Here is a 111,711-nt window from a genome sequence, read left to right as displayed (position 1 = left end):
CGCCGAGCTGCCGGGAAGGGGCGGCGAAACCGGCGCGGGCGCGGCGGCAGCCGGGAGCGTACCCGTCGTGCGGGCCGAGGCGGCTACCGGCACGGTTGTCGAGACGGTGAAATCCGTCTTGCCGGGCGTACCGGCAGGCGTGGCCAAAGCGGCTGGCACGTTCGCGCCGATCAAGCCGGCCGACGGCGTCGCGGTCGCTGCGGGCGTCGAGCTCGTGGTGCTCGTCGGGCCCGGGGCGATCGTTGAAGGTGCCGCCGTTTCGTAGGCGAAGGTCCGGGCTGGCGTGGCGCCGCTCGAAGACGAAATTGGCCCGGCTGCGTTCGACGCGAGTGTCGCCGGATTCGCGGTTGCGTTGGCCGTGCTGGTGGCTTGAGCCGCTCCTGCGATCCCGGATGGGCTCGCGAGAGGCGCCGGCAGTGCGGAATTCGTCGGGGACATGGCCGAACTGCTGGTCGCGTTGTCCACGGCCGCTTGAACCGGCGTTGCGGCAACGGTCGTGTTCACGATGGATGTCTGCGGTGCGGAGTTCGCGGAAGGCGCGGCCGGACCGCTCGCCGCGTTGCCCGCGGTCGATCGAACCGCCGATGCTGCACCCGCCGCACGCGCGAGCGGCGCCGATAGCGCGGAATTCGTCGAAGGCGTGGCCGAGCCGTTGGCCACGTTGCCCGAAACCGCGGCCTGGGCCGCCGATGCAGCACCGCTCGTGCTTGCCGGATACCCCGGCGCCGCGGAACTTGCCGAAGGCGAAGCCGAACCGGCGGCTGCGTCGTCCGCCGCCATCGAGGGGGGCGCGGCGGTCGCGCCGGGGGGCGTCGACGCAGCCGCGGGCGGCGCCGACGAGGCAATCGAACCGGACGCGGCGCCATTTGCCGTTGTCGCGGGAGCCGACGCCGACGCATCGCCGGTGTTTGCCTGCGTTGTCGAAGCTGCGGGAGGCGGCGGCGCCATCGTGCCGGCCCGATCCGCAGCCGCGCCGGTCGCCGCCGACGCCACGGAATCCATGTCGCCGGGCGACGGTTGCGCGGCCGGAGCGTTCACGGCCTGCGCGGCCGTCGCGCCGAACGTGACCGGCACCGCCCGCGCGGTGGCAACGCTTTGCACGACGGCATCGGTCGACCGCGCCGGCAACGGTTGCGTGTCCGTCAGCCCGATGTCGGGCGAGGGGAGGGCCGCCGCTGTATCGAGACCATCGAGATCACCGAGCCGCGACCGCGGCATACCGGCGTCTTCGGCGAGCGGCATGAACGTGCCGACATCAATGACCGAATCGGCTTCGACATCCGCGTCCTGCCCATCGAGCTCGCCGGCCGATGCCGTCGACGTCGACGTCGCCGACGCCGCATCCGCATCCATCGCCATCTCGAACGCGAGCGGGGCATCGTTCACGGACGGCATGGGGACATCAGCCTCGCTCGCCGTCCCTGGCGGTACGTCACTTACGGAGTCCGGCGCGGCGCGGGTCGTAAACATCCCGGCCGCCTGGGCACTGCCGGCCGCCGCCGCGGCCGCCGGATCGCCGGCGTGCGCCGCGACGGTCGTTCCGGCCAGCGCGGCCCATTGCGCGGTGCTCGCATCGATCGAACGCAGCGTGTCCTGCAGGCTCGGCGACGGCGTGACCGGTTGCGCCGGCGCTTCGTTCCATGCATAGAGCGGCGCGCGCGCCGGCGTCGTCGGGCGTCGCCGCGCGGCCGGGTTGACGGGCTGCGCAGTGGTCGCGGGCCGTACCGGCGACCGCACGGGCGCTGCTTGCGGCGTGCCGGAGCGCGCCGGGATCGGCGCATGCGGCTGCGTGGTCGCTGCCGGCGCGAGGTTGGGCTGCGCGACAGGCGCCACCACCGGACGGATCGGCGCGGCGGCCGGCGTCGCGCGGCGCGTCGACGGATAGCGTTCCTGCAGCGTCTTCACCGCCTGCGCGGCCTGCACGGCCGACGACGCGAGGTTCGGCGGTGCCGGCGGCATCGGCACCGCCGACGGCACGAACGGCGGCGCGCCTGCGGACGCGGTGGCGGCCTTCGCGGTCTGCGCAGCGGCGGCTCCGGACACCCCGGCGACACCGCCCATGGCCCCGCCTGCCGCGCCCGAGCCCGCGCGACCCGCCGGATTGAGCCACCCCGACGGCGCGGACGGCTCGACCATCTGCCGCGGCTGTTGCGGCGGCGGCGCGCTCCAGCCGCGCGGTTCCTCGCGCCGCGGTTCGCGCTTCGTTTCACGCTTCGCGTCGGGGCGCCACAGGGTGGGCCGCGCGAAGCGTCCGTTGCGTTGCGGCGCCATCGAATTGACGGTGTGGGCGGTCGACGGCTGCACGTCGGCGGCGCGCCGCACGCGGCGATCCTCGTCGCGATGCAGCGCGCTGCGCGGCAGGTCGGCGATGCCGCGCGGCTCGTCGTCGTCGCGGCGCCCGGCGCGCCCGAGGCGCACGCCGAACGACGCGTCGAGCCAGTCGTTGGTGCTGCGCCAGTCGAGCCCGAACAACCAGGGCAGGCCGGCGACGAGCAGTGCCACCATCACGAGCGGCGTGCCGATATGGCCGAACACGCGCTCGAAGCCGGCGGCGAGCGCGTGGCCGAACGCGTCGCCGGTGTCGCCGCCCGGCAGCGCGGTGGCGAGCGTGCAGCTCGCCACGAACACGCAGGCGAAGCCGAGCCAGAGGCGGATCGAGCCGCGTCCGGTGCGGCTGCCCGGCAGCATCGTCTTCACGAGTCGCCAGACCAGGGGGAGGAACCAGACGGCCGACACGCCGAACCAGCCGAAAACTACCGTATGCATACCAGGAAACGTCGAGTCACGAGGACGGGCGCCGCGCGCGGCCCATCGGGGTTAACCGGTCGAAGCATCCGGTGCCCGCGCGCGGGCACCACACGCCATGCAGGCGCGCGGCCGAACGCCCGCGCGCGCAGCGACTGACAGGATTACGGAGCGTCGCGACGCGCGAATGTCAGCGTCGCGCCGCTTTCGGTCACGAGATAGAGCTGCTGCGGCGCCTGCATCTGCAGGCCGGCCTTGGCGACGTGCGCGAGCGCGTCGAGATAGGCCGGCTCGAGCCGCCCGGCCGGGCCGGCGCAGGCACGACGCGTGCCGGCGAGCGGGCCGAAGCTGAGCAGGCCGTTCTTCACCATATAGGTGCCGGTGTAGCGATTGCAGCCGGCGAAGCCCGAGGCGCGGCGCACGCCGTCGGCCGTCGAGAGTTGCAGCCGGATCGACGGATCCTGAGCCGCGCCGGCGCCGCTCGCACCGGTCTCGCCGTGCGGCACCTCGCGCTGCGAGCCGTCGGCGTCGCGCCAGTTCGTGAGTGCCCAGCTCGTGTCGTCGACCAGCTGGATCGCGGCCGGGTTGAACGGGTCGGACGGCGGCGCGGACGCGTCGGGATGGGTGGGAATCGCGCAGGCGGCCAGCGCGGCGAGCGCGGCCGCGGCAAGCGGTGCGCGCAGCGAACGGACGAAGCGTAGGCGCGCGGACACGGCCGCGGAGTGGGTAAGCATGGCCTCGTTCCTCGAATTCATCGTGATGCCGGCAGTGATGCCGGCAAAGGCGTAAGAGTAACGCAGTCGGCCTGCGCTAGGCGAGCGGCCCCGGCGCCGGGAAATCTTTCGCGGGCCGGCTCCACCAGCCGGTCGGGGCGGGGGCGCGTGTTAACATCGCGGCTCGGTTGTCATCCTCTCGTCACCCCAATCTTTTCAGCGGGAAATCTCATGCAGATCGGTCAGCGGCTCGGTACGCCGCTTTCGCCCTCCGCCACGCGCGTCATGCTGCTGGGCGCGGGCGAACTCGGCAAGGAAGTCATCATCGCGTTGCAGCGGCTCGGCGTCGAAGTGATCGCCGTCGATCGCTACGCGAACGCGCCCGGCCACCAGGTCGCCCACCGCGCGCACGTGATCGACATGACCGACGCCGCCGCGCTGCGCGCGCTCGTCGACGCCGAGCAGCCGCACCTGATCGTGCCCGAGATCGAGGCGATCGCCACCGCCGCGCTGGCCGCGATCGAGGCGGCCGGCGTCGCCGAGGTGATCCCGACCGCGCGCGCGACCCAGCTGACGATGAACCGCGAGGGCATCCGCCGCCTCGCCGCCGAGGAGCTCGGCCTGCCGACCTCGCGCTACGCGTTCGCGCAGTCGTTCGACGAATTCCGCGCGGCGGTGGCCGCGATCGGCTACCCGTGCGTGGTGAAGCCGGTGATGTCGTCGTCGGGCAAGGGCCAGTCGGTCGTCAAGGGCGACGCCGACGTCGAGCCGGCCTGGCAGCACGCGATGGCGGGCGGGCGCGTGAACCACGGCCGCGTGATCGTCGAGGGCTTCGTCGATTTCGACTACGAGATCACCCAGCTGACCGTGCGCGCGATCGACCCGGCCAGCGGCGAGACCCGCACCTATTTCTGCGACCCGGTCGGCCACGTACAGGTGGCCGGTGACTACGTCGAATCGTGGCAGCCGCAGCCGATGAGCGAGATTGCCCGGGAACGTTCGCGTGAGATCGCACACCAAGTGACGACGGCGCTCGGCGGACGCGGCCTGTTCGGCGTCGAGCTGTTCGTGCGCGGCGACGAGGTCTGGTTCTCCGAAGTCAGCCCGCGTCCGCACGACACCGGGCTCGTCACGCTGGCCTCGCAGCGGCAGTCGGAGTTCGAGCTGCACGCGCGCGCGATCCTCGGCCTGCCGGTCGATCCGACCCTGAGTTCGCCGGCGGCCTCGGCCGTGATCTATGGCGGCATCGACGAGGCCGGCATCGCGTTCGAGGGCGTGGCCGAGGCGCTGGCCGTGCCGGGCGCGGACCTGCGCCTGTTCGGCAAGCCGGAGAGCTTCACGAAGCGGCGCATGGGCGTGGCGGTGGCCACCGGCGCCGATATCGACGAGGCGCGCGAGCGTGCGAAGCGGGCCGCGGCGGCGGTGCGGCCGGTCTCGGCACGCTAGCGGCGCCTTGCCCGGGGCGGGCGCCACGGGCAACACGAATCACAGGCCGGCGCGGCACGCGCCGCCCGGCCGGGGAGTAGCGAAATGAAATGGGTGCTCATCGCGGTGCTGTGCCTGTCGGCGTCGGGCTGCGGCCTGGCCGCGGCGCCGTGCCGGGTCGCGTCGGCCGGCCTCAAGATCGTGCCGCTGGTCGGGCATGCGGCCGCCACGCCGACCGATGCCTGCGCGGACGTGATCGATCCCTGATGGTCCGGATCGCCTCGCCGATTCGATCCCCGCGCCGTTCCGCCCGCCGGGCGCGGATCGCTCCCCGGTCGCGGCCTGCCCGTTGCCCACTGAGGAAGGATCTGTCATGAAGAAACGCATCGTCTGGGCGCTCTGCCTGCTGGCCGGTCTGGCCGGCACGCGGGCGGCGCTGGCCGCGCAGCTGACGGTCGAGGAAATCGACACCGACGCGCGCACCGTCGCCACCTACCGTTGCGCGAACCAGCCGAAGCCGGTGCGCGTGGCCTACTGGCTGGCCCGCAACGGCCAGAGTTTCGCGCTGGTGCCGGTCGACGGCCAGCCGATGCTGTTCGTCGATACCGTGTCCGCCTCGGGCGCGCGCTACCAGGCCGGACGCTATACCTGGTGGACCAAGGGGCCGGACGGCAACCTGACCGACGAGATCGCCGGCTCGTCCGCGCCGCCGTTGCTCGCCGATTGCGAGGAAATCAAGCCGAAGCGCAAGCCCCGCTGACGGCCAGACCGGGCTTGTCACGAGCCAGTGCTACAATGCTGCCCTTTCCGTCGGCGTTCGGCCGCACGGGGCGGCGCGCCTGCCGGATTCGGTGGCGCGGCGGCGTCGCGCGGCGCGCCGCAGCAGTTCCGTCATCATGTCCATCCGTTGTTCGCGCGGCCGCTGCCAGTCAGCCGGGGCCGCGCTGGAATCCCCGCCGCGCCACTTGAGCGAAACGCCACCATGTCCGATCCAGCAGTCACGTCCGTCGATGCAACTTTCGATCAGTTCGGCCTCGCGCCCGACATTCTGAAGGCCATTGCGGAACAGGGCTATACGACGCCCACGCCGATCCAGGCGAAAGCGATTCCGGTCGTGCTGTCCGGGCGCGACGTGATGGGCGCCGCGCAGACGGGCACCGGCAAGACCGCCAGCTTCTCGCTGCCGATCATCCAGCGGCTGCTGCCGCAGGCCAACACCAGCGCCTCGCCCGCGCGCCACCCGGTGCGCGCGCTGATCCTCACGCCGACGCGCGAGCTGGCCGACCAGGTGGCCGCCAACGTCCATTCCTACGCGAAGCACACGGCGCTGCGCAGCGCGGTGGTGTTCGGCGGCGTCGACATGAACCCGCAGATGGCCGAGCTGCGGCGCGGCGTCGAGATCCTGATCGCCACGCCGGGCCGGCTGCTCGACCACGTGCAGCAGAAGACGGCGAACCTCGGGCAGGTGCAGATGCTGGTGCTCGACGAGGCCGACCGGATGCTCGACATGGGCTTCCTGCCCGATCTGCAGCGGATCCTGAACCTGCTGCCGAAGGTGCGCCAGACGCTGCTGTTCTCGGCGACGTTCTCGCCCGAAATCAAGAAGCTGGCCTCGACCTACCTGACCAATCCGCAGACCATCGAAGTGGCGCGCAGCAATGCGACCGCGACCAACGTCACGCAGATCGTCTACGACATCCCCGAGGGCGACAAGCAGGCGGCCGTGGTCAAGCTGATCCGCGATCGCGCGCTCAAGCAGGTGATCGTGTTCTGCAACAGCAAGCTCGGCGCGAGCCGGCTCGCGCGCCAGCTCGAACGCGACGGCGTGGTCGCCACGGCGATCCACGGCGACCGCTCGCAGAACGAGCGGATGCAGGCGCTCGACGCGTTCAAGCGCGGCGAGGTCGAGGCGCTGGTGGCCACCGACGTGGCCGCGCGCGGGCTCGACATCGCCGAACTGCCGGCCGTGATCAACTTCGACCTGCCGTTCAGCGCCGAGGACTATGTCCACCGGATCGGCCGGACCGGCCGTGCGGGTGCCTCGGGCGACGCGCTTTCGCTGTGCAGCCCGAACGAGCGCAAGCAGCTCGCCGACATCGAGAAGCTGATCAAGCGCGACCTGCCGCTGCAGCCGCTGGCGATCGACGCACCGGTGCGTGCGCGCCGCGAGCACGGCGAGCGCAGTGAACGCGGTGACCGCGGTGAACGTAGCGAGCGTGGGGAGCGCGGTGAACGCGGCAGCCGTGACGAGTCGCGCGCGCCGCGCCGCACGCATGGCGGCGAACGCAGCCATCATCACCATTCGCGTCGCGAAGCGCCGGTCGACGAGTTTTTCCTGAAGCCCTACGAGCCATCGCCGAGCGCGCGTCAGCCGGAAGAGGCGACCAAGCCCGCGCAGCCGGAGAAGAAGTCGAAGCAGCCGCTCGCGGCTTTGCTTGGCGGCTTCGGGATGCCGCGTCGCTCGTCGTCGTAAGGACGGGGGCGCTGCTTCGCCGGATGCGGTGGGAGCGACTGGAAAAGATTGTGGGAAAAACGGGTGGATGCGTGAGCATTCGCCCGTTTTTGTTTGGTGTGGGAATCGTTGATGGATCGCGGCTCGCGGTGGGCCATGAGGGGCCTGCTTGAGTGCGGGGCGGGCCTGGAAGTGGCCGAAGCGACGGCGGGAGGCTGCGCGGGCGGTGATCGGGTAGCGCTTGGGCGGCGCAGCGACTGGCTGTGCCGACATGGCTGGTAGCTTGTGCGGCGGCTCGCCACGACGAAGCAGCTAACGGCTCATCGATGCCATGTGCGGTGAGGTCCGGCGAGGCGCCAGCGGCCGGATACGCCGATTCGATGATGTTCCGCAGGAGCCCGGCACGCCTGTCACGTCGGCTTGTCGGCCCGCTCGTCAGTCCCGCCAGTCGGCACAAAATCTCGCGCCCGTCACGCCGATTACGACGATCAGGCCGATGATCGAGCATCCACTCCGAAACGCGCCGCCCATGCGGCGATCGCCGCCGGAAAGAACGCCTCGAGCGAGGCGCGCGCCGACGGCGCGAGCGCGAGCCCGAGATGATCGGCCGCCGCGGCCAGCGCGACGAGCGGCGCACGCGTGTCCAGCGCCGTCGCGCCGGTCTGCTTGCTGAGCTTTTCGCCGTTCGCATCGACCACCACCGGCACATGCAGATAAACCGGCGTCGGCGCACCGAGGCAGCGTTGCAGATAAATCTGTCGCGCGGTCGAATCGAGCAGGTCCGCGCCGCGCACGACGTGCGTGATGCCCGCGTCGCGATCATCCACCACCACGGCCAGTTGATAGGCCCACTGGCCGTCCGCGCGCTTGAGCACGAAATCGCCGACCTCGGTTGCGAGATCCTGCGTCTGCCGGCCCTGCCAGCGGTCGTCGAACGTAATGCGGGCCGCCGCGCCGTCGGGCACGCGCAGCCGCCACGCGCGCGCCGGCTTGCCGTGCAGGCCGGTGCGGCAGGTGCCCGGGTAGGCGAGCGTGGTGTGCCGCTCGTGCGCGGCGCGCAGCGAATCGGCGATTTCCTTGCGCGTGCAGCCGCACGGGTAGACGAAGCCGGCCTGCGTCAGCGCGTCGAGTGCGGCCGTATAGAGCGCGTCGCGGCGGCTCTGCCAGACGGGCGGCTCGTCGGCGACGAGCCCGAACGCGGCGAGCGTCGCGAGCATCGCGTCCGCGGCGCCCGGCACCGTGCGCGGGCCGTCCACGTCCTCGATCCGCACCAGCCACGCGCCGCGATGCGCGCGGGCGTCGAGCCAGCTCGCGAGCGCGCCGACCAGCGAGCCGAAATGCAGCGGGCCGGTCGGCGACGGCGCGAAGCGGCCGCGATAGCGGCCCGGTTCGCCGGCTGGTTTCAAGCGGAGCGGGCGAGCGGTTCGGTTCCGAGGGCGCCGGCTTGAACGCCCGCGGTGCCGCCCACGTGACAGGCCGGGCACGAGCGGCCCGGCACGTACAGCGGCGACTGCTGGTCCTGCGCGGACACCACCGCGCGGCAGGCGAAACAGTTGACGTCGGCGGTCGGCTCCAGCTGCGGATTGAGGGCCGTGCGGTAATCGAACACGAAGCAGTCGCCGTGGTAGTGCGCGCCGCCGACTTCCTCGAAATACTTCAGGATGCCGCCTTCGAGCTGGTAGACGTGATCGATGCCGACTTCCTTCATGTGGATCGCGGCCTTCTCGCAGCGAATCCCGCCCGTGCAGAACGACACCACGGTCTTGCCTTCGAGATCGGCACGATTCGCCTCGATCACGGCCGGGAATTCGCTGAACTTGTCGATCCGGTAATCGAGGGCGGCGTCGAACGTGCCGACGTCGACCTCGAACGCGTTGCGCGTGTCGAGCATTACCACCGGCCGGCCTTCGTCGTCGTGGCCGCGATCGAGCCAGTCCTTCAGTGTGCGCGCGTCCACCGACGGCGCGCGGCCGAGTTCGGGCCGGATCGCCGGCTTCTTCATCGTGATGATCTCGCGCTTCAGGCGCACCAGCATGCGCCGGAACGGCTGCGAGTCGGACAGGCTTTCCTTGAACGACAGGTCGGCGAACTTGCCGGCGAACAGGGGATCGTCGCGCAGATAGGCGACGAACGCGTCGGTCGCGTCGCGCGGCCCGGCGATGAACAGGTTGATGCCTTCGGGCGCGAGCAGGATCGTGCCGCGCAGCCCGAGCGCCTGGCAGCGTTCGGTGACGAGCGGCCGCCAGGCTTCGGGCGATTCGATCGTGACGAAGCGGTAGGCGGCGAGGTTGACGATGGACATGATGAACCGATGAAGGGCGGGGCGGCACGGCTCGCGGGCGCCCTCCATGGCGCCGCGCACGGACGCGGCAAATGAGGGTGCGATGCCATGCGGCAGCCGCCGCGTGAATGACCGAAACGCGTATTATCCCGCAAACGCGCGCGGGAACCAGCCACCCGGACGGCCGAGGCGGCGTGTCGCGGCCGGCACCGAGCTGTCCGAATGGCCAACGCAGCGATTTTTGCGCCGGGCCGGCGTTGCCTGCGCCGCGACGCGGCTACAATAACGGCCATGTCAGATCCCCGTTTCGTACATCTTCGCGTCCACTCCGAATTCTCGATTGCCGACGGCATCGTGCGCCTCGACGACATCGTCAAGGCGGCGGCGGCCGACGGTCAGGGCGCGCTCGCCCTGACCGACCTCGGCAACGCGTTCGGTCTGGTCCGCTTCTACAAGGAAGCCCGCGGCAAGGGCATCAAGCCGATCGCCGGCTGCGACGTCTGGATCACGAACCACGACGATCGCGACAAGCCCGCGCGCCTGTTGCTGCTGGTGCGCGACAAGGCCGGCTACCTGAACCTCTGCGAGCTGCTGTCGAAGGCCTGGCTCACGAACCAGTACCGCGGTCGCGCCGAAATCGATCCGCAGTGGCTCGAATCGGAGCTCGGCGGCGGCCTGCTGGCGCTGTCGGGCGCGCAGCAGGGCGACATCGGCATCGCGCTCGCGGCCGGCAACGCCGAGTCCGCGCGCCGTCACGCGCAGCGCTGGGCGCGCGTGTTCCCGGGCGGCTTCTACATCGAACTGCAACGCTACGGCCAGCCGGGCGCCGAAGCCTACATCCAGGAAGCCGTCAAGCTCGCGGCCGAACTGAAGCTGCCGGTGGTGGCCACCCATCCGCTGCAGTTCATGGGCGACGAGGATTTCACGGCGCACGAGGCGCGCGTCTGCATCTCGGAAGGCGACATCCTCGCCAATCCGCGCCGCCAGAAACGTTTCACGACCGACCAGCGGTTCCGCACCCAGGCCGAGATGGCCGAGCTGTTCGCCGACCTGCCGTCGGCCGTGCTGAACACCGTCGAGATCGCGAAGCGCTGCAACCTGACGATCGAGCTCGGCAAGCCGAAGCTGCCGCTGTTCCCGACGCCCGACGGCATGTCGCTCGACGACTACCTCGTGCAGCTGTCGAAGGAGGGGCTCGAGAAGCGCCTCGTGCAGCTGTACCCGGACGAGGCCGAGCGCAGCGCGCAGCGCGACACCTATTACCAGCGCCTCGATTTCGAGTGCGGCACGATCACGAAGATGGGCTTCCCCGGCTACTTCCTGATCGTCGCGGACTTCATCAACTGGGCCAAGAACAACGGCGTGCCGGTCGGCCCGGGCCGCGGCTCGGGCGCCGGTTCGCTGGTCGCCTATTCGCTCGGCATCACCGATCTCGATCCGCTGCGCTACAACCTGCTGTTCGAGCGCTTCCTGAACCCGGAACGGGTTTCGATGCCCGACTTCGACATCGACTTCTGCCAGCACGGCCGCGATCGCGTGATCCAGTACGTGAAGGAGAAGTACGGCGCGGACGCGGTCTCGCAGATCGCCACGTTCGGCACGATGGCCGCGAAGGCGGCCGTGCGCGACATCGGCCGCGTGCTCGATCTCGGCTACATGTTTACCGACGGCGTCGCGAAGCTGATCCCGTTCAAGCCGGGCAAGCACGTCACGATCGCCGACGCGATGAAGGAAGAGCCGCTGCTGCAGGAGCGCTACGACAACGAGGACGAAGTCCACCAGCTGCTCGATCTCGCGCAGCGCGTGGAGGGCCTCACGCGCAACGTCGGGATGCACGCGGGCGGCGTGCTGATCGCGCCGGGCAAGCTCACCGATTTCTGCCCGCTCTACGCGCAGGGCGACGAAGGCGGCGTGGTCAGCCAGTACGACAAGGACGACGTCGAAGCGGTCGGCCTCGTCAAGTTCGACTTCCTGGGCCTGACCACGCTGACGATCCTCGACTGGGCCGAGCGTTTCATCCGACGGCTCGATCCGGCCAAGGCCGACTGGTCGCTCGCGCAGGTGCCGCTCGACGATCCGGCCTCGTTCCAGATCCTCAAGAAGGCGAACACGGTCGCCGTGTTCCAGCTGGAAAGCCGCGGCATGCAGGGCATGCTGAAGGACGCGCAGCCCGACCGCTTCGAGGACATCATCGCGCTGGTGTCGTTGTACCGTCCCGGCCCGATGGACCTGATCCCGAGCTTCTGCGCCCGCAAGCACGGGCGCGAGAAGGTGGAGTATCCGGATCCGCGCGTCGAGCCGGTCCTGAAAGAGACCTACGGCATCATGGTCTATCAGGAGCAGGTGATGCAGATGGCGCAGATCATCGGCGGCTACTCGCTCGGCGGCGCCGATCTGCTGCGTCGCGCGATGGGCAAGAAGAAGGCCGAGGAGATGGCCAAGCATCGCGAGATCTTCTCCGAGGGCGCCGCGAAGAACGGCCTCACGCGCGAGAAGTCCGACGAGATCTTCGACCTGATGGAGAAGTTCGCGGGCTACGGCTTCAACAAATCGCACGCGGCCGCCTACGCGCTGCTCGCCTACTACACGGCCTGGCTGAAGGCGCATCACCCCGCCGAATTCATGGCGGCCAACATGACGCTCGCGATGGACGACACCGACAAGGTGAAGATCCTGTTCGACGATTGCGTCCTGAACGGCCTCAAGGTGCTGCCGCCCGACATCAACCAGTCCGAATACCGCTTCGAGCCGGTCGGCGAGGCCGACGGCAAGCGCTCGAAGACGATCCGCTACGGGCTCGGCGCCGTGAAGGGCAGCGGCCAGAACGCGATCGAGGAAATCCTGCGCGCGCGCGGCGAAGGCGGCCCGTTCAAGGATTTGTTCGATTTCTGCGAGCGCATCGACCGCCGCATGGTCAACCGCCGTACCGTCGAGGCGCTGATCCGCGCCGGCGCGTTCGATTCGCTGACGCCGAACCGCGCGCAGCTGTTCGCCTCGGTGCCGCTCGCGATGGAGGCGGCCGAGCAGGCCGCCGCGAACGCGATGCAGGCTGGCCTGTTCGACATGGGCGCCGAGTCGCCGCACGCCCACGCGCTCGTCGACGAGCCGGCCTGGGACGACAAGCGCCGCCTGCAGGAAGAGAAGGGCGCGCTCGGCTTCTATCTGTCGGGGCATCTGTTCGACGCCTATCGCGAGGAGGTGCGCCGCTTCGCGCGCATGAAGCTCGGCGAACTGAAGGAAGGGCGCGACAAGCTGGTGGCCGGCGTGATCGCGTCGCTGCGCACGCAGATGACGCAGCGCGGCAAGATGATCATCGCGCTGCTCGACGACGGCACCGGCCAGTGCGAGATCACGGTGTTCAACGAGCAGTTCGACGCGAATCGCGGGCTGTTCAAGGAAGACGAACTGCTGATCGTGCAGGGGCAGGCGCGTAACGATGCGTTCACGGGCGGCATCCGCTTCACGGCCGACGCGGTGATGGACCTCGAGCGCGCGCGCAGCCGTTATGCACAGGCGGTGCGCATGACGATGAACGGCAACGCCGATGCCGGCGCGCTGCGCCGCGTGCTCGAACCGCACGTCGCGAAGCCGGAAGCCGGTCCGGCCGCGCCGCCGCCGCCCGCTCCCGCGCGCGGCGGGCGCGAGGGCCGCGAGGGCGGCCGGCGCGCGCCGCCGCCGATGCCGAACGGGCTCGCCGTGCAGATCCTCTACAACAACGCGCGCGCGCAAGGCGAGATGCGGCTCGGCGAGGCGTGGCGCGTGAAGCCGAGCGACACGCTGCTGGCCGATCTGCGCGCGACCTTCGGCGACGGTTCGGTCGAAATCGCGTACTGACCGGTTCCGGGTCCGGTGCCGCACCGAAGGGCGCGGCACCGTGGAATCGAGTACAGTGCGTGCCTCGTGAGTCCCCACAACAGAACGACCGCCGTGGCTGCCCTGTTTCCTGATCATCCGCCCCGCAGCATTCTCGTCGTCGCGACGCGCCGGATCGGCGACGTCCTGCTGACGACGCCGATCGTCCGCTCGCTGAAGGCGCGCTGGCCCGACACGCCGATCGACATGCTGGTGTTTCGCGGCACCGAAGGCGTGCTCGAAGGCAATCCCGACCTTCGCAACGTACTCGTGGTCGCGCAGCGCGCGAAGCTCGGCGAACGCCTGCGCGACGCGGCACGCCTCTGGCGCCGCTACGATCTGGCCTGCGCGGCGCTCAGCTCCGACCGGCCGCGTTACTACACCTGGTTCGCCGGGCGGCGCCGCGTGGGGCTGGTCGATCCGGAGCGCGTCGGTCTCTGGCCCCGGCTGCTGCTGAACCGGATTGCGATCAACGATCACCAGCGCGAGCATACGGTGGCCAGCACGCTCGCGCTGGCGCCGCAGATCGGCATCGAGCCGGTGCCCGAGGTGGTGGCGCCGGGCTTGGGCGACGATCCCGCGCGGCGCGCGCGTTTCGACGCGCTGCTGGCCACCTCGCCCGCCGTCGCGGCGGGGCAGCCGCTCGTCGTGCTGCATCCGTATCCGATGTTTGCCTACAAGCAGTGGCGCCGCGACGGCTGGGTCGAACTGATCGACTGGCTGCGCGGGCTCGGTTATGCGGTTGCACTGAGCGGCGGGCCGGCCGGCAACGAGCGCGAATATGCCGAACGCGTCGCGAGCGATGCCGGCGGCGACGTGCTGAATCTGGTCGGGCAGCTGTCGTTTGGCGAAAGCGCCGAGCTGGTGCGGCGCGCGAAGCTGTTCATCGGGACGGATACCGGGGCGACGCACGTCGCCGCCGCGACCGGCACGCCCGTCATCGCGCTGTTCGGACCATCCGATCCGGTGCGCTGGGGGCCGTGGCCGCAGCGCTGGCAGGGCGACGGTAGTCCGTGGGCGCTGGTCGGCTCGGCGCGCCGCGGCAACGTCCATCTGCTGCAGGGCGAGGGCAGTTGCGTGCCGTGCCGTCAGGAAGGCTGCGAGCGCAACGTCGCGAGCTACAGCGACTGCCTGATGCAGATGTCGACCGCGCGCGTCGCGACGATCGCGGCCGACATGCTCGGCTTGCCGGCCGAGGCGGCGCGCACGGCGCCGTCGACGGTGATCGACACGACGGGGCTGGTGCGGCCGCAAGCCTGAACGCGCGGCTTGGGATTGCTTCCCCGCGTATCACCGCCATGCCCCCGCCTTACCCTTACCGCTTTACCGCCGGCCCTGCCGGGCGCGGCGGCATCGCTCACGCGCGCGCTGTCGAGATCTCCCGCGCCGCGCCGTCCGTCCGCCATCCGCAGCCGATCAGGATCCCGGCCAGCAGCACCAGCATGTGCCCCTCGGCGAAGTCGAGCAGCAGCGAGTTCGCCAGGCTGCCGATCGCGAAGATCGTCAGCCAGGCGAGCAGCAGATGCCGCGAACGCGCGTCGAGCGTCCGGCTGCCGGCCCAGATCCGCACCAGCAGGTTGACGAACAGCACGAAGCCGAGCGTGCCGAGCTGCACGGCCATCAACAGGTACTCGTTGTGCGGATTCTCGGTCAGCTTGGCGTCGGCGAGCGTCTTGCCGGCCGACAGTTTCTGGAATTCGACGCCGAGGCCGCCCGCGCCGTAGCCGATCATCGGCCGGGCCGTGTAGAGCTGGAGCGCGCGCTTGTACCAGTCCAGACGCAGGCCGCTCGAGGTGGCCGTGTCGTTCTGTTCGTACTGCTGGACCTCGCTGCCCACCTGCATCAGGCGGCCGCCGTGCAGCGTGGCCAGCGTGCCGCCGAGCGCGGCCGCCACCACCACGAACAGCGCGACGGTCAGCGCGGCGAGCCGCGGCGAGCGCCGGCGCGCCGCGCCGAACGTGCGCAGCCCGATCACGGCGATCAGCAGCAGCGTGATCACCTGGCCGGTGCGGCCCTGCAGCATCACGAACACGTCGACGAGCGAGAGCGCGGTGATCGCGCCGAACACGAGCCGCGCGCGCGGCGAGCGGGCCGCGAGCATCATGTCGGCCGCCTGGTAGAACAGCAGCGCGCCGAACATCCCGGCCGCGATGTGATTCTTGAACACCCAGGCGCGCGACATCGGCAGCGACATCTTGTGGGCCGGGCCGATCGCGGTCAGGCCGAGGAAGTTGGTGGCGGACAGCAACAGGATCAGGACCAGCGTCGCGAACAGGCTCCAGCGCGTGATCGCGCGCCAGTTCGGCGTCGCGTCGCGGAACACGTGGATCGCGAACGGCAGGATCAGCAGCTTGTCGTATTTCATCGCCCATTCCCAGGCCGCGTGGGGCGGCGCGACCGAGTAGGCGATGCTCGCGACCAGCGCCACCAGCAGCAGCAGCGCGGCGAGCGCGGCCGGCTGGCGGACCAGTTTCGGCAGGCCGCGCCAGAATTCGGGCGCGCTCAGCGCCGCCACGGCGAACAGCGCGCAGAAGACGTTCGTCAGCGCGGTGGAAACGGGCACCATGCACAGCGCGGCGACGGCGAGCGCGCGGGCTGTCGTCAGGCGCCGGGAGACGGGCGGGGCAAACGATGACATCGGCAGGGGTTCAACGAGAGTGGAAGGGCCTTGCCCTGGCGCGACGAGCCGCGAAAACGGGGCGCGCCCAAGCGACGACGTGCGGAGTATACGCGACCGACCATGGGCCGGGACAAATCGGCGCCCGGCGCGGGGCGCCGCGTGACGCGATGTTGTCGTCGCGCAACCGCCGGCTTGCTCCAAGCGGCCGGCGGCCCGGCCGGTGTCAGGAGAACGCGCGCTTGATCCGCGAACGAAGCAGCGCGCGCTTCAAGGGCCCTTCGATGGCCGGCTCGCTCAGCGCGAGCGTGGTGCCGAGCGGCTGGCCGCGGCGCAGGTAGAAACGGTCGAAAGTCGACTGCGTCATGCCCCACTTGTTGAGGAACTGGCGGCGGCCGTCGTTCTTGACGACCTTGCCGGTGCTCTTCTGCTGGAAGTGATAGACGAGGCTGTCGCCGACGCCGATGAAGATCCGGCAACCGGCGTCCCACATCTTCATCGACAGATCGTTGTCGCTGCTCATGCCGGGGCTCAGCTCGCTGCTGTAGCCGCCCACGCGATGCCACCAGTCGCGGCGCACCAGCGTCGGCGGCCAGGTGGCGCCGATCCAGTCGGCGCGCCGCAGGCCCGGCGTGGCGGCCGCGAGCGCGTCGAGGTCGAGCGCCGCCGCGTCGCGGCCGAAGTCGCGCACCACCACGCAGGGGTTGCCGCTGTCGACCGGTTCGACCATCGTGCCCGACAGCATGAACAGGTCGGTCGGCATGGCCGCGGCGCGCTCGGCGAGCGCGGTGTCCCAGCCGGGACAGACGGCCATGTCGTCGTTCATGTAGACCACGTACTCGCGCGTGGCGCGCGCCGCCGCGAGATTGACCGCGTGGCAGATGCCGATGTTGGTCGGCGACGCGGTGTGCTCGATGCCCTCCTGCCTGACCCAGTCGAGCGAGCCGTCCGAGCCGTCGTTGACGTGGACGATGATCTGGTGCTCGTAAGCGGAATGGCGGCGCAGGCTCGCTACCACGCATTGCAGGTACGGCAGGTTGTTCCAGGTCGGGATGATGATGGAGAACATGATGATCGGCTTCGAAAACGTAGGGCGGGAGGCCCGGGTGGGCGGTGCGGCCGGCGCCGCCCGATGCGCGCGACGGTGGCCCGCATTGTACCCGGGCCGTCGGCGCCGTTCCGTCGGGTGGCGCGGCGCCGTGCGGTACGTCAGGCGTCCGGCCCGCGGCTCGTCCGCGCCCCGAGCTTGAGAAACCGGTAATAGACCGTTTCCGCGTTGAACACCGCGATCATGAAGCCGGCGCGACCGTCGAGGAAGCCGCGCCGCAACACGTAGGTGCGCACGAAGGCCCACAGTCCGCGCCCGAGCGCCTTGCCGAAGCCGCCGCGCTGGCCGGCCGCGTGGCGCTGCCGCGCGCCCGCGCTCGAATAGCTGTCGAGCTTGCGCAGCACCGCTTCGAAGTCCTCGTAGGAGTAGTGGAGCAGCTTGCCGGCCAGCCGCGCGGCCGGGCCGTCGTGGATCAGCCGCTCATGCACGAGGTCGTCGGAGAAGCGCGCGGTGCCGCGCCGGAACAGGCGCGGAATCCAGTCCGGATACCAGCCGCCATGGTGAATCCAGGTGCCGCAGAAGCTCGACAGCCGGTCGATCGCGTAGATGTCGGCGGCGGGCGCGCGGATCGCGGCGCGGATCGACGCCGCCAGCTCGGGCGTGACGACTTCGTCGGTGTCGAGCGAGAGGATCCAGTCGGTGGACAGCTGCGCGACCGCGCGATTCTTCTGTGGGCCGAAGCCGGGCCATTCGCGCTCGATCACGACGCGTGCGCCGTGTGCCTGCGCGATCTCGACGGTCGCATCGGTGCTGCCGCCGTCGATCAGCACGACTTCGTCGGCGAAACCGAGCGCGGCGAGACAGTCGGGCAGGCGGGCGGCGGCGTTCAGCGCGATCAGCGCGACGCCGAGGGTGGGTTCGGCCATGCGGGGAGACGATAAGCGGGCAGGAGGTGTGCGCGAGTATACCCGTCCGCCCGCCTGCACGGCGGCGGTGCGTTGCCGGCCGGCATGGGGTGGCACAGGGTGCAGGGGCTATAATATTTCGCCATTTTGACGTGCGACGCCTCGCCGTCTGGCACTGTGCCGCCTTGTCATTTGGCATCGCGCCACACTGGAGAAAGATTGTCCTTGGAAACCCAGAACACACTCCGCAAGTCGATCGGCCCGAGCGGGACCACTTCGCCGCAGGCGGTGCTGCGGCGCCTGTGGCCCTACATCAAGCCGCTGGTCGGCATCCTCGCGCTGGCGATCCTCTCGATGGGGATCGTGGCCGCGACCGAGGCGGGGATCCCCGCGATGCTCAAGCCGCTGCTCGACCGCGGTTTCGGCGCGCACAGCAACGAGCAGGCGAAATGGCTGGTGCCGGCCGCGATCATCGGGCTGGCGGTGGTGCGCGGCTTCGCGCAATATGCCTCGAACTACCTGCTCAACTACGTCTCGAACCGCATTCTGCTGAAGCTGCGCCTCGAGATGTTCGAGCGCATGATCCACACGAGCGCGTCGTTCTTCATGCGTGAAACGGCCAGCACCGTGATCAATGCGGTCGTGTTCGAGGTCAACCAGATCCTCAGCGTGCTGACCGGCGTGATGATCACGCTGGTGCGCGACTCGATGACGGTGTTCTTCCTGCTCGCCTACCTGTTCTACCTGAACTGGCGGCTCACGCTGATCGTCGCGGTGATCCTGCCGGGGATCGGCTGGCTCGTCAGCAAGATCAACCGGCGCCTGCGCCGCCTGAACCGCGAGCACCAGACGCTCACCAACGAGCTGTCGTACATCGTCGAGGAGACCGTCGGCGGCTACAAGGTGGTGAAGATCCACAACGGCGAATCCTACGAGATCAGCCGCTTCACCGAGATGAGCAAGCGCCTGCGCGGCTACGCGATGCGGATGACGATCTCGGGCGGGCTCGCGCAGCCGATCACGCAGTTCCTCGCCTCGATCGCGCTGGCGATCGTGATCACGATCGCGGTCGTGCAGTCGGCCAACGACCAGACCACGGTGGGCGGCTTCGTTGCGTTCGTCACCTCCATGCTGCTGGTGATCTCGCCGCTCAAGCACCTGATCGACGTGAACCAGCCGCTGCAGCGCGGCATGACCGCGGCCGAGCTGATCTTCGGGTTGATCGACGAGCCGGTCGAGCCGAAGGGCGGCGGGCGGCGCGTCGCGCATGCGCGCGGCGAGGTCGAATACCGCAACGTGTCGTTCGACTATGGTGCGAGCGAGCGGCCGACGCTCGACCGCATCGCGTTCAAGGTCGCGCCGGGCGAGATGGTCGCGCTGGCCGGGCCGTCGGGCGGCGGCAAGTCGACGCTCGTGAACCTGCTGCCGCGCTTCTTCGATCCGACCGGCGGGGCGATCCTCGTCGACGGCGTGCCCGTCAACGACTACGACGTCCACGACCTGCGCGACCAGATCGCGATGGTCAGCCAGGACGTCGTGCTGTTCAACGACACGATCGCGGCGAACGTCGCCTACGGCGGCACGCCCGACCGCGAGCGCGTGCAGGCCGCGCTCGAGGCCGCGAACCTGGCCGACACGGTGGCGGCGATGCCGGACGGGCTCGACACGCTGGTCGGCGGCAACGGCATGCGCCTGTCGGGCGGCCAGCGCCAGCGGCTTGCGATCGCGCGCGCGATCTACAAGGACGCGCCGATCCTGATTCTCGACGAGGCCACCTCGGCGCTCGACTCGGAGTCCGAGCGCCACGTGCAGGCCGCGCTCGAGCGGCTGATGGAAGGGCGCACCACGCTCGTGATCGCGCACCGGCTCTCGACCATCGAGCGCGCGGACCGGATTCTCGTGCTCGAGGCCGGCCGGATCGCCGAGGAAGGCAGCCACGAGGAGCTGCTGCGCCGCGGCGGGCTCTACGCGCATCTGCACCGGATCCAGTTCCAGCAACAGGCGGCCTGATCCGTGCCGGCGTCTTCCGTTCCGGGAGGCGCCGGCACTGTCTCGATTTGGCTCGCCGCATCCGTCCCCATGCTAGTCTCTCCGAACCGGCCGACGGATCGGCCGGCCAATCTGGGAGAAAACACATGAAGACGTCTCGCTTGCTGCTCGCGCTGCTGCTGGCCGGTTCGCTCGGATCGTCGCTCGCGCTCGCTCAGCAACCGCCGCACGGTGGCGACCACGGCCCCGGCCCGGGCGGCCCGGGCCATTCCGGCGGTCCCGGCCCAAGCCATCCGGGCGGTCCGGGAGGCCCCGGCGGCCCGGACCCGCATCATGCGCCGCGCCCCGGCCATGGCGGCCCGGCGGGCCATCCCGGCGGCCCGCGCGACGAGCCGCCCGGCGGCTTCATCGAAGGCCATCGTGACTGGCACCGCGGCGACCGGCTCCCGCGCGAGTACTGGGACCGTCAATACGTGGTCGACGACTGGCGCGCCTACAACCTGGCGGCGCCGCCGCGCGGCTACCACTGGGTTGGCATCGGCGGCGACTACCTGCTGGTGCAGATCGGGAGCGGCGTGGTGCTGCGCGTCGGCCCCTGAGGCCGGTTCGCGGGCGGCGCCAGTCGGTGCCGCTCGCGGCCTGACCACCGTGGCCGGGAATCCGGCTTGCTATGAAACATGCCCGCGCAAGCGGGCATGTTTGCATCGGCGCGGCGTCGCGCGGTGCTTCGGTCGTTAGCGCGAGGGAGGATCGGAGGGGGCGGGTGGCGAGGCCGGCGGTTCGGTATCGGTCGCTGCCTCCGGTCGATCCGCCCGCGTCCGGTCGGCCGAGCCGCGCCCGCGTGCCCACCAATGCCGTTCGAGCCACGTCAGCAGCGCGCAGACCACCAGCGCGCAAACCGTGCCGAGCGTGACCTCGCCGAGCCGGATCAGCGGGATGTCCCACAGCGGACCGTTGCCCGGAAACAGCAGCACGATGGTGGCGGTCACGCCGCCCAGGCGTGCGGCGCTGCCCACGTCGAGGCACCAGCAGATCACGATCGTCGCCGCGATCGTGACGGCGTAGGCGAGCAGGTGAGCGGGAAAATGCGTGCCGCCGAGCGCGGCGCCGGCGAAGCCGAGCACGCCGCCCACCATCGCGCCGACGAACTGGTCGCGCGACAGGTTCATCGTGTCCGAATACTGGTGCTGGGTGACCGCGATGGCCGTCACCGCCGCCCAGACGGCCTGCTCCGAGTGCAGCGCGCGCCCGATGCCGTAGGCCAGGCACGCGCCGCACACCGCCTGCAGCGCCATCATCGCCCCCTGCACCGCGCGCTGGCGCAGCGACATGCCCTTGAACAGCGCGAGCAGCGATTGCTGGATGTCGCGGCGCGTGTCGTGGAGCGTGCGGATCGGGTCCATCATGCGCGTCGCGTCAGGCGGCTCGGGGCGGCTTGCCGGACGAATCGGGCGCGACCGGTGAATCGGGAGGATCCGACGCATCGGGCGGCGTGTCCGCCTGATCGTCGCCGAGCCCGGCGTCGCGCGTCTCCGGCATGGCCAGTGCCACCAGCAGCACGGCGAGCGCGCCCGCCGCCGCGAGCCCGAAGAAGCTCATGGTGTTGCCGAAGTGGTCGGCCGCGAAGCCGGCGAGCGAAGTGCTCAGCGTCGCGCCGATGCCGGCCGCGAGCCCGAACAGGCCGATACAGAGGTTGTAGCGGCCCTTGCCGCCCGCCACGTCGGCCGCGATCAGCGGCAGCATCACGCCGAACACGGCCGCGCTGATGCCGTCGAGCATCTGCACCGGCACCAGCAGGTACGGGCTGCTGACACCCGCGAACAGCAGCGCGCGCACCGGCAGCGCCGAGAAGCCGAGCAGCAGGATCGGCCGGCGCCCCCAGCGCTGCGCGGAGCGGCCCACCCACGGCGAGAGCATCGCCACGATCGCCTGCGGGACGATGATGCAGGCCGCGATCACGAGCTGCACGTTGTCGCCCATGCCCGCCGTCACTTCGCCGGCCGCGAGGTTCAGCATCGCCGCGTTCGACAGGTGGAACAGCACCACGCAGGCGGCGAACACCAGCATGCGCCGGTCGCGAAGCAGGTCGAAGATCGTCTCGCGCGCTTCGCCGTCGGCGTTCGCGGCGCGCGGGCGGCTGCCCGGCGGCGGCGCGATCGTGTGGGTCGGCTGGATCATCGAGAGCGCCACCAGCGCCGGCAGCGCGAGCGCGGCCGTCAGCCAGAACACCGCGCGCGCCGACACGTATTCGCCCGTCAGCCCCATCAGGCCCGCGGCCACCGCGCTGCCGATCGAGGCCCAGCGCGCGTTGCGCCCGAGCCGGTCGCCGAGGTTCGCGCGGCCCACCAGCGAGAACGAGATCGCCGCCATCGCCGGCACCAGCATGCAGCTCGCGAAGCCGTGGAACACCTCGGCGGCGATCACCGGCACGATGGTCGGGCTGGTGGCGAGCAGCACCGCCGACAGGATGATCGCGATGATCGCCCAGGCCGCGGCGCCCTTCTTGTTCTTCAGCGCGTCGACGGCGGCGCCGCCCGGCACCTGGCTGACCATCGCGCTGATGGTGCCGATCGACAGCACGAGCCCGATCTCGCCCTGCGTCCATTTGTGCGAGGCGAGATAGGAGGCGATGAACGGGCCGAAGCCCGTCTGCACGTTCGCGACGAAGAAATTGACCCAGTCGAGGGCGCGCAGGCTGCGGAGGCTGACCGTATGGCGTACCGTCATCGGCTGGTTCCCGCGCTGGACGCCGGGCTCGCCGGCGGCGAGGCGGCGGGCGACACGGCGATCACCGGTTTGTCGGCCACATAGGGCGGCGCCGCCTTCAGCTGCGCCTCGGACAGGTCGAGCAGCGCGCGCAGCGATTTGTCCTTCGGCGCGAAGTGCAGTGCCGACCAACTCGCGGCGATGGTGCGCCGGTCCGGGTTCACGAGGCCGCCCAGGTCGAGCACGACCGCCTGCGGCTGCGCATCGCGATCGATCAGCACGTCGACGATGCGGCCGACCTCGCTGCCGTTGCTGCGCTCGACGTCGGCGTCGACCATCGCGATGGTCCCCGGCGTTTCACCCGCGTGCGAGGTGCCGCTCAGCGACACGGCCTTCGGCCGGTCGGCGGGCGGCAGCGTGCCCGACGGCACGTCGAGCAGGATCGGCTGCTCGCGGCCGCCCGGCGTGAAGCGGAACAGCCGCCACGGGAAGCTGACCTTGCGGTCGCCGACGCCGAGGAAGCCCTGCAGGTTCACGATCATGCGGTCCGGCTTGCCGCCGGTGTCCGCGATCATGTCCACGGCGCGGCCGATCATCTTGCCGTCGCGGCGGCGCACCTCGCTGTCGAGCAGCGAATGCACCTGGTTGCGCTCGATCGTGCGGGTCTGGATCAGTGGCGGGGGCGGCGGCGGCGGGGGCGGCGGAGGCGGCGGCGGAGCCGGGCGCTTGACCACGCGCGGGCGCGGCGCCTCGCGGTGCGGCTTCTTCTGGGTGTCGGTGTCCTCGGGCGCCTCGACCTCGGAGGCGGGCTCCGGCGTGGCGACCGGCAGCCCCTCCTCGTCGAGCGTCTCGACGGCCGCGTCGACGATCGGCGCGGGCCGCTGCGGCGCCTGGAACAGCGCGCAGCCCGACAACGCGAGCGTCGCGGCGAGCGCGGTGACGAGAGGCGCCGCGGAGGCGACTAATTTCGGGAAACGGATTGCTAGACGCGGAAGGCCGCCGCTCATCAACTGGGACTCCATGGGCCGGGGCAGGCCGCGGATGCGGCGCTGCGGCGATTGATGGCTGATGCCGCCGGCGGCATCGCGCAGGGCCAGAGTGTAACCTGTGCGCGCGCCGCGCCGATGAAATCGGTGCCGCCGGCCCGCCTCGAGCCGGCCACCGGCGCGGATTCCCGTGGCGGTGGCGGTGGCGGGGCCGCCGGGCGCCTCATCGTCTCATTTCGGCGGCAGCGTCCGCACGAATGCGAGCGCCGCGTCGAGCAGGCGACGCCGCAGCGCGTCCTGCGCGCAGCGGTCCGGCGAGACCCAGACCCAGCCTGTCATCGGCCGGCCGCCGTTGCGCATCGGCTCGATGCCCGGCATCGCCACCGCCCAGCCGTCGTTGCCCTTGCCGAGCCGCACCAGCATGCCGTCGTGACGCGCCGCGCAGAGCAGGTTGCCGTCGGCGAGCCAGGCCCAGCCGCCGAACATGGCACGGCCCGTGATCCACGCCTCGTCGCGCAGTTCGTCGTTCAGCACTTCTTCGAGGCCGAGATCGCATGTCATGCGGGCTCCTTCCAGGGCGGCGAGCCGGTGATTGTAGGGGAGCGCGCGCGACGTGGCGATCGGCTCGATGGCCAGTCGCCGAACTGGCGCTTGCGGTTCAGGCCGGTTCGGTGCCGGTTCCGGCGCCGGCTGGCGGCTCCGCCGCCGCGAACAGCTGCTCGCGCAGCCAGCGATGCGCGGCGTTCGCGTCGTCGCGCGGATGCCAGGCGGCGCCGAGCACGAAGCCGCCCACCTCGACAGGCAGCGGCAGCAGGTCGAGCCGGTCGGCGAAACGGCGCAGGAAACGTTCGGGCAGCGCGCAGACGTAGTCGGTGGCCTCCAGCACCAGCGGCGCGAGATGGTAGTGCTGGACCGACACGGCCACCCTGCGCCGGTGTCCCGTGCGTGCCAGCACGTCATCCATGAAGCCGTGGAAGCCACCGCCGTCGCCCGACACGAGCACGTGGCGCAGCGCGCAATAGGCGTCGAGATCGGGCGGCGCGAGTCCGCGCGGGTGGCCCTTGCGCTGGGCCATCACGTAGCGCTCATGGAACAACGCGCGTGAGCGCAGGCTGGCCGGAATCGCGAAATCGGCGGCGATCAGCAGGTCGGCCGCGCCCTTGTCGAGCCAGCTGCCGAACGTGTCGGCCGGCACCGTGTGGAACGCGAGGCGCAGGTTCGGCGCGCGATCCGCCACGCGCCGCACCAGGTCGACGCCCGCCATCACGAACCCGTTGTCGCTCGCGAGGATCCGGAACGTGCGCGCGTCGTGGGCGGGATCGAAGCCGGCGCCGTGCGCGAGCGCCGCCTGCACACCCTGCAGCGCGGCGCGCAGCGGTTCGCGGATCGCCAGCGCGCGGGCCGTCGGCGTCATGCCGCGGCCGTGCCGGGCCGGCACCAGCAGCGCGTCGCCGGTCAGTTCGCGCAGCCGCGCGAGCTGGGCCGACAGCGCCGGCTGGCTCAGGTGCAGCCGCTCGGCCGCGCGCGTGACGTTGGCCTCGTCCAGCAGCACGTCGAGCGAGGCGAGCAGCGCGAGATCGGCGCCGCGCAGCATCGGTAACATATCCGGCATTTGGATGGCTCCCATATCGATAATCGATTTCAAATATACCAAACCGCGACGCAGACTGTCGCCTCGGCGCGGCTCGCGCGCCGTGATCGATGGCGAACAGGAGGGCAATCGACGATGGGCATTCCGGAACCCGAGCGGCACGCGCTGCGCGCGCTGGCCAGCGCCAATTTCGCGGTGGGGGCGATGTCGTATGGCGTGGTCGGCGCGCTGCCGGCGCTGGCCGATGCATGGCGCATCTCGCCGGGGCAGGCGGCGCTGCTGATGAGCGCGTTTTCGATCGCGTTCGCGCTCGGCGCGCCGCTGCTGCAGATGCTTGTCGGCCACGCACGGCGCCGCACGCTGCTGCTGGCCGGGCTCGCGACGCTGATCGCCGCCACGCTCGCCGGCGCCGCCGCGAACGGCTTCGGCTGGCTGCTGGCGACGCGGATCGCGGCCGGCCTCGGCGCGGCCGCCGTCAGCCCGCTCGCGAACGCGATCGGCGCCGGGATCACGCCGGTCGAGCGGCGCGGCAAGGCGCTCGCGGTCGTGTTCGTCGGGGTGACGCTGTCGAGCGTGATCGCCGCGCCGCTGGCCGCCGCGCTGGCCCACGCGTTCGGCTGGCGTGCCGTGTTCGTCGCGCTGGCGGCGATCGCGGCCGGCAGCGCCGCCTGGATCGTGACGACGGTGCGTGACGACTCACGCGGCGAGCGGATGCGGCCCGCGGCGCTCGCGCGGCTCGTGATGCGCCCGGGCACCGCGGCCGGGCTTGCCGTGATCGTGCTGCAGACGGCCGCGTTCTTCGCGACCTACACGCTGATCCTGCCGCTCGTCGCGGCGCGCTTCGGCGCGAGCGCCGCGCAGGGCGGGGCCGCGCTGCTGGTGTTCGGGGTCACGGGGATCGTCGGCAATCTCGTGGCGCAGCGTGTGTCGCTGCATCATCCGGCCGAGCGTTTGCTGCGGATCGTGATGGGGACGATGGTGCCGGTGTTCGTCGCGATCGCGCTGCTCGGCGTGGCGGGCTGGGGCGATGCGGTGCGGCAGGCGATGTTGCTGGCACTGCTGGTGGCCTGGGCGCTGATGCAGGATCTGTTCTATCCGTCGCAGTTGCGCCGCGTGGTGGCGCTGGAGCCCGACTATCGCGGCATGGTGATCGCGCTGAATTCGTCGGGGATCTTTCTCGGGATTTCGCTCGGCGCCGCGCTTGGCGGGCGGGTGGCCGATCAGGTGGGGCTGGCTGCACTGGCGCCGGTGTCGACCTTGTTGACGCTGGCCGCGTTTGCCGCGTTGGTGGCCTCGCAGCGCTTCGTCGTGCGTGCCGCGCGCGTGGCACGAGCAGGCGAGCGCACGGGCTGCGCGGCCGCCGCCGGGCGCGGGTAGCACGAGCCCGGCGGCGATGGCGGCGGGCGATGCTCGGCGCCGCCGTTCAGTCGCCCGGCTTGTTGAGCGCCTGCGCCGACAGGGTGCCATGCGAGCCGTCGACGATCATGCCGCCGACGCGCTTCGCGTCGCGCGCGGCTTCGTCGACCGACGCGAAGCTTTCCTCGCCGTTCGGATGGAACGGCACGGTCTGGCCCGGCAATCCGGCGCTGGCGCCGGGGCGGCAGAGATAGGCGACATAGGTGTAACGGTTCGCGATGGCGCGCGCGGGCTGGACGGTGACGTGGATCTCGTAGCCCTCGCAGGGAATCGGATCGAGCTGGATCGGGACCTCGGTTGCTGCCGGCATGATGGCCTCCGTGTCGCCGCGGACGGCGCGCGCGGGTCGCGCGCCGGGTCGGTGGGCGTGTCCTTCAGGTTGTATTTTAGGGGAGGCGGGCCGCGAGCGGCGACGGCGGGAATTGCAACATTTTGTTGGTGTGCGCGGCAGGTCGGGCGAGTTTGCGTTTGCCGGAAACCGTCGCCGCCGTCTTGGCCGGGTGAAACAACAAACTCGCTACCTGGCTACAGGCAGGCATGCCATGGTGATTCGATTGGCAATGAACCCAACCCTACATCAGCACGATATCGTACTGCTCCTGACTCAAATTCGACTCCACCTGCAGCGACACCGGCTTGCCGATGAAATCGATCAGCATCGCCAGATGCTGCGACTCCTCGTCGAGAAACAGATCGATCACCTGCTGCGAAGCAATCACGCGAAACTCGCGCGGATTGAACTGCCGCGATTCCCGCAGAATCTCGCGCAGCACGTCATAGCAAACCGTCCGCGACGTCTTCACCTGCCCCTTGCCCATGCAGACCGGGCAAGGCTCGCACAGCACGTGCGCGAGCGATTCGCGCGTGCGCTTGCGCGTCATCTCCACCAGCCCCAGTTGCGAGAACCCGTTCACCGTCACGCGCGTGCGGTCCCGCGACAGCGCCTTCTTCAGCTCGCCGAGCACGGCCTCGCGATGCTCGGCGTTCTCCATGTCGATGAAGTCGATGATGATGATCCCGCCCAGATTGCGCAGCCGCAGCTGCCGCGCGATCGTATGCGCGGCCTCGAGGTTGGTCTTGAAGATCGTGTCGTCGAAGTTGCGCGCACCGACGTAGCCGCCGGTGTTGACGTCGATCGTCGTCATCGCCTCGGTCTGGTCGATCATCAGGTAGCCGCCCGACTTCAGGTCGACGCGCCGCGACAGCGCACGCTGGATCTCGCTCTCGATGCTGTAGAGGTCGAACAGCGGCCGCTCGCCGGTGTAGTGGTGCAGGCGCGCGCTGACGGCGGGCGTGAACTCGGTGGCGAAGGTCGAGAGCCGCGCGAAGGTCTCGCGCGAATCGACCTGGATCTTGCTGGTGTCGTCGTTGGCGAAGTCGCGCAGCACGCGCTGCGCGAGGTCGAGGTCCTGATAGAGCAGGCTGGTGGCCGGCAGCCGCTGCGCCTGCGCGACGATGGTGGTCCAGGTCTTGCGCAGGTAGGCGACGTCGGCGCCGAGCTCTTCGGCCGTGGCGTCCTCGGCGATGGTCCGCACGATGTAGCCGCCTTTTTCCTCGGGCGGGATCACGGCGGTCAGCCGCGCGCGCACGGCCTCGCGCTCGGCCTCGCTCTCGATCTTCTGCGAGATGCCGATGTGCGGCTCCTGCGGCAGATAGACGAGCGTGCGCCCGGCAATGCTGACCTGCGTCGACAACCGTGCGCCCTTGGTGCCGATCGGGTCCTTGATCACCTGCACCATCAGCGTCTGGCCTTCGAACACGGTCTTCTCGATCGGCGGGTGCGGCACGCTCGCGTGCGGGTCGCCGGGCGGCCGCGGCTGCCAGATGTCGGCCACGTGCAGGAACGCGGCGCGCTCGAGGCCGATGTCGATGAACGCCGACTGCATGCCCGGCAGCACGCGCACCACCTTGCCGAGATAGATGTTGCCGACCCGCCCGCGCGACAGCGTGCGCTCGACGTGAAGCTCCTGTACCGCGCCTTGCTGCACGAGCGCGACCCGCGTTTCCTGCGGCGTGATGTTGATCAGGATTTCTTCGTTCATGGTGGGCTCAGAAGGCGACGCGCGCCGCGCGCAGCAGCGCGGCGGTCTCAAAAAGGGGCAGACCCATGATACCCGAATGCGATCCGTCGATCCGCTCGACGAACTCGGCCGCGCGGCCCTGGATCGCGTAGGCGCCGGCCTTGCCGAACGGCTCGCCGCTCGCCACGTAGCGCGCCAGCGCGTCGGCGGCGACCGGCCCGAACTGCACGACGGAACGCGACAGCGCGGGCATCAGCGGCTTGCCGTCGGCATCGACCACGGCCAGCGCGGTCAGCACCTCGTGCTTGCGGCCGGCCAGGCGCGCGAGCATCGAGAGCGCGTCGTCGGCGGAGGCGGGCTTGCCGAGGATCGCGCCGTCCACCGCGACGGTGGTGTCGGCCACCAGCACGGGCGCGGCGGGCAGCGCGCTGGTCACGAGCCGGGCGCGTGCGGCATCGGCCTTGGCGGCGCACACGCGCACCACGTAGTCCTCGGGCAGCTCGCCGGGCAGCTCGGCCTCGAGCGCCTCGGCGTCCTCGTCGGGGCGCGGCAGCAGCAGTTCGAAGCTCACGCCGAGCTGGCGCAGCAGCTCCTGCCGGCGCGGGCTCTGCGAGGCGAGATAGACGAACGGATAGGTCGAATCGGGCAGGAGGCGGTCGGACATCGTCAGGGTTCTCGGTGGCCGCATGACGAGTCGCGAACGCGGCGCGTCATGCTCGGTGGTAGGGATGATTCTGCGTGATGCTCCACGCGCGGTAAAGCTGCTCGGCCAGCAGCACGCGCACCATGCCGTGCGGCAGCGTGAGGCTGGAGATCCGCAGCAGCAGGTCGGCGCGCGCCTTCAGTTCGGGGTCGAGCCCGTCGGCGCCGCCGATCACGAACGCGACGTCGCGGCCGTCCTGCTGCCAGCCGGGCAGCGCCTGCGCGAGCTGCATCGAGGTCCAGTCGCGGCCGCGCTCGTCGAGCGCGACCACGCGCGCGTTTTTCGGCAGCGCGGCTTCGATCCTGGTCTTCTCGGCCGCCATCACGCTCTCGGCGCTGCGGCCGCCCGAGCGCAGTTCGGGCTTGATCTCGCGCAGCTCGAGCCGCAGCTCGGGCGGCATCCGCTTCGCGTATTCGTCGAAACCGGTGGACACCCAGCCGGGCATCTTGTGGCCGACCGCGACGATGTGCAGCTTCATGGCGTGACTTCAGCGCGTGGGCGCGACGGCAGCGGCGCAGCCGTGCTCAACGGCGCCGCGCGGGCGTCTTGCGCGCGGTGGTGCGCGCGGCGGGTGCGTTGTCCTCGTCGCTGCCGTCGTCGTCGGAGGCGCGCGCGATGCCGCCGGCGCTGCCGCCGAGCTTCATGCGCACCGGCTTGTCGCCCCAGATCTCCTCGAGGTTGTAGTACTGGCGCAGCGCCGGCTGCAGGATGTGGACCACGGCGTCGCCGCAGTCGACCAGCACCCATTCGCCGGTGTCCTCGCCCTCGGAGCTGACGACGTCGCCGCCGGCGGCCTTCACCTGCTCGCGCACGTTCGAGGCGAGCGCCTTGGTCTGGCGGTTGGAGGTGCCGCTCGCGACGATCACGCGGTCGAACAGCTCGGTCAGATGGCTGGTGTTGAACACCTTGATGTCTTGCGCCTTGACGTCTTCGAGGGCGTCGACGATCACACGCTGCAGTTTGCGGATATCCATGTCAGGGATGGTAGAGACGATGTTGAAGAATATAGTTCCAGACGGCGGCGGGCACGTGTTCGGCCTCCGCATCCGGTACCCGGGCACGGCGCGCGATGCATTCGCGCAGGTGCGCGCGGATGTCGGTCGCGGCGATGTCGAACGCGAGCGTGGTGTCCACCAGCACGTGGCCGGCGGGGCTGGATTGCAACGCGGCGGCCTCGGCGCGACGCGGCGCGATCTCGGCCGCCACGGCGGGCGAGGCGGCGGTCAGGTCGAAGCCGGGCCGCGTGGCGATGCAGACGTGCGCGAGCGAGAACAGCAGGCGCCAGTCGCGCCACGTGTCGAGCCGCACCAGCTGGTCGGCGCCGATCACGAGCGACAGCGAGGCGTCGGGGCCGACGCGCTCGCGCCAGCGCGCGAGCGTCTCGGCCGTGTAGGTCGGGCCGTCGTGCTCGATCTCGTCGGTGGCCACGGTCACGGCCACGCCGGGCAGGTCGAGCGACGGCGCGGCGGCGCGCGTCATCGCGAGCCGGTGCTCGGCGGCCGACACGTCGCGCTTCTGGTACGGCTGGCCGGCCGGCAGCAGCACGAGTTCGGTCAGCGCGAGTTCGCCGGCGAAGCGCCGCGCGAGCGCCAGGTGGCCGTCGTGGATCGGGTCGAACGTGCCGCCGAGGATGCCGATGCGGCGCGCCAGCGGGGTCGGTCGGGCTTGAGTATCCAGAACGCGTCCTTTCGGGTCGGGGCCGGCGCCCGGGGACGCCGGCGGGCGGCTCACAGCCATTCGCGCGGCACCAGGAATTCGCCGAGGCGCGCCTCGGGCGTACCCGGCTCGGGCTGCCAGTCGTAGCGCCAGCTCGCGGCGGGCGGCATCGACATCAGGATCGACTCGGTGCGTCCGCCGCTTTGCAGGCCGAACAGCGTGCCGCGGTCGAACACCAGGTTGAACTCGACGTAGCGGCCGCGCCGGTAGGCCTGGAAGTCGCGTTCGCGCTCGCCGTAGGGCGTATCGCGGTGGCGCTCGACGATCGGCAGGTAGGCGCCGACGAACGCGTCGCCGACGCTTTGCATCAGCGCGAACGAGCGCTCGAAGCCGGGCTCCGACAGATCGTCGAAGAAGATCCCGCCGATGCCGCGCGTCTCGTTGCGGTGCTTCAGGAAGAAGTACTCGTCGCACCACTGCTTGTAGCGCGGATAGTATTCGGCGCCGAACGGCGCGAGCGCGTCGCGGCAGGTGCGATGGAAATGGCGCGCGTCGTCCTCGTCGGGATAGAACGGCGTCAGGTCCATGCCGCCGCCGAACCAGAACACCGGTGCTTCGCCGGCCCGGGTCGCCACGAACATGCGCACGTTCATGTGGACGGTCGGGCAGTACGGATTGCGCGGATGCAGCACCAGCGACACGCCGAGCGCCTCGAAGCCGCGCCCCGCGAGCTGCGGGCGCGCCGCGCTCGCCGACGGCGGCAGCGTGTCGCCGGCCACGGCCGAGAAGCCGATCCCGGCGCGCTCGAAGCACCGGCCGTTCTCGAGGATGCGCGTGCAGCCGCCGCCGCGCAGCCGCTCCTCCGGCCCGCGCTGCCACGTGTGGCTGGCGAGCGGCGTGCCGTCGAACGCGCCGAGCGCGTCGGCGATGCGGGTTTGCAGCGCCTCGAGATAGCTGCGCACGCGGTTGACGTCGAAATTCGAATCGCTGGTCATGGGGTCGGAAAGGGGGCGCGGTGGTATCCGCTGGCTCGCTCGGCTCCGGCTCGGGCCGATTGCCGCGATTGTAGACCTTTCGGCCGGCGCGTCCGGCTCGCGGGCGCGCCATGAAAAACGCCGCCCGGGCGCACGCGGGCGCGCCGGGCGGCGGCTCGGTGCCTCAACCCTGCTTGCGGGCGAGCGCGCGGTGGCCGATGTCGCGGCGGTATTGCATGCCTTCGAAGTGGATCTGGTTGATCGCGTCGTAGGCGGCCTGCTGCGCGCCGCGGACCGAATCGGACAGCCCGACCACGCACAGCACGCGGCCACCCGAGGTCACGAGCTTGTCGCCGTCGAACGTGGTGCCGGCATGGAACGTGACCGCGTGCGCGGTTTCTTCGGGGATGCCGTTGATCCGGTCGCCCTTGCGCGGCGCGTCGGGATAGCCGTGCGCGGCCAGCACCACGCCGAGCGCGGTGCGGCGGTCCCAGTCGAGCTCGACGGTGTCGAGCGTGCCGGCGATCGCCTGCTCGACCACCTTCGAGAAGTCGCTCTTCAGGCGCGCCATGATCGGCTGCGTTTCCGGGTCGCCCATCCGGCAGTTGAATTCCAGCGTGCGCGGATTGCCGTCCTTGTCGATCATCAGGCCCGCGTACAGGAAGCCGGTGAAGCGGATGCCGTCGTTCTCCATGCCGCGCACGGTCGGCATGATGATCTCGCGCATCACGCGCGCATGCATCTGCGGCGTGACGATCGGGGCCGGCGAATAGGCGCCCATGCCGCCCGTGTTGGGGCCGCGGTCGCCGTCGAGCAGGCGCTTGTGGTCCTGGCTGGAAGCGAGCGCGAGCGCATGCTTGCCGTCCACCATCACGATGAAGCTGGCTTCCTCGCCGTCGAGGAATTCCTCGATCACGACGCGCGCGCCGGCATCGCCGAGCTTGTTGCCCGACAGCATCATGTCGACGGCCTCGTGCGCTTCTTCCAGCGACATCGCCACCACCACGCCCTTGCCGGCCGCGAGGCCGTCGGCCTTGACCACGATCGGCGCGCCCTTGGCGTCGATATAGGCGTGTGCGGCGGCCGCGTCGGTGAAGGTTTCGTATTCGGCGGTCGGGATGCCGTGGCGCTTCATGAACGCCTTGGCGAAGTCCTTCGAGCTTTCGAGCTGCGCGGCTTCGCGAGTCGGGCCGAACACCTTCAGGCCGCGCGAGCGGAAGTGGTTGACGATGCCGGCGGCGAGCGGCGCTTCCGGGCCGACCAGCGTGAACGCCACCTGCTCGGCCTCGGCGAAGTCGGCCAGGTCGTCGAGCGAGGTCAGTTCGATGTTCTTCAGGCGCGCGTCCTGCGCGGTGCCGCCGTTGCCGGGCGCAACGTAGACGGTCTGGACGCGCGGCGACTGGGCGAGTTTCCAGGCGAGCGCGTGTTCGCGGCCGCCGGAACCGACGACGAGTAGTTTCATGGGATTCCCCGCAGACTAGAAAATGGGGCGGCCGGCGCGCCTCGGGCGGGCCGGCCGCGGAACCTGACGCCGGCCGCCTTTCACCCGAAAGACGGACCGGCGCGCGTTCATTCGTCGACGATGACCGCGTTCGTGTAGACCTCCTGGACGTCGTCGAGGTCTTCGAGCACGTCGAGGAGCTTCTGCATCTTCACGGCGTCGTCGCCCGTGAATTCCACTTCGTTCTGCGGCTTCATCGTCACTTCGGCGAGTTCGGCCTTGAAGCCGGCCGCCTCCAGCGCGTCCTTGACCTGCGAGAACGCCTGCCAGTCGCAGAGCACCTCGATGCTGCCGTCCTCGTTGGTGTTGACGTCGTCGGCACCGGCCTCGAGCGCCGCTTCCATCAGCGAGTCCTCGGACGTGCCGGGCGCGAACAGGAACTGGCCGACGTGATCGAACATGAACGCCACCGAGCCGTCGGTGCCCATGTTGCCGCCGTACTTCGAGAACGCGTGGCGCACTTCCGCGACGGTCCGCACGCGGTTGTCGGTCATGGTGTCGACGATGATCGCCGCGCCGCCGATGCCGTAGCCCTCGTAGCGGATTTCCTCGTAGTTCGCGCCGTCCGCGCCGCCCACGCCGCGATCGATCGCGCGCTTGACGTTGTCCTTCGGCATGTTCGCGTCGGCCGCCTTGTCGACCGCCAGGCGCAGGCGCGGGTTCGAGTTCGCGTCGCCGCCGCCCAGGCGTGCCGCCACCTGGATTTCCTTGATCAGGCGCGTCCAGACCTTGCCGCGCTTCGCGTCGGCCGCTGCCTTCTTATGCTTGATGTTGGCCCATTTGGAATGACCAGCCATACCAGTTCTCCGTCGCCCGCGCCGTGCGGCGGGCGTGTCTTAAGCGATGTGTTGCGGTGCGTTGTGGCGCGGTGCCGCGAGAAGTCGTTGGTTCGCGTGTCGGCCCGCTCGCGCGGCATCGTGTGCCGGGGGCGGGGCCGGCCCGCCAGGGGCCGGGAACGCGAAGCACGCGATTTTACCATGCGGCGAAGCGCGCGCCGGGCGGGGGTGGGCGTTCACATACGCCATGCGGGGCCGGGTTGCGCGCGCCGCCACCGTGGCCGACCGGGGCTGACGGGGCCGCGGCTCAGTTCTTGGTGCCGAACAGCCGGTCGCCGGCGTCGCCCAAGCCCGGCACGATGTAGGCGTGCTCGTTCAGGTGCGAATCGAGCGAGGCCACGTAGACCTTCACGTCCGGATGCGCGTCCTGGAACACCTGGATGCCTTCGGGCGCGGCCACCAGCGCGAGGAACAGAATGCGCCCGCCCGGCACCTGGCGGCGCTTGAGCACGTCCACGGCGTGGACCGCCGAGTAGCCGGTGGCGATCATCGGATCGCAGAGGATGAAGGTGCGGTCCTCGAGGTCGGGCAGGCGCACCAGGTATTCGACCGGGCGGTGGTCGTCGGCGCGGTAGACGCCGATGTGGCCGACGCGCGCCGACGGCACCAGGTCGAGCAGGCCGTCCGACATGCCGATCCCGGCGCGCAGCACCGGCACGATCGCCACCTTCTTGCCCGCGATCACCGGTGCGTCGATCTCGACCAGCGGGGTCTCGACCCGTTTCGTCGTGATCGGCAGGTTGCGCGTGATCTCGTAGCCCATCAGCAGCGTGATCTCGCGCAGCAGCTCGCGGAACGTGCGCGTGGAGGTGTCCTTGTCGCGCATGTGGGTGAGTTTGTGCTGGATCAGCGGGTGATCGAGGATGAAAAGGTTCGGAAAGCGGCTGTCCTGGGTCATGACGGGCGACGGGCGGCGGAAAAGGGATTCATCGGATTCGGCTGCCGCCTGCATGGCAGCGCGGCAATGGCGCAAGTTTACCGAAGATGCCGGGGCGCGATCCGGATATTATCGACGTTTCGTGCGCGGGCGACGGCGGCCGGGGCCGGCGGGATCGGGCCGGAACGATCGGGCCGGAGCGGTCGGCGTTCCCCGCGCGATTCGTCGCGTTTCGGTGCGGCCCGGCCGCCCGCTTACCAGGACAGACTCGAATGGATCTCGGCATCGCAGGACGGACCGCGCTCGTGTGCGCGGCCAGCAAGGGACTCGGACGCGGTTGCGCGCAGGCGCTGGCGGCCGAGGGCGTGAAGCTCGTGATCGTCGCGCGCACGCAGGCGACGCTCGACGCCACCGCGGCGCAGATCCGCGAGGCCACCGGCGCCGAGGTGACGGCCGTGGCCTGCGACATCACCACGGCCGCCGGCCGCGAGGCGGCGCTCGCCGCGTGCCCGCAGCCCGACATCCTCGTGACCAACGCGGGCGGCCCGCCGCCCGGCGACTTCCGCGATTTCTCGCGCGACGACTGGATTCGCGCGATCGACGCGAACATGCTCACGCCGATCGAGCTGATCCGCGCCACCGTGGACGGCATGATCGCGCGCCGCTTCGGGCGCATCGTCAACATCACGAGTTCGGCCGTGAAGGCGCCGATCGACGTGCTCGCGCTGTCCAACGGCGCACGCTCGGGGCTGACGGGCTTCATCGCCGGGCTCTCGCGCAAGGTGGCGGAGCACAACGTGACGATCAACAACCTGCTGCCTGGGCTGTTCGACACCGACCGCATCCAGACCACGCTGGCCGCCTCGGCGAAGGCGGCCGGCAAGCCCGTCGACGAGATGCGCGCGCGCCGCACGCAGGAGATTCCGGCGCGCCGGCTCGGCCAGCCCGACGAGTTCGGCGCGGCCTGCGCGTTCCTCTGCAGCGCGCACGCCGGCTACATCACCGGCCAGAACTGGCTGCTCGACGGCGGCGCATACCCGGGCACGTTCTGATCCGCCGGCCCGGGCCGCGGGTCCGGGCCGCGGGTCCGGCTACCCGCCCGCCGTCCGGGCGGGCCGTTTTCCGGGGCGGCGGCGCATGCCGTGCAGCTCCGGCCCATCGCTTCACAGGACTCCCCCGCATGAACGCACCCCGTATTGCGCTGATCGCGCACGATGCGAAGAAGGATGAAATCGTCGCGCTGACCGGCGCCTATCGCGACACGCTCGCGCGCTGCGAGCTGGTTGCGACCGGCACCACGGGCGGCCGGATCGCGAGCGCACACGGCCTGGAGGTGGAACGCAAGCTGTCGGGACCGCTCGGCGGCGACCAGCAGATCGGCGCCGAGCTGGCCTCGGGCCGCGTCCATCTGGTGGTGTTCCTGCGCGATCCGATGACGGCGCAGCCGCACGATCCCGATATCAACGCGCTGGTGCGCGTCTGCGACGTCCACGACGTGCCGGTGGCCACCAACGTGGCGACCGCGCGCGTGCTGCTCGACGACCTGGTGCGGAGAATGGCGCCGCAGGCCTGAGCATGGCCGCGGGATGATCGCGGCCATGGCTGGCCGGGCCGGCGGCCGCTGCCGCCCGGCCAGCCCGGCGCGGTGGCGTCAGTTGACGGTCTGGATCAGCAGCGTCGCCGTGCCCTGGTTGTCGGAGCAGACGTCGTCGCTGACGAACGCGAAGAACGGCGTCGGCGCGGCGTTGTTCACGTCGACGATGGTCGGCTGCTGGATCGAGATCCCGAACATCGCGTTGGCGTTGCCGCCCTGCACCAGCACCGAGTTGATCGGGCACACGCCGGCCAGCACGCAGTTCATCGTGTTCGACGTCAGCGACATCACGTAGCGGCCCGGCGCCAGCGTGAACTGTGCCGGGGTGGCGCCGGAGACGCCGGTGGTCAGGATGTTGGTCAGGCAGTTCTGCTTCGCGTCGATGGTGATCGAGGTGGCGGCTTCGCAGACGAGCGGCGCGAGGGCGAGCGCGACGGTGGCGAACAGGGACGAGAAGCGGGACGAGATGCGCATGTTCGGAATCCTTTGAGTTCGTGATGTTTTCGACGCCCGCGGCGCATGCCCGGGCGCACGGCTCGACGTTGTTCGTGGCGGCCCGCCACGTTTGCTGCCGGAATCGCATGCCGATCGCCGCGCCTCGAGGCGCATCGCCGTCGCCGCATTGATCAGACGATACGATCCTCTGCATTAACGACGCGTTTGAAACGAACTTGAAGTGAACTTGAAGGCGAATCGAAGCGCGCCGATCGCCGGTGCCCCCGCCTGCAGGAAATCCGCCAACGCGCGAGAATCGGACACCCCGTCCCAGGACGGCCGCAGCTTTTCCGAGAACATTCCAACGCAGGAGCACGAGACATGCCGAAAGCAATCCGTTACGACCAGCCGGGCGGCCCGGAAGTGATGAAGTGGGTCGACGTCGAAGTGGGCGAACCGCAGGCGGGCGAGGTGCGCATCCGCCACCATGCGGTCGGCCTCAACTACATCGATGTCTATTTCCGCAACGGGCTCTATCCGCAGCCGCTGCCGGGCGGTCTCGGCCAGGAGGGCGCGGGCGAGGTGGTGGCGGTGGGCGAGGGCGTCACAACGCTGAAGGTGGGCGACCGCGTGGCCTACACCGGCGTGCCGCCCGGCTCGTATGCCGAGGAACGCGTGCTGCCGGCCGCGAAGATCGTCAAGCTGCCCGACGCGATCAGCTACGACGACGCGGCCTCGCTGATGCTGCAGGGCCTGACGGCCCACTACCTGCTGCGCCGCACCTATCCCGTCAAGGCCGGCGACACGATCGTGATCCACGCGGCCGCGGGCGGCGTCGGCCTGATCGCCTGCCAGTGGGCCAAGGCGCTCGGCGCGACGGTGATCGGCACGGTCGGCTCGGACGAGAAGGCCGAACTCGCGAAGGCGCACGGCTGCGATCACCCGATCGTCTACACGCGCGAGAACTTCGCCGAGCGCGTCAAGCAGATCACGGGCGGCGCCGGCGTGCCGGTGGTCTACGACTCGATCGGCAAGGACACCTACCTGCAGTCGCTCGACAGCCTCGCGCCGCTCGGCCTGTTCGTCAGCTTCGGCAACGCGTCGGGGCCGCTGCCGGCGATCGACTCGAAGGAATTCTCGTCGCGCGGCTCGCTGTTCTTCACGCGGCCGACTCTGTTCACCTACATCGCGAAGCGCGAGGATCTCGAACGCGGCGCGGCCGAACTGTTCGCGGCGGTCACCTCGGGCACGGTGAAGACCAACGTCCGCCAGCGCTATCCGCTCGAACGCGTCGCCGACGCGCATCGCGATCTCGAGGCGCGCCGCACCACCGGCTCGACGATCCTGCTGCCGTAAGCCCCGGCACCCGGCATCGGGCTTCCCGCGGCGGCGCCAAGGCGCCGCCGTTTTGCGTTTACAGCGCCGCGTTTACGCGTTTTTTACACCTCCCGCCCGAGCTTTGACCTGCCCTTTACGCGCATTCCCATAACGTTGCATCCGTTCGAACAGGAACACGGAGAACACAACAATGGATGCGCTGTATGTAGGCGGTCTCGCACTGTTTGCGGTGCTGATCGTCGCGCTGGTCGCGGGGTGCGACAAGCTCTCGCAAATGGGTCGCGGGGGGCGGTCATGAACTGGATGCTTTGGCTCGCGGGGCTCGCCACCGCGCTGTTGTTCGCTTATCTGGTCTACGCGCTGCTGCGCGCGGAGGACATCGAATGAACGCGAACAACCTGTTGCAGGCGGGGATCTTCATCGTCGTGCTGCTGGCGCTTGCCGTGCCGGTGGCCGGCTATCTGAGCCGCGTGATGGACGGCTCGTCGCGCGTGGTGCGCGTGTTCGGCCCGCTCGAACGCGCGCTGTATCGCGTGGCCGGCGTGGACCCGGGCGCCGAGATGTCGTGGAAGCACTACGCGCTCGCCGCGATCGCGTTCAACGTGCTCGGCGTGCTGTTCCTCTATCTGCTGCTGCGCATCCAGCAATGGCTGCCCGGCAACCCGCAGCAGTTCGCGCCGATGACGGTGGACGGCGCGTTCAACACGGCGGTCAGCTTCGTCACCAACACGAACTGGCAGGACTATTCGCCCGAGCAGACGGTCAGCTACCTGACGCAGATGCTGGGCCTGACCGTGCAGAACTTCCTGTCGGCGGCCACCGGGATCGTGGTGGTGATCGCGCTGATCCGCGGCTTCGCGCGCCACACGGCGAAGACCATCGGCAACTTCTGGGTCGACCTCACGCGCGTGACGCTCTATGTGCTGCTGCCGATGGCGGCGTTGATCGCCGCGCTGCTGATGAGCCAGGGCGTGATCCAGAACTTCCGCGCGTACACCGACGTGCCGACGCTGCAGGCCTCGAGCTACCCGGCGCCGAAGCTCGACGCGCAGGGCAATCCGCTGAAGGACGCCAAGGGCAACCCGGTGACGGTCGCCACGCCGCTCACCTCGCAGACCATCGCGATGGGGCCGGTCGCCTCGCAGGAAGCGATCAAGATGCTCGGCACCAACGGCGGCGGCTTCTTCAACGGCAACTCCGCGCATCCCTACGAGAACCCGACGCCGTTCTCGAACGTCGTGCAGACGCTGTCGATCCTGATCCTGCCCGCCGCGCTCTGTCTCGTGTTCGGGCGCATGATCGGCGACCGGCGCCAGGGCATCGCGGTGCTGGCGGCGATGACGGTGGCGTTCGCGGTGGCGGTCGGCATCGAGGCGGGCGCCGAGCAGCGCGCGAGCCCGGTGTTCGCGGCGCTGCACGTCGACCAGGGCGCCGGCGCGCGGCAGGCGGGCGGCAACATGGAAGGCAAGGAGACGCGCTTCGGCATCGCCCAGACCAGCCTCTTCGTGGTGGCCACCACCGCCGCCTCGTGCGGCGCCGTGGACGGCGCGCACGATTCGCTGAGCCCGGTCGGCGGGCTGGTGCCGATGCTCCTGATCCAGCTCGGCGAGGTGATCTTCGGCGGGGTCGGCTCCGGGCTCTACGGGATGCTGGTGTTCGCGCTGCTGGCGGTGTTCGTGGCGGGCCTGATGATCGGCCGCACGCCCGAGTACGTCGGCAAGAAGATCGAGGCCTACGAGATGAAGATGGTGTCGATCGTGGTGCTGCTCACGCCGCTGCTGGTGCTGGTCGGTACCTCGATCGCGGTGCTCTCGGCGGCGGGCCGCGCGGGGATCGCGAACCCCGGCCCGCACGGCTTCTCGGAGATCCTCTACGCGTTCAGCTCGGCCGCCAACAACAACGGCAGCGCGTTCGCGGGGCTCACCGTGAGCACGCCGTTCTACAACTGGCTGACCGCGATCGCGATGTGGTTCGGGCGCTTCGGCACGATCGTGCCGGTGCTCGCGATCGCCGGCTCGCTGGCCGCGAAGAAGCGCATCGCCGCCACCAGCGGCACGCTGCCCACGCACGGGCCGCTGTTCGTGGTGCTGCTGCTCGGCTCGGTGCTGCTGGTGGGCGCGCTCACCTACGTGCCGGCGCTCGCGCTCGGCCCCGGCGTCGAGCACCTGATGCTGTTCGCGAACTCGCACTGATCGATCCGGGCCGGGCGGCGCGAGCGCCCCCGGCCCACCCACACAGGTAACGGGAATACGGTATCCGCGCATCGCTCGCGATGCCATCGAGGATCACAATGAATCAACATTCCGCAACGCGATCGATGTTCGACCCGGCGCTGGTGCGCCCGGCGATCGTCGAATCGTTCAAGAAACTCACGCCGCGCACGCAGTTCCGCAATCCGGTGATGTTCTGCGTCTACGTCGGCAGCGTGCTCACCACCATCCTCTGGATCGCCGCGCTCGCGGGCCAGGCCGAGGCGCCGGCCGGCTTCATCCTCGCGGTCACGCTGTGGCTCTGGTTCACGGTGCTGTTCGCGAACTTCGCCGAGGCGCTTGCCGAGGGCCGCTCGAAGGCCCAGGCCGCCTCGCTGCGCAGCGCGAAGAAGGACGTGATGGCCAAGAAGCTCAACGAGCCGCATCCGAAGTCGCCGATCCGCATCACCACCGCCAGCGAGCTGCGCCGCGGCGACGTGGTGCTGGTCGAGGCCGGCGACACGATCCCCGCCGACGGCGAGGTGGTGGACGGCGTCGCCTCGGTCGACGAATCGGCGATCACCGGCGAATCGGCGCCGGTGATCCGCGAATCGGGCGGCGATTTCTCGTCGGTCACGGGCGGCACGCGCGTGCTGTCGGACTGGATCGTCGTGAAGGTCACGGCCAACCCGGGCGAGGCGTTCCTCGACCGGATGATCGCGATGGTGGAAGGCGCCAAGCGCCAGAAGACCCCCAATGAGATCGCGCTGACCATCCTGCTGGTGGCGCTGACGATCGTGATGCTGCTGGCCACCGCCACGCTGCTGCCGTTCTCGATCTTCTCGGTGCAGGCGATGGGCGCGGGCCACGTGGTGACCATCACGGCGCTGGTCGCGCTGCTGGTGTGCCTGATCCCGACCACCATCGGCGGGCTGCTCTCGGCGATCGGCGTGGCCGGCATGAGCCGCATGATGCAGGCCAACGTGATCGCCACCTCGGGGCGCGCGGTCGAGGCGGCCGGCGACGTCGACGTGCTGCTGCTCGACAAGACCGGCACCATCACGCTCGGCAACCGCCAGGCCTCCGCGTTCGTGCCGGCCGCCGGCGTGCCGGAGGAAACGCTGGCCGACGCGGCGCAGCTCTCGTCGCTGGCCGACGAAACGCCCGAGGGCCGCAGCATCGTGGTGCTGGCCAAGACGCGCTTCAACCTGCGCCAGCGCGACATGGCGGCGCTGCGCGCGACCTTCATCGGCTTCTCGGCGCAGACCCGCATGAGCGGCGTGGACCTGCCCGACCGCGAGATCCGCAAGGGCGCGGCCGACGCGATCCGCCACTACGTCGAGGCGCATGGCGCGCGCTTCCCCGAGGACGTGCGGCGCGCCGTGGACGACATCGCGCGGCGCGGCAGCACCCCGCTGGTGGTGGCCGAGCGGCAGGGCGACGCGACCCGCGTGCTCGGCGTGATCGAGCTGAAGGACATCGTGAAGGGCGGCATCAAGGAGCGCTTCGCCGAACTGCGCAGGATGGGCATCAAGACCGTGATGGTGACGGGCGACAACCGGCTCACCGCCGCCGCGATCGCGGCCGAGGCCGGCGTCGACGACTTCCTCGCCGAGGCCACCCCCGAGACCAAGCTCGCGACGATCCGCGAGCACCAGTCGGCGGGGCGCCTGGTGGCGATGACGGGCGACGGCACCAACGACGCGCCGGCGCTCGCGCAGGCCGACGTCGCGGTGGCCATGAACACCGGCACGCAGGCGGCCAAGGAAGCCGGCAACATGGTCGACCTCGATTCGAACCCGACCAAGCTGATCGAGATCGTCGAGATCGGCAAGCAGATGCTGATGACGCGCGGCTCGCTGACGACCTTCTCGATCGCCAACGACGTCGCCAAGTATTTCGCGATCATCCCGGCCGCGTTCGCCACCACCTATCCGCAGCTCGACGCGCTGAACGTGATGCATCTGGCCACGCCGGCCTCGGCGATCATGTCCGCGGTGATCTTCAACGCGCTGATCATCGTGCTGCTGATCCCGCTCGCGCTCAAGGGCGTGCGCTATCGCGCGCTCGGCGCGGCCACGCTGCTGCGCCGCAACCTGCTGGTCTACGGACTCGGCGGGATCCTGGTGCCGTTCGTCGGCATCAAGCTGATCGACATCGTGCTCGCCGCTTTTGGCTGGGTATAAAGGAAGGTTCGTCATGAAGACCCTGATTCGTCCGCTCGTCGTCCTGTTCGCGGTGCTCACCGCCGTCACGGGGCTCGCGTATCCGGCGGTGATGACCGCGTTCGGCTCGGCCGTGTTCCCGTCGCAGGCGGGCGGCAGCCTGATCGAGCTGACCGGCAAGGTGGTCGGCTCCTCGCTGATCGGCCAGCCGTTCGACGCGCCGCAATACTTCTGGGGGCGGCTCTCGGCCACCAGCCCGATGCCGTACAACGCGCAGGGTTCGAGCGCCTCGAACCTCGGCCCGACCAACCCGGCGCTGGCCGACCAGGTCAAGGGCCGGCTCGACGCGCTGAAGGCGGCCGGCACCGATCTCTCGCAGCCGGTGCCGGTGGACCTCGTCACCGCTTCGGGCAGCGGCCTCGATCCGGAGATCAGCCCGGCCGCGGCGGCCTACCAGATCGCGCGCGTCGCGAAGGCGCGCGCGCTGCCGGCCGACGCGGTGCGCCAGCTGGTCGACGCGCATACGCGGGGCCGCCAGTTCGGCCTGTTCGGCGAGCCGCGCGTGAACGTGCTCGAACTGAACCTCGCGCTCGACGCGGGCAAGGCGGCCGCGCACTGAGCCGGCCTGACCTGGGCGATTTGGACGATTGGGGCGGGCTGCCCGGTCGTCCGATGCGGCGCGCCCGGTGCGCGCCGCCTTTTCTTTTTCCGGGGTTTGGCACCACAATGCAGCGACCTTCCACGACGCGCCGCCCGCGACCCGCGGCGGCGCTCCTCGCATGAACCGTCCCGATCCCGACCAGCTTCTCGACAAGCTCCAGCGCGAGGCGGAGAAGCAGCAGCGCGGCCGGCTGAAGATCTTCTTCGGCGCCTCGGCCGGCGTCGGCAAGACCTATGCGATGCTGCGGGCCGCGCGCTCGCGCGCCGACGAGGGCGTCGACGTGCTGGTCGGCATCGTCGAGACGCACGGCCGCCGCGAGACCGCCGAGCTGCTCGACGGGCTCGACCTGCTCGCGCCGCGCATGATCGAGCATCGCGGCCGGCGGCTCGAGGAGTTCGACCTCGACGCGGCGCTCGAACGGCGCCCGCAGCTGGTGCTGGTCGACGAGCTGGCCCACTCGAACCTGCCCGGCACGCGCCACCTGAAGCGCTGGCAGGACGTGCACGAGCTGCTCGACGCCGGTATCGACGTCTACACCACCGTGAACGTCCAGCACCTCGAAAGCCTCAACGACGTGGTCGGCGCGATCACCGGCATCCGTGTCTGGGAGACCGTGCCGGACCGCGTGTTCGACGCGGCCGACGAGGTCACGCTGGTCGACCTGCCGGCCGACGAGCTGCTCGAACGGATGCGCGACGGCAAGGTGTACCTGCCGCAGCAGGCCGAGCGCGCGGTGCGCAACTTCTTCCGCAAGGGCAATCTGATCGCGCTGCGCGAGCTGGCGCTGCGCCGCACCGCCGACCGCGTCGACGCGCAGATGCGCGAGTACCGCGCCGATCGCTCGATCGCGCGCATCTGGCAGGCGCGCGAGCGGCTGCTGGTGTGCGTCGGGCCGGGGCCGGAGGCGCCCACGCTGGTGCGCGCGGCCGCGCGCCTCGCGGCCGGCCTGAAGGCCGACTGGATCGCCGTGTACGTGGAGACGCCGCGCTCGCAGCGGCTCGACGATGCGCGGCGGCGCCGGCCGCTCGATGCGCTGAAGCTCGCGGCCGAGCTCGGCGCCGAGACCGTCACGCTCGCCGGCGGCGACGCGGTGGCCGCGCTGATCGGCTACGCGCAGGTGCGCAACGTCTCGAAGCTGGTGGCGGGCGGCTCGCCGCGCACCGGCGTCGCGCGGCGGCTGGCGCGGCCGTTCGGCGAGCGGCTCGCCGAGCGTGCCGGCGACCTCGACCTGATGCTGCTGCGCACCTCGGCGCAGGACGAGGCGCGCCGCGCGCCGTCCGACGCCGGCGCGCTGGCCTGGCGCGACGCGTTCCTGCGGCTGGCGGGCGAGCGCTCGCCGCCGCGCCACTACGCCGTGGCCGCCGCGATCTGCGCGGTGCTGACCGGCATCGCGAGCCTCGCGCAGACGCGCCTCGACCTGACCAACCTGGTGATGCTGTACCTGCTCGGCGTGGTGTTCAGCGCCGTGCGGCTCGGGCGCGGGCCGGGCGTGATGCAGTCGTTCCTGTCGGTCGCCGCGTTCGATTTCTTCTTCGTGCCGCCGCGCATGTCGCTGTCGGTGTCCGACACGCAATACCTGCTGACTTTCTTCGGCATGCTGCTGACCTCGCTCGTGATCAGCCACCTGACCTCGAGCCTGACGCGCGCGGCGGGCCTGGCCGAGCGGCGCGAGCGCCGCACCGGCGCGATGTACGCGATGGCGCGCGAGCTGGCCGCCGCGCTGACGGCCGAGCAGATCGTCGAGATCGGCAGCCGCCACGTGGCCGAGGTGTTCCGCGCGCGCGTGGCGATGCTGCTGCCCGACGGCGCGGACCAGGTGCGCCAGAAGATCGAGAATCCCGACGAGGCGCTGACGCTGACGGGCGCCGCGCTCGACAGCGACGTCGGGCAGTGGGTCTACGACCAGCAGAAGCCGGCCGGACGCGGCACCGACACGCTGCCGGCCGCGCTCGCGCGATACCTGCCGCTCAAGGCGCCGATGCGCACGCGCGGCGTGCTGGCGGTGGTCACGCAGGACGCGCGCGAGCTCGACATGCCCGAGCAGCAGCGCATGCTCGAGGCGTTCGCCGCGCAGATCGCGCTCGCGCTCGAACGCGTCCATTACGTCGAGATCGCGCGCGATGCGCTCGTCAGCATGGAATCGGAGCGGCTGCGCAACTCGCTGTTGTCGGCGATCTCGCACGACCTGCGCACGCCGCTCACCACCATCGTCGGCTTTTCGTCGATGCTGGCGGGGCTGCACGAGGCGGCGGGGCAGGGCGGCGGCGCGGCCGGGGCTGCCGGCATGGCGGCCACCACGGGTACGGCGGCGGGCACGGCGGCTACCGTGTCAGCCACGGCGGCCGGGGCCGCCGCGAGCCGCGAGCATGAACTCGCCGAGGCGATCCACGACGAGGCGCTGCGCATGACCGGGATCGTCACGAACCTGCTCGACATGGCGCGGCTGCAGGCCGGCAGCCTGCAGCTGAAGCGGCAGTGGTCGCTGCTCGAGGAAACCGTCGGCGCCGCGCTCGCGGCCTGCAAGCGCGTGCTGGCGCGCCATCCGGTGCAGGTGCGGCTGCCGGCCGACCTGCCGCTGTTGCAGACCGACGCGGTGCTGATGGAGCGGCTGTTCGCGAACCTGTTCGAGAACGCGGCGAAGTACACGCCGGCCGGCGCCGCGCTCGTGATCGGCGCCGAGCGCATCGACGAGGACGGCAAGCCGTTCGTGCGCGTCACCGTCGACGATCACGGCCCGGGCCTGCGCGCCGGCATGGAGGCGCGCATCTTCGACAAGTTCACGCGCGGCGAGAAGGAGTCGGCCACGCCCGGCATCGGGCTCGGGCTCGCGATCTGCCGGGCGATCGTCGATGCGCACGGCGGTAGAATCGGCGCACGCAACCGGCTCGCGCCAGACGGCTCGGTGCTCGGCGCGCGATTCTGGTTCACGCTGCCCGTCGATGCGCCGCCGCCCGTGCCCGAAGTCGATGACGCCGGTGAGGTCGAGCAGGCCGATGGAGCCGACGCAGCCGCCGACGATGCCGACCGGAGCGCGGCGGACGAGGGCCAGGCTGCCACCCCCGGCCAGCAGCCCCCTTCGCGCGCCGCCCCCGCCGCTTTCGAACCTCCGCTTACGCCCGACCATGAGTGAACCGACGCTGACCGTCGTCCTGATCGAGGACGAAAAACAGATCCGCCGCTTCGTGCGCACCGCGCTCGAAGCCGAGGGCATCGCCGTGTTCGACGCCGAGACCGGCAAGCAGGGGCTGATCGAGACGGCCACGCGCAAGCCCGACCTGGTGATCGTCGATCTCGGGCTGCCCGACACCGACGGCCTCGACGTGATCCGCGAGCTGCGCGGCTGGTCCGAGCTGCCGGTGATCGTGCTGTCGGCGCGCACGCGCGAGGACGAGAAGGTGGCCGCGCTCGACGCCGGCGCCGACGATTACCTGACCAAGCCGTTCGGCGTGTCCGAGCTGCTGGCGCGGATTCGCGCGCATCTGCGGCGGCGCAACCTCGGCGGCGCGAACGACACGCCGAGCGTGACGTTCGGCGCGATCACCGTGGACCTCGCGCTGCGCGTCGTCACGCGCGCCGGCACGCCCGTGCATCTGACGCCGCTCGAATACCGCCTGCTCGCGACGCTGGTGCGCCACGCGGGCCGCGTGCTGACGCACCGGCAGCTGCTGCGCGACGTCTGGGGGCCGTCGCACGTCGAGAGCCATCACTACCTGCGGATCTACATGGCGCACCTGCGCCAGAAGCTCGAAGCCGATCCGGCGCAGCCGGAACACATCGTCACCGAAACCGGGGTGGGCTACCGGCTGGTCGGCGCGGCCTGAACGGCTGCCGGCCCGGCAGTACCAGGGCATCCGGCAATCCGGCGACGATCCGGTCCCACGCCGTGCGTCGCGATTGCCCCGTCGCGGGGCCGCGGCGCGCCATGTCAGCCGCGCCAGCTGCGCGCCGATCCGGCGCCGATGCTGGCCGCCAGCGCCGTGGCGGGCCCGGGGGACCCGCCCGGCTTTCCGTAATGATTTTGATATAATCGCCGGTCGCATCGGGACGACCCGGTCGCGCCTTTCGATTCACGGGGACGGCCCCGTCTTTTCCCGTGGAGTCCCTCATGTCCTGGATCCTGCTGTTCGTCGCCGGCCTGCTCGAAATCGCCTGGGCGGCCGGCATGAAAACGTCGGAGGGCTTCACGCGCCTCTGGCCTTCCGTGTTCACCGTAGTCACCGCGCTCGGCAGCTTCGCGCTGCTCGCGGTGGCGATGCGCCAGCTGCCGCTCGGCACGGCCTATGCGGTCTGGACCGGCATCGGCGTGGTCGGCGCCTTCGTAGTCGGCATCGTGCTGATGGGCGAGGCCGTCACGTTCATGCGCGTCGCGAGCGCGCTGCTGATCGTGCTTGGCCTGCTCGGCCTGAAAATGACTTCGGGCCACTGAGCCCGCCCGGCCCGCCGCGCGCGTCCCGAGCGCCCGCTCGGCGCTTTCCCGTGCGGTGCGTGCTGCGGCGCGTCTATAATGGGACGACATTTTCCCGGAACGATGCTGCTGGCCGCCCGTCGAGGCACCGGCGGCGCGTCCGCCTCGCCGGCCGCCGCGCCGGCACGCGCGTTCGGCGCGCAAGGAGACCGCTCATGGTCGAGGCCATTTCGCTCGGCGCGGGGCTCGCGTGGGCGAGCGGGCTGCGCCTCTATCTGACGGTGCTGATCGCCGGCGTGCTCGCGCGCACCGGCCTCGTCCACCTGCCCGACACGCTCGCCGCGCTGACTTCCCCGTGGGTGATCGGCGCCGCCGCCGTGCTCGCCATCGCCGAATTCCTCGCCGACAAGATTCCCGCGTTCGATTCGCTCTGGGACGCGATCCACACCTTCATCCGGATTCCGGCCGGCGCGGTGCTGGCCGCCGGCGCGCTCGGCCATGCCGATCCGGCGATGCTGATGGTCGCCGGGCTCGCGGGCGGCACGCTGGCCGGCTCCGCGCACGTCGCGAAGGCCGGCACGCGCGCGCTGATCAACCTGTCGCCCGAGCCGGTGTCGAACTGGATCGCCTCGGCGACCGAGGACGGCCTCGTCTGCGCCGGCCTCGCGCTCGCGTTCTTCGTCCCGCTGCTGTTCCTCTTGCTGATGATCGGCTTCGTCGCGTTTGCCGCGTGGGTGCTGCCACGGCTCTGGCGCGGCGTGTCGGGCGGATTTCGCGGGATGGCGCACCAGATGGTGTCGCGCTTCAATTCACTCGGAGGCAAGCGGGATTGACGACGCAGCATGAGGGAGTTCGCGCCGCACGCGGCGCGCGTCTGGGGCCGGGCGAACTGGTACGGCAATCGATCCGGATGACGATGCGCGACTGGCGCGCGGGCGAGCTGACGCTGCTGGTGCTCGCGCTGGTGCTGGCGGTGGCCGCGCTGACCAGCGTCGGCTTCCTGTCGGACCGGCTGCGCCAGGGGCTCGAGCACGATGCGCGCCAGATGCTCGGCGCCGATTTCGTGGTACGCGGCGACCGCCCCGTCGATCCGTCGTTCGCCGCCGCCGCGCGCGCCGACGGGCTGGCCACGGCCACCACCGCGATCTTCCCGAGCATGGTCGGCGGCACCGGCGCCAACGCGCCGTCGCGGCTCGCCGCCGTCAAGGCCGTCTCGGCCGGCTATCCGCTGCGCGGGCAGGTGGAGATCGCCGGCGCGGCCACCGCGCCGGGCCGCCCGGCTGGCGCGATTCCGGCGCCCGGCACCGTGTGGGCCGATCCGGCGCTGCTCGACGCGCTGCATCTGAAGATCGGCGATCCGGTGCGGGTCGGCCAGCGCAGTTTCACGATCGCCGCGGCGATCACGCGCGAACTCGATCGCGGCTTCTCGTTCGTCAATTTCTCGCCGCGCCTGATGCTGCGCGAGGACGAACTCGCCTCCACCGGCCTGGTCGGCTACGGCAGCCGCGTGACCTATCGGCTGCTGGTGGCCGGCCCCGACGCGGCCGTGGCGCGCTTCGCCGCGCTCGCGCACCAGCGCGTGGACGGCGGCAAGCTGCGCGGCGTGGTGCTCGAATCGCTGCAGGAAGGCCAGCCGCAGGTGCGCGAGACGCTCGACCGTGCCCGCCACTTCCTGACGCTGGTGTCGCTGCTCACGGCGCTGCTCTCGGCGGTGGCGATCGCGATGGCCGCGCAGCGCTACATGCGCCGCCATCTCGACGGCTGCGCCGCGATGCGCTGCCTCGGCACCCGCCAGCGCACGCTCGCGGGCCTGTTTGCGCTCGAATTCGTCGCGATCGGCATCGCCTCGGGCCTGCTTGGCGCGGCGCTCGGCTACGCCGGCCATCTCGCGCTGCTGGCCGCGCTCGGCAGCCTGATCGACGTGGTGCTGCCGCAGCCGGGCATCGCGCCGGCGCTGGTCGGTGTCGGCGCCGGGCTGGTGCTGCTGCTCGGTTTCGCGCTGCCGCCGCTGATGCCGCTCACGCGCGTGCCGCCGGTGCGCGTGCTGCGCCGCGAGTGGGGTGATGAAGGGCGCACCGCCTGGCTCGGCTACGGGCTCGGCGTGGTGCTGTTCGCGGCGCTGCTGATCGCGGCGGCCGGCAACCTGACGCTCGGCCTGATCGTGGCGGGCGGCTTCGCGGGCGGGCTCGTGCTGTTCGCGACGCTGGCCCGCGCGGTGTTGTTCGCGGCGGCGCGCGCGGTGCGCGACGCACGCGTCGGCGCCGGGCTCGGCTGGCGTTACGCGATCGCCTCGCTGCATCGGCGCGGCGCGGCCAGCGCGCTGCAGATCACCGCGCTCGCGCTCGGCCTGATGTGCCTGCTGCTGATCTCGATCACGCGCGACGACCTGGTGGCCGGCTGGCACAAGTCGACGCCGCCCGACGCGCCGAACCAGTTCCTGATCGACATCCAGCCCGACCAGCGGCCCGACGTGGTCCGCTATCTCGCCTCGCAGGGCATCGACGACGCGCCGCTCGAACCGATGGTGCGCGGCCGCCTGATCGCGATCAATGGCCGCGACGTGAACCCCGACAGCTACGCCGACGCGAACGTGCGCCGGCTCGTCGATCGCGAGTTCAACCTGTCGTACACGACCCAGCTGCCCGACGACAACCGCGTCGTCGAGGGGCGCTGGTTCGGCGTCACGTCGAAGCCGCAGGTATCGATCGAGGCGGGGCTCGCGAAGACGCTCGGCGTGAAGCTCGGCGACACGCTGCGCTTCGACGTGACCGGGCTCACCGTGGAGGCACCCGTCACCAGCATCCGCAAGCTCGACTGGGGCACGTTCCGCGTGAACTTCTTCGTGCTGATGCCGCCCGCCGCGCTGGAGGACATGCCGGCGATGTACATCACCAGCTTCCATCTGCCGCCGCAGCGCGCGCGCGTGATCGACGGGCTGATCGCGCGCCAGCCCGGCATCACCGCGATCGACGTCGCGCCGATCCTCGCCCAGGTGCAGCGCGTGCTGCTGCAGGTGGTGGGTGCCGTGCAGCTGCTGTTCGGCTTCACGCTCGCGGCCGGCGTGCTGGTGCTCTACACGGCGCTGGCCGGCAGCCGCGACGAGCGCGTGCGCGAGGCGGCGCTGCTGCGCGCGCTCGGCGCGTCGCGCGCGCAGGTCGGCGCGGTGCAGCGTGCCGAGTTCGTGATCGTCGGCACCCTCGCGGGCGTGTGCGGGGCGCTCGGCGCGCTCGCGATCGGCTGGGTGCTGGCGGTCCAGGTATTCCGGTTCGAGCTCGCGCTCAATCCGTGGGTGGTGCCGGCCGGCATCGTCGCGGGCATCGTCTGCGCGGGCGCGGCGGGCTGGTGGAGCCTGCGCCGCGTACTGGCGCGGCCGGCGCTGCGTTCGTTGCGCGATGCCTGATACCTGACGCGCGGCCTGATACCTGGCCTGATACCTGGAGCCCGATGCGGTATCGTTGCGCTTTTCCCGAATTCCGATTTTCCGTATGACCGACGATGTGACCGACGACGGCGCGCACTCGCAGCCGAGCGCGTTCGAGCTGGTGGGCGGCGAGGCGCGCGTGCGCGAGCTGATCGACCGCTTCTACGACCTGATGGATCTCGAACCCGAGTTCGCGGGGATCCGCGCGCTGCATCCGGCCTCGCTCGACGGCTCGCGCGACAAGACCTTCTGGTTCCTGTGCGGCTGGCTGGGCGGCCCCGACCATTACGTGAGCCGCTTCGGCCACCCGCGGCTGCGCGCGCGGCACCTGCCGTTCCCGATCGGCTCGTCCGAGCGCGACCAGTGGCTGCGCTGCATGGCCTGGGCGATGGAGGACATCGGGCTCGCGCAGCCGCTGCGCGAGCGGCTCATGCATTCGTTCTACGACACCGCCGACTGGATGCGCAACCGCCCGGGTTGATGGCCCGTCGAGGCGGCGCGGCGCCGTTCGCGGCGCCCGCGCCGCTGCGTTCAGCGCGGCTTGCCGCTTTCCGGCGTGCGCACGTAGACGCGCAGCAGTTCCTCGTCGTCGCCGGGCCGCGCGCCCGCCCAGACCGGCTCCCATTCGCCGCCGAGGTCCGGCGTGACCGCGCGCAGCCCCTGCACGATCAGCCAGGTGCAGGCCGTGTCGGCGGGATTGGCGACCGGCCGGTGCTGGATCCCCGAGAAATAGTAGAGCATCGGCGCTTCCGACTCGCCGAGCCCGAGGCTCGCCATGCAGTCGCCCTCGTTCCATTGCAGCTCGAGCTGGCGGTTGAGGCTCGCGAACACCGTGCGATAGCTCTTGGCGGCGTCGAGCCACGGCAGCAGCAGCGTGAAGATCAGCCCCCAGACCAGCAGCACGCCGGCCGCCCACGATAGCGCGCCGCGCCATTTGCCGGTCGCGCGCAGCGACGGCAGCACCCACAGCCAGCCGATCGTCAGCGCCAGCGCGGCGAGCGTGAACGGCAGCTCGAGCGGGGTGGTCCAGTCGAGCGGCAGCCAGCGGCCGAGCCAGCGGATCGGCTCGCGCGACGCGTGGTACGAGGTGATGATCGACCAGATGTACCAGGCGAGGCCGGCGGCCGCGCCGAACACCGCGCGGCTCAGGTAGTCCCAGCCGCGCGCGACGCGCATCGGCAGGCGGCCGACGGCGCCGCCGGCCAGCAGCGCGAGCGGCGCGATGAACGGCAGGATGTAGAGCTCGCGCGAAGTGGCGGCCACCTGCAGCACGATCATGCCGATGCCGGCGAACAGCGCGGGCAGCGCGACGGCCGGCACGCGCCAGGCGCGCCAGCGGCCCGCGGCGAGCGCCCAGGCAGCGAGCGGGCCGACCGGGAAGCCGACCGTGAGCAGCGCGCGCCAGATGAACAGCGGCTTGTCGTTCTCGGCGCCGAGCCGCGGCACCGAAAAGCCGAAGAAGCGACCGACGTTGTTGTCCCAGAACCAGGTCATGAACAGCGTCTCGGAGCGCAGCAGCAGCGCGATCGGCCAGATCAGCGCGAACGGCGCGAACACCAGCGCGGCGACGCCGAGCGAGCGGAAGAACGCGCGGCTGCGGCAGGCCGGATACAGCACGAGCAGCGCCGCGAGCGTCGCGCCGAACACGAGCGGCACGAACAGGCCCTTGGCCATCAGCGCGATGCCGACGCCGGCGCCGAACCCGGCTGCCGCGAAACGGCTCGCGGGGCGTCCGCTGCAGCGGGCCGTCACGAGTTCGAGCAGCGACGAGAACGCGATCGCGGCACCGGCCATCAGCGCCACGTCGGTCATCATGTCGTGGACGTGCTTGACCACCACCAGCGTCCCCGCGCAGAGCGCAACCGGGCCGATCACGTCGAGTTCGAACCAGCGCCGCGCGCCGCTCGCGATGCGCGCCGAGCGGGCCGTGAAGCCGAACGCGAGCGCGGCGAACAGGGCGCTCGCGAGCCGCGCCGCGTCGTGCAGCGGCAGGTAGCGGCCGACCAGCCAGGCCAGTGCCGCGGCGGTCCAGTCGTAGAGCGGCGGCTTTTCGAGGAATGGCTGGCCGGCGTTGGTCGGCACGACCAGATCGCCGGTATCGAGCATGTGCTGGATGATGCCGAACGTGTAGGTCTCGTCCTGCTTCCACGGATCGTGGCCGAAGATGCCGGGCAGCAGGTAGGCGCAGGCCACCGCGGCGACCAGCAGCCAGACGCGCAGGCCGGTTGGCGCGAACGCGGCCGCCTGCACGCGCGGCCGCGCGCCGTCGGCGAGCGGCAGCCCGGCCCGGGCGGTGGTGCGGGCCTCGTCCGCGGGTGGGCGCTCGGGGCCGGCGGTATGGCGAAACGGGGTACGCGCGGACGAGCGCGTGCCGCCGGGAGTTGCGGGTCCCTGCATCGAAGAACGTCTCAGAAGTCGGTTGCCCAGCCGGCGACGTGGGCCGATTGGTGGAAGGTGCCGTGGGGAGGCGGAAACGCGGCGGGTACCACGATAGACGCTAGTAAAGCACGTTTTTATTACCGTTTGTTACGTGAAACTGTCGTGCCATTGTGAGGATTTTTCGGCTGTGTGCAGATTTGTCGATTGCACGTTTGCGCGCGGCGCTTTTGTGCGACAGAGCAGGGGGCGGCGAGGGGAAATCGACTGAAGAATCGGCGGCCTGTTAAGGACTTCGAAGCGACCGACAGGGGCAGGAATCAGAGGGGAACAACGTACACGACGGTTGCGTGCCGTCGACCCGGCCGGGTCTCTCGCGTGCCGCCGTCGATGGCGCGCTGGTGCTGGCGCTGGGGGCGCGAAGCCTAGCGTCCGCCGCCGACGTCGACGAGCGTGCCGGTCACATACGAGGCGGCATCGCCGAGCAGCCAGACGATCGCCTCGGCCACTTCGCCGGCGCGGCCCGGCCGGCCGATCGGCGTGAGCGCGCCGAGCCGGGCGGCGCGATCGGGCTGGCCGCCGCTTGCATGGATCTCGGTGTCGATCAGGCCCGGGCGCACCGCGTTCACGCGCACGCCGTGCGGCGCGAGCTCCTTGGCCAGGCCGAGCGTGAGCGAATCGACGGCGCCTTTCGCGCCCGCGTAGTCGACGTATTCGTTCGGCGAGCCGAGCCGCGCGGCCAGCGACGAGACGTTGACGATCGCGCCGCCGCGTCCGCCGCGATCAGTGGGCAGCCGCCGCGCGGCCTCGCGGGCGCACAGGTAGGCGCCCAGCACGTTGACGTCGAACACGCGTGTGAGCCGCGCGAGGTCCATCTCGGCGAGCGGCTGCGGCGGCGCGACGATGCCGGCGTTGTTGACGAGCGCGTCGAGCGGGCCGAGCTCGGCCTCGACGGCATCGAACATCGCGATCACGTCGGCCTCGACGGCCACGTCGCCGCGAATCGTGACGGCGCGGCCGCCGGCGGCGCGGATCGCGCCGGCGACGGCCTCGGCCGCCTGCGCGTCACGCGCGTAGTTGATGCCGACGGCCCAGCCGCGCGCGGCGGCGAGTTGCGCGGTCGCGGCACCGATGCCGCGGCTCGCGCCAGTGACGAGGACGACCTTGTCGAGCGAGGCGGACATCGGGGCGAGGCTCCTGAACCGGTGAGATGGGCAGGTCCGCGCGCGGGCCTGGCAGGCAAGGCGGGAGGCGCGGCGCGCCTCAGGGCGCGTCGGCCACCGGCTGCCACTTGTCGCGCGCGGGCGGTTGGTAGCGGCGCAGCCGTTCGAGCAGGCCGTCGGCCGCTGCGTCGATGCAGAGCGCGTCGAGGTAGGTGCCGGCCATGAAGCCTTCGTCCACGGTGTGCCGCAGCATCGCCACGAGCGGATCGTAGAAGCCCTCGACGTTCAGCAGCGCGACCGGCTTGCGGTGATAGCCGAGCTGCGCCCAGGTGAATACCTCGAAGAATTCCTCGAGCGTGCCGGCGCCGCCCGGCATGGCGACGAACGCGTCGGACAGGTCGGCCATCATCTTCTTGCGGTGATGCATGTCGGGCACCACGTGCAGCTCGGTCAGCCCCTGGTGGCCGACTTCCTTGTCGACCAGCAGCTGCGGGATCACGCCGATCGCGCGGCCGCCGGCGGCCAGCACCGCGTCGGCGATGATGCCCATCAGCCCGACGCGGCCGCCGCCGTAGACGAGCGTGAGTTCGGCCGCGGCCAGTGCCCGGCCGAAGCCGCGCGCCGCTTCGGCATACACGCCGCGCGCGCCCGGCGACGAACCGCAATAGACGCAGACCGATTTCATGGCTTGGAGTCCTTCTGCGCGCCGCGCGGCGGCAGGTAGTCGTGGAATTCGCGCTTGGGCAGCTTGCCCGAGACGAGATCGTCGAAGATCTGACGCGAACGGCCGCGCAGGTACGGCGCCATCACCGAGATCACGTGCATGCTGACCTGGTGCAACTCGTCGCGGATCGCGTCCTGGTCATTGTACTTGCGCGGATGCATAACGTATTGATACGAGAGCCAGTAGGTCGAGATCACGCCCATGTTGGTGGCGATCACCTCGATCTCGGCCGGCGTCGCCACTAGTTCGTCGTCGGACACCAGCAGCTCGCACATCTCGCGCGCGAAGCGCACCTTGTGGCTGATGATCTGCTTGAAGTGGGTTTCGAGCGTGCGGTTGCGGGCCAGCAGGTCGTTCAGGTCGCGATACAGGAACCGGTAGGTCCACATGAAATCGGCCATGTACTGCAGGTAGGACCAGGTCTCGTCGATGGTCGGACGGTGATCTTCGGGAAAGCGCAGCCGCCGTTCGATCTGCTGCTCGAACTGCGCGAAGATGCTGTTGATGATGTCGTCCTTGTTGCGGAAATGGTAGTACAGGTTGCCTGGACTGATTTCCATTTCCTCGGCGATCGTCGTGGTCGTCACGTTCGGCTCGCCGATCTCGTTGAATAGCTTCAACGACAGCTCGAGGATCCGTTCACGCGTGCGGCGGGGAGGTTTCGCTTCCATGTGTCGTCCGGCCCTGTGTGTGCCGGACTGGCGGGCGCTGCATGAGGATGCTGCGGATTCGTCCGGCTCGGTTGGCTGTTCTTTCGAGACTATCGGACGATTATAAACGGTCGTTCGCTTTTCAGGCGCATTTCGTGATCCCAATCAGGGCACGAACAATGGCGCCGTGATCGGGCCTCGGTCAGGCCGCGATCACGGTGCCGCGCGATGCCGGAACGGTCGCCGGCGGCGTGCTCAGCGCCCGAGCCAGTGCCCGACCACGGGCCACAGGATGAAGCCCCAGGTCGCGAGGCAGGCGCCCAGCGCGACCGTCACGGCCGCGCTGCCGAGGTCCTTGGCGCGCTTGGACAGTTCGTGGCGCTCCAGCGAAATCCGGTCGATCGCCGCTTCCACGCTGGAATTCAGCAGTTCGACGATCAGCACCAGCAGCACCGAGCCGATCAGCAGCGCATGCGAGACCGCGTCGACCGGCACCAGCACGCCGATCGGCAGCAGGATCGCGGCGAGCGTCAGTTCCTGGCGAAACGCGCTCTCCTCGCGGATCGCCACCTGGAAGCCGTTGACCGAGTGCTTGAGCGCGTACCAGGCGCGCGTGAGCCCGCGATTGCCCTTGTACGGATTCGGCGGCAGCGGCGCGAGCGGGTCGTCGGTGCCGAGCGGCTCGTGCGTGTCGGGGCCGTCGTGCGCATCGTGGGAGTCGCTCTCGGCATGCGGATCGCGCGCGAACGCGGCGGCGTTCAGCGCGGGACGACGCAACGGCGAGGGCGACGGAGCGGGCGCTTTCGCGCGCATGGCTGGTTTCAAACGGCTGCGCCTTGAGGTTGGGAGCTGGCGGTTTTCTGCAGCGGCTTCAGGTGCGAGGCGAACTGCTCGGACGCGGCGCGCCACGAGAAGCGCTCGGCCCAGGCGCGCGCATCGGCGCGATCGATCTTCAGCGCTTCGAGGCAGGCCTCGCGCAGGTCGTCGTTCATCGCACCGGCGTTGCCGCCGCCGAGCACGTCGACCGGGCCCGTCACCGGGTAGGCCGCCACCGGCGTGCCGCAGGCCAGCGCCTCGAGCAGCACCAGCCCGAACGTGTCGGTCTTGCTCGGGAACACGAACACGTCGGCCGCCGCGTACACCTTGGCGAGCTCCGCCTGCGTCAGCACGCCAAGGTAGTTCGCCTCAGGATAGCGTGATTTCAGTTCGGCGAGCGCCGGGCCTTCGCCCGCCACCCACTTCGAGCCGGGCAGGTCGAGCTTCAGGAACGCCTCGACGTTCTTCTCGATCGCCACGCGCCCGACGTAGAGGAAGATCGGCCGCGCCGTGTTCAGCACCTTCGATTCCATCGGCTCGAAGATGTCGAGGTCGACGCCGCGCGTCCACAGCACCACGTTGTCGAAGCCGAACGTCTCGAGATCCTGCTTGACCACCGGGGTGGGCGCCATCACCGCCAGCGAGGCGCCGTGGAACCAGCGCAGGAAGCGGTAGGTGGCCGACAGCGGGATGCCGAAGCGCGCCTGCACGTATTCGGGGAAGCGCGTGTGGTAGGCGGTCGTGAACGGCAGCTTGTGCTTGCGCGCGTAGCGGCGCGCAGCCATGCCGAGCGGGCCTTCGGTGGCGATGTGCAGCGCGTCGGGCGCGAACTCGTCGATGCGCGAGCGCAGCCGCGCATACGGGAACAGCGACAGGCGGATTTCGGGATACGTCGGGCAGGGGATCGTGCGGAACTCGAGCGGAGTGAGCAGCTCGACGCGGTGGCCGAGCGCGGTCAGCTCGCGCGAGGTGCTCTTGAGCGTGCGCACGACGCCGTTGACTTGCGGCTCCCATGCATCGGTGACGATCATGATCTTCATGCAGGCATTCCTGTAGGGTGCTGGGCGCGGAACAGCGGCAGGCTCACGCGGTGGCCTTGGCCTTGCGCGAGGTGGTGGCGGGCGGCGATTGCATCACCGTCCAGTAAACGATCTTCAGCTCGCCTTCCATGGTCTCGACGAGCGCGGACAGGCTCTCGACCCAGTCGCCGTCGTTGCAGTACAGCACGCCGTCGATGTCGCGGATCTCGGCTTTGTGGATGTGGCCGCAGACCACGCCGTCGCAGCCGCGGCGGCGCGCTTCGTCGGTCATCGCGTTCTCGAACGACGAAATGAAGTTCACGGCGTTCTTGACCTGGTGCTTCAGGTACTGCGACAGCGACCAGTACTGGAAGCCGAGCCGGCTGCGGATCCGGTTGAACCAGCGGTTCAGCACGAGGATCAGCGTGTAGGCCGTGTCGCCGAGATAGGCGAGCCACTTCGCGTGCTGGATCACGCCGTCGAACAGGTCGCCGTGGACGATCCAGAGCCGCTTGCCCGTGAGCGTCGTGTGGAACGCCTCGCCGCGCACCTGGATGTCGCCGAACGCGAGGTCGCAGAACTGCCGCGCGGCCTCGTCGTGGTTGCCGGGGATATAGACGACCTGCGAGCCCTTGCGCGCCTTGCGCAGGATCTTCTGCACCACGTCGTTGTGCGCCTGCGGCCAGTACCAGCCCTTGCGCAGCTGCCAGCCGTCGATGATGTCGCCGACCAGATACAGGTATTCCGACTCGTTGTGGCGCAGGAAATCGAGCAGGTACTCGGCCTGGCAGCCGCTCGTGCCGAGGTGGATGTCGGACAGCCAGATGGTGCGATAGCGGTGCGACGGGCCGTCGGATTCGTCGTGATGACCGGCCGTGGCGCCTGCCGACGGCGGTGCGAGCGCCTCGTCGGCCGATGCGCCGGACAGGAACGCCGCGGCCGTTGCATGCGCGCCGGCCGGATCTCGAAAGAAGGTAGTCGCGGACGTTTTGAGGCCCATGCGTGACTCGCGCCGATTGATATAACCGGCATTCCGCCATGTGGACGTGACCATGCCGTGACAGTCACGAAATGTTCTTATTACATTGTTTTCAAACGGAAAGGTGCGGTAACGCGGGGACTGCGAAACGACCCGCGGGGCGGGCGGAACGGCGTGGCGAGGCGGTCTTGACGGGAGCGCGGAGCGTTTGATTCATCGCACTACGCGGGCATGACAGGCCGGTGGCATTGTCTCCCGGCCGCAACAGGCGAGGCTCGATGAAAGGGAACCGCGAAACGGTGGAGAGACGATGGAGGGAGGTGGTCCGTCAGCGACGCGCGAGGCATCGAGCGCCTCAACGCGGCACGGCCTCGATGCGCGTGCCGGCCAGCCGGTCGTGCGGAAACCGCCGGCCGCGGTCGAGCCGCGCGGCGAGCGCCCACAGCGCGATCCAGACGGTGCTCGCGACGAGCGTTGCCGGCACGCTCAGCGCGAGCAGCGGATGCAGCGTGAGCGGCGGCACGAACCAGAGCCAGGCGAGCAGGTAGCGCCACAGCGCGCGCGCCGGCGAGAGCGGCGCGCCGGCGGCGGTGACCACGCGCAGCCGCCAGGTCTTCATCGGCAGGGTCTGCCCGCCGTGCGTCCAGAACCAGACGAAATAGGCGCCGACCACCAGCGCGATCCAGGCGGCGAGCCACCGGTGATGAACGAGGCCGTTGCGCTGGCCGAGCGCCAGCGCGAACGCGAGGCCGGCGAAGAACACCACGCCGAACAGCAGCACGGCTTCGTAAAGGAGGGCGGCGAGCCGGCGTCGCACGCTCGGCGGCGCGCCGGGCCCGGAGCGGGCGGAAGCAGCCGGCGCGGCGCTCACGATCCCTGGTAGATCGACGGCGTATCGGCCGGCGAGACCGGTTGCGCGGCCGGCGGCGGGAGTGTGCCGGAGGCCGCCGTGGTGGGCGGCGCCGCGCCGGGGCCGGCGGCACCGGGGACCGGCGGCGAGGGCGGCACGAGCGGGGTGAGCGCCGGCACCGCCGAGCGGTCGTGCGCGTTTACGAGCCGGTTGATGTCGCGATCGCTCTTGCCGGACGGCGGCGCGCTGACGACGGTCGGGCGCCGGTGGCGCTCGGCGGCCGCGAGCCGGGCCTTCTGTTCCGGCGGCAGCTTCTGGTAGTCCCTCCAGGCGCGTTCGCGCGCCTGCGCGGGCAGGTCTTTCGAGGCCTGGTAGTTCTCGCGCGCGACGCGCCGTTCCTCGGGCGTCATGCCGGCCCATTGCGTCATCCGCTCATGCAGCCGTTTCTGCTCGTCGGGCGACATTTTCGGGAATCGCGCCGCGATCTTCAGCCATTTGCGCCGGCGGGCCTCGCTGAAACCGTCCCACAGGTGCTCGAACGGCGCCAGCGCCGCGCGTTGCGGCAGGCTCAGGCGCGCCCATGACAGCGGGCTGGCGGCCGGCAGGCTCGGAAAGCCGCCCGGCAGCGACAGGCCGGCGGCCGGCTGCGTGACGTGCGGCGCGCTGGTGCCGGCGGGGGCCGAGGCCGGCGTCGGCACCGGCGTGGCGGGCGGGGGCGATTCCTCGAAACGCGGATAGGTGGCCGCGTAAGCGATCGCGAGCGCGATCACGCTCCCGAAAAATATCGCCAGTCCCCGTTTCTGCATCGCCCCGTGCTTCCTTTTTCCGTGGTCGCGCTCAGCGCGTGTGTGACAGATAGGCGTTGAAGCCGTGGTCGAGGTAGGCGTTGAGCGGCAGATCATCGCTCAGCATCGCGGCATCGATGTCCGCGAGTTCGGCCGTGTGCTGCAGGTTTTCCCAGTAGGCGATGCCGGCGATGCCGGCCAGCAGCACGGCCAGCGGCAGCGCCCGCGCGATCCGGCGCGCCAGCGAGACGGGCCGCGGCGCCGGGCCGCGCGCGAGGCCGAGGCTGCCGGTGCCGGCGCCCGCGAGCGCCGGCACCAGCACCAGGCCGGCGTCGGGCTTCTTGCGCGCGAGCGCGGCCCGGCGCGCGGCGGCGAGCCGGTCGGCGGCCGACGGCGGCAGCGTGGCGGCGCGCTCGTCCAGCGCGCGGCGGATCTTCAGGGCGAATTCGAGTTCTTTGAGTTCGGGAGCGGAGCTCATAGCGTGATTCCTTTGGCCTTGAGCGCTTGCGCCAATGTGTGCGTGGCCCGGGAGCAGTGCGTCTTGACGCTGCCCTCGGAGCAGCCCATGGCGGCGGCTGTTTCGGCGACGTCCATATCTTCCCAATAACGCATCAGGAAAGCTTCCCGTTGACGCGCCGGCAGCTTGCGAATTTCATCGTCGATCAGCGACAGCACCTGCTCGCGCTCGAGGCGCGTCTCGCTGCTTTCCACGCCGCTGCCATTGTCGGCCGATTCGAGCGTTTCGAGCGGATCGAACTCGTCGTCGTCGGCGTTGCCGAGCGACGAGAACAGGCTCACCCAGGTGTTGCGGACTTTCTGCCGACGAAAATAGTCGTGGATCGCATTCTGCAGGATGCGCTGGAACAGCAGCGGCAGCTCGGCGGCCGGCCGGTCGCCGTATTTCTCCGCGAGGCGGATCATCGCGTCCTGCACGATGTCGAGCGACGCGTCGTCGTCGCGCACCGCGTAGGCAGCCTGCTTGAACGCGCGCCGTTCGACGCCCGCCAGAAAGTCGGCGAGTTCCTTGTCTGATGCCATTCCGTGAAAAGGTCTGCGCTCGAAGGGCTGGTAGGACGAAAAATTCCGTAAACGGGCCGGATGCTAACAAATTTTCGCGCCGCCCGGCACGCCGCGTGGCGCCGGACCGTTGTCGCGGCAACCTGGCGCCTGGCCCGGCGCTGGCCGGCGGGAGATTTTTCCTTGACCACTTGACGCCGACACGATATTGTCGGCGGTTCGCAACATAAGTGATGGTCACATTTGAGGCTGGCCCAAGAAGCCAGCTCGTCAACTGGACGCGCCGCTTGAACCCGAGCCACAAGTTCGGCAGAGAGCACCCGATCAATTTTTTGCCGAAAATTCGAAAGGTCCATATGAACATGCCCAGCGCGGAATTCTCCACGTCGGAACCCGTTTCTGCCCCGTCGAGCGACTCGATCGGCGCCACCGTGCTCATGAAGGCACTGGCCGACGAGAACGTCGAATTCATCTGGGGCTATCCCGGCGGCTCGGTTCTCTACATCTACGACGAACTCTACAAGCAGGACAAGGTCCAGCACGTGCTCGTGCGCCATGAACAGGCGGCGGTGCATGCGGCGGACGCCTATGCGCGTTCGACCGGCAACGTCGGCTGCTGCCTCGTCACGTCCGGCCCGGGCGTGACCAATGCCGTCACCGGCATCGCCACGGCCTACATGGATTCGGTGCCGCTCGTCGTGATCAGCGGCCAGGTGCCGACCGCGGCGATCGGCCAGGACGCATTCCAGGAATGCGACACGGTCGGCATCACGCGCCCCTGCGTCAAGCACAACTTCCTCGTGAAGGACGTGCGCGAGCTGGCCGAAACCGTCAAGAAGGCGTTCTTCATCGCCCGTACCGGCCGTCCCGGCCCCGTGCTGATCGACATCCCGAAGGACGTGTCGAAGATGCCGTGCGAGTACGTGCCGGTCAAGAGCGTTTCGCTGCGCTCGTACAACCCGGTCACCAAGGGCCACTCGGGCCAGATCCGCAAGGCGGTCTCGCTGCTGCTGTCGGCCAAGCGCCCGTACATCTACACCGGCGGCGGCGTGATTCTCGCCGACGCCGCGCGCGAGCTGAACCAGTTCGCGGACCTGCTCGGCTACCCGGTCACCAATACGCTGATGGGGCTCGGCGGCTATCGCGCCTCCGATCCGAAGTTCCTCGGCATGCTCGGCATGCACGGCACCTACGAAGCCAACATGGCGATGCAGCACTGCGACGTGCTGATCGCCATCGGCGCGCGCTTCGACGACCGCGTGATCGGCGATCCGGCGCACTTCTCGTCGCGTCCGCGCAAGATCATCCACATCGACATCGATCCGTCGTCGATCAGCAAGCGCGTGAAGGTCGACATCCCGATCGTCGGCGACGTGAAGGAAGTGCTGAAGGAACTGATCGAGCAGCTGCAGACGGCCGAGCACGGCCCCGACACCGAGGCGCTCGCGCAATGGTGGAAGGACATCGAGGCCTGGCGCGCGAAGGACTGCCTGAAGTTCGACCGCGAGAGCGAGATCATCAAGCCGCAGTACGTGGTCGAGACGCTCTGGAAGCTGACGGGCGGCGACGCCTACGTCTGCTCGGACGTCGGCCAGCACCAGATGTGGGCCGCGCAGTTCTACCGCTTCGACAAGCCGCGCCGCTGGATCAACTCGGGCGGCCTCGGTACCATGGGCTTCGGCCTGCCGGCCGCGATGGGCGTCAAGATGGCCCATCCGGACGACGACGTCGTCTGCATCACCGGCGAGGGCTCGATCCAGATGTGCATCCAGGAGCTGTCGACCTGCAAGCAGTACGACACGCCCGTCAAGATCATCTCGCTGAACAACCGCTACCTCGGCATGGTCCGCCAGTGGCAGCAGATCGAATACAGCAAGCGCTACTCCCATTCGTACATGGACGCGCTGCCCGATTTCGTGAAGCTCGCCGAGGCGTTCGGCCACGTCGGGATGCGCATCGAAAAAACCGCCGATGTGGAGCCGGCGCTGAAGGAAGCGCTGCGCCTCAAGGATCGCACCGTATTTCTCGACTTTCAGACCGATCCGACCGAGAACGTCTGGCCGATGGTCCAGGCCGGCAAGGGCATCACGGAGATGCTGCTCGGATCGGAAGATCTGTAACGGCGCCGCCGCGCGTCGCGCCCCGCGCCCCCGCCTTCACGAAGGGCGGGCGGGGCCGGGCGGCGCGCGCCGCGCATTCGAACTGAATCAGTCGAGACTTATCGGGAACAAGCGAACATGAGACACATCATTTCCGTGCTGCTGGAAAACGAACCGGGCGCGCTGTCGCGCGTCGTCGGCCTGTTCTCGGCACGCGGCTACAACATCGAAACCTTGACGGTGGCGCCGACCGAAGATCATTCGCTGTCGCGTCTGACCATCGTCTCCATCGGCTCCGACGACGTGATCGAACAGATCACGAAGCATCTGAACCGCCTGATCGAGGTGGTGAAAGTGGTGGACCTGACCGACGGTGCCCACATCGAGCGGGAGCTCATGCTGATCAAGGTGCGAGCGGTAGGCAAGGAACGCGAAGAAATGAAGCGGATGGCGGATATCTTCCGCGGCCGCATCATCGACGTGACCGAAAAAACCTACACAATCGAATTGACGGGCGCGAGCGACAAGCTCGACGCATTCATCCAGGGGCTGGACGCCGGCGCGATTCTCGAAACCGTGCGCACCGGCAGCTCGGGCATCGGTCGCGGCGAGCGCATCCTGAAGGTCTGATGCGGCCGTATCGAACGAAGCCGGTGGCGCCGTCATGCCCCGGTGATCCCAATCATTGAACACATTAATGCACTGCGAAGGAACCATCATGAAAGTTTTCTACGACAAGGACGCCGACCTCTCCCTCATCAAGGGCAAGCAGGTCACGATCATCGGCTACGGCTCGCAAGGCCATGCCCACGCGCTGAACCTGAAGGACAGCGGTGTGAACGTGACGGTCGGCCTGCGCAAGGGCGGCGCGTCGTGGAGCAAGGCCGAGAACGCCGGCCTCGCCGTCAAGGAAGTCGCTGAAGCCGTGAAGGGCGCCGACGTCGTCATGATGCTGCTGCCGGACGAGCAGATCGCCGAGGTCTACGCCAAGGAAGTCCACGCCAACGCCAAGGAAGGCGCCGCGCTGGCCTTCGCGCACGGCTTCAACGTCCACTACGGCCAGGTGATCCCGCGCGCGGATCTGGACGTCATCATGATCGCGCCGAAGGCCCCGGGCCACACGGTGCGTGGCACCTACTCGCAAGGTGGCGGCGTGCCGCACCTGATCGCCGTGGCGCAGGACAAGTCGGGCGCGGCGCGCGACATCGCGCTGTCCTACGCGGCAGCCAACGGCGGCGGCCGTGCCGGCATCATCGAGACGAACTTCCGCGAAGAAACCGAAACCGATCTGTTCGGCGAGCAGGCCGTGCTGTGCGGCGGTACCGTCGACCTGATCAAGGCCGGTTTCGAGACGCTGGTCGAAGCGGGCTACGCGCCGGAAATGGCGTACTTCGAGTGCCTGCACGAGCTGAAGCTGATCGTCGACCTGATCTATGAAGGCGGCATCGCCAACATGAACTACTCGATCTCGAACAACGCCGAGTACGGCGAGTACGTGACGGGCCCGCGCATCGTCACGGCCGAGACCAAGAAGGCCATGAAGGCGGTCCTGACGGACATCCAGACGGGCGAGTACGCGAAGAGCTTCATCCTTGAGAACAAGGCCGGCGCCCCGACGCTGCAGTCGCGCCGCCGCCTGACGGCCGAGCACCAGATCGAGCAGGTCGGCGCGAAGCTGCGCGCGATGATGCCGTGGATCGCGAAGAACAAGCTGGTCGACCAGTCGAAGAACTAAGCGTCCGTTGAATGGCCGGCCCCGTTTTCGCGGGCCGGCTCAGGAAAAGCCGCCCGAAGGCCGCAGTGCCCCGGGCGGCTTTTGTTATGCTACGGGCTTTGCAATCCAACGAACCACTCCATGAACTATCCTCATCCGATCATCGCGCGCGAAGGCTGGCCGTTCATCGCGATCGCTGCCGTCGTCGCGCTGTTGATCCATGCAGTCGCGGGGTTCGGTCTCGCCTGGCCGTTCTGGCTGCTGCTCATCTTCGTGGTGCAGTTCTTCCGGGATCCGGCCCGGCCGATCCCGACCCAGGCCAACGCCGTGCTGTGCCCGGCCGACGGGCGCATCGTCGCGGTCGAGACCGCGCATGATCCGTATGCGAACCGCGAGGCGCTCAAGATCAGCGTGTTCATGAACGTGTTCAACGTCCACTCGCAGCGTTCGCCGGTGGATGGCGCCATCACCAAGGTCGAGTATTTCCCGGGTGCGTTCCTGAACGCGGCGATCGACAAGGCCTCGACCGAGAACGAGCGCAACGCGGTGGTGATCCACACGGGCAGCGACCACATCGTCACCTCGGTGCAGATCGCCGGGCTGGTGGCGCGCCGGATCCTCTGCTACGTGCGTGCGGGCGAGCCGCTCACGCGCGGCCAGCGCTACGGCTTCATCCGCTTCGGCTCACGGGTGGACGTCTATCTGCCGGTCGGCAGCCGCGCCCGCGTCTCGATCGGCGAAAAGGTCTCCGCATCGTCGACGATTCTCGCTGAATTGCCGCTGTAAGCGGCAGGGAGGCCCGATGGCTGCATTCAAACCGCGCCGGCCGCGCAACGGCAAGTCCCTGCCGCGGTCGTTCCGCCATAACAAGGCGCTCGGTGCCGACACGTCGAGCGCCGAACCGCGCCGCGCCGCGCGCCAGCGGTTCCTGCGCACGCGCGGCATCTATCTGCTGCCGAACGCGTTCACCACGGCCGCGCTGTTCTGCGGTTTCTTCGCCGTGGTGCAGGCGATGAACGTGCGCTTCGAGATCGCGGCGATCGCGATCTTCGTGGCGATGGTGCTCGACGGCATGGACGGGCGCGTCGCGCGCATGACGCATACGCAAAGCGCGTTCGGCGAGCAATTCGACAGCCTGTCGGACATGGTGTCGTTCGGCGTCGCGCCGGCGCTCGTGATGTACGAGTGGGTGCTGAAGGACCTCGGCCGCTGGGGCTGGCTTGCCGCGTTCGTCTACTGCTCGGGCGCCGCGCTGCGGCTCGCGCGCTTCAACACCAACATCGGCGTGGTCGACAAGCGCTTCTTCCAGGGCCTGCCGAGCCCGGCCGCGGCCGCGCTGATCGCCGGCTTCGTCTGGCTCGCCACCGACAACCGCGTGCCGCTCAAGCTCGGCTGGCTGCCGTGGGTGGCGTTCGTGCTCACCATCTATGCGGGCGTGACGATGGTGTCGAACGCGCCGTTCTACAGCGGCAAGGCGCTCGACGTGCGGCACCGCGTGCCGTTCGCGGCGATCCTGCTGGTGGTGGTCGCGTTCGTGCTCGTCTCGTCCGATCCGCCGCTGATGCTGTTCGGCCTGTTCGTGCTGTACGGCCTGTCAGGCTATGTGTTCTGGGGCTACATGGCGATCCGCGGGCGTGCCAACCCGGCGCGCTCGGCCAAGTCCTGACACCGGTTCTGTTCCTGCCGGGGCGACCCGACCGTGGTCCCCGGCAAGGCGGGGTCACATGATGTTTCCCGCGCGACGGCGGCCCTCGGGCCGCCGTTTTGCTACCCGCTGCCAGCTCGGCGGGCCGCCCGATTGCACGTGTCCGGGAATGCCGCTATATTCCCCGCCATGATTTTGTTTTCCCGCCTTTCCTTCCTTCGAGCCGCCGCGCCCCTATGTGCCGCGGCATCGGCGCGCCTGCCGCGCTGAGCGTCTTCGCCCCCGTCGAGCTTCGTCGATTGTCGAGCGTCGCCTGCGGTGGCGCGAACTCCATCGTTTCGTTGCACCCACAAGATCCCCGGAGTCCCCCATGACCGACAAACTGATTATTTTCGACACGACCCTGCGTGACGGCGAGCAGTCGCCCGGCGCGTCGATGACGAAGGAAGAAAAGATCCGTATCGCCAGGCAGCTCGAGCGGATGAAGGTGGACGTGATCGAGGCCGGTTTCGCGGCCAGCTCGAATGGCGATTTCGACGCGATCCACACCATCGCGGGCCTCGTGAAGGACAGCACGATCTGTTCGCTCGCGCGCGCCAACGACAAGGACATCCAGCGCGCGGCCGACGCGCTGAAGCCGGCCGAGAGCTTCCGGATCCACACCTTCATCGCCACTTCGCCGCTGCACATGGAGAAGAAGCTGCGCATGACGCCGGACCAGGTGTTCGAGCAGGCGCGCCTCGCCGTGCGCTTCGCGCGCAAGTTCACCGACAACGTCGAGTTCTCGCCCGAGGACGGCAGCCGCTCCGACATGGATTTCCTCTGCCGCGTGCTGGAAGCCGTGATCGCCGAGGGCGCGACCACCATCAACATCGCCGACACGGTCGGCTACGGCGTGCCCGAGCTGTACGGCAATCTCGTGAAGACGCTGCGCGAGCGGATCCCGAATTCGGACAAGGCGATCTTCTCGGTCCACTGCCACAACGATCTCGGCATGGCGGTGGCGAACTCGCTGGCCGGCGTGCAGATCGGCGGCGCGCGCCAGGTCGAATGCACCATCAACGGGCTCGGCGAGCGCGCCGGCAACACCTCGCTCGAAGAGATCGTGATGGCGGTGAAGACGCGCCGCGACTACTTCGGCCTCGACGTCGGCCTCGACACCACGCAGATCGTGCCGGCCTCGAAGCTGGTCTCGCAGATCACCGGCTTCGTCGTGCAGCCGAACAAGGCGGTGGTCGGCGCGAACGCGTTCGCGCACGCGTCGGGCATCCACCAGGACGGCGTGCTGAAGGCGCGCGACACCTACGAGATCATGCGCGCCGAAGACGTGGGCTGGACCGCCAACAAGATCGTGCTCGGCAAGCTGTCGGGCCGCAACGCGTTCAGGCAGCGCCTGCAGGAGCTCGGCGTGTCGCTCGACAGCGAAGGCGAGCTGAACGCCGCGTTCATGCGCTTCAAGGATCTCGCGGACCGCAAGGCCGAGATCTTCGACGAGGACATCATCGCGATCGTCTCGGAGGAATCGGCGCTCGCGCACGAACACGAGCACTACAAGTTCGTGTCGCTGGCGCAGCGTTCGGAGACGGGCGAGCCGCCGCAAGCGAAGGTCGTGTTCGCGGCCGGCGGCGGCGAGGTGACGGGCGAGGCGCGCGGCAACGGGCCGGTGGACGCGACGTTCAACGCGATCGAGACCGAGGTGGGCAGCGGCGCCGAACTCGTGCTGTATTCGGTCAACGCGATCACGACCGGCACCCAGGCGCAGGGCGAGGTGACCGTGCGGCTGTCGAAGAGCGGCCGGATCGTCAACGGCGTCGGCACCGATCCCGACATCGTCGCCGCCTCGGCGAAGGCATATCTGTCGGCGCTGAACAAGCTGCACTCGAACGTCGACAAGCTGAACCCGCAGCTGTCCTGAGGGTTCGCCGGCCCGGGCGGCTGCCGCCCCCAGGCACGGAACGCCATGAAGAACGACGCCCCACGCGGCCCCGGCGGCCCGTGGGGCGTCGTCGTTTGGCGCGTGTTTGGCAGTGTTACTGCGGCGCCGGGCTGCGCAGCGCGCCGAAGCGCCAGCGTCCGTCGCGCGCGCGCACCGGCTGGCGGTAGTCCACGCTGATGCCGCGCGCCGGCGCGTCGGCCACGAACGCGTCGATCAGCTCGCGCACGTCGTGATCGAGATAATCGGCGCGCGTCGCATCGATGATCACGACCGCGCCGTCCGGGATCTGCCGCAGGTCGTGCTTGACGCGCACCTTGCCGAGGAACGACACGTCCTTGCGGAACGTCAGCAGGTAATGGTCGTCGTGCCGCGCGAGCGTGGCCGGGTTGCGCAGGTTCGCGAGCGCGACGGCCAGCACGCTGCAGACGATGCCGAGCCCGATGCCGGCCAGCAGGTCGATCGCGAGCACCCCGGCGATCGTCGCCACGAACGGCACGAACGCGGCCGGCCCCTGGCGGGCGACGGCCGCGAACAGCGCCGGCTTCGCGAGCTTGAAGCCGGTGTGGATCAGGATCGCGGCGAGCGTCGCGAGCGGAATCAGGTTGATGAGCCCGGTCAGCAGGAACACGCTGGCGAGCAGCAGCACGCCGTGGACCACGGCCGAGATCCGGCTTTGCGCGCCGGCATGGACGTTGACCGAGCTGCGCACGATCACCGAGGTGATCGGCAGGCCGCCGACCGCGCCGGCCACCAGGTTGCCGATGCCCTGTGCCTTCAGCTCGCGGTCCGGCAGCGGCGCGCGGCGCTTCGGATCGATCTGTTCGACAGCTTCGAGCGAGAGCAGCGTCTCGAGGCTGGCGACGATCGCGAGCGTGACGGCGACGCGCCAGACCGCCGGGTTCCAGAGTTGGGCGAAATGCGGGCCGAGTTCGAGGTTTGTCAGCGCGCCGCCGAGCGCGGCGAGCGAATCGAGCGCCGGCAGCGCGACGCGGTGCTCGGCGGGCGGCGCGAACGCGGGGGCGAGCGTGTCGAGCGCGAGCGTCGCGGCGATGCCGAGCGCCACCACGACCAGCGGCGCGGGCAGGTTGCGGACCAGCGCGAAGCGGCGCAGCGCGCCGGAATCCCAGGCCATCAGCAGCGCGAGCGAGGCCAGCGCGAGCGCCGCGGCGGCGAGCGCATGCGCGCCGAACGGCGCGGTGCCGCCGTGCAGGCCGAGCGCGAACGGCACCTGCTTGACGATCAGCAGCAGGCCGATCGCGGCCAGCATGCCCTTGATCACCGGCGACGGCACGTAGGCCGCGAGCCGGCCCGCGCGCAGCAGGCCAAGGCCGAGCTGCAGCAGGCCCGACAGCGCGACAGCGAGCAGGAAGGCCGGGAAGCCGCCGAGCTGTGCGATGCCGTCGACGACGATCACGACGAGCCCGGCTGCGGGGCCGCTCACGGACAGCGACGAGCCGCTCAGCAGCGCGACCACGAGGCCGCCGACGATGCCGGAGACGAGCCCCGCGAACGGCTCGACGCCGGAGGCGTTGGCGATGCCGAGGCACAGCGGCAGCGCGACGAGGAACACCACGGTGCCGGCGACGGCGTCGCGCGGGAGCGTGGAGAGGAGGGGGCGTGGATTCATGGGGTCGGGATCGGACTGGGCGAGGTGAGGGGCGGGGCGCAGACGTGGCTCAGGCGGCCTGCAGCGCGCCGGTGCGCGACGTGCCGTGCGGCATCCCGGTGGTGTCCGCGGCATCGGCCGAGCGGCCGCCCGCATCCGGGTAACCTGACGTCAACACCTTCAGCAGGCCGTCGGACAGCGAGAAGATCCAGCCGTGGACGAGCGGCGCCGGATCGCTGTCCCGCACGATCGGGCTCTCGCGCAGCAGGCGCACCTGCTCGTGGACGTTCAGCTCGGCGAGGCGATCGGCGGCCCGCTCGGCGGGCAGGCCGTCGAGCGCCGCGCGATGGCGGCCCGCGAGCGCGCAGAGCGGCGCGATGCGGCGCGCCACATGCGGCAGATCGGCCGGCGGCGGCAGCAGCGACGCGCGCACCCCGCCGCAGCCGTAATGGCCGCAGACGATGACGTGGTCGACCTTCAGGACGCGCACCGCGTATTCGAGCACGCTCGCGCCGTTGTCGTCGCCGGGCTGGAACAGGTTCGCGATGTTGCGGTGGACGAACAGCTCGCCCGGCGCGCTATGGGTGATCGCCTCGGCGGGTACGCGGCTGTCGGAGCAGCCGATCCAGAGCACGCGCGGGTTCTGGCCCTGCGCGAGGCCGTCGAAGAAGCCGGGCGCGCGCTCGGCGGTTTCGCTGGCCCAGGCGGCGTTGGCGGCTAACAGGCTTTTGGCGCGATTCATTGAGGAATCCTTGATGATTGAATGAAAAGGCAGCGGCGCGTGGCGGGCTAATCTCCCGATTCTTTCTAAATTGAAAGCTTGTTCGGTGGGATCTTAGGGGTTTGTCTCGAGGTGCGGCGGCGCTGAAACATTCTGTTTCAATTTGCGAGCCCGGTCGCAATCGATGCACCATTTCCGGTAATGCCATGCCGGCTCAAGGTGCATTGCCGCGTGATGAAAACCGGCGACCACATTGGATTGCTGGAGAAGGACCGGCGCCCTATCACGAAATAATGAACGATTTGTTTTCGTGATTTTCGTGAAATGGATTCGACCGAATTCACCGCGCGGCGCAATCATGAAAAAGGCCATTCCGCGTGAGCGAGAATGGCCAGTGATAAAAACCTGTAAAAACCGACAGCTGTCCGATTCCATCGGATTCAATCGATATCGCGCCGTCGAATTGCGCTCAGAACGCCGAGCGACGGTCGGGATCGTGCAGCGGATCGGGCGTCTTCTGCGTGAGCCTCAGGATGCCTTGGTCGTCGAAGTAGAAGCTGTAGAGCATGTACCAGACGTTGTCCTCGAGATACCGGTAAGTCCATACCTCGCGTTTCATCAGCGGGAAGTAGGAGGTTTCCTCCGGGCGTCCGAAGTTGACGAGCACGTCGGCCTTCTTCCACTTGCCGATCTCGGCGCGATAGAACTCGTTGGGCTGCAGCGCCTGGCGCATGCTCAGCACCTTGCCGGCCGCGTCGATGTCGGCCGTGGTGGTGGTCTCGCCCATCGGCTGGGTCGGCCACATCAGCCGCTTGCCGCCGCCGGGCAGGTCGTAGACCTCGGCGGGCGGGCCGAGCCGCGCCACCAGCGCCGACTGGTCCTCTCCCGCCTGATAGCGCTGCCACGGTTGCGCGCAGCCGGCGAGCAGCGTGGCCGCCGCGGCAAGCAGTACGGGAAGTCGTCGAAACATGCTGGTCTCCGTGGAATGCGATGCCGCTGTTGTATCACGTCGCACACCGGCGTGCTCGTCCACCGGGGACGATACGCTGACGCCGCTTCGTGCCGCGCGGTACCGGTGCGCCAGCGCGCCGGCATGATCCGGTCCGACCCGCTTCGGCCAGCCGCCGCGGCGGTTCCGGTATGATGCGGCGCCGACCATGGCTGGCAGCGCCGAGGCGTGTCGATTGCCTGTCAAATCACGGCGGAATCACCGCGTGCATGCCGCGCGCCGATCGCGCTGCCGCTGGCGTCGCAGATGGCGCCGGCAGCAGCGCCCACGCGCACCAGAGCCGCATCGCATGGCGTGGATCGCGCGCCCGCCGCGGCATGTGGCGGGCGGGGCAGGCAGGGGCTTAGACGGGAAAGAGAGTTGTGCTACAATGCCGGCCGGTTGTCAATCACGGCACGGCCATTCTTCCGTGTCCGCCTGTTAGCTAGAAAGGAAATCACATGTCGGTTGCAGATATCAAGAAGTCGGATGTTGTTGCTCAGTTCGCGCGTGGCGCCAACGACACGGGTTCGCCCGAAGTCCAGGTCGCGCTGCTCACCGCGCGTATCGTCGAACTGACGGGTCACTTCAAGACCCACGCGAAGGATCACCACAGCCGCCGCGGCCTGCTGCGCATGGTGAGCCGCCGCCGCAAGCTGCTCGACTACCTGAAGGGCAAGGATGCCGACCGCTATCGCGCGCTGATCGAGAAGCTGGGTCTGCGTAAGTAAGCGGGGCGCGTTCGCCTCCCGGAAATGCCTGTGTCAGTCCGCTGATGCAGGCATTTTGTTTTTCAGCGGTACGCAACGTCTCGCCGTAGCGCGTACCGCGGGTGCCCGCCCGGCTGATCGGGGCGGTCCGCCCACCGGCCTGGCTGCCGGGTGGAGCTTTGTGTCATTCCAGGGCGATGTCCGCCGCCGCGGCGCCGCCGGCCTCGCACTGGAATGGCATAAAAAACACACCTCTTCCCGCCGCGCCAGGTCGCACCACCGCCGCGCCAGTCGATTTCCCGCGCGGCGCATGCCATCCATGAACAAAACAAGGAGCGACCATGTCTCTGTTCAACAAGATCGTGAAGGAATTCCAGTGGGGCCAGCACAAGGTTCGCCTCGAAACGGGTGAAATCGCCCGTCAGGCGAGCGGCGCCGTGATCGTCGACGTCGAGGACACCGTGGTGCTCGCGACCGTGGTCGGCGCGAAGAACGCGAAGCCGGGCCAGGATTTCTTCCCGCTGACGGTCGACTACATCGAGAAGACCTACTCGGCCGGCAAGATCCCGGGCGGCTTCTTCCGCCGCGAAGGCCGTCCGTCGGAGCACGAGACGCTGACCTCGCGCCTGATCGATCGTCCGCTGCGCCCGCTGTTCCCGGAAGGCTTCTACAACGAAGTCCAGGTCGTGATCCACGTGCTGTCGATCAACCCGGAAGTGCCGGCCGACATCCCCGCGCTGATCGGCGCGTCGGCTGCGCTGGCCGTGTCGGGCCTGCCGTTCAACGGCCCGGTCGGCGCCGCGCGCGTCGCCTACATCGACAGCCAGTACGTGCTGAACCCGACGCGTGGCCAGATCAAGGCCTCGAGCCTCGACCTCGTCGTCGCCGGTACGGAACGCGCGGTGCTGATGGTCGAATCGGAAGCCCAGCAACTGCCGGAAGACGTGATGCTCGGCGCGGTCGTGTTCGGCCACGAGCAGATGCAGGTCGCGATCGACGCGATCCACGAACTGGTCCGCGAAGGCGGCAAGCCGGAATGGAACTGGCAGCCGGCGCCGAAGGACGAGGCGCTGATCGCCAACATCACGGCGGCGGCGCAGGCCGATCTGCTGGCCGCCTACCAGATCCGCGACAAGCAGGCCCGCTCGGCCAAGCTGAAGGAAGTCTACGCATCGACCTCGGCCAAGCTCGAAGCCGATGCGGCGGCAGCGGGCACCACCGCCGCCGACAAGGCGACCGTCGGCAACGTCCTGTTCGACATCGAGGCGAAGATCGTCCGTTCGCAGATCCTGAACGGCGAGCCGCGCATCGACGGCCGCGACACGCGCACCGTGCGCCCGATCGAGATCCGCACCGGCGTGCTGCCGCGCACCCACGGCTCGGCGCTGTTCACGCGCGGCGAGACGCAGGCGCTGGTGGTGGCGACGCTCGGCACCAAGGGTGACGAGCAGATCATCGACGCGCTCGAAGGCGAATACCGCGACCGCTTCATGCTCCACTACAACATGCCCCCGTTCGCGACCGGCGAAACGGGCCGCGTCGGCTCGCCGAAGCGCCGCGAAATCGGCCACGGCCGCCTCGCCAAGCGCGCGCTGGTGGCCTGCCTGCCGAGCGCCGAGGAATTCGGCTACTCGATCCGCGTCGTCTCGGAAATCACCGAGTCGAACGGTTCGTCGTCGATGGCATCGGTCTGCGGCGGCTGCCTCGCGCTGATGGACGCGGGCGTGCCGATGAAGGCGCATGTCGCCGGCATCGCGATGGGCCTGATCCTCGAGGACAACAAGTTCGCGGTGCTGACCGACATCCTCGGTGACGAAGATCACCTCGGCGACATGGACTTCAAGGTCGCGGGTACCGAAGCCGGCGTGACCGCCCTGCAGATGGACATCAAGATCCAGGGCATCACGAAGGAAATCATGCAGGTTGCGCTCGCGCAGGCGAAGGAAGGCCGCATGCACATCCTCGGCAAGATGAAGGAATCGGTGTCGGGTGCGAACACGACGCTGTCCGAATTCGCGCCGCGCATGATCACCGTCAAGATCAACCCGGAGAAGATCCGCGACGTGATCGGCAAGGGTGGTTCGGTGATCCGCGCGCTGACGGAAGAAACCGGCACGACGATCGACATCTCCGACGACGGCGTCGTGACCATCGCGAGCACGAGCAGCGAAGGCATGGCCGAGGCGAAGAAGCGCATCGAGCAGATCACCGCCGAGATCGAAGTCGGCCAGGTCTACGAAGGCGCGGTGCTGAAGCTCCTCGACTTCGGCGCGATCGTGAACCTGCTGCCGGGCAAGGATGGCCTGCTGCACATCTCGGAAATCGTCAACGAGCGTGTGAAGGACATCAACGACTACCTGAAGGAAGGCCAGGTCGTGAAGGTCAAGGTGATCCAGGTCGACGAGAAGGGCCGCGTGCGCCTGTCGGCGAAGGCGCTCCTGAACGAGCAGAACGACGCACCGCAGCAGTAAGCGCAACGAAAGCGGCCGGCCCCTCAACGGGCCGGTCGTTTTTCATGCAGGATGGACGGGCTTGCGCCGATTCCGGCGCAAGCCCGTCCCTATCTTGGAGCGACGCAAATGAAAGCGATCGAAATCACCGAATTCGGCGCCCCCGACGTCCTGAAGCTCGTCGAGCGGCCCCGGCCTGATCCGAAGCGCGGCGAAGTGCTCATCAAGGTGGCGGCCTTCGGCATCAACCGGCCCGACGTGTTCCAGCGCAAGGGTGCCTACGCGCCGCCGCCGGGTGCCTCGGACCTGCCCGGGCTCGAGGTGGCGGGCGAGATCGTCGAGGGCGAGCTCGGCGAGGGCGCGGCGAATCCGTTCGGCCTGAAGATCGGCGATCGCGTCTGCGCGCTGCTCGCCGGCGGCGGTTACGCCGAATACGCGACCGCGCCGCTCGCCCAGTGCCTGCCGGTGCCGGCGGGGCTCTCCGACGTCGAGGCGGCGTCGCTGCCGGAGACGTTCTTCACGGTCTGGAGCAACGTGTTCGATCGCGCACAGCTCGGCCGCGGCGAAGGTCGCGACGAGGAGACCCTGCTCGTGCAGGGCGGCTCGAGCGGGATCGGCGTGACGGCGATCCAGATCGCGCACGCGCTCGGCTATCGCGTGTTCGCGACCGCCGGCACCGACGAGAAGTGCCGCGCCTGCGAGGCGCTCGGCGCGGAGCGCGCGATCAACTACAAGACCGAGGATTTCGTCGACGTCGTCAAGTCGCTGACCAACGACCGTGGCGTCGACGTGATCCTCGACATGGTGGCCGGCCCCTACGTGCCGCGCGAACTGAGCGCGCTTGCGGACGGCGGGCGGCTCGTCGTGATCGCGCTGCTCGGCGGCGCGAAGGCCGAGGTCAGCCTCAACGAGATCCTGCGCCGCCGGCTCACGATCACCGGTTCGACGCTGCGTCCGCGCCCGGTCGAATTCAAGGCGAAGATCGCCGCGAACCTGAAGGAAACGGTCTGGCCGCTGATCGAGAACGGCGCGGTGCGTCCGGTGATCTACCGCGTGCTGCCGGCCGCCGAGGCGGCCGCCGCGCACGCGCTGATGGAAAGCAGCGAGCACGTCGGCAAGATCGTGCTCGAATGGGGCGCGAGCGCTTGACATTCGCGGTTTGACCGGTTCTCGTGCGTCGAAGTAAAATCGCGGGTTTGCTTCGTCGGATCCAGGCCCTGGCGTTCGCGCGTGGGGCCGATTGCGGGGCGGTCGCGACGAGATTCAGTTCGAGATACGAGAGACGATGTCGACACAACGAGTGAAGCGGGTAATCGGTAACTGGAAGATGCACGGCCGTCTCGACGGCAATCGCGCGCTGCTCGGCGAGCTGCTCGAGGGCGCGCAGGCCGTGCCGGCCGCCGTCGGGATCGGCGTGTGCGTGCCGTTTCCGTATCTGGCGCAGGTGGGCGAGCTGCTCGCCGGCAGCCGCGTCGCGAGCGGCGCGCAGGACGTGTCGGCGCACGAGCAGGGCGCGTATACGGGCGAAGTCGCCGGCGCGATGATCGCCGAGTTCGGCGCGCAGTACGTGCTGGTCGGCCATTCCGAGCGCCGCACTTATCACGGCGAGTCGAGCGATCTGGTCGCGGTGAAGACGCAGCGCGCGCTGGCCGCGGGGCTGACCCCGGTGGTCTGCGTCGGCGAAACGCTCGCCGAGCGCGAATCGGACGCGACCGAGGCGGTGGTCGGCGCGCAGCTCGACGCGGTGCTCGCGCTGCTGTCGGATGACGAAGCGGCGCGCATCGTTGTCGCCTACGAGCCGGTCTGGGCGATCGGCACGGGCAAGAGCGCGAGCTCGGAGCAGGCACAGCAGGTGCATGCGTTCCTGCGTTCGCGTCTCGCGGCAAAGGGCGTCGCGCAGGTCGCCGTGCTGTACGGCGGCAGCGTGAAGCCGGACAATGCGGGCGAGTTGTTCGGCCAGCCGGACATCGACGGCGGCCTGATCGGCGGCGCATCGTTGAAGAGCGGCGATTTCCTGGCGATCTGCCGCGCGGCGCAATAAGCGCGGCGGCGGAAGCCGGCGGTTTTTTGAATCCGGGGCGGCGCGCGGGGCGCGCGGTTTCCCACTATTCGGGTGAGTGAGATGTCTGTTCTGAAAGTCTTGATTATCGTGGTGCAGATCCTGTCCGCGCTCGGCGTGATCGGCCTCGTGCTGCTCCAGCACGGCAAGGGTGCCGACATGGGTGCCGCGTTCGGCAGCGGCGCGTCGGGCAGCCTGTTCGGCGCGACGGGTTCGGCGAATTTCCTGTCGCGTACCACCGCGGTCCTCGCAACGATATTCTTCATCGCCACGCTCGCGCTGACCTATCTCGGCTCATACAAATCGTCGCCGTCGATCGGCCTGCTCGGCACGCCGGGCACGCCCGCATCCGCGCCAGCAGCGGCAGGCTCGCAGCCCGCGGCGGCGTCGGCACCGGCCGCGAGCTCGGCCGCCTCGGCCCCGGGTCAGGACGTCCCGAAATAAAAGGCAAAAAAAGCGCGAGGAATAGTTGATCAGTTTTGAAACCCGGGTTAGAATCTATTTCTTGAAGCGATTCGCAGGAAACAAGAAGTTCTTCCCGGGTCGCAGTAGTGCCGACGTGGTGAAATTGGTAGACACGCTATCTTGAGGGGGTAGTGGCGAAAGCTGTGCGAGTTCGAGTCTCGCCGTCGGCACCAAGAATACGCAATGCCAGCCAGCTTTCTCTGGCTGGCATTTTTCATTTCAGGCTCCCGTCCTTGTGATATCCGGGGATGGCATGCAGTCCGAAATGACCCTTTCTCCGGAAGGTGATATGCTCCGGAACGATCAGAACTAACCGATAGAGGATTGCCTTGAACCTCGCTGCCTATTACCCCGTGTTGCTGTTCCTCATCGTGGGCGTTGGATTGGGTGTGGCGTTGGTCGGCATCGGCAAGATTCTCGGTCCCAGCAAGCCCAACAACGAAAAGAACTCACCATACGAGTGCGGTTTCGAGGCCTTCGAGGATGCGCGCATGAAGTTCGACGTGCGCTACTACCTGGTTGCTATCCTGTTCATCATTTTCGATCTCGAGACCGCTTTCCTGTTTCCGTGGGGTGTCGCCCTCCGTGACATCGGCTGGCCTGGCTTCATGGCCATGATGATTTTCCTGCTCGAATTCCTGTTGGGCTTCGCTTACATCTGGCGAAAGGGTGGCCTCGACTGGGAGTAATGGGCGGATCAATCACCGGTTTGCGTGAGGCGGCCACTCTCCGCCGCCTGTCAGGAGTGGAAAGCAATGAGTATCGAAGGGGTCTTGAAGGAAGGGTTTGTCACCACGACGGCTGACAAGCTGATCAACTGGACGCGCACCGGGTCGCTGTGGCCCGTCACGTTCGGTCTCGCCTGCTGCGCGGTCGAGATGATGCATGCGGGCGCGGCCCGCTACGATCTCGACCGGTTCGGCGTGGTGTTCCGTCCGAGTCCGCGCCAGTCCGACGTGATGATCGTCGCCGGCACGCTCTGCAACAAGATGGCGCCCGCCCTGCGGCGCGTCTATGACCAGATGGCCGAGCCGCGCTGGGTGATCTCGATGGGATCGTGCGCGAACGGCGGCGGCTATTACCACTATTCCTATTCCGTCGTGCGCGGCTGCGACCGCATCGTGCCCGTCGACGTCTACGTGCCGGGGTGTCCGCCGACTGCCGAGGCGCTCGTCTACGGCGTGATCCAGCTGCAAGCGAAGATCCGCCGGACCAGCACCATCGCCCGTCAATAAAAGTCCCGAGCACCCACAATATGGCAAGCAAAATCGAGACCCTCAAAGCCAACCTCGAGGCGGCGCTCGGCGAGCGCGTGGTCAGCCTGACCGAGGCGGTGGGCGAACTCACGCTGGTGGTGCGCGCGCGTGACTATGTCGACGTTGCCACGCTGCTGCGCGACGATCGCAAGCTCGGCTTCGAGCAGTTGATCGACCTCTGCGGCGTCGATTACCAGACCTACGGCGACGGCGCCTACGACGGCCCCCGCTTCGCGGCGGTGCTGCAGCTGCTGTCGATCACCAACAACTGGCGCCTGCGCCTGCGCGTGTTCGCGCCTGACGACGATCTGCCGATCGTCGCGTCGATGGTCGACGTCTGGAGCTCGGCGAACTGGTACGAGCGCGAGGCGTTCGACCTGTACGGCATCGTGTTCGAAGGCCATCCCGACCTGCGCCGCATCCTGACCGACTACGGCTTCATCGGCCATCCGTTCCGCAAGGACTTCCCGTTGTCCGGCTACGTCGAAATGCGTTATGACCCGGAAGAGAAGCGCGTCGTCTACCAGCCCGTGACGATCGAACCCCGCGAGATCACGCCGCGCGTGATCCGCGAGGATCGGTACGGCGGTCTGAAACATTGAGAGGACGACATGGCTGACATCAAGAACTACACGCTCAACTTCGGCCCGCAACACCCGGCGGCGCACGGCGTGCTGCGCCTCGTGCTCGAACTCGACGGCGAAGTGATCCAGCGCGCCGATCCGCACATCGGCCTGCTGCACCGCGCGACCGAGAAGCTCGCCGAGAACAAGACCTTCATCCAGTCCGTGCCGTACATGGACCGTCTCGACTACGTGTCGATGATGGTGAACGAACACGGCTACGTGCTCGCGATCGAGAAGCTGCTCGGCATCGACGTGCCGGAGCGCGCGCAGTACATCCGCGTGCTGTTCGACGAGATCACGCGCGTGCTGAACCACCTGATGTGGATCGGCTCGCACGGCCTCGACGTCGGCGCGATGGCGGTGTTCCTCTACGCGTTCCGCGAGCGCGAGGACCTGATGGACGTCTACGAGGCGGTGTCGGGCGCGCGCATGCACGCGGCCTACTATCGTCCGGGTGGGGTTTATCGGGACTTGCCTGACGTCATGCCGCAATACAAGGCGTCGAAGATTCGCAACGAGAAGGCACTCTCGAAGATGAACGAGGCGCGCCAGGGTTCGGTGCTCGACTTCATCGACGATTTCTTCACGCGCTTCCCGAAGTGCGTCGACGAATACGAAACGCTGCTGACCGACAACCGGATCTGGAAGCAGCGTCTGGTCGGGATCGGCGTGGTGAGTCCCGAACGCGCGCTGCAGCTCGGCCTGACGGGCGCGATGCTGCGCGGCTCGGGGATCGAGTGGGACCTGCGCAAGAAGCAGCCCTACGAAGTGTACGATCGCCTCGATTTCGACATTCCGGTCGGCGTGAACGGCGACTGTTACGACCGTTATCTGGTCCGTATCGAAGAGATGCGGCAGTCCTGCCGCATCGCGAAACAGTGTATTGAGTGGCTGCGGAAGAATCCGGGCCCGGTGATGACGGACAATCACAAGATTGCGCCGCCCAAACGTGTCGACATGAAGTCGAACATGGAAGATCTGATTCACCACTTCAAGCTGTTCACCGAAGGTTTCCACGTGCCGGAAGGCGAAACCTACGCGGCGGTCGAGCACCCGAAGGGCGAATTCGGCATCTATCTCGTGTCCGACGGCGCGAACAAGCCGTACCGGCTGAAGATTCGCGCACCCGGCTACGCGCACCTCTCCGCGCTCAACGAAATGGCGCATGGCCACATGATTGCCGACGCGGTCACGATCATCGGTACGCAGGACATCGTGTTCGGCGAAATCGACCGCTGATCGCCGCGCCGTCCGCGTCGAGCGGGCGGCGAGCAGCAAGGCTTCGCGACGCGCGCCGTGCCGGCGCGCCGCGGGCAGTCAACAGTGAGCGCCAGGTCTGCCGCTGCGCATCCCCGCGGCAGGTTGTTCGTTCGGTAGGAATTGAATGAGTCGTGTCTGAAAATGATCTCAGCTGAAGGCCTGAAAGAAATCGATCGCGTGGTGGCCAAGTATCCCGCCGATCAGAAACAGTCCGCCGTGATGTCGGCGCTGGCCGTGGCTCAGGAAGAGCACGGCTGGCTGTCGCCTGAACTGATGCAGTTCGTGGCGGACTATCTCGGCATGCCGGCCGTCGCCGTGCAGGAAGTGGCGACCTTCTACACGATGTACGAGCTCAAGCCGGTCGGCAAGCACAAGATCACGCTCTGCACGAATCTCCCGTGCCAGCTCGGCCCGCATGGCGGCGCCGAGGCGACGGCCGATTATCTGAAGCAGAAGCTCGGTATCGACTTCGGTGAAACCACGCCCGACGGCCGGTTCTCGCTGAAGGAAGGCGAATGTTTCGGCGCCTGTGGCGACGCGCCGGTATTGCTGCTCAACAATCACAAGATGTGCAGCTTCATGAGCCGCGAGAAGATCGACCAGCTGCTTGAGGAGCTCTCGAAATGACGTCCCTGCACGATCGTCACATCAAACCGCTGATTCTCGCGAACCTGAACGGCGAGAACTGGCATCTCGAAGACTACGTCGCGCGCGGCGGCTACCAGCAGCTGCGCCGCATCGTCGAGGAAAAGATCCCGCCCGAGCAGGTGATCGCCGACGTCAAGGCGTCGGGCCTGCGCGGCCGCGGCGGCGCGGGTTTCCCGACCGGCCTGAAGTGGAGTTTCATGCCGCGCCAGTTCCCGGGCCAGAAGTATCTGGTCTGCAACTCGGACGAAGGCGAGCCGGGCACGTTCAAGGATCGCGACATCCTGCGCTGGAATCCGCATGCCGTGATCGAAGGCATGACGATCGGTGCCTACGCGATGGGCATCACGGCCGGCTACAACTACATCCACGGCGAGATCTTCGAAGTGTATCGACGCTTCGAGGCCGCGCTCGAGGAAGCACGCGCAGCCGGATATCTCGGCGCGAACATCCTCGGCTCGGAGTTCTCGTTCCAGCTCAACGCGCACCATGGTTACGGCGCGTATATCTGCGGCGAGGAAACGGCGCTGCTCGAATCGCTCGAAGGCAAGAAGGGCCAGCCGCGCTTCAAGCCGCCGTTCCCGGCGAGCTTTGGCGTGTACGGCAAGCCGACCACCATCAACAACACCGAGACCTTCGCGGCCGTGCCGTTCCTGCTGGCGGTCGGCCCGCAGAATTACCTCGAGCTCGGCAAGCCGAACAACGGCGGCACCAAGATCTTCTCGGTGTCGGGCGACGTCGAGCGTCCCGGCAACTACGAGGTGCCGCTCGGCACGCCGTTCTCGGCGCTGCTCGAACTGGCGGGCGGCATGCGCGGCGGCCGCAAGCTGAAGGCGGTGATCCCGGGCGGCTCGTCGGCGCCGGTGATCCCGGGCGACACGATGATGCAGATCGACATGGACTACGACTCGATCGCGAAGGCCGGCTCGATGCTCGGCTCGGGCGCGGTGATCGTGATGGACGAGACGCGCTGCATGGTGCGCGCGCTGCTGCGCCTGTCGTACTTCTATCACGAGGAGTCGTGCGGCCAGTGTACGCCGTGCCGCGAAGGCACCGGCTGGCTGTACCGCGTGGTGAAGCGGATCGAGAACGGCGAAGGTCGCAAGGAAGACCTGGACCTGCTGAACTCGGTGGCCGAGAACATCATGGGTCGCACGATCTGCGCGCTCGGCGACGCGGCGGCGATGCCGGTGCGCGGCATGCTCAAGCACTACTGGGACGAATTCGCGTACCACATCGAGCACAAGCACTGCATGGTCGGGACTCATTCGCACGCACCGGCTGTCGCGGCCTGACGTGAAAGCCGGCGCAGTCCGGCCAACCCGATTGCGGAACATCAGCGCCCGGCGGGCGAGAGCGCGAGCGAGCGTAAAAGGTTAAGGACCATACATCATCATGGTTGAACTTGAGATAGACGGGAAGAAGGTCGAGGTGCCCGAAGGCAGCATGGTGATCCAGGCTGCGCACAAGGCAGACAAGTATATTCCGCACTTTTGCTACCACAAAAAGCTGTCGGTTGCGGCTAACTGCCGCATGTGTCTCGTTGACGTCGAGAAGATGCCGAAGGCCGTGCCGGCCTGCGCGACGCCGGTGTCCGCCGGGATGATCGTGCGCACGCACTCGGATAAGGCGGTGAAGGCGCAGCAGGCGGTGATGGAATTCCTGCTGATCAACCACCCGCTCGACTGCCCGATCTGCGATCAGGGCGGCGAGTGCCAGCTGCAGGATCTGGCGGTCGGCTACGGCAAGTCGTCGTCGCGCTATCGCGAGGAGAAGCGCGTCGTGTTCCACAAGAACGTCGGCCCGCTGATCTCGATGGAAGAGATGTCGCGCTGCATCCACTGCACGCGCTGCGTGCGCTTCGGCGAGGAAGTGGCCGGCGTGATGGAGTTCGGCATGCTGGGTCGCGGCGAGCATTCGGAGATCACCACGTTCGTCGGCAAGACCGTCGATTCCGAACTGTCGGGCAACATGATCGACCTGTGCCCGGTGGGCGCGCTGACGAGCAAGCCGTTCCGTTTCAGCGCCCGCACCTGGGAACTGTCGCGCCGCAAGTCGGTGAGTCCGCACGATTCAGTCGGCGCGAACCTGGTGGTGCAGGTCAAGAACAACCGCGTGATGCGCGTGCTGCCGCTCGAGAACGAAGCCGTCAACGAGTGCTGGATCTCGGACAAGGACCGCTTCTCGTATGAAGGCCTGAACAGCGAGGATCGTCTCACCAAGCCGATGCTGAAGCAGGGCGGCGAGTGGGTCGAGACCGACTGGCAGACCGCGCTCGAGTACGTCGCGAAGGGCCTGAAGGGCATCGCGGCCGAGCACGGCGCAAACGCGCTGGCCGCGCTGGCGAGCCCGCACGCCACGCTCGAGGAACTGTTCCTCGTCAAGCAGCTGGCCCGCGAGCTGAAGGTGCCGAACGTCGACTTCCGCCTGCGCCAGACCGATTTCTCGGCGCCGGTGTCGGGTGCGCCGTGGCTCGGCATGCCGATCGCCGATCTGTCGAATCTCGATTCGGCGTTCGTGATCGGTTCGATCCTGCGCCGCGACCATCCGCTGTTCGCCGCGCGTCTGCGCCAGACGGCCAAGGCCGGCGCGCAGATCCACCTGCTCAACGCGAGCGGCGACGACGCGCTGATCCCGTCGGCGAGGCGCATCGTCGCGGCGCCGTCAGGCTGGCTCGACGCGCTGGCCGGCATCGCCGCGGCGGTCGCCAAGGCGAGCGGCGCCACGTTGCCGGATGCGATCGCCGGTGTCGAGGCCTCGGCCGAGGCGGAGCGTGTCGCACAGTCGCTCGCGAGCGGTGAACGCCGCGCGGTGCTGCTCGGCAACGGCGCGGTGCGCCATCCGCAGTTTGCGCAGCTGCATGCGCTCGCGCAGTGGATCGCCGAACACACGGGCGCGACGCTCGGCTTCCTGACGGAAGCGGCCAACACGGTCGGCGCGCATCTGGCCGGCGTGCTGCCGGGCGAGGGCGGCCTGAACGCGAGCGAGATGTTCGCGCAGCCGCGCAAGGGCTACCTGCTCGTCAACGTCGAGCCCGAATTCGACACGGCCGACCCGATCGCCGCGCGCGCGGCGCTCGACCAGGCCGAGATGGTGGTCGTGATGTCGCCGTTCAAGTACGGCACCGACTACGCCGACGTGCTGCTGCCGATCGCGCCGTTCACCGAGACGGCCGGCACCTTCGTCAACGCCGAAGGCCGCGCGCAGTCGTTCAACGGCGTGGTGCGCCCGCTCGGCGACACGCGTCCGGGCTGGAAGGTGCTGCGCGTGCTCGGCAGCCTGCTCGGCCTGCCGAACTTCGAATACGAGACGTCCGACGAAGTGCGGCTCGCCGCGCTCGGCGACGGCGATATCGGCGCGCGCCTGTCGAACGCGACCTCGGTCGCGCCGGCACGCGCCGTCGCGCAGCCGGCCGGCGGCGCGCTAGAGCGCCTGTCCGACGTGCCGATCTACCATGCCGATCCGCTCGCGCGCCGCGCCGGCGCGCTGCACCTGACGGTGGCGGCGAAGGCCGCGCATGCGGTGGGCCTGCCCGCCGCGCTGTTCGACAAGCTCGGCCTCGCCAACGGCGACGCGGTGCGCGTGAGCCAGGGCGGCCGCTCGGTGCAGCTGCCGGCGGTGCGCGATGCGAATCTGGCCGAGACGGTGGTTCGCGTGTCGGCCGCCACGCCCGCCGGTGCGGTACTCGGCGGCCAGTCCGGTGAACTCGTGGTGGAGAAGGCGTAAATGAGCTTGTTCGATACGATCAACTCGGGCGGTACCGCGCTGCTCGGCGTGGCATGGCCGACCGTATGGGCGCTCGTGCGCATCCTCGTGGTCGCCGTGGTGATCCTGCTCTGCGTCGCGTACCTGATCCTCTGGGAGCGCAAGCTGATCGGCTGGATGCACGTGCGGCTCGGCCCGAACCGCGTGGGCCCCGGCGGCCTGCTGCAGCCGATCGCCGACGTGCTGAAGCTGCTGCTGAAGGAAGTGATCCAGCCGACCGCGGCGAGCCGCTGGCTGTACCTGATCGCGCCGGTGATGACGGTGGTGCCGGCGTTCTCGGTCTGGGCGGTGATTCCGTTCCAGGCCGGCGCGGTGCTCGCCAACATCAACGCGGGCCTGCTCTACGCGATGGCGATCTCGTCGATCGGCGTGTACGCGGTGATCCTGGCCGGCTGGGCGTCGAACTCGAAGTACGCGTTCCTCGGCGCGATGCGCGCGGCCGCGCAGATGGTGTCGTATGAAATCTCGATGGGCTTCGCGCTGGTGCTGGTGCTGATGACGGCCGGCAGCCTGAACTTCTCCGAGATCGTCGCCTCGCAGCAGCACGGCTACTTCGCGCATCACGGCATCAACTTCATGTCGTGGAACTGGCTGCCGCTGCTGCCGGTGTTCGTCATCTACTTCATCTCGGGCATCGCGGAAACGAACCGCCACCCGTTCGACGTGGTGGAAGGCGAGTCGGAAATCGTGGCCGGCCACATGATCGATTACTCGGGGATGGGCTTCGCGCTGTTCTTCCTCGCCGAGTACATCAACATGATCGTGATCTCGGCGCTGGCCGCCACGCTGTTCCTCGGCGGCTGGGATTCACCGTTCAGCTTCCTGTCGTTCATCCCGGGCATCTTCTGGCTCGTGGCGAAAGTCTTCTTCCTGCTGTCGGTGTTCATCTGGGCCCGCGCGACGTTCCCGCGCTTCCGTTACGACCAGATCATGCGTCTCGGCTGGAAGATCTTCCTGCCGATCTGCGTGATCTGGGTGGTGGTGGTCGGCTTCTGGATGATGTCGCCGCTGAATATCTGGAATTGAGAGGGCGGATCCCATCATGACGGCTATCCAACATTTCTTTAAGACCTTCTTCCTGACCGAGTTGCTCAAGGGGCTCGCGCTGACCGGACGCTACACGTTCAAGCGCAAGTTCACGGTGCAGTTCCCGGAGGAGAAGACCCCGATCTCGCCGCGCTTTCGCGGCCTGCACGCGCTGCGCCGCTACGAGAACGGCGAGGAGCGCTGCATCGCCTGCAAGCTCTGCGAGGCCGTGTGCCCCGCGATGGCGATCACGATCGAGTCGCAGACGCGTGCCGACAACACGCGCCGCACCACGCGCTACGACATCGACCTGACCAAGTGCATCTTCTGCGGTTTCTGCGAGGAGAGCTGCCCGGTCGATTCGATCGTCGAGACGCAGATCCTCGAGTATCACGGCGAAAAGCGCGGCGACCTGTATTTCACGAAGGAAATGCTGCTCGCGGTCGGCGATCGCTACGAGAAGGACATCGCGGCCGCCAAGGCCGCCGACGCGCCGTATCGATGAGCTGGACGGGCCGGCCCGGGAAGGGCAGGCCCGAGAGCGCCGCGGCAACGGTGCGCGGCACGTTGCAGTGCCCGAGAACCGTGCCTGACCAAGGCCTAACGATGAACCGGTAACCATGGACTTCACGACCGTACTCTTCTACATCTTCTCGCTGCTGCTGGTGATCTCGGCACTGAAGGTGATCACCGCGCGCAACCCCGTGGCTTCCGCGCTCTTCCTCGTGCTGGCGTTCTTCAACGCGGCCGCGATCTGGATGCTGCTCGAGGCCGAATTCCTCGCGATCCTGCTGGTGCTGGTCTACGTCGGCGCGGTGATGGTGCTGTTCCTGTTCGTCGTGATGATGCTCGACATCAACGTCGACGTGCTGCGCCGCGACTTCCGCCGCTTCGTGCCGATGGCCACCGTGGTGGGCGCGATCATCGTGGTCGAGACCGCGCTGATCCTCTGGCGCGGCTACGGCGCGACCGCCTCGCCGGTGCGTGACGTGGCCTCGGGCGCGCTCGCCAACATGTCGAACACGCGCCTGATCGGCAAGGTGATCTACACCGACTACATCTTCGCGTTCGAAATCGCGGGCCTGGTGCTGCTGGTGGCGATCATCGCGGCGGTCTCGCTGACGGCGAGCAAGGGCAAGTACCGCAAGCGCCAGAACGTGTCCGAGCAGATCCGCGTGCGCCGCGAGGACCGCGTGCGCCTCGTGAAGATGGCGGCCGAGAAGCCGCAGCCGCCGGAGGCCGCCCCGGCCGACGCCGACCCCGCCGCGGCGACCAAAGGCTGAGCGAGGAGAATCGAACCATGTTGAACCTGACCCTGGCCCACTATCTCGTGCTCGGCGCGATCCTGTTCGCGATCAGCATCGTCGGCATCTTCCTGAACCGCCGCAACATCATCGTGATCCTGATGGCGATCGAGTTGATGCTGCTCGCGGTCAATACGAACTTCGTCGCGTTCTCGCACTATCTCGGTGACGTGCATGGACAGATTTTCGTGTTCTTCGTGCTCACGGTGGCGGCGGCGGAGGCGGCGATCGGCCTGGCAATCCTGGTCACGCTGTTCCGCAAACTCGACACCATCAATGTCGAGGATCTCGACCAGCTCAAGGGCTAATCTCAGGCGAGTCTGCTATGTCGACCACACTCAATGAAAATCTGCTGCTGGCGATTGCGCTCGCGCCGCTCGCCGGCTCGATCATCGCCGGCCTGTTCGGCAACACGGTCGGGCGCAAGGGCGCGCACCGCGTGGCGATCCTCGGCGTGACGATCTCGTTCGTCCTGTCGGTGATGGTGTTCCTGCAGGTGCTGCAGGGCGCGAGCTTCAACGCGACCGTCTACGAATGGATGCACGTCGGGCCGCTCAAGCTCGAAGTCGGCTTCCTCGTCGATTCGCTGACGGCGATGATGATGGTCGTGGTGACCTTCGTCTCGCTGATGGTGCATATCTACACGATCGGCTACATGCAGGAGGAGGACGGCTACCAGCGCTTCTTCTCCTACATCTCGCTGTTCACGTTCTCGATGCTGATGCTCGTGATGAGCAACAACTTCCTGCAGCTGTTCTTCGGCTGGGAAGCGGTCGGCCTCGTGTCCTACCTGCTGATCGGCTTCTACTTCACGCGGGAAAGCGCGATCTACGCGAACATGAAGGCGTTCATCGTCAACCGCGTCGGCGACTTCGGCTTCCTGCTCGGCATCGGCCTGCTGCTTGCCTACGCCGGCTCGATGAACTACGGCGAAGTGTTCGCCAAGAGCACCGCGCTCGCCGCGATGCACTTCCCGGGCACCAGCTGGGGCCTGCTGACGGTGGCCTGCATCTGCCTGTTCATCGGCGCGATGGGCAAGTCGGCGCAGTTCCCGCTGCACGTCTGGCTGCCCGACTCGATGGAAGGCCCGACGCCGATCTCGGCGCTGATCCACGCGGCCACCATGGTGACGGCCGGCGTGTTCATGGTCACGCGCATGTCGCCGCTGTTCGAACTGTCCGACACGGCGCTGTCGTTCATCACCGTGATCGGTGCGATCACGGCGCTGTTCATGGGCTTCCTCGGCGTGATCCAGAACGACATCAAGCGCGTGGTCGCGTACTCCACACTTTCGCAGCTCGGCTACATGACGGTTGCGCTCGGCGTGTCGGCGTATCCGGTCGCCGTGTTCCACCTGATGACGCACGCGTTCTTCAAGGCGCTGCTGTTCCTCGCGGCCGGTTCGGTGATCATCGGCATGCACCACGACCAGGACATCCGCAACATGGGCGGCCTGCGCAAGTACATGCCGATCACCTGGATCACCTCGCTGATCGGCTCGCTCGCGCTGATCGGCACGCCGTTCTTCTCGGGTTTCTACTCGAAGGACTCGATCATCGATGCGGTGAAACTGTCGCATCTGCCGGGCTCCGGTTTCGCGTATTTTGCTGTGGTCGCCAGTGTATTCGTGACCGCCCTCTATTCGTTCCGCATGTATTTCCTCGTGTTCCACGGTGAAGAGCGCTTCCGCAAGCCGAAGCATCCCGATTCGCCGATGGGCAAGGCCGCCGCGCAAGGGCACGACGCGCACGGCCATCACGATGACCACCATGTCCACGAACCGCACGAAACCTCGTGGGTCGTCTGGGTGCCGCTCGTGCTGCTTGCGATTCCGTCGGTGGTGATCGGCGCGTTCGCGGTCGGCCCGATGCTGTTCGGCGATTTCTTCCAGCACGGCGTCGCGTTCGACAAGGTGATCTTCATCGGCCAGAACCACCCGGCGGTTGCCGAGATGGCCGATGAATTCCACGGCTGGGCCGCGATGGGCCTGCAGTCGGTGACGGGCCTGCCGGTCTGGCTCGCACTGGCGGGCGTCGTCGTTGCCTGGTTCCTGTATCTGAAGCGCCCGGACCTGTCGGCGGCGATTCGTCGTGCGGCCGGCCCGATCTATACGCTGCTCGATAACAAATACTACATGGACAAGATCAACGAGGTCGTGTTCGCCAGGGGTTCGGTCGCAGTCGGCCGGGGCCTGTGGAAAGAGGGCGACGTCGTCGTGATCGATGGGCTCGTCAACGGGAGCGCGCGGTTCGTCAGCTGGTTCGCCGGCGTGATCCGCTTCCTGCAGTCGGGCTACATCTATCACTACGCGTTCGCGATGATCATTGGCATGTTGGGTCTCCTTACCCTGTTTGTTACGCTCGGCGGCAAATAAGAAAGGAGAGGAACCCACTCATGTCCGCATTTCCGATTCTCAGTACCGCCATCTGGCTTCCAATCGTGTTTGGCCTCGTGATTCTGGCCATCGGCACGGACCGGAAGCCCGGCGTGATCCGTTGGGTCGCGCTGCTCGGTTCGCTGCTCGGGTTTGCTGTCACGATTCCGCTCGTCACCGGTTTCGATCCGAGCACCGCGGCTCTCCAGTTCCAGGAGAACGTGAGCTGGATCGAACGGTTCAATGTTTCGTATCACCTCGGCGTCGACGGGATCTCGATGTGGTTCGTCGTGCTGACGGCGCTGATCACCGTCATCGTCGTCGTCGCCGCGTGGGAAGTCATCACCGAGAACGTCTCGCAGTACCTGGCGGCGTTCCTGATCCTGTCCGGCATCATGATCGGGGTGTTCTCGGCGGCCGACGGCCTGCTGTTCTACGTGTTCTTCGAGGCCACGCTGATCCCGATGTACATCATCATCGGCGTCTGGGGCGGCCCGAACCGCGTCTACGCGGCGTTCAAGTTCTTCCTTTATACGCTGGCCGGTTCGCTGCTGATGCTGGTCGCGCTGATCTACCTGTACCGCGAGACGCACACCTTCGATCTGGCCGCGTGGCAGAGCGCGAAGCTCGCGATGACGCCGCAGCTACTGCTGTTCGCCGCGTTCTTCCTCGCGTTCGCGGTGAAGGTGCCGATGTGGCCCGTCCACACCTGGCTGCCCGACGCGCACGTCGAGGCGCCCACCGGCGGCTCGGTGGTGCTGGCCGCGATCATGCTGAAGCTCGGCGCCTATGGCTTCCTGCGCTTCTCGCTGCCGGTCACGCCCGACGCCTCGCATTACCTGGCGCCGGTGGTGATCGCGCTGTCGCTCGTCGCCGTGATCTACATCGGCCTCGTGGCGATGGTGCAGACCGACATGAAGAAGCTGGTCGCGTATTCGTCGATCGCGCACATGGGCTTCGTCACGCTCGGCTTCTTCATCTTCAGCCAGCTCGGCGTCGAGGGCGCGATCGTGCAGATGATTTCGCACGGTTTCGTCTCCGGGGCGATGTTCCTTTGTATCGGCGTGTTGTACGATCGCCTCCATACGCGCAATATCGCCGAGTACGGCGGGGTCGTGAACGTCATGCCGAAGTTCGCGACGTTCGCGTTGCTGTTCGCGATGGCGAACTGCGGGCTGCCCGGCACCTCCGGGTTCGTCGGCGAGTTCATGGTGATCCTCGCGTCCGTGAAGTTCAATTTCTGGATCGCGTTCGGCGCGGGCTTCACGCTGATTCTGGGCGCGGGCTACACGCTGTGGATGTACAAACGCGTCTATTTCGGCAAGGTGGTCAACGAGAAGGTAACGCGGCTGAAGGACATCGGCGCTCGTGAATTCTCGATGCTCGCCGTGCTGGCCGCGTTCACGCTGCTGATGGGCCTGTATCCGAAGCCCTTCACCGACGTGATGCACGTTTCCGTAGAAAACCTCCTCTCTCACGTTGCGCAATCCAAGCTGCCGCTGTCCCCGCAGTAAGTGTGGGCGGAGGAAACCAAGACCATGCAAAACGCACCTATGAATGCCTTGTTGCCCGACGCGCTCGTGATGTTCGCCATCATCGTGGCGTGGCTGAACGACACCCTGGCCGGTGAATCCGGCCGTCGTCTCACGTTCCTGATCGCGGTCGTCTCGTCGATCGCCGCCGGCGTGTGGTTTGCGGTCCAGGCCTTCGATCCGCACCAGTACTACTTCTTCTCGCGCATGATCGTCGTCGATTCGTTCGCGAGCGTGATGAAGTCGGTGGTCTCGTTCGGCTACGGCGTCTCGCTGATCTACTCGCGCCGCTATCTCGCCGATCGCGACCTGTTCCGCGGCGACGTGTTCCTGCTCGGGATGTTCTCGCTGCTCGGCCAGCTCGTGATGATCTCGGGCAACAACTTCCTGACGCTGTATCTCGGCCTCGAACTGATGTCGCTGTCGCTGTACGCGCTGATCGCGCTGCGCCGCGACGGCGCGCAGTCGAGCGAAGCGGCGATGAAGTACTACGTGCTCGGCGCGCTGGCCTCCGGCTTCGTGCTCTACGGCATCTCGATGCTGTACGGCGCGTCCGGCTCGCTCGAACTGCACGACGTGCTGAACGCGATCGCCTCGGGCCGCATCAACGACGCGGTGCTGCTGTTCGGCGTGATCTTCGTGGTGGCCGGCGTGGCGTTCAAGCTCGGCGCGGTGCCGTTTCACATGTGGGTACCCGACGTCTACCAAGGCGCGCCGACGGCGATGTCGCTGTTCACGGGCGGCGGCCCGAAGGTGGCCGCGTTCGCCTGGGGCCTGCGCTTCCTCGTGATGGGCCTGCTGCCGCTCGCGGCCGACTGGCAGCAGATGCTGGTGATCCTCGCGGCGCTGTCGCTGATCGTCGGCAACATCACCGGTATCGTCCAGCGCAACGTCAAGCGGATGCTGGCCTACTCGGCGATCTCGAACATGGGCTTCGTGCTGCTGGGCCTGCTGTCGGGCGTCGTGAAGGGCAGCCCGACGTTCGCGGCCACCGCCTACAGCTCGGCGATGTTCTACTCGATCGTCTACCTGATCACCACGCTCGGCGCGTTCGGTATCGTGATGCTGCTCGCCCGCCGCGATTTCGAGGCTGAAACGCTCGACGACTTCAAGGGCCTCAACAAGCGCAGCCCGGTGTTCGCGTTCGTGATGATGGTGATGATGTTCTCGCTGGCCGGCATCCCGCCGACGGTCGGGTTCTACGCGAAGCTCGCGGTGCTCGAGGCCACCATCAACGCCGGCCTGACCTGGCTCGCGATCCTCGGTGTCATCTCCTCGTTGTTCGGCGCGTTCTATTATCTGCGTATCGTGAAGCTGATGTACTTCGATGCGCCGCAGGACAGCAACCCGATCATGAGCGACTCGCTGAACCGCGGCGTGCTGCTGCTCAACGGCGCCGCCGTGGTGGTGCTCGGTGTCGCGCCCAGCAGGCTGATCGAAATCTGCCTGCAGGCGATCACCCATACGCTGCCGCTCTGATGTCCGCGGCCGGCTGGTTCATCGTGCTGCTGGCGCTCGCGGGCGCCAACCTGCCGTTCGTGAATCAACGCCTGTTCGCGTGCGTGCCGGCCCGTGCCGGCACGGCGCGCAAGAGCGCGTGGCTGCGGATCGGCGAAATGATCGTGCTGTATTTCGCGGTCGGCGTGCTCGGCTTCTGGCTCGAATCGCGCGCCGGCAATCGCTTCGAACAGGGCTGGCAGTTCTACGCGATCACCTTCAGCCTGTTCGTGGTGTTCGCGTTCCCGGGCTTCACGTTTCAGTATCTCGTCAAACGACGCTGACGGTCCCGGCCGTCGCGTCCAACCCTGGAGCCGACGATGGCCGAATTACCGAATCACGACGCACAGCTGACCGAAGTCTGCGTCGAAAGCGAATCCATTCTCGACGGCCACTTCCTCAAGGTGACACGCGACACCGTGCGGCTGCCCGACGGCAAGCACGCGGTGCGCGAATACATTCGCCATCCCGGCGCGGTGATGGTGATCCCGCTGTTCGACGACGGCCGCGTGCTGATGGAAAGCCAGTTCCGCTATCCGATCGGCAAGGTGATGGCCGAGTATCCGGCCGGCAAGCTCGATCCGCAGGAAGGGCCGCTCGCCTGCGCGATCCGCGAACTGCGCGAGGAAACCGGCTATGCCGCGCGCGAGTACGTCTACCTGACGCGGATCCACCCGATCATTTCGTATTCCACCGAATTCATCGACATCTATCTGGCGAAGGGGCTCGTGGCCGGCGAACGCCAACTCGACGAGGGCGAATTCCTCGAAACCTTCACGGCCACGCTGCCGGACCTGCTCGAATGGATCCGCACCGGCCAGATCACCGACGTGAAGACGATCATCGGCACGATGTGGCTCGAAAAGGTGCTGGCCGGCACCTGGCCGCTCGGCGCGGCCGAGCAGGGCTGACCATCCGCCCGCTGCGAGTGCGGCGGCCGGCTCATTGCTGGCGCCGCCTCGCTTGCCGTCTTTCCTGCCTTCTTCCGGTTTTTCGACCGGCTCCGGCGGCGAATCGCGCCGCGCGCTACAATCTCGCGCACCCGGGCCGCTGCCCGGACGGTCTCGATCGTGATTTAGCACGACCGTTCTTAAATCTTCCATTTGGGCGTACACTCGCAAGACGCCCCGAGTCCGCATGAAGGTCCTCGATTTACAGTGCTCGCACGGCCATCGCTTCGAAGGCTGGTTCGCGTCCGCCGACGAATTCGAATCGCAGCTTGCCCGCAGGCTCGTCGAATGCCCGGTCTGCGCGGCCACCGAGATCAGCCGGATGCCGTCGGCGCCGCGCCTGAACCTGTCCGGCGCGACGCAGGCCAGGCCGCCGGCCGGCCAGGCCGATCCGCGCCAGCTGCAGGCGCAGCTGATGCGCGCGCTGCGCGAGGTGCTGGACAAGACGGAGAACGTGGGCGAGCGCTTCGCCGAGGAAGCGCGACGCATCCATTACGACGAAGCGCCCGCGCGCAGCATCCGCGGCGTGACCTCGCCCGAGGATGCGCGCGCCCTCGCCGAAGAAGGCATCGACGTGATGCCGCTGCCGTTGCCGGCCGCGCTGAAAGAGCCGCTGCAATGATCGAATCCTGATCGGCGCGCGTCTCCCGGGCGGCCGCCGCGGTCCGCGGCCAGGAGACATGCGCATGGATCTGGATTATTCCCCCGCCGACGACGCGTTCCGCGCCGACATCCGCGCGTGGCTCGAGGCTCACCTGCCTCGCTCGCTGCGCGACAAGGTTCACAATCACAAGCGCCTTGGCCGAGACGACTATCTCGGCTGGCACCGCACGCTCGCCACGCGCGGCTGGTCCGCGCCGGGCTGGCCGGCCGAATACGGCGGCCCGGGCTGGGACGCGACGCGCCGCTACATCTGGGACGAGGAATGCGCGCGCGCCGGCACGCCGCCGCCGCTGACGTTCGGCGTCTCGATGGTCGGCCCGGTGCTGATCAAATACGGCAACGAGGCGCAGCAGCGCCACTGGCTGCCGCGCATCCTCGACGGCACCGACTGGTGGTGCCAGGGCTATTCCGAACCGGGCTCGGGCTCCGATCTCGCCTCGCTGCGCACGCGCGCCGAACGGCACGGCGATCACTACGTCGTGAACGGCCAGAAGACCTGGACCACGCTCGGCCAGCACGCCGACATGATGTTCTGCCTGGTGCGCACCGATCCCGCCGCGAAGAAGCAGGAGGGTATTTCGTTCCTGCTGATCGACATGACTTCGCCCGGCGTCACTGTCCGGCCGATCATTACGCTCGACGAGGAACACGAAGTCAACGAAGTGTTCTTCGAGGACGTGAAGGTGCCGGCGGAGAATCTCGTCGGCGAGGCGCACCGCGGCTGGACCTACGCGAAGTATCTGCTCGGCCACGAGCGCACCAGCATCGCGCGCGTCGGCAACTCGAAGCGCGAGCTGAGATTCCTGAAGCGCCTCGCGGCCGCCCAGCGCCGCCACGGCCGCCCGCTGCTCGAAGACCCGGTGTTCGCCGCGCGCGTGGCCTCGCTCGAGATCGACCTGATCGCGCTCGAAGTGACCGCGCTGCGCGTGATCGGCCAGGAGGGCCGCGGGCGTGGCCCCGGCCCCGAGGCGTCGATGCTGAAGATCAAGGGCTCCGAGATCCAGCAGGCGCTGTCCGAGCTGATGGTCGAGGCGATCGGGCCGCTCGCCGCGCCGTTCGATCCCGCGTTCCTCGACGGCGAACGCGAGCATGCGAGCGCCGGCAGCGACGACGCGGCGCCGCTCGCCGCCCAGTATTTCAACTTCCGCAAGATGTCGATCTACGGCGGCTCGAATGAAATCCAGAAGAACATCATCGCGCAGATGATTCTCGGCCTTTGAGGAGCGACGCATGGACTTCACTTTCAGCGAAGAGCAACAGCAGTTCGCCGACGCGCTGCGTCGTTACCTGGGCGAGCGTTACGGATTCGACGCACGGCAGGCGATCGTCGGCTCCGCGGCCGGCGTCTCGGCCGGGCAGTGGCGCGCGTTCGCCGAGCTGGGCCTGACCGCGCTGCCGGTGCCCGAGGCGTTCGGTGGTCTCGGCGGTGGCGCGGTCGAGATGCTGGTCGCCATGCAGGCGCTCGGCGCCGCGCTGGTGGTCGAGCCGTACTGGGCGACGGCGGTCGGCATCGAAGCGCTGCGGATCGCCGCGAGCGCCGAGAACACTGCCGCCGCCGCGCTGCTCGAGCGCGCGGCCGGCGGCGACGCCGTGCTGGCCGTCGCGTTCGACGAACCGGGCGCGCGCTACGAGCTGGACGCGATCGACACGCGCGCCGAACCCGACGGCGACGGCTTCCGGCTCGACGGCACCAAGGCGGTGGTCCGCCACGGCGCGCAGGCGCACGCGTGGATCGTGCCGGCGAGGCAGCCCGACGGCGCGATCGCGCTGTTCGTCGTCGAGCGCGGCGCGGCCGGCGCCGCCGCCGACGACTATCGGACCATCGACGGGCAGCGCGCGGCCACGCTGCGCTTCGCGGCGACGCCGGCGCGCCGGATCGTGGACGGCGCGCACGGCGCCGCCGCGCTGGAGCGGATCGCCGACTACGGCATCGTGCTGCTGTGCGCCGAGGCGCTCGGCGCGCTCGACGCGCTGAACCGCGCCACGCTCGACTACACGAAGACGCGCGAGCAGTTCGGCGCGCCGATCGCGCGCTTCCAGGTGCTGCAGCACCGGATGGTCGACATGCTGATCCATACCGAGCAGGCCCGCTCGCTGACCTATCTGGCCGCGGTGCGCTACGCGGACGACGATGCCGACGTCCGGCGGCGCGCCGTGTCGGCCGCGAAGGCGCGCGTCGGCCAGGCCGCGCGCTTCGTCGGCCAGCAGGCGATCCAGCTGCACGGCGGCATGGGCATGACGCAGGAGGTCGCGGCCGCGCATCTGTTCAAGCGGCTCGCGATCATCGAGACGACGCTCGGCGACGTCGACCATCACCTGGCCCGGTTTGCCGCCCTGCCGTCCTTTTTCGAATACGATGCGGTCTGAGGTGCCAATTTCGTCAAAACCCAACAGGATTCCAACAGGAGAGAGAAGCATGACGATCGGTTACGAAGATCTGGAAGTCGGCGCACTGACCGAGATCGGCAAGCACACGTTCACGCCCGAGGACATCGTCGAGTTCGCGCAGCGCTATGATCCGCAACCGTTCCATCTCGACGAGGCGGGCGGCAAGGCCTCGCCGTTCGGCGGCCTGGTGGCGAGCGGCTGGCACACCTGCTCGGTGTTCATGGGCATGCTGGTGCGCAACGTGCTGAGCGACTCGACCAGCATGGGCTCGCCCGGCATCGACGAGATCCGCTGGCTGAAGCCGGTGCGCGCCGGCGCGACCATCACGATGTTCCAGAGCATCGTCGACAAGCGGCTGTCCGCGAGCCGCCCCGATCGCGGCATCGTGACGACCGAATGGATCGGCAAGAACGAGGACGGCGACACCGTGATCACGGTGAAGTCGAAGGTGATCTTCGGGCTGCGCAATCCGCAGGCGAACGCATGAGCGGCGAGGCTGCGGGCGAGCGCGCCGGGCGGCCGCGCATCGCGTCGGTGCAGGCCCTGCGCGATCTGGTCGGCGCCGATGGCTTCGCGAGCCGCTGGATCACGATCGAGCAGGCGCGCGTGGACCGCTTCGCCGACGCGACCGACGATCACCAGTGGATTCACGTCGATCCCGAGCGGGCCGCGCGCGAGTCGCCGTTCGGCGCGCCGATCGCGCACGGCTTCCTGACGCTGTCGCTGATCCCGTCGCTGATGGTCGACGCGATCGAATTCGAGCAGAAGATGGGCGTGAACTACGGGCTGAACCGCGTGCGCTTCCTGCGGCCGGTGCCGGTCGGCGCGAAGGTGCGCGGGCTGTTCTCGGTGAAGACCGCCACCGACAGCAAGCAGGGCGGCCTGCAATGCTCGTGGTCGGTCGCGGTGCAGGTCGATTCGACCGGCGAGCCGGCGCTCGCCTGCGCGGCCGAGTTCATCACGCTGCATCTGTTCTGACGGGCGGCGGGGCGCCGGCCCCGCCGTGCCTTGTCCGCCACTGGCGCCCTGATTTGCCTGCTCGTTTGCCCTCAGCCGGTCTGGCCGGTGGCCGCCGCGTGGCGTGCCAGTTCGAGCTTGGCGATCGCGTTGCGATGCACCTCGTCCGGCCCGTCGGCGAAACGCAGCGTGCGCGCCGAGGCATAGGCATAGGCGAGCGGGAAGTCGTCGCTGACCCCGCCGCCGCCGTGCGCCTGGATCGCCCAGTCGATCACCTGGCAGGCGGTGTTCGGCGCCACCACCTTGATCATCGCGATCTCGCCGCGCGCCCCCTTGTTGCCGACCTTGTCCATCGTGTAGGCGGCCTTCAGCGTGAGCAGCCGCGCCTGGTCGATCAGGCAGCGCGCCTCGGCGAGGCGTTCCTGCGTCACCGTCTGCTCGGCGATCGGCTTGCCGAACGCGACGCGCTGCAGCGCGCGCCGGCACATCAGTTCGAGCGCGCGCTCGGCGAGCCCGATCAGGCGCATGCAGTGGTGGATCCGGCCCGGCCCGAGCCGGCCCTGCGCGATCTCGAAGCCGCGGCCCTCGCCGAGCAGCAGGTTCGCGGCCGGCACGCGGACCTTGTCGAGCGTGATCTCCATATGGCCGTGCGGCGCGTCGTCGTAGCCGAACACGCTGAGCGGACGCCGGACCGTGACGCCGGGCGCGTCCGACGGCACCAGGATCATCGACTGCTGCGCGTGGCGCGGCGCCTCCGGATCGGACTTGCCCATCACGATGTAGAGCTTGCAGCGCGGATCGCCCGCGCCCGACGACCACCACTTGTGGCCGTTGATCAGGTACTCGTCGCCGTCGCGTTCGATCCGGGTGCGGATGTTGGTCGCGTCCGAGGAGGCCACCTCGGGCTCGGTCATCAGGAACGCCGAGCGGATCGCGCCGTCGAGCAGCGGCTCGAGCCAGGTCCGCTTCTGCTCGTCGTCGCCGTAGCGCTCGAGCGTTTCCATGTTGCCGGTGTCGGGCGCGCTGCAGTTGAACACCTCGGGCGCCCACGGCACGCGCCCCATGATTTCGCAGAGCGGCGCGTAGTCGAGATTGGAGAGGCCCGCGCCGCGATCGGAGGCCGGCAGGAACAGATTCCAGAGGCCGGCGGCGCGCGCCTCGCGCTTGAGCGTCTCGAGCAGGCCGACGGGGCGCCACGCGTCGCCGTCGCGCCGGTTGCGCGCGATCTCGTCGTGGAAGGCGCGCTCGTTCGGGTAGATGTGCTCGTCGAAGAACGCAAGCAGCCGTTCGCGCATCACGTCGACCTTCGGGGAGTAATCGAAATCCATCGCAACCTCGCTGGAAGTGAATCGTTGATCGAAAGCGGAACGGCGGGCGGATCGCCACGATGGCGTGAGGCAACCGCGCGGGCCGGGATGGCGAGCCCGTGGTGGCCGGATCGTTGTTTCGCCGGCCGCCGGATCGTCAGGCCACGCGCTGCGCGTAGCGCCACGCGAGTTCGGCCATCGGGCGCGCCTGCCGGCCGGCGTCGAGCGCGCGCGCGCTCGACGCGGTGCCGTCGGCCACGCGCTTCATGATGCCCTGCAGGATCGCGGCGATCCGGAACATGTTGTAGGCGAGATAGAAGTGCCAGTCGCCCTCGATCGCGAAGCCCGTGCGCTCGCGGTAGCGCGCGATGTAGCTCGCCTCGTCGGGAATCCCGAGCGCGGCCCAGTCGAGGCCGGCCACGCCGCGAAAGCGCCCCGGCTCGACGTGCCAGGTCATGCAGTGATACGAGAAATCGGCGAGCGGATCGCCGAGCGTCGACAGCTCCCAGTCGAGCACGGCCAGCACGCGCGGCGCGTCGGGCGCGAAGATCAGGTTGTCGAGACGGAAGTCGCCATGCACGATCGACGTGCGTTCGCGGTCGGCGTCGCCGGGCGGCAGGTGCCGCGGCAGCCAGTCGATCAGCCGGTGCATCGCGTCGATCGGCTCGGTTTCCGAAGCCAGATACTGCTTGCTCCAGCGTCCGACCTGCCGCGCGAAGTAGCTGCCGGGCTTGCCGTAGTCGGCAAGCCCGAGCGCCTGCGGATCGAGCGCGTGCAGCGCGGCGATCACGCGATTCATCTCGTCGTAGTGCGCGGCGCGCTCGGCGCGCGTCATGCCGGGCAGCGCCGGATCCCAGAGTACGCGCCCCTCCACGCAGCTCATCACGTAGAACGCGCGGCCGATCACGGTTTCGTCCTCGCAGAGCGCGAGCATGCGCGGCACCGGTACCGCGGTGCCGTCGAGCGCGGCCATCACGCGGTATTCGCGCTCGATCGCGTGCGCCGACGGCAGCAGCTTCGCCGCCGGCGCCGGCTTCGCGCGCAGCACGTAGTGTCGTGCCGGCGTGACGAGCTTGAAGGTCGGATTGGACTGGCCGCCGCGGAACTGCTCGATCGAGAGCGGCCCGGCGTAGCCGTCGACGTGGCCGGCGAGCCAGGCGTCGAGCGCGGGCAAGTCGATGCGCTGCGCGGCGCTCACGGGCGCGGTGCCCTCGAACGCGGTGGTGTCGATCGGATTCGCTGCCGGTTGCTGCGGCGCGTGCGTCATCGTTGCCTCCGGTTGCGCGGCGCGGGCTCAGCGGCCCGCGTTCGCCTCGATGAACTGCTGGTAGAGCACTTCCATCACGGTGTTGCGCGCGTCGCGGTGCAGCGCGTCGGGCGGCGTGTAGTTGATCTGCCGGATCACCCAGTCGTGCGCGGGCTCGCCGACGTCGAGCACGTTGATGCAGCCGGTCGACTGCGCGAGCCGGCCGATGAACAGGCGCTGCTCGGGCAGCGTCGCGTGCGAGAGCAGCGCGCAGTTCACGCCGCCGTGCAGCACCAGCAGCACGGTATCCCAGCTCGCGTCGGCGCGCAGCGCGGCGAGCGGCGGCAGGACCCGGTCGATCAGCTCGCCTATGGTCTCGCCGCCGAGAAACGGCACGTGGTCGGGCACGATGCCGTCGAGCGCGCCGAGGAACGCGGCCTCGACGGTCTCGGGCGGCAGGTCCGCCAGATGGCCGCCGCGGATCTCGCGCCAGGCCGGCTCGATCTCGAGGTCGATCGACTGGCCGGTTTCCGCGAGCACCAGCGCGGCCGTTTCGACGGTGCGGTTCAAACCGCTCGTGATGACGCGGTCGAAGCGGATCGACTGCGAGGCGAACGCGCGGCCCGCGGCGCGTGCCTGGGCGCGGCCGCGTTCGTTGAGCGGCACGGTATCGGGATCGATCGACTGGCGGGCGGCGTCGAAATAGGTCACGTCGCCGTGACGCATCAGGTAGACGCGGCGGCGCTTGGGCAGGGTGTAGGCGGTCATGTCGGAATCGGCTGGCATGGGCGGATCGGCGGGCGATCAGCGGGTGTAGGCGGGCGGGCGTTTCTCGAGAAACGCGGTGATGCCCTCGAGCCCGTCCGCATGGTGCAGCGAGGCCACGAAGTGATCGCGTTCGGCGGCCAGGTGGGCGGCCAGCGAATGCTCGGGGGCTTGCGCGAGCAGCGCCTTGACGCGCGCGACGGCGTTCGGCGAGACGCGGCCGAGTTCGTCGGCCCAGGCCAGCGCGTCGCCGAGCGCGCTGCCGGGGCGCGCGAGGCGGTTGACGACGCCGAGATCATGCAGGCGCTTCGCGGCGGCCGGCTTGCCCTCGATCAAGATTTCTGTCGCGAGCGCCCGCGGCAGGGCCCGCGCGAGGAACCACGAGCCGCCGCCGTCCGGCGTGAGCCCGACGCGCGCGTAGGACATCACGAACTTCGCGTCGTCGGCGGCAACGATCAGGTCGCAGGCGAGCGCGAGCGAGAAGCCGGCACCGGCCGCCGCGCCCTCGACCGCGGCGATCACCGGCTTCGTCGCGCCGCGGATCGCGGTGATCCACTCGCCGAGCAGATCGATGCTCGCGGCCTGCACGGCGGGGGCCCTGGCGCGGTTCTCGAGCAGGCGGTTCAGGTTGCCGCCCGCGCAGAAGAAGCGGTCGGCGCCGGTCAGCACCACCGCGCCGATCGAGGCGTCGCGTTCGGCGGTGTGCATGGCCTCGATGCCGGCCGCATACATGTCGGGATGCAGCGCGTTGCGCGCGCCGGGGTTGGACAGCGTCAGGACGAGGGTCGACTCGCTGTCGACGGGGCGGGACGCGAGCAGTTCGGCGCGCATGCGGTAGGTCTCCTGGTGGGCCGTCTCGTGGACGGCGTGCGGCGCGATGCCGGCGCGTTCCGGTACATTTCAGAGTGGCGCGTCCGGTCGCCGCGGCGACGAAGTGCTTTAGACTAGCACGAACGTGCTATTTGGCACGGCGCGACGGCCCGCCGGCACCGTGAAGATGGCTCACGCTTCGATTCACCGTCAGGAGAGAGACGATGCTGCAACTCTGTGGTTACCCGCTTTCGAACTATTACAACAAGGTCAAGCTCGTGCTGCTCGAATACGAGATTCCGTTCGAGGAGCAACCGCTGCCGCTACCGTTGCGCGACGCCGACGCGCTGGCCGCCTCGCCGTTCGGCAAGGTGCCGTTCCTGCGCACCGAGCAGGGCGCGCTGTCGGAATCGCAGGCGATCGTCGAGTATCTGGCGGCGCGTCATCCGGACAAGGCGCTGTTTCCGGCCGATCCGTTCGAAGCGGCCAAGGCCCGCGAGATCACGATCTTCATCGAACTCTATCTCGAATGGGTGGCGCGCGACCTGTACGGGCAGGCGTTCTTCGGCGGCGCGGCCAGCGACGAGACGCGCGAGCGCGTCGAACGGCAGCTCGTGAGCGCGCTGGCCGCGTTCCGCCGGCTCGCCCGCTTCGAGCCGTTCGTGCTCGGCGAGCGCTTCGGCATCGCCGACGTGGCCGCCTACATCCACCTGCCGCTCGTCGGGCTCGCGACGAAGGCCGTCTACGGCCGCGACCTGGTGCTCGAAGCCGGGATCGACTGGAAGGCGTATTCGAAACGCGTGGGCGAGCGGCCTGCCGCGCAGCGCGTGACGGCCGATCGCAAGGCGCATCTCGAGGCCAACGGCGCGAAGCGCTGACGCGCACCGCGCCCGGATGGCGGCGCTCGCCTACAGCCGCGCCAGCCGTTCGAGCGCGGTGGCGAGCGTCGCCTCGCGCTTCGCGAAGCAGAAGCGCACCACGCCCGATTCGTGCGGCTCGTGATAGAACGCCGAGACGGGGATCGCCGCGACGCCGATCTCGGTCGTCAGCCACTTCGCGAACTCGGCTTCGGGCAGGCCGCTGATCGCCGAATAGTCGACGCACTGGAAGTAGGTGCCCGTGCACGGCAGCAGCTTGAAGCGTGTCGCGGCGAGCCCGTCGCGGAACAGGTCGCGCTTCTTCTGGTAGAACGCGGGCAGCGTCAGGTACGGCTGCGGGTCGCGCAAATAGTTCGCGAGCCCGACCTGCATCGGCGTGTTGACGGTGAATACGTTGAACTGATGGACCTTGCGGAACTCGGCAGTCAGCGAGGCGGGCGCGGCGACGTAGCCGACCTTCCAGCCCGTCACGTGATAGGTCTTGCCGAAGCTCGACACGATGAAGCTGCGCGCCGCGAGTTCCGGATAACGCGCCACGCTTTCGTGCCGCTCGCCGTCGTACACCATGTGCTCGTAGACCTCGTCGGAGAGGATCAGCACGTTGGTGCCGCGCACGATCTCCTCCAGCCGGCGCATGTCGGCCTCGCGCCAGACCGTGCCGGTCGGGTTGTGCGGCGTGTTGATCAGCAGCAGGCGTGTCCGCGGCGTGATCGCGGCCGCGAGCCGGTCGAACGGGATCGCGTAGTCGGGCGCCTCCAGCGTGACGAACACCGGCTTGCCGCCTGCCAGCTCGATCGACGGCAGGTAGCTGTCGTAGGTGGGCTCGACCACGATCACCTCGTCACCCGGATGCACGGTGCAGAGGATCGCCGTCAGGAGCGCCTGGGTCGCGCCGGCCGTGACCGTGATCTCGCTGGCCGCGTCGTAGCGGCGCCCGTAGATCCGCTCGATCTTCTCCGCAATCGCCTCGCGCAGCGGCACGGCGCCCGTCATCGGCGGGTACTGGTTGTGCCCCTCGCGCATCGCGCCGGCGACGGCATCGATGATCGCCGGATCGCAGTCGAAATCGGGAAAGCCCTGGCCCAGATTCACCGCGCCCTTTTCGGCGGCGAGCGCGCTCATCACCGTGAAGATCGTGGTGCCGACCTGCGGCAGACGGGAAACGACGGCGGGCGTGACGGGCAGGGAGGCTGGCATGGCGGACGGTGCGTTCATCGTGTCTCGGCGGTGGAGTTAGGGCCGCCGTCGCTTGGCGGCGCGGCTTGTCAGGTGCGGCTCAAGCCGGCGCCGGTTCGGCCGGCGCGAGCCCGCAGGCGGCCACGAACGGCGCCGGCTGCATGATCCGGAACAGGAAATCGCGCTCGGTGCGGCGCGACAGCTTCAATAACGCGCGATCCTTCGAGACGAGCCAGTCGGCCTCGATGGCGCGCGCGAGCTCGAGGAACTTCTGGTCGTCGCGGTCACGGCATTTCGGCAGCGGCCGCGCCTCGTCGGGATCGGGTTCGGCGGTGGCGACGAGCCGGGTCAGTCGCGCGACGGTGGCGAGCGCGGCGGCCTTGTCGATCTGGCGCGGCGCGAACTGCGGATAGTCGAGCACGCGTTCGAGTTCGTGCAGGCAGCGCGCATCGATCAGCGCGACCAGTGCGCCGTGTTCGAGCGCGGTGCGGATCGGACGCGTGGCGGGATCATCGAACACGAGGATGTCGATCCAGACGTTCGAGTCGAGCACCACGCGGCGGCCGTCTCGTGGAGCGTGGGAGCTGGGCATTCGTTACAATCGGTGGTTTTCGTCTGACGGCACCGCATCGCGTGCCGGCGAGCCTCTATGATAATCGTTCTCTCTCCCGCGAAATCGCTCGATTACGAGACCGCGCCCCACGTTCCTACGCACACGCTGCCCGATTTCGTCGACGATGCGGCCGAATTGATCGATGGATTGCGGAAATTGTCGCCCCAGCAGATCTCGACGCTGATGGACATCTCGGACCCGCTCGCGCGGCTGAACCACGGGCGCTATGCGGACTGGTCGCGCACCTTCACCACCGCGAACGCGAAGCAGGCGGTGCTCGCGTTCAACGGCGACGTGTACGAAGGGTTCGACGCCCGCACGCTGTCGGCCGCCGATCTCGATTACGCGCAGCGGCACGTGCGCGTGCTTTCGGGGCTCTACGGGCTGCTGCGTCCGCTCGACCTGCTGCAGCCGTACCGGCTCGAAATGGGCACGCGCTTCGAGAATGCGCGCGGCAAGGATCTGTACGCGTTCTGGGGCGAGCGCATCACGCGCGCGCTCAACACGCAGCTCGCCTCGCGCGACGGCGACGCGCGCGTGCTCGTGAACTGCGCCTCGAACGAGTACTTCAAGTCGGTCAAGCCGAAGCTGCTCGAAGCGCCGGTGATCACGCCGGTGTTCGAGGACTGGAAGGGCGGGCGCTACAAGATCATCAGCTTCCATGCGAAGCGGGCGCGCGGCCTGATGGCGCGTTACGCGGTCACGAACCGCGTCGCGTCGGCCGCGCAGCTCAAGGATTTCGCCGAAGAGGGGTATGCATTCGATGCGCAGGCATCGAACGATTCCACCTACGTGTTCCGCCGCCGGCTCGATGCGTGATGCGCGCGGCAGGCCGTGAACCCGGCCTGCCCATGACCGTTGCGCGCTGGCTTCGGTGCTTCGGCCCCGACCTCGGCCTTTACCCGGCGCCTCGCGAGAGCGCTGTTTTCTGGAGATGAGATGAGCCTTTCGATCACGAGCCAATTCGATGCCGGCGCGATCGACGTCGTGGCCTGCGAACGCCCGGACGCGATCCGGCTGCGCATTCGCGGCGACAACCAGTCCGAATTTGCGCAATGGTTCTACTTTCGCCTGTCCGGCGCGCGCGGCGAGCGCTGCGTGATCGCGTTCGAGAACGCGCACGCCTGCGCCTATCCGGCCGGCTGGCGCGACTATCGCGCGGTGGCGAGCTACGACCGCGTGAACTGGTTCCGCGTGCCGACCGGGTTCGACGGGACCGTGATGACGATCGATCACACGCCGGAATTCGACACCATCCATTACGCCTACTTCGAGCCGTACAGCGAGGAGCGCCGCTCGGAGTTCCTCGGCGCGGTCCAGCAGATGCCGCAGGCGAACGTGGTCGAGCTCGGCCGCAGCGTTCAGGGGCGGCCGATGTCGCTGCTCGTGCTCGGCACGCCCGACGAGGCCGGCACGAAGAAGAAGGTGTGGGTGATCGCGCGCCAGCATCCCGGCGAATCGATGGCCGAATGGTTCGTCGAGGGGCTCGTGAAGCGGCTCGCGGGCTGGGGCGACTGGGCCGGCGACGCGGTGGCGCGCAAGCTCTACGACCACGCGACGTTCTACATCGTGCCGAACATGAACCCGGACGGCAGCGCGCTCGGCAACCTGCGCACCAATGCCGTGGGCGCGAACCTGAACCGCGAATGGATGGAGCCCGACGCCGCGCGCAGCCCCGAGGTCCATGTCGTGCGCGACGCGCTGCATGCGATCGGCTGCGACATGTTCTTCGACGTCCACGGCGACGAGGATCTGCCGTATGTGTTCGTGGCGGGCTCTGAGATGCTGCCCGGCTTCACCGACCGCCAGCGCGAAGCGCAGGAGGCCTTCATCGCCGCGTTCAAGCAGGCGAGCCCCGATTTCCAGGACCGCTATGGCTATCCGGCCGCCAAGTATCGCGAGGATGCGCTGAAGCTCGCGTCGAAATACGTCGGCAACGCGTTCGGCTGCCTGTCGCTGACGCTCGAGATGCCGTTCAAGGACAACGCCAACCTGCCGGACGAGCGCGTGGGCTGGAACGGTGAGCGCAGCGCGGCGCTCGGCGCGGCGATGCTGCTGCCGATCCTGAATCAGATCGAGCGGTTCGCATGACGTGAGGCGTGGCGGCAGCAAGCCGCCGTCGCCGGGCGCTCAAGACAAAAAAGGCCGGGATGCTGACGCATTCCGGCCTTTTGCTTTTGCCCGTCGCAGGACTATTTCGAGGTCGACTTCTTCTTCACGGCCTTCTTCGTCGTGCCGCTCGATTTCTTGGCCGTCGACTTGCGGGAGGACTTGCCGCTCGGCTTCGCTTTCGACTTGCCACGCACGGCGTGTCCATGCGCGTGATGTTTCGACGACGAGGAACGCTCGACGTGCGGCTTCGCGGGCGGCACCGGATCGTTCCAGCTGAACGCGAGCATCTGGCTGCCGACGTAGCCGCAGCGGAACTTCAGGCTCGACGGATCGCCGCCGTTCTGCGGAATGCCGAGGCCCTCGACCGTCACGATGTTGTCGACCTTCACGCGCTGCTTGCCTTCGTCGAACGAGTCGTTCCAGGGTGTGATCGTCGAGTTGCCGCTGTCGAACGCGCTGGGCGGGAATTCGACGTGGTCGAACGCGCTCGAGGTACTCGCGATGAAGTTGCCGTGCGCCGCGCAGTCGGCGACGAGCGGATCGGCATGCATCTCGGTGACGTATTTGTTGATCAGTTCGGAGCGCTGATCGAGCAGATCGGCGAAGGCCGGGGCGGAAAGCGCAAGCGACAGGCCTGCGATACAGGCTGCCAGCTTGCCGAACACGCCGAAAAGACGTTGGGCGGGGAAGCTGTCCATCAGGATTCGAAAGTGCGGAATGGAGACACCGGGCAGGTAAGATGCCCGGCGAAGATCAGGAGTTCAATCTTAGCGCAATTTTATTGACCTGCCTTCCCGGATGATGGCGAAAGCAGCGGGAACGGCACCGGCGCCGTCCGAAACGGGCCGGCCATCGTGGAACCTGCGGCGGAGATCAGGCGGGTGGGCCGCCCAGACGGTAGCGGCGAACGTCGAAGGTGGTGACCCAGGCCGGTTTATAGATGGCGATCAGCGCCGTCGCCATGCCGGTGAACCAGGCTTCGCCCAGCGCGAGCAGCAGCGTGTTGAGCCCGTAGCCGGCCGGTATGACGATCGTGGAGCCGTCCGCGAGCCCGAGCTGCACGCCGGCGGCGGCGGTGGCGACCACGCCGATCGTGATCGCCGGTGCCGCGAAGCCTTGGCCGACGATGAACGCGAACAGGTTATGCGGCAGCCAGGCAACCGTCGCGCGCTGCAGCAGCGTCGAGACGGCCACCGGCAGTGCGCCGTAGACGAGATAGGTCAGCCCGACGCCCAGCCAGGTCGCGTCGAACACGATCGCGGCGATGCCGGTGACGGCGCCCATCGCAATCAGCGCGAGCGTCCAGTCGAACAGCGTGGCGATCAGCGTCGCGCCGAGCAGATGCATGACGAGCCCGTCGTCGAGCCATGCATTCGACGCCCACAGCACGGTGATGGTGGCGATCAGCGCGCACCACACATGCTGCAGCGTCGGGTCCTGGAGGCGTTTGAACGGACGTCCCCATGACGCGAGCGCGAGCACGACCACGGCAGCGACCCAGCCACCGGCGGCGACCCAGAGCGGAAGCGGCGTGTAGAGGAAACCCATGCGTTTAATCTTACTCGTTGACGCCAAAAAATGGGAATCGAATCGACGCCGGGCACGAGGCTAGGTGTTGCGTTTCAGCGTCGCCGGTTCCGGCTCGGCTGCCATTGGCAGCTCAGGACCGTCGAACGTGATCGGCCGGTACTTGCCGCGAGAACTGGCGGCGCGCAGCGGGATCGGGCACGGTGCGCCGAGAGTTGGCCGCGACTGCGCCCGGCGCTCGGCGATCAACACCTCCAGGTGCGGCGGCAGCCAGCCGTTGTAGATGGCGACGGCGGCGGCGCGATTGGCGGCGCCCAGTTGCTGGAAGATGCTGGCGAGATGGATCTTGACGGTTCCTTCGCTGATGCCGAGCGTGCGCGCGATCATTTTGTTCGTATTGCCCATATGGACGAAGCGCATGATCTGGGCTTGACGTGGCGAGAGCGTGCCGATGGTGGGCTGGCGCCGTAGCGGGATGCTTCCCAGGCGGCGCGTGGCGCGCTGCTCGGCCGCGTCGGCGTCGAGCAGGTTCAGCGCACCGGGCGGGACGTAGTAGCCGCCGAGCAGGACCAGCTCGAACGCGCGGATCACGAGATGGGCGCCCATCCCGCGTGGCACGACGCCTTGCACGCCGGTCGAGAACTGGTCCGGTGCGATGGCAGGCGAGGTGGCATCGACCAGCATCGCCACCGGCGTAGGGGCGCAGGCTTCGCACAAGGCGCGCAGATCGCCGAGCCGCATGGTTGGACGGAAATCGACGACGATCAGGTCGAAGCTTTGTTGCCGGACGAGGCGCATGGCCTGCCGCCAGTCCTTGGCATCGTTGTAGCCGCTATGCCGGTCGATCTGCCTGAGCAGGGCCCTCAGGCCATCGCGGCGCTCCGCGTCGGAACTCAACACCATGAATCGCATTTTTTGCCTCGCTAATCGTTGCGTTTGTCGGTGATGACGTGAAATGCTGAGGTCATGATGACAAAGTGCTTACGCGGTGTCGGCCTGGCCAAACGACATAAGCGGAAATGTCAGTATGCGAAAAAAAAGAGCCGCCCCTCGGGCGGCTCTTTGTCACTGACGGTGGAGGCGGGCGATGCTGCGGCTCAATGAAAATGCGGCTGAGCGGGCGACGCGTCCTCGGGCATTTCCGCATGGACAATTTCACCCAGTGGGTCGGCGTACAGCGGAACGCCGCAATCGTCGCAGTATTCCGGTTCGAAACGGCCGGCGTGGCGACGGATGTCGGTGACGCCGGTGTCCTTCAGCAGCGAGGCGATTTCCTCGACCGGGCCGTCGATCGGCGTTTCGCCCTCGAGCATGGTTTCCTCGGCGGCGATGTCGCCGTTCTCACGGCCATAGAGCGGCCAGACGACGCCGTAGATCACATCGTTGCTACCGCGGCGGGTGAAGCCGATCCGGTATTCGTCGATGCGGCGTTCCCCGAAGCCGGCGACCACCGCGCGCAGTTCCTGCGGTGCGGCGCCGATCGTGTCGAACAGATAGCGGATCGCCGTACGGACCGTGTGCGGGCGCACGCGCTCGTCGGCGTCGCGGCAGGCCGAGTAGTAGGCGTCCGGCAGCAGGCACTCGAACTCGCAGCCGGGCAGCGCGTTCGACAGGTTGCCGCCGCCCTGGCTCGTCCATTGCTCGAGGCACTGGCTGCGTTCGATGCGCGCACCCTGGTCTTCCTCCTGCCAGCGAAACATCGGCGAGCCGGCGGGCGTGGCGACCACGGCCAGCAGGAAGCGCGGGTCGGCGAGGATCGGCGAGGTCTCGGGCAGATCGCCGAAGTTGATGCGCGGGGTTTGCCCGCCGAGCGCGGCCTGCGCCAATTGCTGCGTGAGGCGATACGCCTCGACATGATGGCGCGGTAGTTGGTCGATGCTGTAGAGGAACGGCGCGAGCGCTACGTGCGTGTGCTCGGCGAGCACGTGCGCCTGCAGATGCGTGCGCAGTACGTCGGCGATTTCCGCCTTGAGCGGACCCGACGGGATCATGTAGCGCGTCCAGGCGAGGATCGGCACAGCCACCAGCAAGGCCTCGTGCGTCTTCTCCTCATGCTCCATCAGCAGCGATTCGCTATGGGTTTCCGCCATGTCGGCGAGCGCGCCATAGGCGTCGGGGTGATTCTGTTGCAGATGGTCGAGCGCGGCATCGAGCGTCGTCTGGTTGCCGTTGCGGATCACCTTGGTGAGCAGCGCATCGAGCTTCGCTTCCCAGAACCGGTCCTCGACACGGCTGCCGGACGCGAACAGCGCGAGCGACAGGCCGACCAGTTTGTCGGCATCGGGGGGAAGGCGTTTGGCGGTTCGCTGGCGCATATATCTGAATGGATTAGGTGGGTGCGTTGAACCAGTCATTTTAGTCCGATCCAGAAGTATGCAGCGGATCGCCGGGAAGTCCCGATGAATTCATGGCCGGCGGCGGCTGATGTCGGTGGTTGAGGCGGTTGAAATACGCAGGCTGCGATGTACGGGAAAAATTGTTCGATTTCCCTCTTGCGCGATGGCGAAAGCGTGCTTAGAATCACGCCTCTTTCGCGCTAACGGAAACGCGGCGCGGAAGGGGAAGTCAGGCAGGACGAACGCAGCGCCGAAAGTCGGCTGCTTGTTGGTTCTGTCGAAGGGAAATGATCAACGCGGGTTGTTGATCGCAGCGAGAAAAAAGTAGTTGACGCGCTGCGAAACGTTGATCATAATCTCGCTTCTCTGCTGCTGAAAACGCAGCGCCGCTGAGAAAGCCGGCAAGTCCGGTCAGCTTGGTGGA

General features: G+C 68.7%; 105 protein-coding genes and 1 tRNA gene (1 of these 106 only partly in view). 58 read left to right on the top strand and 48 right to left on the bottom strand.

What is annotated here, in order from left to right:
- A protein-coding gene (locus tag BpN12_RS28910; RefSeq protein WP_246795580.1) for a DNA translocase FtsK 4TM domain-containing protein crosses the window boundary here: on the bottom strand, positions 1-2,766 show its 5' portion. It extends 2,400 nt beyond the left edge of the window; the window shows 2,766 of its 5,166 coding nt (coding positions 1-2,766); it begins with the start codon at positions 2,764-2,766; the stop codon falls past the left edge of the window.
- Between the two features lie 143 nt (positions 2,767-2,909).
- Positions 2,910-3,479: an META domain-containing protein gene (locus BpN12_RS28905; RefSeq protein ID WP_246795579.1), complete on the bottom strand. Its 570-nt coding sequence runs from the start codon at positions 3,477-3,479 to the stop codon at positions 2,910-2,912.
- Positions 3,480-3,689: 210 nt separating this feature from the next.
- Between BpN12_RS28905 and purT the strand changes: the two genes are divergently transcribed.
- From purT to BpN12_RS28885, 4 genes are all read left to right on the top strand, one after another.
- Complete coding sequence (gene purT, locus BpN12_RS28900) at positions 3,690-4,904, top strand: formate-dependent phosphoribosylglycinamide formyltransferase (protein WP_246795578.1); 1,215 nt, start codon at positions 3,690-3,692, stop codon at positions 4,902-4,904.
- Positions 4,905-4,988: 84 nt separating this feature from the next.
- The gene (locus BpN12_RS28895; protein ID WP_042625662.1) at positions 4,989-5,150 is read left to right on the top strand and encodes a DUF6726 family protein; all 162 of its coding nucleotides are present in this window, start codon (positions 4,989-4,991) and stop codon (positions 5,148-5,150) included.
- A gap of 106 nt (positions 5,151-5,256) precedes the next feature.
- Entirely contained in the window at positions 5,257-5,643 is a 387-nt protein-coding gene (locus BpN12_RS28890) for an MliC family protein (RefSeq protein ID WP_246795577.1), read from the top strand.
- 222 nt (positions 5,644-5,865) lie between these two features.
- Entirely contained in the window at positions 5,866-7,356 is a 1,491-nt protein-coding gene (locus tag BpN12_RS28885) for a DEAD/DEAH box helicase (RefSeq protein WP_246795576.1), read from the top strand.
- Positions 7,357-7,823: 467 nt separating this feature from the next.
- Here BpN12_RS28885 and gluQRS read toward each other — a convergent pair whose 3' ends face one another.
- A complete protein-coding gene (gluQRS, locus tag BpN12_RS28880) occupies positions 7,824-8,741 on the bottom strand; it encodes a tRNA glutamyl-Q(34) synthetase GluQRS (RefSeq protein ID WP_246795575.1) in 918 nt (305 codons plus the stop codon).
- A complete protein-coding gene (locus BpN12_RS28875) occupies positions 8,738-9,637 on the bottom strand; it encodes a sulfurtransferase (RefSeq protein ID WP_246795574.1) in 900 nt (299 codons plus the stop codon). Before BpN12_RS28875 ends, gluQRS begins: the two co-directional genes overlap by 4 nt.
- A gap of 270 nt (positions 9,638-9,907) precedes the next feature.
- On the opposite strand from BpN12_RS28875, the gene dnaE reads away from it, so the two are divergent.
- Both dnaE and BpN12_RS28865 read left to right on the top strand, forming a co-directional pair.
- Positions 9,908-13,450 carry a DNA polymerase III subunit alpha gene (dnaE, locus tag BpN12_RS28870; protein WP_246795573.1) on the top strand — a complete coding sequence of 1,181 codons (3,543 nt, stop codon included), beginning with the start codon at positions 9,908-9,910 and terminating at the stop codon, positions 13,448-13,450.
- A gap of 93 nt (positions 13,451-13,543) precedes the next feature.
- Positions 13,544-14,728 (top strand): glycosyltransferase family 9 protein, encoded by a 1,185-nt coding sequence (locus BpN12_RS28865; protein WP_246795572.1) that lies wholly within the window; start codon positions 13,544-13,546, stop codon positions 14,726-14,728.
- Between the two features lie 97 nt (positions 14,729-14,825).
- On the opposite strand, the gene BpN12_RS28860 is transcribed toward BpN12_RS28865, so the two are convergent.
- The 3 genes from BpN12_RS28860 to BpN12_RS28850 form a co-directional block, all read right to left on the bottom strand.
- Entirely contained in the window at positions 14,826-16,106 is a 1,281-nt protein-coding gene (locus tag BpN12_RS28860; RefSeq protein ID WP_246795571.1) for an O-antigen ligase family protein, read from the bottom strand.
- A 205-nt stretch (positions 16,107-16,311) separates the two neighbouring features.
- A complete protein-coding gene (locus BpN12_RS28855) occupies positions 16,312-17,154 on the bottom strand; it encodes a glycosyltransferase family 2 protein (RefSeq protein WP_246795570.1) in 843 nt (280 codons plus the stop codon).
- Positions 17,155-17,294: 140 nt separating this feature from the next.
- The gene (locus tag BpN12_RS28850) at positions 17,295-18,059 is read right to left on the bottom strand and encodes a glycosyltransferase family 2 protein (RefSeq protein WP_246795569.1); all 765 of its coding nucleotides are present in this window, start codon (positions 18,057-18,059) and stop codon (positions 17,295-17,297) included.
- Between the two features lie 204 nt (positions 18,060-18,263).
- On the opposite strand from BpN12_RS28850, the gene msbA reads away from it, so the two are divergent.
- Together msbA and BpN12_RS28840 are read left to right on the top strand one after the other, a co-directional pair.
- Positions 18,264-20,048: a lipid A export permease/ATP-binding protein MsbA gene (msbA, locus tag BpN12_RS28845; protein WP_246795568.1), complete on the top strand. Its 1,785-nt coding sequence runs from the start codon at positions 18,264-18,266 to the stop codon at positions 20,046-20,048.
- A gap of 125 nt (positions 20,049-20,173) precedes the next feature.
- Positions 20,174-20,626: an RcnB family protein gene (locus BpN12_RS28840; protein ID WP_246795567.1), complete on the top strand. Its 453-nt coding sequence runs from the start codon at positions 20,174-20,176 to the stop codon at positions 20,624-20,626.
- A 135-nt stretch (positions 20,627-20,761) separates the two neighbouring features.
- On the opposite strand, the gene BpN12_RS28835 is transcribed toward BpN12_RS28840, so the two are convergent.
- From BpN12_RS28835 to BpN12_RS28815, 5 genes are all read right to left on the bottom strand, one after another.
- Positions 20,762-21,430, bottom strand: a complete 669-nt coding sequence (locus BpN12_RS28835) for an FUSC family protein (protein WP_246798035.1) — start codon at positions 21,428-21,430, stop codon at positions 20,762-20,764.
- A gap of 13 nt (positions 21,431-21,443) precedes the next feature.
- A complete protein-coding gene (locus BpN12_RS28830; RefSeq protein ID WP_246795566.1) occupies positions 21,444-22,754 on the bottom strand; it encodes an MFS transporter in 1,311 nt (436 codons plus the stop codon).
- Complete coding sequence (locus BpN12_RS28825) at positions 22,751-23,740, bottom strand: PRC-barrel domain-containing protein (RefSeq protein ID WP_246795565.1); 990 nt, start codon at positions 23,738-23,740, stop codon at positions 22,751-22,753. The genes BpN12_RS28830 and BpN12_RS28825 overlap by 4 nt, the downstream gene beginning before the upstream one ends.
- Positions 23,741-23,950: 210 nt before the next feature.
- The gene (locus BpN12_RS28820; RefSeq protein WP_246795564.1) at positions 23,951-24,280 is read right to left on the bottom strand and encodes a TfoX/Sxy family protein; all 330 of its coding nucleotides are present in this window, start codon (positions 24,278-24,280) and stop codon (positions 23,951-23,953) included.
- Positions 24,281-24,377: 97 nt separating this feature from the next.
- Positions 24,378-25,331, bottom strand: coding sequence for a LysR family transcriptional regulator (locus BpN12_RS28815; protein WP_246795563.1), 954 nt, complete (start codon positions 25,329-25,331; stop codon positions 24,378-24,380).
- 114 nt (positions 25,332-25,445) lie between these two features.
- Between BpN12_RS28815 and BpN12_RS28810 the strand changes: the two genes are divergently transcribed.
- Positions 25,446-26,687, top strand: coding sequence for an MFS transporter (locus BpN12_RS28810; RefSeq protein ID WP_246795562.1), 1,242 nt, complete (start codon positions 25,446-25,448; stop codon positions 26,685-26,687).
- A 46-nt stretch (positions 26,688-26,733) separates the two neighbouring features.
- Here BpN12_RS28810 and BpN12_RS28805 read toward each other — a convergent pair whose 3' ends face one another.
- The 10 genes from BpN12_RS28805 to upp all read right to left on the bottom strand — a co-directional run bounded on the left by BpN12_RS28805 (position 26,734) and on the right by upp (position 35,315).
- A complete protein-coding gene (locus BpN12_RS28805) occupies positions 26,734-27,036 on the bottom strand; it encodes a hypothetical protein (protein ID WP_246795561.1) in 303 nt (100 codons plus the stop codon).
- 262 nt (positions 27,037-27,298) lie between these two features.
- Positions 27,299-28,768 carry a ribonuclease G gene (gene rng / locus BpN12_RS28800; RefSeq protein ID WP_198251512.1) on the bottom strand — a complete coding sequence of 490 codons (1,470 nt, stop codon included), beginning with the start codon at positions 28,766-28,768 and terminating at the stop codon, positions 27,299-27,301.
- Positions 28,769-28,775: 7 nt separating this feature from the next.
- Entirely contained in the window at positions 28,776-29,411 is a 636-nt protein-coding gene (locus BpN12_RS28795; RefSeq protein WP_042626707.1) for a Maf family protein, read from the bottom strand.
- Positions 29,412-29,457: 46 nt separating this feature from the next.
- Positions 29,458-29,928, bottom strand: a complete 471-nt coding sequence (gene rlmH / locus BpN12_RS28790; RefSeq protein WP_246795560.1) for a 23S rRNA (pseudouridine(1915)-N(3))-methyltransferase RlmH — start codon at positions 29,926-29,928, stop codon at positions 29,458-29,460.
- A 46-nt stretch (positions 29,929-29,974) separates the two neighbouring features.
- Entirely contained in the window at positions 29,975-30,424 is a 450-nt protein-coding gene (rsfS, locus tag BpN12_RS28785) for a ribosome silencing factor (protein ID WP_246795559.1), read from the bottom strand.
- Position 30,425: 1 nt separating this feature from the next.
- Positions 30,426-31,187: a nicotinate-nucleotide adenylyltransferase gene (locus BpN12_RS28780; RefSeq protein ID WP_246795558.1), complete on the bottom strand. Its 762-nt coding sequence runs from the start codon at positions 31,185-31,187 to the stop codon at positions 30,426-30,428.
- On the bottom strand, positions 31,178-32,101 hold the full coding sequence (hemF, locus tag BpN12_RS28775; protein WP_246795557.1) for an oxygen-dependent coproporphyrinogen oxidase: 924 nt from the start codon (positions 32,099-32,101) through the stop codon (positions 31,178-31,180). Before hemF ends, BpN12_RS28780 begins: the two co-directional genes overlap by 10 nt.
- A 163-nt stretch (positions 32,102-32,264) precedes the next feature.
- Positions 32,265-33,542 (bottom strand): phosphoribosylamine--glycine ligase, encoded by a 1,278-nt coding sequence (purD, locus tag BpN12_RS28770; RefSeq protein ID WP_246795556.1) that lies wholly within the window; start codon positions 33,540-33,542, stop codon positions 32,265-32,267.
- 107 nt (positions 33,543-33,649) lie between these two features.
- Positions 33,650-34,378 carry a YebC/PmpR family DNA-binding transcriptional regulator gene (locus BpN12_RS28765; RefSeq protein WP_042625639.1) on the bottom strand — a complete coding sequence of 243 codons (729 nt, stop codon included), beginning with the start codon at positions 34,376-34,378 and terminating at the stop codon, positions 33,650-33,652.
- A 286-nt stretch (positions 34,379-34,664) separates the two neighbouring features.
- Positions 34,665-35,315, bottom strand: a complete 651-nt coding sequence (upp, locus tag BpN12_RS28760) for a uracil phosphoribosyltransferase (protein ID WP_246795555.1) — start codon at positions 35,313-35,315, stop codon at positions 34,665-34,667.
- A gap of 251 nt (positions 35,316-35,566) precedes the next feature.
- On the opposite strand from upp, the gene BpN12_RS28755 reads away from it, so the two are divergent.
- On the top strand, positions 35,567-36,346 hold the full coding sequence (locus BpN12_RS28755; RefSeq protein WP_246795554.1) for an SDR family oxidoreductase: 780 nt from the start codon (positions 35,567-35,569) through the stop codon (positions 36,344-36,346).
- Between the two features lie 128 nt (positions 36,347-36,474).
- Positions 36,475-36,867, top strand: coding sequence for a methylglyoxal synthase (locus BpN12_RS28750; RefSeq protein ID WP_246795553.1), 393 nt, complete (start codon positions 36,475-36,477; stop codon positions 36,865-36,867).
- Positions 36,868-36,945: 78 nt separating this feature from the next.
- On the opposite strand, the gene BpN12_RS28745 is transcribed toward BpN12_RS28750, so the two are convergent.
- The gene (locus BpN12_RS28745; RefSeq protein ID WP_246795552.1) at positions 36,946-37,362 is read right to left on the bottom strand and encodes a hypothetical protein; all 417 of its coding nucleotides are present in this window, start codon (positions 37,360-37,362) and stop codon (positions 36,946-36,948) included.
- Positions 37,363-37,704: 342 nt separating this feature from the next.
- On the opposite strand from BpN12_RS28745, the gene BpN12_RS28740 reads away from it, so the two are divergent.
- From BpN12_RS28740 to BpN12_RS28690, 11 genes are all read left to right on the top strand, one after another.
- Positions 37,705-38,679: a quinone oxidoreductase family protein gene (locus tag BpN12_RS28740; protein ID WP_246795551.1), complete on the top strand. Its 975-nt coding sequence runs from the start codon at positions 37,705-37,707 to the stop codon at positions 38,677-38,679.
- A 276-nt stretch (positions 38,680-38,955) separates the two neighbouring features.
- On the top strand, positions 38,956-39,048 hold the full coding sequence (gene kdpF / locus BpN12_RS28735; protein WP_042625632.1) for a K(+)-transporting ATPase subunit F: 93 nt from the start codon (positions 38,956-38,958) through the stop codon (positions 39,046-39,048).
- A complete protein-coding gene (gene kdpA / locus BpN12_RS28730; RefSeq protein ID WP_246795550.1) occupies positions 39,045-40,853 on the top strand; it encodes a potassium-transporting ATPase subunit KdpA in 1,809 nt (602 codons plus the stop codon). The genes kdpF and kdpA overlap by 4 nt, the downstream gene beginning before the upstream one ends.
- A 98-nt stretch (positions 40,854-40,951) precedes the next feature.
- Positions 40,952-43,036: a potassium-transporting ATPase subunit KdpB gene (gene kdpB / locus BpN12_RS28725; RefSeq protein ID WP_246795549.1), complete on the top strand. Its 2,085-nt coding sequence runs from the start codon at positions 40,952-40,954 to the stop codon at positions 43,034-43,036.
- A 13-nt stretch (positions 43,037-43,049) separates the two neighbouring features.
- Positions 43,050-43,634: a potassium-transporting ATPase subunit KdpC gene (gene kdpC, locus BpN12_RS28720; protein WP_246795548.1), complete on the top strand. Its 585-nt coding sequence runs from the start codon at positions 43,050-43,052 to the stop codon at positions 43,632-43,634.
- A 160-nt stretch (positions 43,635-43,794) separates the two neighbouring features.
- Entirely contained in the window at positions 43,795-46,806 is a 3,012-nt protein-coding gene (locus BpN12_RS28715; protein WP_246795547.1) for a sensor histidine kinase, read from the top strand.
- The gene (kdpE, locus tag BpN12_RS28710) at positions 46,799-47,497 is read left to right on the top strand and encodes a two-component system response regulator KdpE (protein ID WP_246795546.1); all 699 of its coding nucleotides are present in this window, start codon (positions 46,799-46,801) and stop codon (positions 47,495-47,497) included. Before BpN12_RS28715 ends, kdpE begins: the two co-directional genes overlap by 8 nt.
- A gap of 284 nt (positions 47,498-47,781) precedes the next feature.
- Positions 47,782-48,102: a DMT family transporter gene (locus tag BpN12_RS28705; protein ID WP_246795545.1), complete on the top strand. Its 321-nt coding sequence runs from the start codon at positions 47,782-47,784 to the stop codon at positions 48,100-48,102.
- A gap of 194 nt (positions 48,103-48,296) precedes the next feature.
- Entirely contained in the window at positions 48,297-48,914 is a 618-nt protein-coding gene (locus BpN12_RS28700) for a DUF4126 domain-containing protein (protein WP_246795544.1), read from the top strand.
- 41 nt (positions 48,915-48,955) lie between these two features.
- Positions 48,956-51,481 carry an ABC transporter permease gene (locus BpN12_RS28695; RefSeq protein ID WP_425306379.1) on the top strand — a complete coding sequence of 842 codons (2,526 nt, stop codon included), beginning with the start codon at positions 48,956-48,958 and terminating at the stop codon, positions 51,479-51,481.
- A gap of 85 nt (positions 51,482-51,566) precedes the next feature.
- Positions 51,567-51,983: a group II truncated hemoglobin gene (locus BpN12_RS28690; RefSeq protein WP_246795542.1), complete on the top strand. Its 417-nt coding sequence runs from the start codon at positions 51,567-51,569 to the stop codon at positions 51,981-51,983.
- 50 nt (positions 51,984-52,033) lie between these two features.
- Here the strand turns inward: BpN12_RS28690 and BpN12_RS28685 are convergent, their stop codons facing one another.
- From BpN12_RS28685 to BpN12_RS28635, 11 genes are all read right to left on the bottom strand, one after another.
- Positions 52,034-53,899 carry an ArnT family glycosyltransferase gene (locus BpN12_RS28685; protein ID WP_246795541.1) on the bottom strand — a complete coding sequence of 622 codons (1,866 nt, stop codon included), beginning with the start codon at positions 53,897-53,899 and terminating at the stop codon, positions 52,034-52,036.
- Between the two features lie 404 nt (positions 53,900-54,303).
- Positions 54,304-55,062 (bottom strand): SDR family oxidoreductase, encoded by a 759-nt coding sequence (locus BpN12_RS28680; RefSeq protein WP_246795540.1) that lies wholly within the window; start codon positions 55,060-55,062, stop codon positions 54,304-54,306.
- A 79-nt stretch (positions 55,063-55,141) separates the two neighbouring features.
- A complete protein-coding gene (locus BpN12_RS28675; RefSeq protein ID WP_246795539.1) occupies positions 55,142-55,726 on the bottom strand; it encodes an LOG family protein in 585 nt (194 codons plus the stop codon).
- On the bottom strand, positions 55,723-56,436 hold the full coding sequence (locus tag BpN12_RS28670; RefSeq protein ID WP_042625619.1) for a TetR/AcrR family transcriptional regulator: 714 nt from the start codon (positions 56,434-56,436) through the stop codon (positions 55,723-55,725). The genes BpN12_RS28675 and BpN12_RS28670 overlap by 4 nt, the downstream gene beginning before the upstream one ends.
- Before the next feature lie 234 nt (positions 56,437-56,670).
- Positions 56,671-57,228, bottom strand: a complete 558-nt coding sequence (locus tag BpN12_RS28665; RefSeq protein WP_246795538.1) for a diacylglycerol kinase — start codon at positions 57,226-57,228, stop codon at positions 56,671-56,673.
- Positions 57,229-57,236: 8 nt separating this feature from the next.
- Positions 57,237-58,271, bottom strand: a complete 1,035-nt coding sequence (locus BpN12_RS28660) for a glycosyltransferase family 4 protein (protein WP_246795537.1) — start codon at positions 58,269-58,271, stop codon at positions 57,237-57,239.
- A gap of 43 nt (positions 58,272-58,314) precedes the next feature.
- Positions 58,315-59,250, bottom strand: a complete 936-nt coding sequence (locus BpN12_RS28655; RefSeq protein ID WP_246795536.1) for a UDP-2,3-diacylglucosamine diphosphatase — start codon at positions 59,248-59,250, stop codon at positions 58,315-58,317.
- Between the two features lie 334 nt (positions 59,251-59,584).
- Complete coding sequence (locus BpN12_RS28650; RefSeq protein ID WP_246795535.1) at positions 59,585-60,100, bottom strand: RDD family protein; 516 nt, start codon at positions 60,098-60,100, stop codon at positions 59,585-59,587.
- Positions 60,097-60,885 (bottom strand): DUF3106 domain-containing protein, encoded by a 789-nt coding sequence (locus BpN12_RS28645; RefSeq protein WP_246795534.1) that lies wholly within the window; start codon positions 60,883-60,885, stop codon positions 60,097-60,099. Before BpN12_RS28645 ends, BpN12_RS28650 begins: the two co-directional genes overlap by 4 nt.
- Before the next feature lie 31 nt (positions 60,886-60,916).
- Complete coding sequence (locus BpN12_RS28640) at positions 60,917-61,342, bottom strand: DUF3619 family protein (RefSeq protein WP_246795533.1); 426 nt, start codon at positions 61,340-61,342, stop codon at positions 60,917-60,919.
- A complete protein-coding gene (locus tag BpN12_RS28635; RefSeq protein WP_246795532.1) occupies positions 61,339-61,902 on the bottom strand; it encodes an RNA polymerase sigma factor in 564 nt (187 codons plus the stop codon). Before BpN12_RS28635 ends, BpN12_RS28640 begins: the two co-directional genes overlap by 4 nt.
- A 335-nt stretch (positions 61,903-62,237) precedes the next feature.
- Between BpN12_RS28635 and BpN12_RS28630 the strand changes: the two genes are divergently transcribed.
- From BpN12_RS28630 to BpN12_RS28605, 6 genes are all read left to right on the top strand, one after another.
- On the top strand, positions 62,238-64,001 hold the full coding sequence (locus BpN12_RS28630) for an acetolactate synthase 3 catalytic subunit (RefSeq protein WP_246795531.1): 1,764 nt from the start codon (positions 62,238-62,240) through the stop codon (positions 63,999-64,001).
- Between the two features lie 117 nt (positions 64,002-64,118).
- Positions 64,119-64,610 carry an acetolactate synthase small subunit gene (gene ilvN / locus BpN12_RS28625; RefSeq protein ID WP_015876551.1) on the top strand — a complete coding sequence of 164 codons (492 nt, stop codon included), beginning with the start codon at positions 64,119-64,121 and terminating at the stop codon, positions 64,608-64,610.
- Positions 64,611-64,698: 88 nt separating this feature from the next.
- Positions 64,699-65,715: a ketol-acid reductoisomerase gene (gene ilvC / locus BpN12_RS28620; RefSeq protein WP_246795530.1), complete on the top strand. Its 1,017-nt coding sequence runs from the start codon at positions 64,699-64,701 to the stop codon at positions 65,713-65,715.
- 120 nt (positions 65,716-65,835) lie between these two features.
- A complete protein-coding gene (locus BpN12_RS28615) occupies positions 65,836-66,480 on the top strand; it encodes a phosphatidylserine decarboxylase (RefSeq protein WP_246795529.1) in 645 nt (214 codons plus the stop codon).
- Positions 66,481-66,496: 16 nt separating this feature from the next.
- Positions 66,497-67,360 carry a CDP-diacylglycerol--serine O-phosphatidyltransferase gene (gene pssA, locus BpN12_RS28610; protein ID WP_246795528.1) on the top strand — a complete coding sequence of 288 codons (864 nt, stop codon included), beginning with the start codon at positions 66,497-66,499 and terminating at the stop codon, positions 67,358-67,360.
- Positions 67,361-67,709: 349 nt separating this feature from the next.
- A complete protein-coding gene (locus BpN12_RS28605; RefSeq protein WP_246795527.1) occupies positions 67,710-69,254 on the top strand; it encodes a 2-isopropylmalate synthase in 1,545 nt (514 codons plus the stop codon).
- Positions 69,255-69,369: 115 nt separating this feature from the next.
- Here the strand turns inward: BpN12_RS28605 and BpN12_RS28600 are convergent, their stop codons facing one another.
- The 3 genes from BpN12_RS28600 to BpN12_RS28590 all read right to left on the bottom strand — a co-directional run bounded on the left by BpN12_RS28600 (position 69,370) and on the right by BpN12_RS28590 (position 72,572).
- Positions 69,370-70,902 carry a SulP family inorganic anion transporter gene (locus tag BpN12_RS28600; RefSeq protein WP_246795526.1) on the bottom strand — a complete coding sequence of 511 codons (1,533 nt, stop codon included), beginning with the start codon at positions 70,900-70,902 and terminating at the stop codon, positions 69,370-69,372.
- Positions 70,903-70,951: 49 nt separating this feature from the next.
- Positions 70,952-71,623 (bottom strand): carbonic anhydrase, encoded by a 672-nt coding sequence (locus BpN12_RS28595; RefSeq protein ID WP_246795525.1) that lies wholly within the window; start codon positions 71,621-71,623, stop codon positions 70,952-70,954.
- A 448-nt stretch (positions 71,624-72,071) separates the two neighbouring features.
- Positions 72,072-72,572, bottom strand: a complete 501-nt coding sequence (locus tag BpN12_RS28590) for a hypothetical protein (RefSeq protein WP_246795524.1) — start codon at positions 72,570-72,572, stop codon at positions 72,072-72,074.
- A 479-nt stretch (positions 72,573-73,051) separates the two neighbouring features.
- On the opposite strand from BpN12_RS28590, the gene rpsO reads away from it, so the two are divergent.
- From rpsO to BpN12_RS28455, 27 genes are all read left to right on the top strand, one after another.
- On the top strand, positions 73,052-73,321 hold the full coding sequence (gene rpsO, locus BpN12_RS28585) for a 30S ribosomal protein S15 (RefSeq protein ID WP_013698871.1): 270 nt from the start codon (positions 73,052-73,054) through the stop codon (positions 73,319-73,321).
- A gap of 320 nt (positions 73,322-73,641) precedes the next feature.
- Positions 73,642-75,771, top strand: a complete 2,130-nt coding sequence (gene pnp / locus BpN12_RS28580) for a polyribonucleotide nucleotidyltransferase (RefSeq protein ID WP_246795523.1) — start codon at positions 73,642-73,644, stop codon at positions 75,769-75,771.
- Between the two features lie 108 nt (positions 75,772-75,879).
- Positions 75,880-76,899, top strand: a complete 1,020-nt coding sequence (locus BpN12_RS28575; RefSeq protein WP_246795522.1) for an NAD(P)H-quinone oxidoreductase — start codon at positions 75,880-75,882, stop codon at positions 76,897-76,899.
- Positions 76,900-77,035: 136 nt separating this feature from the next.
- Positions 77,036-77,791 (top strand): triose-phosphate isomerase, encoded by a 756-nt coding sequence (gene tpiA / locus BpN12_RS28570; protein ID WP_246795521.1) that lies wholly within the window; start codon positions 77,036-77,038, stop codon positions 77,789-77,791.
- 81 nt (positions 77,792-77,872) lie between these two features.
- Positions 77,873-78,253 carry a preprotein translocase subunit SecG gene (secG, locus tag BpN12_RS28565; RefSeq protein WP_246795520.1) on the top strand — a complete coding sequence of 127 codons (381 nt, stop codon included), beginning with the start codon at positions 77,873-77,875 and terminating at the stop codon, positions 78,251-78,253.
- A 109-nt stretch (positions 78,254-78,362) separates the two neighbouring features.
- Positions 78,363-78,447 (top strand) — tRNA-Leu (locus tag BpN12_RS28560).
- Positions 78,448-78,603: 156 nt separating this feature from the next.
- A complete protein-coding gene (locus BpN12_RS28555) occupies positions 78,604-78,963 on the top strand; it encodes an NADH-quinone oxidoreductase subunit A (protein ID WP_015876539.1) in 360 nt (119 codons plus the stop codon).
- 66 nt (positions 78,964-79,029) lie between these two features.
- Positions 79,030-79,509 carry a NuoB/complex I 20 kDa subunit family protein gene (locus tag BpN12_RS28550; RefSeq protein ID WP_015876538.1) on the top strand — a complete coding sequence of 160 codons (480 nt, stop codon included), beginning with the start codon at positions 79,030-79,032 and terminating at the stop codon, positions 79,507-79,509.
- Between the two features lie 20 nt (positions 79,510-79,529).
- On the top strand, positions 79,530-80,132 hold the full coding sequence (locus BpN12_RS28545; protein WP_042625600.1) for an NADH-quinone oxidoreductase subunit C: 603 nt from the start codon (positions 79,530-79,532) through the stop codon (positions 80,130-80,132).
- 9 nt (positions 80,133-80,141) lie between these two features.
- Complete coding sequence (locus BpN12_RS28540) at positions 80,142-81,395, top strand: NADH-quinone oxidoreductase subunit D (RefSeq protein ID WP_042625599.1); 1,254 nt, start codon at positions 80,142-80,144, stop codon at positions 81,393-81,395.
- A gap of 162 nt (positions 81,396-81,557) precedes the next feature.
- On the top strand, positions 81,558-82,043 hold the full coding sequence (gene nuoE, locus BpN12_RS28535; RefSeq protein ID WP_042625598.1) for an NADH-quinone oxidoreductase subunit NuoE: 486 nt from the start codon (positions 81,558-81,560) through the stop codon (positions 82,041-82,043).
- Positions 82,040-83,356, top strand: coding sequence for an NADH-quinone oxidoreductase subunit NuoF (gene nuoF, locus BpN12_RS28530; RefSeq protein ID WP_246795519.1), 1,317 nt, complete (start codon positions 82,040-82,042; stop codon positions 83,354-83,356). The genes nuoE and nuoF overlap by 4 nt, the downstream gene beginning before the upstream one ends.
- Positions 83,357-83,456: 100 nt before the next feature.
- Complete coding sequence (nuoG, locus tag BpN12_RS28525; RefSeq protein ID WP_246795518.1) at positions 83,457-85,787, top strand: NADH-quinone oxidoreductase subunit NuoG; 2,331 nt, start codon at positions 83,457-83,459, stop codon at positions 85,785-85,787.
- Positions 85,788-86,852 (top strand): NADH-quinone oxidoreductase subunit NuoH, encoded by a 1,065-nt coding sequence (nuoH, locus tag BpN12_RS28520; RefSeq protein ID WP_246795517.1) that lies wholly within the window; start codon positions 85,788-85,790, stop codon positions 86,850-86,852.
- Positions 86,853-86,868: 16 nt separating this feature from the next.
- On the top strand, positions 86,869-87,357 hold the full coding sequence (gene nuoI / locus BpN12_RS28515) for an NADH-quinone oxidoreductase subunit NuoI (protein ID WP_015876531.1): 489 nt from the start codon (positions 86,869-86,871) through the stop codon (positions 87,355-87,357).
- 115 nt (positions 87,358-87,472) lie between these two features.
- Positions 87,473-88,135 (top strand): NADH-quinone oxidoreductase subunit J, encoded by a 663-nt coding sequence (locus tag BpN12_RS28510; protein WP_246795516.1) that lies wholly within the window; start codon positions 87,473-87,475, stop codon positions 88,133-88,135.
- Between the two features lie 17 nt (positions 88,136-88,152).
- Positions 88,153-88,464, top strand: a complete 312-nt coding sequence (nuoK, locus tag BpN12_RS28505) for an NADH-quinone oxidoreductase subunit NuoK (protein ID WP_013698856.1) — start codon at positions 88,153-88,155, stop codon at positions 88,462-88,464.
- A 17-nt stretch (positions 88,465-88,481) separates the two neighbouring features.
- Positions 88,482-90,530: an NADH-quinone oxidoreductase subunit L gene (gene nuoL, locus BpN12_RS28500; RefSeq protein ID WP_246795515.1), complete on the top strand. Its 2,049-nt coding sequence runs from the start codon at positions 88,482-88,484 to the stop codon at positions 90,528-90,530.
- A gap of 20 nt (positions 90,531-90,550) precedes the next feature.
- Complete coding sequence (locus tag BpN12_RS28495; RefSeq protein ID WP_246795514.1) at positions 90,551-92,044, top strand: NADH-quinone oxidoreductase subunit M; 1,494 nt, start codon at positions 90,551-90,553, stop codon at positions 92,042-92,044.
- Positions 92,045-92,083: 39 nt separating this feature from the next.
- Complete coding sequence (gene nuoN, locus BpN12_RS28490; RefSeq protein ID WP_042625592.1) at positions 92,084-93,541, top strand: NADH-quinone oxidoreductase subunit NuoN; 1,458 nt, start codon at positions 92,084-92,086, stop codon at positions 93,539-93,541.
- Positions 93,541-93,843 (top strand): DUF2818 family protein, encoded by a 303-nt coding sequence (locus BpN12_RS28485; RefSeq protein WP_246795513.1) that lies wholly within the window; start codon positions 93,541-93,543, stop codon positions 93,841-93,843. The genes nuoN and BpN12_RS28485 overlap by 1 nt, the downstream gene beginning before the upstream one ends.
- Positions 93,844-93,879: 36 nt before the next feature.
- Entirely contained in the window at positions 93,880-94,470 is a 591-nt protein-coding gene (locus BpN12_RS28480; RefSeq protein WP_246795512.1) for an NUDIX domain-containing protein, read from the top strand.
- Positions 94,471-94,696: 226 nt separating this feature from the next.
- Positions 94,697-95,131, top strand: coding sequence for a DUF1178 family protein (locus BpN12_RS28475; RefSeq protein WP_246795511.1), 435 nt, complete (start codon positions 94,697-94,699; stop codon positions 95,129-95,131).
- Positions 95,132-95,195: 64 nt separating this feature from the next.
- Positions 95,196-96,392, top strand: coding sequence for an acyl-CoA dehydrogenase family protein (locus tag BpN12_RS28470; RefSeq protein WP_246795510.1), 1,197 nt, complete (start codon positions 95,196-95,198; stop codon positions 96,390-96,392).
- A 10-nt stretch (positions 96,393-96,402) separates the two neighbouring features.
- The gene (locus tag BpN12_RS28465; RefSeq protein WP_246795509.1) at positions 96,403-97,539 is read left to right on the top strand and encodes an acyl-CoA dehydrogenase family protein; all 1,137 of its coding nucleotides are present in this window, start codon (positions 96,403-96,405) and stop codon (positions 97,537-97,539) included.
- 49 nt (positions 97,540-97,588) lie between these two features.
- A complete protein-coding gene (locus BpN12_RS28460) occupies positions 97,589-98,047 on the top strand; it encodes a MaoC family dehydratase (protein ID WP_246795508.1) in 459 nt (152 codons plus the stop codon).
- Positions 98,044-98,538 carry a MaoC family dehydratase gene (locus BpN12_RS28455; RefSeq protein WP_246795507.1) on the top strand — a complete coding sequence of 165 codons (495 nt, stop codon included), beginning with the start codon at positions 98,044-98,046 and terminating at the stop codon, positions 98,536-98,538. The genes BpN12_RS28460 and BpN12_RS28455 overlap by 4 nt, the downstream gene beginning before the upstream one ends.
- 71 nt (positions 98,539-98,609) lie before the next feature.
- Here BpN12_RS28455 and BpN12_RS28450 read toward each other — a convergent pair whose 3' ends face one another.
- The 4 genes from BpN12_RS28450 to BpN12_RS28435 all read right to left on the bottom strand — a co-directional run bounded on the left by BpN12_RS28450 (position 98,610) and on the right by BpN12_RS28435 (position 102,666).
- Entirely contained in the window at positions 98,610-99,845 is a 1,236-nt protein-coding gene (locus BpN12_RS28450; RefSeq protein WP_246795506.1) for an acyl-CoA dehydrogenase family protein, read from the bottom strand.
- A gap of 136 nt (positions 99,846-99,981) precedes the next feature.
- Positions 99,982-101,091, bottom strand: a complete 1,110-nt coding sequence (locus BpN12_RS28445; protein ID WP_246795505.1) for a phosphotransferase — start codon at positions 101,089-101,091, stop codon at positions 99,982-99,984.
- A 27-nt stretch (positions 101,092-101,118) separates the two neighbouring features.
- Positions 101,119-101,838, bottom strand: a complete 720-nt coding sequence (locus BpN12_RS28440; RefSeq protein ID WP_246795504.1) for a histidine phosphatase family protein — start codon at positions 101,836-101,838, stop codon at positions 101,119-101,121.
- Between the two features lie 36 nt (positions 101,839-101,874).
- Positions 101,875-102,666: an oxepin-CoA hydrolase, alternative type gene (locus BpN12_RS28435; protein WP_246795503.1), complete on the bottom strand. Its 792-nt coding sequence runs from the start codon at positions 102,664-102,666 to the stop codon at positions 101,875-101,877.
- A gap of 203 nt (positions 102,667-102,869) precedes the next feature.
- On the opposite strand from BpN12_RS28435, the gene BpN12_RS28430 reads away from it, so the two are divergent.
- On the top strand, positions 102,870-103,523 hold the full coding sequence (locus tag BpN12_RS28430) for a glutathione S-transferase family protein (RefSeq protein WP_246795502.1): 654 nt from the start codon (positions 102,870-102,872) through the stop codon (positions 103,521-103,523).
- A gap of 30 nt (positions 103,524-103,553) precedes the next feature.
- Here BpN12_RS28430 and BpN12_RS28425 read toward each other — a convergent pair whose 3' ends face one another.
- Complete coding sequence (locus tag BpN12_RS28425; protein WP_246795501.1) at positions 103,554-104,738, bottom strand: pyridoxal phosphate-dependent aminotransferase; 1,185 nt, start codon at positions 104,736-104,738, stop codon at positions 103,554-103,556.
- Between the two features lie 61 nt (positions 104,739-104,799).
- Positions 104,800-105,291: a putative toxin-antitoxin system toxin component, PIN family gene (locus BpN12_RS28420; RefSeq protein WP_246795500.1), complete on the bottom strand. Its 492-nt coding sequence runs from the start codon at positions 105,289-105,291 to the stop codon at positions 104,800-104,802.
- Between the two features lie 57 nt (positions 105,292-105,348).
- Here BpN12_RS28420 and yaaA point away from each other — a divergent pair, with 57 nt between their 5' ends.
- Together yaaA and BpN12_RS28410 are read left to right on the top strand one after the other, a co-directional pair.
- Positions 105,349-106,131 carry a peroxide stress protein YaaA gene (gene yaaA / locus BpN12_RS28415; RefSeq protein WP_246795499.1) on the top strand — a complete coding sequence of 261 codons (783 nt, stop codon included), beginning with the start codon at positions 105,349-105,351 and terminating at the stop codon, positions 106,129-106,131.
- Positions 106,132-106,251: 120 nt separating this feature from the next.
- Complete coding sequence (locus tag BpN12_RS28410) at positions 106,252-107,403, top strand: M14 family metallopeptidase (protein WP_246795498.1); 1,152 nt, start codon at positions 106,252-106,254, stop codon at positions 107,401-107,403.
- A 101-nt stretch (positions 107,404-107,504) separates the two neighbouring features.
- On the opposite strand, the gene BpN12_RS28405 is transcribed toward BpN12_RS28410, so the two are convergent.
- The 5 genes from BpN12_RS28405 to BpN12_RS28385 form a co-directional block, all read right to left on the bottom strand.
- A complete protein-coding gene (locus tag BpN12_RS28405; protein ID WP_246795497.1) occupies positions 107,505-108,122 on the bottom strand; it encodes a BspC domain-containing protein in 618 nt (205 codons plus the stop codon).
- A gap of 175 nt (positions 108,123-108,297) precedes the next feature.
- Positions 108,298-108,972 carry an energy-coupling factor ABC transporter permease gene (locus BpN12_RS28400; RefSeq protein WP_246795496.1) on the bottom strand — a complete coding sequence of 225 codons (675 nt, stop codon included), beginning with the start codon at positions 108,970-108,972 and terminating at the stop codon, positions 108,298-108,300.
- A 60-nt stretch (positions 108,973-109,032) separates the two neighbouring features.
- Positions 109,033-109,863, bottom strand: a complete 831-nt coding sequence (locus BpN12_RS28395; protein WP_246795495.1) for a LuxR C-terminal-related transcriptional regulator — start codon at positions 109,861-109,863, stop codon at positions 109,033-109,035.
- A 185-nt stretch (positions 109,864-110,048) separates the two neighbouring features.
- Complete coding sequence (locus BpN12_RS28390; protein WP_246798034.1) at positions 110,049-111,266, bottom strand: DUF2863 family protein; 1,218 nt, start codon at positions 111,264-111,266, stop codon at positions 110,049-110,051.
- Positions 111,267-111,516: 250 nt separating this feature from the next.
- Positions 111,517-111,711 (bottom strand): hypothetical protein (locus tag BpN12_RS28385; RefSeq protein WP_246795494.1); only part of this gene is annotated, 195 nt, incomplete at its 5' end.

The organism is Burkholderia perseverans (assembly GCF_022870505.1).
Taxonomy (GTDB): Bacteria; Pseudomonadota; Gammaproteobacteria; order Burkholderiales; family Burkholderiaceae; genus Burkholderia; species Burkholderia plantarii.
The sequence above is the reverse complement of the archived record's forward strand: the minus strand, read 5'-3'. Positions and strand labels throughout refer to the sequence as shown.

What these genes read in the sequence shown, in the direction of transcription:
- BpN12_RS28590 (WP_246795524.1), bottom strand. Translation starts at nt 72,572, where the DNA reads ATGTTTCGACGACTTCCCGTACTGCTTGCCGCGGCGGCCACGCTGCTC.
- BpN12_RS28675 (WP_246795539.1), bottom strand. Translation starts at nt 55,726, where the DNA reads ATGAAATCGGTCTGCGTCTATTGCGGTTCGTCGCCGGGCGCGCGCGGC.
- BpN12_RS28740 (WP_246795551.1), top strand. Translation starts at nt 37,705, where the DNA reads ATGCCGAAAGCAATCCGTTACGACCAGCCGGGCGGCCCGGAAGTGATG.
- BpN12_RS28595 (WP_246795525.1), bottom strand. Translation starts at nt 71,623, where the DNA reads ATGAATCGCGCCAAAAGCCTGTTAGCCGCCAACGCCGCCTGGGCCAGC.
- BpN12_RS28745 (WP_246795552.1), bottom strand. Translation starts at nt 37,362, where the DNA reads ATGCGCATCTCGTCCCGCTTCTCGTCCCTGTTCGCCACCGTCGCGCTC.
- rsfS (WP_246795559.1), bottom strand. Translation starts at nt 30,424, where the DNA reads ATGGATATCCGCAAACTGCAGCGTGTGATCGTCGACGCCCTCGAAGAC.
- BpN12_RS28410 (WP_246795498.1), top strand. Translation starts at nt 106,252, where the DNA reads ATGAGCCTTTCGATCACGAGCCAATTCGATGCCGGCGCGATCGACGTC.
- upp (WP_246795555.1), bottom strand. Translation starts at nt 35,315, where the DNA reads ATGACCCAGGACAGCCGCTTTCCGAACCTTTTCATCCTCGATCACCCG.
- BpN12_RS28670 (WP_042625619.1), bottom strand. Translation starts at nt 56,436, where the DNA reads ATGGAAGCGAAACCTCCCCGCCGCACGCGTGAACGGATCCTCGAGCTG.
- dnaE (WP_246795573.1), top strand. Translation starts at nt 9,908, where the DNA reads ATGTCAGATCCCCGTTTCGTACATCTTCGCGTCCACTCCGAATTCTCG.
- BpN12_RS28700 (WP_246795544.1), top strand. Translation starts at nt 48,297, where the DNA reads ATGGTCGAGGCCATTTCGCTCGGCGCGGGGCTCGCGTGGGCGAGCGGG.
- kdpB (WP_246795549.1), top strand. Translation starts at nt 40,952, where the DNA reads ATGAATCAACATTCCGCAACGCGATCGATGTTCGACCCGGCGCTGGTG.
- BpN12_RS28645 (WP_246795534.1), bottom strand. Translation starts at nt 60,885, where the DNA reads ATGCAGAAACGGGGACTGGCGATATTTTTCGGGAGCGTGATCGCGCTC.
- pnp (WP_246795523.1), top strand. Translation starts at nt 73,642, where the DNA reads ATGTCTCTGTTCAACAAGATCGTGAAGGAATTCCAGTGGGGCCAGCAC.
- BpN12_RS28450 (WP_246795506.1), bottom strand. Translation starts at nt 99,845, where the DNA reads ATGGATTTCGATTACTCCCCGAAGGTCGACGTGATGCGCGAACGGCTG.
- BpN12_RS28835 (WP_246798035.1), bottom strand. Translation starts at nt 21,430, where the DNA reads ATGGACCCGATCCGCACGCTCCACGACACGCGCCGCGACATCCAGCAA.
- BpN12_RS28750 (WP_246795553.1), top strand. Translation starts at nt 36,475, where the DNA reads ATGAACGCACCCCGTATTGCGCTGATCGCGCACGATGCGAAGAAGGAT.
- BpN12_RS28890 (WP_246795577.1), top strand. Translation starts at nt 5,257, where the DNA reads ATGAAGAAACGCATCGTCTGGGCGCTCTGCCTGCTGGCCGGTCTGGCC.
- BpN12_RS28550 (WP_015876538.1), top strand. Translation starts at nt 79,030, where the DNA reads ATGAGTATCGAAGGGGTCTTGAAGGAAGGGTTTGTCACCACGACGGCT.
- BpN12_RS28575 (WP_246795522.1), top strand. Translation starts at nt 75,880, where the DNA reads ATGAAAGCGATCGAAATCACCGAATTCGGCGCCCCCGACGTCCTGAAG.
- BpN12_RS28485 (WP_246795513.1), top strand. Translation starts at nt 93,541, where the DNA reads ATGTCCGCGGCCGGCTGGTTCATCGTGCTGCTGGCGCTCGCGGGCGCC.
- BpN12_RS28475 (WP_246795511.1), top strand. Translation starts at nt 94,697, where the DNA reads ATGAAGGTCCTCGATTTACAGTGCTCGCACGGCCATCGCTTCGAAGGC.
- BpN12_RS28510 (WP_246795516.1), top strand. Translation starts at nt 87,473, where the DNA reads ATGGACTTCACGACCGTACTCTTCTACATCTTCTCGCTGCTGCTGGTG.
- BpN12_RS28440 (WP_246795504.1), bottom strand. Translation starts at nt 101,838, where the DNA reads ATGACCGCCTACACCCTGCCCAAGCGCCGCCGCGTCTACCTGATGCGT.
- BpN12_RS28495 (WP_246795514.1), top strand. Translation starts at nt 90,551, where the DNA reads ATGTCCGCATTTCCGATTCTCAGTACCGCCATCTGGCTTCCAATCGTG.
- kdpE (WP_246795546.1), top strand. Translation starts at nt 46,799, where the DNA reads ATGAGTGAACCGACGCTGACCGTCGTCCTGATCGAGGACGAAAAACAG.
- BpN12_RS28780 (WP_246795558.1), bottom strand. Translation starts at nt 31,187, where the DNA reads ATGGCTGTGAGCCGCCCGCCGGCGTCCCCGGGCGCCGGCCCCGACCCG.
- BpN12_RS28855 (WP_246795570.1), bottom strand. Translation starts at nt 17,154, where the DNA reads ATGTTCTCCATCATCATCCCGACCTGGAACAACCTGCCGTACCTGCAA.
- pssA (WP_246795528.1), top strand. Translation starts at nt 66,497, where the DNA reads ATGGCTGCATTCAAACCGCGCCGGCCGCGCAACGGCAAGTCCCTGCCG.
- BpN12_RS28755 (WP_246795554.1), top strand. Translation starts at nt 35,567, where the DNA reads ATGGATCTCGGCATCGCAGGACGGACCGCGCTCGTGTGCGCGGCCAGC.
- BpN12_RS28830 (WP_246795566.1), bottom strand. Translation starts at nt 22,754, where the DNA reads ATGACGGTACGCCATACGGTCAGCCTCCGCAGCCTGCGCGCCCTCGAC.
- BpN12_RS28455 (WP_246795507.1), top strand. Translation starts at nt 98,044, where the DNA reads ATGAGCGGCGAGGCTGCGGGCGAGCGCGCCGGGCGGCCGCGCATCGCG.
- BpN12_RS28390 (WP_246798034.1), bottom strand. Translation starts at nt 111,266, where the DNA reads ATGCGCCAGCGAACCGCCAAACGCCTTCCCCCCGATGCCGACAAACTG.
- BpN12_RS28765 (WP_042625639.1), bottom strand. Translation starts at nt 34,378, where the DNA reads ATGGCTGGTCATTCCAAATGGGCCAACATCAAGCATAAGAAGGCAGCG.
- nuoL (WP_246795515.1), top strand. Translation starts at nt 88,482, where the DNA reads ATGTCGACCACACTCAATGAAAATCTGCTGCTGGCGATTGCGCTCGCG.
- BpN12_RS28875 (WP_246795574.1), bottom strand. Translation starts at nt 9,637, where the DNA reads ATGTCCATCGTCAACCTCGCCGCCTACCGCTTCGTCACGATCGAATCG.
- tpiA (WP_246795521.1), top strand. Translation starts at nt 77,036, where the DNA reads ATGTCGACACAACGAGTGAAGCGGGTAATCGGTAACTGGAAGATGCAC.
- BpN12_RS28680 (WP_246795540.1), bottom strand. Translation starts at nt 55,062, where the DNA reads ATGTCCGCCTCGCTCGACAAGGTCGTCCTCGTCACTGGCGCGAGCCGC.
- nuoG (WP_246795518.1), top strand. Translation starts at nt 83,457, where the DNA reads ATGGTTGAACTTGAGATAGACGGGAAGAAGGTCGAGGTGCCCGAAGGC.
- ilvN (WP_015876551.1), top strand. Translation starts at nt 64,119, where the DNA reads ATGAGACACATCATTTCCGTGCTGCTGGAAAACGAACCGGGCGCGCTG.
- BpN12_RS28655 (WP_246795536.1), bottom strand. Translation starts at nt 59,250, where the DNA reads ATGGGCCTCAAAACGTCCGCGACTACCTTCTTTCGAGATCCGGCCGGC.
- BpN12_RS28840 (WP_246795567.1), top strand. Translation starts at nt 20,174, where the DNA reads ATGAAGACGTCTCGCTTGCTGCTCGCGCTGCTGCTGGCCGGTTCGCTC.
- rlmH (WP_246795560.1), bottom strand. Translation starts at nt 29,928, where the DNA reads ATGAAGCTGCACATCGTCGCGGTCGGCCACAAGATGCCCGGCTGGGTG.
- BpN12_RS28400 (WP_246795496.1), bottom strand. Translation starts at nt 108,972, where the DNA reads ATGGGTTTCCTCTACACGCCGCTTCCGCTCTGGGTCGCCGCCGGTGGC.
- hemF (WP_246795557.1), bottom strand. Translation starts at nt 32,101, where the DNA reads ATGACCAGCGATTCGAATTTCGACGTCAACCGCGTGCGCAGCTATCTC.
- kdpF (WP_042625632.1), top strand. Translation starts at nt 38,956, where the DNA reads ATGAACTGGATGCTTTGGCTCGCGGGGCTCGCCACCGCGCTGTTGTTC.
- BpN12_RS28405 (WP_246795497.1), bottom strand. Translation starts at nt 108,122, where the DNA reads ATGGACAGCTTCCCCGCCCAACGTCTTTTCGGCGTGTTCGGCAAGCTG.
- BpN12_RS28820 (WP_246795564.1), bottom strand. Translation starts at nt 24,280, where the DNA reads ATGACATGCGATCTCGGCCTCGAAGAAGTGCTGAACGACGAACTGCGC.
- nuoE (WP_042625598.1), top strand. Translation starts at nt 81,558, where the DNA reads ATGATCTCAGCTGAAGGCCTGAAAGAAATCGATCGCGTGGTGGCCAAG.
- BpN12_RS28895 (WP_042625662.1), top strand. Translation starts at nt 4,989, where the DNA reads ATGAAATGGGTGCTCATCGCGGTGCTGTGCCTGTCGGCGTCGGGCTGC.
- BpN12_RS28425 (WP_246795501.1), bottom strand. Translation starts at nt 104,738, where the DNA reads ATGAACGCACCGTCCGCCATGCCAGCCTCCCTGCCCGTCACGCCCGCC.
- purT (WP_246795578.1), top strand. Translation starts at nt 3,690, where the DNA reads ATGCAGATCGGTCAGCGGCTCGGTACGCCGCTTTCGCCCTCCGCCACG.
- BpN12_RS28715 (WP_246795547.1), top strand. Translation starts at nt 43,795, where the DNA reads ATGAACCGTCCCGATCCCGACCAGCTTCTCGACAAGCTCCAGCGCGAG.
- BpN12_RS28430 (WP_246795502.1), top strand. Translation starts at nt 102,870, where the DNA reads ATGCTGCAACTCTGTGGTTACCCGCTTTCGAACTATTACAACAAGGTC.
- BpN12_RS28480 (WP_246795512.1), top strand. Translation starts at nt 93,880, where the DNA reads ATGGCCGAATTACCGAATCACGACGCACAGCTGACCGAAGTCTGCGTC.
- BpN12_RS28665 (WP_246795538.1), bottom strand. Translation starts at nt 57,228, where the DNA reads ATGCGCGCGAAAGCGCCCGCTCCGTCGCCCTCGCCGTTGCGTCGTCCC.
- ilvC (WP_246795530.1), top strand. Translation starts at nt 64,699, where the DNA reads ATGAAAGTTTTCTACGACAAGGACGCCGACCTCTCCCTCATCAAGGGC.
- BpN12_RS28795 (WP_042626707.1), bottom strand. Translation starts at nt 29,411, where the DNA reads ATGTCCGACCGCCTCCTGCCCGATTCGACCTATCCGTTCGTCTATCTC.
- nuoK (WP_013698856.1), top strand. Translation starts at nt 88,153, where the DNA reads ATGTTGAACCTGACCCTGGCCCACTATCTCGTGCTCGGCGCGATCCTG.
- BpN12_RS28470 (WP_246795510.1), top strand. Translation starts at nt 95,196, where the DNA reads ATGGATCTGGATTATTCCCCCGCCGACGACGCGTTCCGCGCCGACATC.
- BpN12_RS28420 (WP_246795500.1), bottom strand. Translation starts at nt 105,291, where the DNA reads ATGCCCAGCTCCCACGCTCCACGAGACGGCCGCCGCGTGGTGCTCGAC.
- BpN12_RS28465 (WP_246795509.1), top strand. Translation starts at nt 96,403, where the DNA reads ATGGACTTCACTTTCAGCGAAGAGCAACAGCAGTTCGCCGACGCGCTG.
- kdpC (WP_246795548.1), top strand. Translation starts at nt 43,050, where the DNA reads ATGAAGACCCTGATTCGTCCGCTCGTCGTCCTGTTCGCGGTGCTCACC.
- BpN12_RS28600 (WP_246795526.1), bottom strand. Translation starts at nt 70,902, where the DNA reads ATGAATCCACGCCCCCTCCTCTCCACGCTCCCGCGCGACGCCGTCGCC.
- BpN12_RS28810 (WP_246795562.1), top strand. Translation starts at nt 25,446, where the DNA reads ATGGGCATTCCGGAACCCGAGCGGCACGCGCTGCGCGCGCTGGCCAGC.
- BpN12_RS28545 (WP_042625600.1), top strand. Translation starts at nt 79,530, where the DNA reads ATGGCAAGCAAAATCGAGACCCTCAAAGCCAACCTCGAGGCGGCGCTC.
- secG (WP_246795520.1), top strand. Translation starts at nt 77,873, where the DNA reads ATGTCTGTTCTGAAAGTCTTGATTATCGTGGTGCAGATCCTGTCCGCG.
- nuoN (WP_042625592.1), top strand. Translation starts at nt 92,084, where the DNA reads ATGAATGCCTTGTTGCCCGACGCGCTCGTGATGTTCGCCATCATCGTG.
- nuoF (WP_246795519.1), top strand. Translation starts at nt 82,040, where the DNA reads ATGACGTCCCTGCACGATCGTCACATCAAACCGCTGATTCTCGCGAAC.
- BpN12_RS28460 (WP_246795508.1), top strand. Translation starts at nt 97,589, where the DNA reads ATGACGATCGGTTACGAAGATCTGGAAGTCGGCGCACTGACCGAGATC.
- BpN12_RS28630 (WP_246795531.1), top strand. Translation starts at nt 62,238, where the DNA reads ATGAACATGCCCAGCGCGGAATTCTCCACGTCGGAACCCGTTTCTGCC.
- yaaA (WP_246795499.1), top strand. Translation starts at nt 105,349, where the DNA reads ATGATAATCGTTCTCTCTCCCGCGAAATCGCTCGATTACGAGACCGCG.
- BpN12_RS28540 (WP_042625599.1), top strand. Translation starts at nt 80,142, where the DNA reads ATGGCTGACATCAAGAACTACACGCTCAACTTCGGCCCGCAACACCCG.
- BpN12_RS28815 (WP_246795563.1), bottom strand. Translation starts at nt 25,331, where the DNA reads ATGCCGGATATGTTACCGATGCTGCGCGGCGCCGATCTCGCGCTGCTC.
- BpN12_RS28660 (WP_246795537.1), bottom strand. Translation starts at nt 58,271, where the DNA reads ATGAAGATCATGATCGTCACCGATGCATGGGAGCCGCAAGTCAACGGC.
- BpN12_RS28685 (WP_246795541.1), bottom strand. Translation starts at nt 53,899, where the DNA reads ATGCAGGGACCCGCAACTCCCGGCGGCACGCGCTCGTCCGCGCGTACC.
- BpN12_RS28805 (WP_246795561.1), bottom strand. Translation starts at nt 27,036, where the DNA reads ATGCCGGCAGCAACCGAGGTCCCGATCCAGCTCGATCCGATTCCCTGC.
- BpN12_RS28905 (WP_246795579.1), bottom strand. Translation starts at nt 3,479, where the DNA reads ATGCTTACCCACTCCGCGGCCGTGTCCGCGCGCCTACGCTTCGTCCGT.
- BpN12_RS28640 (WP_246795533.1), bottom strand. Translation starts at nt 61,342, where the DNA reads ATGAGCTCCGCTCCCGAACTCAAAGAACTCGAATTCGCCCTGAAGATC.
- BpN12_RS28615 (WP_246795529.1), top strand. Translation starts at nt 65,836, where the DNA reads ATGAACTATCCTCATCCGATCATCGCGCGCGAAGGCTGGCCGTTCATC.
- BpN12_RS28690 (WP_246795542.1), top strand. Translation starts at nt 51,567, where the DNA reads ATGACCGACGATGTGACCGACGACGGCGCGCACTCGCAGCCGAGCGCG.
- nuoH (WP_246795517.1), top strand. Translation starts at nt 85,788, where the DNA reads ATGAGCTTGTTCGATACGATCAACTCGGGCGGTACCGCGCTGCTCGGC.
- BpN12_RS28435 (WP_246795503.1), bottom strand. Translation starts at nt 102,666, where the DNA reads ATGCGCGCCGAACTGCTCGCGTCCCGCCCCGTCGACAGCGAGTCGACC.
- nuoI (WP_015876531.1), top strand. Translation starts at nt 86,869, where the DNA reads ATGACGGCTATCCAACATTTCTTTAAGACCTTCTTCCTGACCGAGTTG.
- rpsO (WP_013698871.1), top strand. Translation starts at nt 73,052, where the DNA reads ATGTCGGTTGCAGATATCAAGAAGTCGGATGTTGTTGCTCAGTTCGCG.
- BpN12_RS28885 (WP_246795576.1), top strand. Translation starts at nt 5,866, where the DNA reads ATGTCCGATCCAGCAGTCACGTCCGTCGATGCAACTTTCGATCAGTTC.
- kdpA (WP_246795550.1), top strand. Translation starts at nt 39,045, where the DNA reads ATGAACGCGAACAACCTGTTGCAGGCGGGGATCTTCATCGTCGTGCTG.
- BpN12_RS28825 (WP_246795565.1), bottom strand. Translation starts at nt 23,740, where the DNA reads ATGAGCGGCGGCCTTCCGCGTCTAGCAATCCGTTTCCCGAAATTAGTC.
- BpN12_RS28445 (WP_246795505.1), bottom strand. Translation starts at nt 101,091, where the DNA reads ATGACGCACGCGCCGCAGCAACCGGCAGCGAATCCGATCGACACCACC.
- BpN12_RS28605 (WP_246795527.1), top strand. Translation starts at nt 67,710, where the DNA reads ATGACCGACAAACTGATTATTTTCGACACGACCCTGCGTGACGGCGAG.
- purD (WP_246795556.1), bottom strand. Translation starts at nt 33,542, where the DNA reads ATGAAACTACTCGTCGTCGGTTCCGGCGGCCGCGAACACGCGCTCGCC.
- BpN12_RS28705 (WP_246795545.1), top strand. Translation starts at nt 47,782, where the DNA reads ATGTCCTGGATCCTGCTGTTCGTCGCCGGCCTGCTCGAAATCGCCTGG.
- BpN12_RS28395 (WP_246795495.1), bottom strand. Translation starts at nt 109,863, where the DNA reads ATGCGATTCATGGTGTTGAGTTCCGACGCGGAGCGCCGCGATGGCCTG.
- BpN12_RS28635 (WP_246795532.1), bottom strand. Translation starts at nt 61,902, where the DNA reads ATGGCATCAGACAAGGAACTCGCCGACTTTCTGGCGGGCGTCGAACGG.
- BpN12_RS28850 (WP_246795569.1), bottom strand. Translation starts at nt 18,059, where the DNA reads ATGGCCGAACCCACCCTCGGCGTCGCGCTGATCGCGCTGAACGCCGCC.
- BpN12_RS28860 (WP_246795571.1), bottom strand. Translation starts at nt 16,106, where the DNA reads ATGTCATCGTTTGCCCCGCCCGTCTCCCGGCGCCTGACGACAGCCCGC.
- rng (WP_198251512.1), bottom strand. Translation starts at nt 28,768, where the DNA reads ATGAACGAAGAAATCCTGATCAACATCACGCCGCAGGAAACGCGGGTC.